Below are 110,470 nucleotides of genomic sequence, written 5' to 3' on the forward strand. Positions count from 1 at the left end.
CAGCCAACTCGTCATACGACGGACGCTCACCCCCGGACACCCAGTGATCATCGCAGAACGACGATCACCACATGACCCGGGACCTGACTAGTTACCACGAATCGCCACTCACGACCATCCCGGCCCGACGCACTCCGGCAGGACCCAACGTCGCGAAAGCCACTTTCAGGACGTCAGGTGTCGCGAAAGTGGCTTTCGCGACACCCGGAGCCGACAGACGCGCGAGCGGTCGAGTACGAAACCTTTGCCTTACCTCTCAATAGAACCCGTACCTGCGGCCGGGCGGTTTCGCGTGATCGGACGGACGACACGCGGTGGACTCGGCGTCGTCGAGTGTCGTCCGTCTGATCACACGTGCCGTCCCACCGGTTACGCGAACGCGGCGACGGGGCACGGTGGTCGTGGGTGGCAAGGACGGTTCTTGAGAAGCAGGTCAAAGGTGTCGTGTGCGGGCGAGATGGGCGACCACTCGTGATCAGGCGGCGATCTCGCGTGATTGAAGGCGGAACTCACGTGATTGAAGGCGGAACTCGCGTGATCGGTCAGGGGAGCGGGCGGGCCTCGGCCAGCCGGAGGAGCGGGATGGCCGCGGCGGCGTCGGTGATCAGCGTCGAGACCATGCCCGAGCGCAGGACGGCGTCTATCGCTTCGGCCTTCGGTTCCGTGTAGCCCAGCGCGATCACTTCAGGGACCGCCAGCAGTTCTTCGGCGCTGATGGCCAGCACGTGATGGGCCAGACCGGTGGACATCGGCGTCCCGTCGGCGTCGAACAGGCGCGCGGACACCTCCGCTTTGGCCCCGCGTTTCGCTATCGCGCTCCGCTCCGTCTCGTCGAGCGCGTCGTAGACCGTCGATTCCTCGGGTTTCCACGCGCCGATGCTGACGACGGCCTTGGTCAGGTTCTTGAACTGCCCGAAGGTTTCCGCGATCCCCGGCTGCCTGCGCAGCGTCTCCGTGGTGCGGCGGTCGGGGAGGACGAGCGGCCCGAAGATCGGGTACGCCTCGCCGCCGGACACCGACGCGACCCGGCTGACCGTTTCCACCGACCGGTCCCGCATGTCCATCCCCGCCTGCACCCCGCATAGTTGCACGACCGGGCATTTCGGCAGCGACTCGATCGCGTCGGTCATCGCGTTCACGGAACGTGCCCACGACAGCCCGAGAACGTCGCCGGGAGTGATGATTTCGGTCAGGAGCCGGGCGGCGAGCGCGCCGATCTTCCGTCGGGCCACTTCGCGGGTCTCGGGCTCCGGCGCTCGTTCGAGCACGAGGACGCGATCCAGCCGGTACGCGGAGCGGATCTCCTCGGACAGCACGAGATCGACCGGGGCGGGCAATCGGAATTCGACCGTGACGATTCCGCTTTCCCTGGCCGTGTCCAGCATCCGGGCGACCTTGAACCGGCTGATCCCGAACTCGTCGGCGATTTCCAGTTTCGAGGCGCCCTGCTCGTAGAAACGCCGGGCCACGGCGGCCAGGCGCAGCGACTCCACCAGGCCGGGACCCACCTTCTTCCCGCTCATCTGAGCACTATACCGCGAAATCAATCGGAAAGGTTGACGTAACACCAGGGAAAAGTTCACCATGCCTGAACATGCAGTCCGAAGCATAGGCCCGTCCCGCTCATTTGAGCGGAGAGAAGAGGAGCTGGCATGCGTGCCGCGATCGTGGACAAGCCCGGGGAGATCAGGGTCGGCGAAGTACCCGATCCCAAAACGGGGGATCGCCAGGTCGTCGTCAAGGTGGGTGCCTGCGGGATCTGCGGGACCGACCTCCACATCGCCGACGGGCATTTCCCGCCGACGCCCTACCCGATCGTCCCCGGCCACGAATTCGCCGGCGAGATCGTCGAACTCGGCGCCGACGTGCCGGGCGGCTGGAAGGTCGGCGACCGGGTGGCCGTCGACCCGTCGCTGTTCTGCGGCTACTGCAAGCCTTGCCGGTCCGGCCGTGGCAACCTCTGCGAGAACTGGAACGCGACCGGCGACACCGTCAACGGCGCTTTCGCCGAGTACGTCGCCGTTCCTTCCGCGAACTGCTACCGCATGCCGGACACGATGACCTGGGAGCAGGGCGCGCTCGTCGAGCCGGTCTCCTGCGCGGTCCACGGCGTGCGCCGGATCGGCGTCGAGGCGGGGGAGCGGTTCCTCGTCGTCGGCGCGGGCACGATGGGACTGATCATGCAGCAGTTGCTGCAGCGTGCGGGCGCCCAGGTCACGGTGGTCGACCGCAACACCGCCCGCCTCGGTCGTGCCATGGACCTCGGCGCTGTCGCGGTCGCGGGTGACGTGAAGGACTTGGACGACGAGAAGTTCGACGCTGCCGCGGACTGCACCGGCGCCGCTCCGGCCATCGAAGCCGCTTTCGACTCGCTCCAGCGCGGAGGCCGCCTGCTGGTCTTCGGAGTCGCGCCCGCCGAAGCACGCGTCGCGCTTTCGCCGTTCCGGATCTACAACGACGAGATCACCGTCGTCGGCTCGATGGCCGTCATGAACAGCTTCGGTGCCGCGCTCGACCTGGTGGCCAGCGGCGCCGTCGACACCGGCGCACTGCTCACCGACACCCTGCCGCTGGAGCAGTACCCCGACGCGCTCGCCCTCATGCGCAGCGGCGCCGGCCTGAAGGTGCAGGTAATACCGGGAGGCGAAAGTGCGTAAAGCAGCCGCCCTGCTCGCGGTCCTCCTGCTGAGCCTCACCGGATGCGCCGGTGCGGGCGCGCTCGGGACCGGCGACCGGACACTCGTCGTCGGGATCGTCGCGAACCCGCAGATGAAGGACGCCATCGAGCTTTCCGGCGAGTTCGAGAAGGCGAACCCCGGCGTCACCCTCAAGTTCGTCTCACTGCCGGAAAACCAGGCCCGCGCGAAGATCACCGCGTCGACGGCCACCGAAGGCGGCGAATTCGACGTCGTCATGATCAGCAACTACGAGGCGCCGCAGTGGGCCGCGAACGGCTGGCTCGAAAACCTCGAGCCGCATATCGCGGCGAATCCCTCCTACGACGCGGGCGACTTCATCCCGAGCATCAAGGAATCCCTGTCGCACAACGGATCGCTCTACGCGGTGCCGTTCTACGGCGAGTCTTCGTTCCTGGCCTACCGCAAGGATCTGTTCGAGCAGGCCGGGCTCACGATGCCCGCCAAGCCGACGTGGTCGCAGATCGCCGAGTTCGCCGCGAAACTCGACGACAAGGCGAAGGGCGTCGCCGGGATCTGCCTGCGCGGCAAGCCCGGCTGGGGCGAGAGCCTCGCGCCGTTCACCACGGTCGCCAACACCTTCGGCGCGCAGTGGTTCGACAAGGACTGGAACGCCAAGCTGACCAGCCCCGAATTCAAGGCGGCCGCCGAGTTCTACGTGAATCTCGTGCGGAACCACGGCGAGGTCGGCGCGTCGAGCGCGGGCTTCTCCGAATGCGGCACGCGGTACACCCAAGGCCAGGCCGCGATGTGGTACGACGCCACGGTCATGGCGGGCACGAACGAGGACCCGTCGGCCAGCAAGGTCGTCGGGAAGTCCGGCTACGCCCCGGCTCCGGTGGAGAAGACGCAGGCGAGCGGCTGGCTCTACACCTGGGCGCTGGCGATCCCGAAGGTCGCCAAGGGCGCCAAAGACACGGCCGCTGCCTGGAAGTTCATGTCCTGGATGACCGACAAGGCCTACGTGCAGCGGGTCGCCGGCGAGTTCAAGGACTGGAACCGGGTCCCGCCGGGCGTGCGGAAGTCGACCTACGACATCCCGCAGTACCGCGAGGCCGCCAAGGCCTACGCGCAGCCGACGCTGGACGGGATCGCTGACGCCGACCAGCGGAAGGCGATGGCGAATCCGGTGCCCTACCCCGGCATCCAGTTCGTCGGCATCCCCGAGTTCCAGGATCTCGGCACGCGGGTGAGCCAGCAGCTTTCGGCGGCGATCGCGGGCCAGATCACCGTGGACGAAGCGCTGAAGCAGTCACAGGAGTACGCGCAGACCGTCGGCAAGTCGTATCAGGAGGTGCAGTGATGGCCACGCTCTCCGCTCCTGCCCGCACCGAGCCCGCCGAAGCCAAGAAGGCGGCCCCGAAGCGCGGCACCGACACGCCGTTCAAACGACGGCTACCGCTGTTGCCCGCCCTGCTGTTCGTCGTCGCCGTGACACAGCTTCCGTTCGTGCTGACGGTGTTCTACTCGTTCCAGTCGTGGAACCTGGTGCGGCCGGGTTCACGGCATTTCGTCGGGCTGCAGAACTACATCGACGTCTTCGCCGATTCGACGTTCCTCGGCGCGTTGCTGAACACCGTCGTCCTCACGGTCGTCTGCGTGTTCTTCTCGCTGCTGCTCGGCCTGGGACTCGCGATCCTGCTGGACCGTAAGTTCCTCGGCCGCGGCGTGGTCCGGACCCTGCTGATCACGCCGTTCCTGATCCTGCCCGCGGCGGGCGCGCTGCTGTGGAAGACGACGATGTTCGACCCGACCTACGGGTTGCTGCACTTCGTCTTCGGCACCGACGTCGACTGGCTTTCGGAGTTCCCGCTCGCCGCGGTGATGGCCCAGGTCGTCTGGCAGTGGACGCCGTTCATGATGCTGCTGATCCTGGCCGGGCTGCAGAGCCAGCCGAAGGACGTCCTGGAGGCCGCGTCGGTCGACGGCGCCGGCCGCTGGCGGACGTTCACCGCGATCACGCTCCCGCATCTGAGCCGGTTCCTGCAGCTCGCGACGCTGCTGGGCGCGATCTACATCGTGAACAGCTTCGACGCGATCTTCCTGATGACCCAGGGCGGCCCGGGAACGGCCAGCACGAACCTGCCCTTCTACATCTACCAACGGGCGTTCCAAGGTTTCGACGTCGGGCAGTCGTCCGCGATGGGCGTGATCGTCGTGATCCTGACGATGATCGTCGCGACCTTCGCGCTGCGACTGATGTTCCGCTCGTTCTCGGTGCAGGGAGGCGTGAAATGAAGGCCCGGTTCGGCGCGGGCGCGCTGACTGTCGCGACCTGGGTGATCGCGATCCTGTTCGTGTTCCCGCTGCTGTGGATGATCCTCACGGCCTTCAAACAGGAGGCCGACGCCTACACCGATCCGCCGCGGCTGTTCTTCACCCCGACGCTCGACCAGTTCGCCGGGGTGCTCGAACGCGGTTTCCTGCCGTACCTGTCGAACTCCGCGTTCGTCACCGTCGTGTCGACGATTTTCGTGCTGCTGCTGGGAATCCCGGCGGCGTACGCGCTGTCGCTGGCGCCGGTGAAGGGGACGAGCAACGCGCTCGGCTTCTTCCTGTCGACGAAGATGCTGCCGATCGTGGCGGCGATCATCCCGCTCTACGTGATCTCGCAGAACGTCCAGCTGCTGGACAACGTGTGGGCGCTGATCATCCTGTACACGTCGATGAATCTGCCGCTGGCGATCTGGATGATGCGGTCGTTCTTCCTCGAAGTGCCGCACGAGATGATCGAAGCGGGCCGGATCGACGGCGCGACCCTGCCGGTGCTGCTGCGGAAGATCATCATGCCGGTCGTCGCGCCAGGGGTGGCCGCGACCGCGCTGATCTGCGTGATCTTCTCGTGGACCGAGTTCTTCTACTCGGTCAACCTCACCGCCGCGCGCGCCGGGACCGTGCCGGTGTTCCTGGTCGGGTTCATCACCAGCGAGGGCCTGTACTGGGCGCAGCTGTCCGCGGCCGCCCTGCTCGCGTCGCTGCCGGTGATGATCGTCGGCTGGATCGCGCAGAACCACCTGGTGCGCGGGCTGTCGATGGGCGCGGTCAAGTAAAGCCTCGTGAGTGGTGAGGACGGTTCGAACCGTCCTCACCACTCACGAGCCCCAAGACCTACGCGAGTGACAACGCCTGACCAGGGCAAATGTGCACGGCCGTGCGTGCGTTCTCCTCGGCCTCGTCGCCTTCGGGCTCGGCGTTCAGCACCAAGACCGTCCCGTCGTCCTCGCTCTGATCGAACAGATCGGGATCGGTGAGCACGCACTGGCCCGCGCCCACGCATTTCCCGGTGTCCGCGATGATCTTCATGGCTCCTCCTACCAGGTGACCGGGAGGGCGTGGAGGCCGTAGATCGTCGAGTCGTGCTTGAACTGCAGCTCGTCGACCGGAACGGCGATCCTGATCCCCGGTATACGCCGGAACAACGTATCGAACACGATCTGGAGTTCCATCCGCGCCAGATTCTGGCCGAGGCACTGGTGCACCCCGAACCCGAACGCGACATGGTGCCGCGCGCCGCGCTCGATGTCGAAGTCGTCGGGGTTCTCGAACCCGTCCGGGTCGTGGTTGCCGGCGTTGCTCAGCCCGACGACGCCTTCGCCCGCGCGGATGAGCGTGCCGCCGATCTCGACGTCCGCCGTCGCGACGCGTGAGGTCGCGGTCTCGGCGATGGTGAAGACCCGCAGGAGTTCTTCGATCGCGGCGAGGGTCTTGCCCGGATCCGCCTTGATCTTCGCCAGCTGGCCGGGATTCTCCAGCAAGGTCACCGTGCCGAGGGAAATCATGTTCGCCGTCGTCTCGTGACCGGCGATGAGCAGCAGGAACGCCAGGCCGACGAGTTCGTCGTGGTCGGCTTCGCCCGTTTCCCGTTGTTTGAGGATCTGGCGGCCGAGGAGGTCGTCCTCGGTGGCGTTCGCTTCTTTCTTGGTGACGAGCTCGACGAGATAGCCTTCGAGTTTCTCGAACGCCACCATCCGCTCTTCGGCGCTGACCTCCCGGCTGAGCAGCTGGGAACTGCAGCCCTGGAAGAACTCGTGATCCGAATAGGGGACACCGAGCAGTTCGCAGATCACCAGTGACGGAACAGGCAGTGAAAGCGCCTGGACGAGGTCGGCGGGCTTGGGCCCGGCGAGCAGCGCGTCGATGTGTTCGTCGACGATCTGCTGGATTCGCGGCTGCAGCGCTTTCATGCGCTTGACCGTGAATTCCCCGACGACGTCACGCCGGGCCTGGGTGTGCTCCGGTGGATCCATCGCGATGAGGGACGCGCGGAACGGCTTGTCCTCGCGCCGGATCTGCCGCTTCACCATCAACGGGAAATCCGGATTCTGGCGGTCGGAGCTGAAATGCGGGCTGCTCAGCATTTCGCGGATGTCTTCGAGCCGGGTGAGTGCCCACGCCGTTTGCCCGGACGGAAGACCGACCCGGGAAATCGGACTTTCCGCGCGAAGCTTCTCATATTCCGGAGGCGGGGAAAACGGGCACTTGCGCATGAGCGGCAAGGTCGCGGTGGTTTCCTCGACGTCGGTCATCGGGTTTGTCCTTCCCCAGATGTCGGGTGGGTTCGGGCGATATCGGACAGGAGGCCACGAAACGTATGCGGATGGTTTCATTCCGCTTATGTCACCAAGGTACTCAAGTGGAGGCAGGTCGTCCACTCGCGAAGGGGTGGTTTCCCGGGAAGCGTGAGGGGCACGCCCTTACGTGCGAGAATCACTGCGCCAAAGGACCCCTGAGAGGCGAGGACCATGACAGCCGACCCCGAGACCCGCTTGCGTGCCGACGCGCGCCGGAACCGGGATCAGATCCTGGCCGCCGCGAGATCCATCTTCGCCGCGCAAGGCGCCGAGATCCCGATGGAAGAGATCGCGCGCTCGGCGGGCGTCGGCGTCGGCACTCTTTACCGGCGTTTCCCGGATCGGGACGCGCTGATCCGGGCGGTCGCCGTCGACAACTTCGACAAGGTTCTCAAGGACGCGAAGGCCGCGAGGGACGAGGAGCCTTCGGACTGGGAGGCGCTGATCCGGCTGCTGCACCAGTCGATGGAACTGCAGCTGAGCATCCAGCTCGCGATGGTGTCACCGCGCGCGCTGGTGATCCTCAAGAGTGATCCCGCGATCAAGGCCCTGCGTGACGAGCTGCTGGTGGTGCTGGGCGGTTTCGTCCAGGGCGCGCAGGCGGAGGGCAAGCTCCGCAAGGACGTCGCCACCGGGGACGTCGCGATATTGTTCGCGACGCTGCTGCGGCAGATGCCGGGAAAGAACGAAGAGGTCGCGCGGATGGCGATCCGGAGGTGCATCGGCATCATGATCGACGGTCTGCGGGCCGGGGAGACCGAACCGCTCCCGGGCCGGGCGCTGACCGGCTCCGACCTCGACCCCTGACGCTCTCGCTGCTTCCGGATGTCATGAAAGGGTCGTTCAGGACGTTTTTCTTCCTGAACGACCCTTTCATGACATGTGGGGCCCGGTGATCCCTCCGCATTCAGAGGACTAAACGCGGAGGGCGCGGAGACGTCAGACGCCCAGCGGGTGCCAGACGGTCTTCGCCTCCAGGTACCGCCGCAGCCGCGCGATGTCGGCGTCGGCCGTCCAGTCCGGCTCAGCGTCCGGCACGGTCAGGACCCGCTTCACGGTGCCCGCGGCGTCACGCGCCAGGTCCGCCCGCGCGGAAGGCTCCGCGCCCGTCGGGTCGAGCGCGTTGACGTCACCGTGCGTGGCGAGCCACGAGCCCAGCTCCGACGCGCGTCCGGTCAGGATGTTCGCCACCCCGCCCGGCAGGTCGGACGTCGCCAGGACCTCCGAAAGCGTGATCGCGGGCAACGGCCGCTCCGCGCTGGAGACGACCACCGCGGTCGAACCCGTCGCCAGCACCGGGGCCAGCACGCTCACCAGGCCCAGCAGCGACGACTGCTGCGGCGCCAGCACGCCCACGACACCGGTCGGTTCGGGCACGGTGAAGGAGAAGTACGGGCCCGCGACGGGGTTGGCCGCGCCGAGCACGGTCGCGATCTTGTCCGTCCAGCCCGCGTACCAGACCCAGCGGTCGATCGAAGCGTCCACAAGAGACTGTGCCTTCTTCGCCGCGACGCCTTCGGAAGCGGCGACCTCCGCGACGAACTGCTCGCGGCGGCCTTCCATCATCTCCGCGACCCGGTACAGCACCTGGCCGCGGTTGTACGCCGTCGTCGCCGACCAGCCGCCGAAAGCCTTGCGGGCGGCGGAAACCGCGTCGCGGACGTCCTTGCGGGACGCGTGCGAGGCGTTCGCCAGGAACTTGCCCTTGCTGTCGGCGACGGGGTACACGCGGCCCGACTCGGAGCGCGGGAACTTGCCGCCGATGTAGAGCTTGTAGGTCTTGGCTACCGAAATACGGTCAGACATCGAGGTAGGCCTCCAGCCCGGTGCGTCCGCCTTCGCGGCCGAAACCCGACTCCTGGTAGCCGCCGAACGGCGCGGCGGGATCGAAGCGGTTGAACGTGTTGGCCCAGACGACACCGGCGCGGAGCTGGTTCGCCATCCACAGGATGCGCGAGCCCTTCTCGGTCCAGATACCGGCGGAGAGCCCGTACGGCGTGTTGTTCGCCTTGGTGACGGCCTCGTCCGGCGTGCGGAAGGTCAGCACCGAAAGCACCGGCCCGAAGATCTCCTCGCGGGCGATGCGCATCGACTGCTGGACGTCCGAGAACACCGTGGGGGCGAAGAAGAAACCGCGTTCCGGCACCGGGCACGGGCTGGTCCAGCGCCGCGCGCCCTCGGCGTCGCCGGACTCCACCAGTCCCTTGATCTTCGCGAGCTGCTCGGCGGAGTTGATCGCGCCGATGTCGGTGTTCTTGTCCAGCGGGTCGCCCAGCCGCAGCGTCGAGACGCGGTAGCGGAGCTTCTCGAGCAGCTCCTCGGCGATGGACTCCTGCACCAGCAGGCGCGAGCCCGCGCAGCAGACGTGGCCCTGGTTGAAGAAGATCCCGTTGACGATCCCCTCGACGGCCTGGTCCAGTGCGGCGTCGTCGAACACGATGTTCGCCGCCTTGCCGCCCAGTTCCAGGGTGAGCTTCTTCGAGGTGCCCGCCACCTGACGCTGGATGGCCTTGCCGACGTCGGTCGACCCGGTGAAGGCGACCTTGTTGACGTCGCCGTGGCCCACCAGCGCGGCGCCGATGTCCCCGGCGCCGGGCAGGATGTTGACCACGCCGGGCGGGAGTTCGGCCTGCTGGCAGATCTCCGCGAACACCAGCGCCGTCAGCGGTGTGGTCTCCGCGGGCTTGAGCACCACGGTGTTGCCGGTGGCCAGCGCGGGCGCGATCTTCCACGCCAGCATGAGCAGCGGGAAGTTCCAGGGGATGACCTGGCCCGCGACGCCCAGCGGCTTCGGGTTCGGGCCGTAGCCCGCGTAGTCGAGCTTGTCGGCCCAACCCGCGTGGTAGAAGAAGTGCGCGGCGGCCGTCGGCACGTCGGAATCGCGCGATTCCTTGATCGGCTTGCCGTTGTCGAGGCTCTCCAGGACGGCCAGCTCCCGCGACCGCTCCTGGATCAGGCGCGCGATGCGGAACAGGTACTTGGCACGTTCGGAGCCCGGCATCTTGGACCAGACATTGTTGTACGCCTTGCGTGCGGCCTTGACCGCGATGTCCACATCGGACACCGACGCGGTGCCGACCTCGGCGAGCACCTCTTCGGTGGCCGGGTTGATCGTCTTGAGCGGCTCACCCGAGCCGTCGACGAATTCGCCGTTCACGAACGGCCGGTAGTGCGGTTTGAGGTTCGCGAGGTCGCGCGATTCGGGCGCGGGCGCGTACTCGAAGATGCCCATGGATCAGTCCACCGTCACGTAGTCGGGGCCGCTGTAGTGGCCGTCGGCCTGGGTGCGGCGCTGCAGCAGGAGGTCGTTGAGCAGGCTGGACGCCCCGAAGCGGAACAGATCCGGGTTCAGCCACTGCTCGCCGGCGACCTCGTGCACCGCGACCAGGTACTTGATCGCGTCCTTGGTCGTCCGGATGCCACCGGCGGGTTTGACGCCGCGCAGTTCCCCGGTCTGGACGAACCAGTCGCGGACGGCCTGCAGCATGACGTGGGTGACCGGCAGCGTCGCGGCGGGCGACACCTTGCCGGTGGAGGTCTTGATGAAGTCGCCTCCTGCCAGCAGCGCGAGCCAGGAGGCGCGGCGGACGTTGTCGTAGGTGACGAGTTCGCCGGTCTCCAGGATGACCTTGAGGTGAGCGCTGCCACAGGCGGCCTTGATCGCCTGGATCTCCTCGAAGACCTCCAGGTAGCGGCCTTCCAGGAACGCGCCGCGATCGATCACCATGTCGATCTCGGCGGCTCCGGCGTCGACGGCGATCTTGGTGTCGGCCAGCTTGATCTCACGGCTCGTGCGCCCGGCGGGGAAGCCGGTGGCGACACTCGCGACGTGGATGCCGGTGCCGCGAAGCGCCTCGACAGCCGTCTCGACCATGTCCGGGTACACGCACACGGCCGCCACCTGCGGGGTGTCCGGGCGTTCCGGGTCCGGCCGCTTGGCCTTCGCCGCGAGCGCGCGGACCTTGCCCTGGGTGTCGGCGCCTTCGAGGGTCGTCAGGTCGACCATCGAAATGGCGGTGTCGATCGCCCAGAGCTTGGCGGCCTTCTTGATGCTGCGCGTGCCGAGGCCCGCCGCCCGCTGCTCGACGCCGACCTGGTCGACACCAGGCAGCCCGTGCAGGAACCGGCGCAGGCTCGCCTCGTCGCGAGTCGCGTCCGTCAGCGGCGCCGGGGTGGCCGGCGCCGCTGACGAGCTGGTCGTAGCTGTCATACGGGTGAGTGTAGGCGGCCTACAAGCTGGGCACCGGGGCCTGGGCAGCGGCCCTGGCCGGGATCACCGGCGAGCAGAACTCGCTGATCATCGGCAGCTGGCGTTTGAGCGCGGCGTCCGGCGACGCGGTGAGGTCCACCGTGGCCATCGTGGAGATGTCCTTGCCGGACTCGTCGTGGAAGCTGAGCGTGTTGTACCCCGGCAGGTCGCCACCGTGGCCCCAGACGGTGATGTCTTCCGCGCAGGCGCCCGCGTCCTTGAGGTTCAGCTTCATCAGGCCGAGGCCGTACTCGAGGGCGCCACCGGTCGGGACCGTCTTCTTCATCTGGGTGAGGAGGTCGGCGGGCAGCAGCCGGCCGCCCAGCAGGGCCTCGAAGAACCGGTTGAGGTCCTTGCCCGAAGAGACGATGCCTCCCGCGCCGAAGTAGCGCGAGTAGTTGTAGGTGGTGACGTCGGTGAGGCCGTGCGGAGCGTCGTACAGCTGCTCGTAGCCGCGGGCGGCCGCGCCGATCAGGAACGGGAAGTCGCGCGGCAGCGAGGTGTCGCGCAGGTGCAGCGGCCCGGCGATGCGCTCGGCCAGCACGCGTTCCAACGGCTTCCTGGTGGTCTTCTCGACCAGCAGGCCGAGGACGTTGTAGCCGGTGTTGGAGTAGGCCCAGCTCGTCCCGGGCTTGAACTGAAGCGGCTGCTTCGTCACGCTCAGGCGGATTTCCTCGTCGCTGTCGAAGTGCTCGAAGCGTTCGGTGTCGATCTCCGGCCCGGACGCCCAGGAGTCCTCGGGGAGCAGGTCACGCGGCAGGCCGCTGGTGTGCTGCAGCAGCTGGCGGACGGTGATCGGCTCGGGATACGGCAGCAGGCCGGGCAGGTAGCGCTGCACGGCTTCGTCCAGCCCGACGCGCTTTTCGGCCACGAGCTGCAGGACGAGAGTCGCGACGAACACCTTGGAGACGCTCGCCACCCGCCAGCGTCCCGAGGCGTCGGGTTTGCCGGGCCGCTCGATGTTCGCGACGCCGCTGGCGCCACGGAAGTCGTCGGCGACGGCGACCATCCCGGGAATGCCCGCGGCGACAGCCGCGTCCATCGCGGTCTGGCGCGGATCGGTCTTCCCGGCGGCCGCCGCCGGGAACGCGGTGGCGGAAAGCAGTGCGGCACAAGCGATGGCGACGAAACTTCGGCGCATCAGACGGTCCCCCAGGTGGTGGTCAGCCTTCGATTTCAGGTACGTCTTTCCGGCGTGGCTTCCGCTTGACGAGCACGCCGCCCCAGAACGCCAGGCCGGTGATCTTCACCGTCGGCGCTGTCGGCGGCGCGGCAGGCGTCCCGGCGCGATCCTCCAGCTCGAAGGCGCCCATGAAGCCGATTCCGGTGACGTCGACGTTGATGTCGTCGGGCACGATGATGTCGATCCCGCCCATGATCGCGACCGCGGTGATCGTCGTGTGCTTCTCGGCGAATCGCGCGTTCCGCAGGTCGAGGTCGGCGCCGCCCCAGAACGCGAAACTGTTGTGCTGCGGCGGGACGACCCAGCTGCCCTTGCGCGACACGCCGGACATGACGGCGATCGAGGCGCCCGAGCCCGGGTGCCCGCCGATGCGGTCGTCGGGCAGGCCCAGCGCCCGCGAGGTCGCCGGTTCGATCGCCGACCGCGACTGCTGCGGCAGGTCCGCGGTGACCGGTTTCAGGTCGCCGACGGTCTTGGCCGCGTAAACGATGGTGAGCCGCTCTTCCAGCTCGTTGATGGTGATGCGCCCCTCGGACATCGCCGCGTGCAGCACCTGCGCGACCTGCTCGCGGTCGGCGTCGGAGATGCGCATCTGTTCGGGTCCTGGCAAGGCCGGCTCTTCGCTCACGCGCAGGAGCCTAGCGCCGGTGGGAGGGCCGGACGTCCATCTTATGGCCGACAGTGGCATTCTCGCGTGATGGGGAACTCACTACCCGGCGCCTTGGAGCTGCCGGACGGGGTGAAGGTACGGGGACGGGGCCTGGGTCGGCCCTGGCCAGACGGGCCTTCGCCGGATTTCGGACTGTATCTCGGCGGCGCGAAGCTGCGCCGGAAGCACGACCACAAAATGGACTGGGAGCGGGAGTGGATCCGCTGGCCCGACTTCCTGCTGCCGACGGACTGGGCGGACGCGCGGCGGCGGATCGTGGACCTGTACGAGCGCGCGGCGGCGGGCGAAGGCGTCGAGGTCGCCTGTTACGGCGGTGTCGGGCGGACCGGGACCGTGTTGTCCTGTCTGGCCACGCTCGGCGGCCTGACCGCCGACGAGGCCGTGGCGTGGGCGCGGGCGAACCACGACAAGCGTTCGGTGGAGACGCCGTGGCAGCGCCGCTGGGTCGGCTGGTTCGCGCGGCAGACCTGAGGAGATAAATTGACGGGCATGGACGTGCACGTCGTTGATCACCCGCTGGCCAAGGCCAGGCTCTCCACCATGCGCGACGCGCGCACCGACAGCGCCGCCTTCCGCGCGGCGCTGCACGAACTGACCGTCATGCTGGTCTACGAAGCCACCCGCGCCATGCCTGTGCGCATCGAGCGGATCCACACGCCCGTGGCGCGCACCGACGGCTACGCGCTGGCGAGCCCGCCGCTGCTGGTGCCGGTGCTGCGGGCCGGGCTGGGGATGGCGGACCAGGCGCACAAGCTGATCCCGGACGCCCAGATGGGCTTCGTCGGGCTCGCCCGCGACGAGGAGACGCTCAAGCCGACGCCGTACCTCGAATCGCTGCCCGAATCGCTCGCCGACCGGCCGGTGCTGGTGCTCGACCCGATGCTGGCGACCGGTGGGTCGATGGAGTACACGATCCGGTTGCTCATCGACCGGGGTGCCACCGACGTCACCGCGATCTGCGCGCTGGCGGCCCCCGAGGGCATCGAGCACCTGGAGAAGACCGGGCTGCCGCTGCGCGTGGTGACAGCGAGCATCGACGAGCGGCTGAACGACTCCGGCTTCATCGTGCCCGGCCTCGGGGACGCGGGAGACCGGCAATACGGCGCGGTCTGACCCCCTCCGGATCGCGTTTAGCCCGCTAAACGCGATCCGGTACCCGGGGGCGAGGCGGCGAAGTCCGTGAAGGCCTCCTTCGCAACCCTGAGGGTAGGGAAGGAGCCTTCGCGACCTGGCGCGTCGCGTTTAGCGGGCTAAACGCGAAGCGGGAGCGGGGCGTCAGCGGCGCAGCCAGCCGGAGGCGTTCGCCCGCAGCGCGGTCTCGTAAGCCGCGCTCACGGTGAACTCCTCCGGCAGGTTCCCGTTCAGCTCCAGTGACACGAGCCCGTGCACGAACCCCCAGCAGGCCACCGTCACGATCTCGGGTGGCACGTCGAGGAAGACGCCGTCGGCGACGGCCGTGCGGATCGTCTCCTCCAGCGGCGCCATCGTCGCGCGGGCCTGGCCGGAGGTCTCCTCCGCCGGTTCGAAACCCGGCACCGACTTCGTGAACATGATCGCGTAGAGGTGCGGGTCGGCCAGCGCGCTCTCGCGGTAGGCGACGCCGAGCCGCACGAGGTCCTCGACCGGGTCGCCGCTCAGCGAGACCCCGGACATCCGCAGGCCGAAGCGGCGGAAGCCCTCGGCGAACAGCGCGCTGACGAGGTCCGTCTTCCCGCCGAAGAGTGAATAGACCGCGGTGGTGGACGTACCGACGGCGGCGGCCAGTTTGCGGAGGCTGAGGGCCTTGGGGCCGTCGGCCGAGATGAGCTCACCGGCGCGGTCCAGCAGTTTCAGCCGGAGGTTCTCGTCGTGCGTCCTGGGGCGGGGCATGATCACAGGGTATCGCAACGCTGTTATCAATCGCTCGGATTCGGAGTTGACCTGGAGCGCACTCCAGGTCGTACTGTCGTTGACATGAGCTACTCGATAGCGGAAGCCGCGCGACGTAGCGGACTGTCCATCGACACTCTCCGGTACTACGAGCGCATCAAACTCGTCGAGCCACCGGCACGGGACGCCGCGGGGCGCCGCGCCTACACCGACGACGACCTCGGTTGGCTGGGGTTCCTGACCAAGCTGCGCCTGACCGGCATGCCCATCAAGCGCATGCGGGAGTACGCGTCGCTGCGCCACCACGGGGCGGCGAGCGCGGGACGGCGCAAGTCGATCCTCGTCGACCAGCGCACCTCGGTCGCCGACCGGATCGCCGAGCTGCAGGCCTGCCTCGACATCCTCGACTACAAGATCGACCACTACGACCAGGTGGAGCGCGCGGTGCTCGGCACCGGAGCCACCGTGGAGGGAATTTCAGCGTGATCAGCACCAGGAGGCTCGGCGGTCTGGAAGTCGGGGCGCAGGGACTCGGCTGCATGGGGATGAGCCAGGCCTACGGCGTCCGCGACGACGACACGGAGTCGATCGCCACCGTCCACCGCGCCCTCGAACTGGGCGTGACCCTGCTCGACACCGCGAACGTCTACGGCGCCGGCGCGAACGAAGAGCTGGTCGGCCGCGCGATCGCGGGCAAGCGTGACCAGGTCGTCCTCGCGACCAAGTTCGGCATCGTCTGGGACAAGGACGGCGGGATGTCCGCTCGCGGCGACGCGGCGTACGTCAAGCAGAGCTGCGAAGAGTCGCTTCGTCGGCTGAACGTCGATCACATCGACCTCTACTACCAGCACCGGGTCGACCCGAACACTCCTGTCGAGGAGACGTGGGGCGCGCTCGCGGAGCTGGTCGAGGAGGGCAAGATCCGGTTCGCCGGGATCTCCGAGGCCAGTGCCGAGACGATCCGTCGCGCGCACGCCGTCCACCCGGTGACGGCTCTGCAGAGCGAGTGGTCTCTGTGGACGCGCGGAATCGAAGGCGAGATCCGTTCGGCCACCCGCGAGCTGGGGATCGGCGTCGTGCCGTTCTCGCCGCTCGGCCGCGGCTTCCTCACCGGCAGCGTGACGTCGGTGAAGGACCTGCCGGAAGACGACATGCGCCGCGGGCTGCCCCGGTTCGCCGAGGGTAACTTCGAGCGCAACATGGCGATCGTCGATGCGCTGCGTGCGCTGGCCGAGCAGAAGGGCGTCACCGCCGGGCAGCTCGCGCTGGCCTGGGTGCAGTCGCGGGGCGACGACGTCGTGCCGATCCCCGGCACCAAGCGGCGCAAGTACCTCGAAGAGAACGCCGCCGCCGCAGAGCTGGAACTGTCCGAAGTGGACATCGAGGCCATCGAAAAGGCAGCGCCCGTCGAGGCGATCGCCGGTGAGCGCTACCCGGAGCGGCTCGCCCGCGCGGCCGGTAAGTAAGAAACCAGAGAATTGCGAGAGAAATCATGACGGGTTCCACCCTGCCCGCACGCAGGCTCGGCACGCTGGAAGTCGGCGCGCAAGGGCTCGGCTGCATGGGCATGAGCGAGTTCTACGGCCAAGGTGACGACACCGAATCGATCGCGACGATCCACCGCGCGCTCGACCTCGGCGTGACCCTGATCGACACCGCCGACATGTACGGCTTCGGCCGCAACGAGGAACTTCTCGGCCGCGCCCTGTCCGGCAAGCGCGACAAGGTCGTGCTGGCGACCAAGTTCGGCATCGTGCGCGACGAGGCCGACCCTTCGAAGCGCGGGATCCGCGGCGACGAATTCTATGTGCGGCAACAGGTCGAGGCATCCCTGCGTCGGCTGAACGTCGATCACATCGACCTCTACTACCAGCACCGGGTCGACCCGAACGTGCCGATCGAGGAGACCGTGAGCGCGCTGTCCTCGCTGGTCGAGCAGGGCAAGATCCGGCACATCGGGTTGTCCGAGGCCGGTCCGGAGACGATCCGGCGGGCGCACGCCGTGCATCCGGTGACGGCGGTGCAGACCGAATGGTCGCTGTGGTCGCGCGACATCGAGAACGAGGTCGTCCCGGCCTGCCGTGAGCTCGGCATCGGGCTGGTGCCGTATTCCCCGCTGGGCCGCGGTTTCCTCACCGGCCGCTTCAAGTCCAAAGAGGACTTCGCGGACGGCGACTTCCGGCAGACGCTCCAGCCGAGGTTCGCCGACGGCAACCTGGAGCGGAACCTGAAGATCGTCGAGGCGCTGCGTGCGCTGGCCGAGCAGAAGGGTGTCACGGCGGGGCAGCTCGCGCTGGCCTGGGTGCAGGCGCAGGGTGACGACGTCGTGCCGATCCCGGGGACGAAGCGGCGCAAGTACCTCGAAGAGAACGTCGCGTCCGTCGGCCTGAAGCTGACAGCCGAGGACGTGGCCGCGATCGAGGCGGCGGTCCCGGCCGACGCGGTCGCGGGGGAGCGGTACCCCGAAGCGTCCATGAAGACGCTGTCGCGCTGAGAGACAAGGAAAAACCGGCGCCAAGACTTGGCGCCGGTTTTTCGTTGTCAGAGAAGAGAATTGACCGCCGGGACGACACCGTCGACGGCGACGGTCTGCTGCTCACGCGTCGCGAGCCCGCGGACCGTCACGTTCCCGGCGTCCCAGTCCTCCTGGCCGACGATCACCACGGCCCGCGCCCCGGCCTTGTCGGCCCGGGTGAGTTCCTTGCCCAGCTTGCGGAGCTCGACGGGCGTGGACGTGCGCAGACCGGCCTTGCGGAGCCGTCCCGCGACCTCGCGCGCGGCGTCGGTGAGCTCCTCGACCACCGGGATCACCACGACGTCGGTCTCACTGCGCGGCTTCGGTGTCAGGCCGTGAGTGTCGAGGAAGTCGATCAGCGTGACGTCGCCCATGCCGAAGCCGATCCCGGGGATCTGCTGCGACGTGAACAACGACGCCAGGTCGCTGTACCGGCCGCCGCCGAACAGCGCCCGCCGGTTCTCCGGAGAGGTGTCGAAGACCTCGAACACGGTCGACGTGTAGTACGCGAGTCCGCGCACGATCATCGGGTCGAACGTGATCAGGTTCGCGGCGCCGCTGTTCAGCACCTTGACCAGATTCGAGTTCTCCTTGACCTGCTCGGGCAGCTCGTCGAGCAGCGCGGTGCCGGACGACAGGATCTCGGCCAGCTTTTCGAACTGCTTCTCGGTCAGGCCGATCTCGGTCGCGGTGTCGCTCAGCTTCGTGCGGTCCGACTTCTCCCAGCGGTCCACCAGGGTGAACACCTGCGGCAACTGCTCCGCCGTCACGCCGACGATGTCGGTGAGCGCCGACGAGAGCAGGTTCCGGTCGTTGGCCCGCACCTGGAACATGTCCGGGGTCGCGCCGAGCGCGCTCATCATGTCGTGGACGAGCTCGAAGATCTCGATCTCGCAGTTCGCGCTGTCCGAACCGAAGATGTCCGCGTTGATCTGCCAGTGCTCGCGGACCCGGCCACGCTGCGGCCGCTCGTAGCGGTGGCAGTTCGGGTGGCTGTACCAGCGCACCGGGAACTGCAGCGACTTCGCGTTGCCCGCGATCATCCGCGCGACCGACGGCGTCATCTCCGGGCGCAGCGCCAGCCGCTCGCCGCCCTTGGTGGTCAGCGTGTACAGCTGCTGGTCCGCGATCTCCTGTCCGGACTTCCGCTCGTAGATCTCGGCGGGTTCGAGGATCGGCCCGTCGTAGCGGAGGAAACCCCGCAGTTCGAGCACGTCGTAGAGATGGCCGAACACCTGCGTCCGGACGGACATCTCGGCGGGCAGGAAGTCGCGGGTCCCCTTCGCGGGGGCTGTCGGCAGGTATTCAGGCACGTCAGCAAGCTTAACGAGCGGTCGCCAGTGCTTTTGTCAGGGGAAGGCCACGCCGTACGCGGTGGTCAGGATCGCCGCCCCGAGCAGGACGGCGCCGGCGCTGGTGACGCGACCGCCGAGCTTGCCCTTGCCGGGGAGCAGGTGCAGGAAGAAGCCGCCGGACTGGGCGAGCACGCCGAACAGCAGCAGGAAGCAGACGATCCACAAAGCGGTGTCCGGGAGCCCGGTCTGCCCGAGGATCTGCAGTGCGACCAGCGCCAGGACCAGCAGGACACCGGCGTGGGCGTGACCGGCGCGGAACATCCCGCGCTGGTGTTCGGTCAGCTTCTTCTCGCGCAGGACACCCATCAGCGCGTAGCCGCCGTACATCACCGTCGGCAGCGAAACGAGCGCGATGACGGTGAAGAGCCTGATCGGGCCTTCCATGGTGTTTCCCTTCGGTGGTGGGGGCGAAGGCAACGATAACACTGTTTTAAAACAGTGTCACCAAAGTTGGCGTCCCACTTCCGGGACCGATGCGTCACCGCCGCTTCGGTCGCTTGAGGTACGTGAAGGGGGCCTTCACGTACCTCAAGCACAGCCAGAACCCAGCAGGTACCTAAGGCACTCTTGGCCTAACCCGAATCGCCACTCACGACCGAGCCGCGGGCCAGCACCAGGCGCGGGTTCCGGAGGGCGGAAAGGTCGGCGAGCGGATCGCCGTCGACCACCAGGACGTCGGCGCTCAAGCCGGGGGCGAGTCGCCCGGTGACGTCGCCGAGGCCGAGTCCGGTGGCGCTGTCCTCGGTCGCGATCTCGAGGATCCGGCGCCTGCCGAAGCCGAGCCATTCGTAGAGTTCGAGGGCGCCGACGGGATCGTCGAAGACCGAACCGGGCAGCCCGGCGTCGGTTCCGGCCAGGAGCGGGACGCCCAGTTCCTCCAGCCAGGAAAGCCTGCCGTAGACGGTTTTCGCGAGTTCCTCGCCCATGCGTTCGGCCAGCGTCCGCCAGTTGCGGCTGCTCGTCGAGCACGCCGCGATGCCCTCGGCCGCCATCCGTTTGGCGACGCCTTCGCGCCTGTCCTGCCGCTGCGGGCCGGTCATCCAGGTGCAGTGCTCGATGGTGGCCACGCCCGCCTCGACCGACGCCTCGATCGCGTCGGCGCCGTGGGCGTGCGCCGCGACCGGAAGCCCGTGGGCCGCCGCGTGCTCGACGATCAGGCGCAGGGTCCGGACGTCGAACTGGGACTCCCACATGTCCGCGCCGCCCTCGGTGATCTGGCCGCCGCCGGCCATCACCTTGATCACGTCCGCGCCGGAAGCCGCGTTGGCGTCGATCAGGGCCCGGACGGCGTCGTCACCGGCGACCTCGCCGCCGAAGAAATGACAGTGTCCATTGAGGACTGTCAGTGGCGATCCCGCGGTCAGCAGGCGCGGAGCGGCGACCCCGTCGGCTTCGAGCTCCGTCCGGACCCGCGCGCCCAAGGCGTCGCGATCGCCGAGGTCCCGCACCGTCGTGACGCCGCTGCGCAACAGCTGTCCCAAGCGGTCTTTGGCACCGGCGCGGAGAACGTCGTCCTGGCTCGCCAGGAAGTTCGGCAGCATCTCGCGGGTGGCGTCGAAAGCCAGGTGCACGTGGGCGTTGAACAGGCCGGGCAGCACCGTCGCGCCGGGGAAATCAAGCCTTTCGGCGTCCGGTGACGCCTGCGCCACGACGTCGGCGCGCCGACCGACCGCGAGGATCCTGTCGCCCTCGACGAGGACGGCGCCGTCCTGGACGGGCGTGCCAGGACGGGGCAGGATCCGGTCCGCCGTCAGCAGCAGCTGCAAGGTCAAGCCTCATTCCGGGATACGGCGGCCGACAGCGCGAGCAGCGGCCGCACGTCGGATTCGATGTCGGAAGCGCCGCCGGGGAGCACGAGTTTCGCCCGCCCGTCTGTCTCCTCGCCCGCGGTCTGCCGGGCGATCGCCGTCTTCAGCGCCTCCGCCGCCGCTCGCGGATCGTCGGTGGCGAGCGCGGCGAGATCCGTTTCCAGATAGGGGCTCAGCTGTACGAGCCCGTCCCGGATCTCGATCACGCGGCGGTAGTACCGGCGGTGGACCGTGCGCGGGCGCCATCGCTCCCACGGTCCCTGCGGCGTGGTCCGCAGCACGATGTTCGGGTAGATCTCGGCCAGCGCGGTCCAGAGAGGGGTGAGCCGTTCGTGGTGCAGCCGGTGCTGGCGGCGGCGGCGCAATGCGGCGAACCGGGCGCGTGCGCCGGGATAGGTGATCCCGGCGAGGAAGAGCACGATCCCGAGGAGTACCAACGGAACGGCGACGGTGAGCAGTAGCGGGATCGACGGCCCGAACGCCCAGGCGATCACGATGTAGAGCGCGCGGAAGACGCTGCCCACCGAAAGGCAGAGCAGTCCGGCCGCGCCGAGTTTCAGCCCGGTCCGCAGATGGCGGTCCGCGGTCCGGATGTACCGGAAGATCCACCAGGCGCAGGCGGACAGGCCGTAGATCAGGTACAGCCCGGCGCCCAGGTAGAACAGCGCCACACCGGGCTCGTGCACGAGCTTCGGGCTCAGCGCGAGCCCGCGTGCCTCCGGTGGGGTGAGGGCCATCGCGACCAGCATCAGCGCGATCGCGCCGGACAGTGGGATCAGCTCGAAGAGGACCCGCCCCGGCCGGCGCGGGCCCAGCGCGGAGCCGAGGAAGACGATCAGCAGCGCGCAGACCCCGATGGCGAGCAGGACGTTGTTGACCAGGCGCCCGGTGCCTCTGCCCGTCAGTCCGTCGAGCCAGCCGGAGATGACTTTCTGCTGGGCGAGGAAGGAGCCCGCGACGCAGACGATCGTGATGGTGATCGCCCAGTTCGGCAGGACTCGCGGCGCCCGGTAGGTCTGGTAGATCCGCCAGGCGAGCGCGGTCGCGAACAGCACCATCGCGACGACGTTGAGAGGGGAGAACAGCGAGTTCACAGCCACCCTTGATGGTCGCCCAGCGCGCCTTGGACACGGCGGACGTCATCGTCGTCGGCGCGACGGGGAATCGTGTAGTTCAAGACCGACGCCCATTCGAGGATGATGGTCGCCACGGTCTCGGCTTCCCATTCGTGCGCCTCATCGTAGGAGGTGCGGCGTAAAGCGCGGTGTACGGCGTCGCCGTCGAGCCCGGGGGCGGGGCCGCGCAGGAAATCGGCGGGCTGGGCGTCGCCGCCGGGATGGTGATCGGCGAGCATATGCCCGAGTTCGTGCAGGATTATGTGGTCCTGATGGGACTTCGTGGTCTCCTGCTGGAAGAAGATGTAGTCCGCCGAACCGGTGGCGATCCAGCAGCCGAACGGGCCGGGGACCTCCAGCGGATACGGCATCAGCCGGATCGGCCTGCCGCGCTGCTCGCCGAGCCGTTCGCAGAGCACGCCGACGTCGAGCGGCGGTTCGATGTCGAGCTTGTTCAGCATCTTGCGGCAGCGTTTGCGGAGTTCCCGTTCCTTCATCGGCTTTCGCCCGGCTGGTCGCGCTCCGCGCGTTCGTAGCGCTCGACGAGTTCCAGCAGGTCCATGACCTGGCGCCGGCCTTGCGGGGAGAGTTCCTGCGCGCGCATGGCCATGAGCGTCGCCTCTCCGGCGGGTTGCGGTTCCTGGTCTTCGAAGAAGTAGGTGATCGAGACGCCGAACAGCCTCGCCAGCGCCTCGACGTAGTGGATCTTCGGGTTGATCCGCTTGCCCGTGGCGAGCTGCTGGAGGTACGCGGGTGACATCGCGGGCCCGCCGGCGCGATCGATCGCCGCGGACAACTCGCGATAACTGTGCGGGGCGCCTTCGTCCGCGCGCGCCGAGTCGATCAGCGCGGTCAGTTTCTGGGCGAAGGTCTGGTACGGCGTCATGACCCCCCATCCGTTCCATAGTTCCGTTCTGTAGTGGGAGTGTAACGCGATTCAGCCTGTCCGCAGCTGTTGACAGCCTACGTATGCAGTGGTTTACAGTTGTCAAGCGGTTTCGGACCGTGTTCCGGCCTCTCGCTCCGGAATCCGTGCCCTGGGGGTGTACGGACAACGGAGTGAGAGGCGTTTTGCCAGGTGGGTGCACAAGATCGTGCCGGATGTAGTACGCTTGGGCAGCCAAGGTTGATCGCCATCACGGCGAACCCTTGGCCTAGGCCTGTTGCCGGAGGTCGACCCCCAGGGCTTCCGGTGACAGGCCCCTTTACTTTCATCCCGCGTTTCGTCCTCTGAATGCGCGATCACGCATCCAGAGGACGAAACGCGGCAGGGTGTCAGGGCATGAGGGTCGCGGCCAAAGTGCCGCCCAGTTCGAAACAGGCTTCCAAATCCGCTTTGCCCGGTTCTCCGGTGACGAGCACCGGGGAAGCCACGCTTTCCCAGCCGAGGCCGGTGGTGATGCTCTCGATCCCGCGCACGGTGCCGGAAATGTCGTTGTTGCCGTGTACGAAGAACCCGAACGGCCGTCCCCGCGTGGAATCCAGGCACGGGTAATAGACGGTGTCGAAGAAATGCTTCAGCGCGCCGGACATGTAGCCGAGGTTGGCCGGGGTGCCGAGCAGGTAGCCGTCCGCGTCGAGGACGTCGGGCACTGTCGCGCCCAGCGCCGGACGCCGCACGACGTCGACGCCCTCGATGTCCGGATGGTTCGCGCCGGAGAGCACGGCTTCGAACATCGCCTGCGTCGAGGGCGACGGCGTGTGGTGGACGATCAGCAGCTTGGGCACGTCAGGCCAGACGGGACTCGATGTCGGCCCGGAGCGCGGCCAGCCGGGCGTCCGCAGCGGTGCGTGCCTCGGCGAGATCGCCGGAAACCGGCTCCTTCACCTGCAGGTACGCCTTCAGCTTCGGCTCGGTCCCGGAAGGCCTGATGACGACGCGCAACCCTTCGCCGGTCAGGCGCAGGACGTCGGCGTCGGGCAGGAGGTCCTCCATCGTGACGTCGGTGCCGCCCAGCGACACCGGGGGAGCGGCGCGCAGGCCGGCCATCAGTTTCTCCCGCACCGACAGGTCGGTGACCCGCAGCGAAACCTGATCCGTCACGTGCACACCGTGTTTCACGGCCAGTTCGTCCAGGACGTCCAGCGGGCCGCGGCCCGCCGCGCGCAGGGAAGCGGTCAGCCCCGCGGCGAGCACGGCGGCGGAGATGCCGTCCTTGTCACGCACGAAGCCGGGGTTCACGCAGAGGCCGAGCGCCTCTTCGTAGGCGAACACGAGCCCGTCGCCCGCGCGGACCAGCCATTTGAACCCGGTCAACGTCTCCGCGTAGCGCGCGCCGAACTCCTTCGCGACTTCGCCGAGCATCGACGACGACACGATCGTCGTGGCCACCAGCGGATCCGCCGAGTCCGTCCTGTCTACAGTGGACAAAACGTGCCAGCCGAGCAGGACACCGGTCTCGTCGCCCCGCAGCATCCGCCACGAACCGTCCCGTTCGCGCACGCCCAGCGCGCACCGGTCGGCGTCGGGATCGAGCGCGATCGCCAGATCGGCGTCCACTTCGGATGCCAGTGCCAGCAAGAGATCCGTCGCGCCCGGCTCTTCCGGGTTCGGGAAGGCGACCGTCGGGAAGTCGGGATCCGGCGTGGACTGCTCGGCGACCAGGCTCAGCCCGGTGAAACCGGCCCGTTCGAACGCGGCCCGCAGGGTCTCCGCGCCGACGCCGTGCAACGCCGTCGCGGCCACCTTGATCCCGCGTTCCGGGCCGCGCGGGAGAAGCGCGACCTTGGCGAGGTAAGCGTCCCGGAGTTCGTCGCCCAGGACCTCGGCGCCCGGCGCGCGGGGCACGCTGATCGCCGGGGGAGCGGCCTCGATGGCGGCCTCGATCAGGCCGTCCGACGGAGGGACGATCTGACCGCCCGTCGCGTCGTAAAGCTTGTAGCCGTTGTCGGCGGGGGGATTGTGCGACGCGGTGATCTGGATACCCGCGACCGCGCCGAGGTCCAGCACGGCGAACGCGAGCACCGGCGTGGGCAGCGGGCCCGGCAGCACCTTCACCGCGAAACCGGCGGCCGTCATCACCTCCGCGGCGGCCTTGGCGAAGGCTTCCGAACCGTGCCGCGCGTCGCGGCCGACCACCACGACCCCGCCCGAATGTCCTTGTGCGGCCAGCCAGTCCGCGACACCGGCCGTGGTGCGGGTCACGACCGCGACGTTCATCCCGTTGGGGCCCGCGCGCACCGGGCCGCGCAGTCCGGCGGTGCCGAATTCGAGCGGGCCGGACATCCGGTCCGCGAGTTCGCCCGCCGCGCCCTCTTCCCCGCCCATCGCGCGGGCGAGGATGTTCTGCAGCTCGACACGGGAATCGTCGTCCGGGTCGTCGGCGATCCAGCGGAACGCCCGATCCCGGAGTCCCGGGGTCAAGGAAGTCGTCACCGAGTCAGCCTACGGGTACGTTGGAGAGGGTGCGATTGATCTTCACTTCTCTGGTGAGTCATGGTCATCTCTATCCCCTACTACCGCTCGCCGTCGCCGCTCGCGACGCCGGGCACGATGTACTGTTCGCCACCGGTGACGACATGCGGCCGGTCGTCGAAAAGGCCGGTCTGGCCACGGAAAGCGCCGGCATCGGGATGCACGAGGCGTTCGCTTCGTTCTTCGGTCCCGATGCTGCCCCGCCCCGGGCCTCGAACGGCCCGCCCGACGAGTTATATCCCGTTATCGGGCAGGTATTCGGAAATGTGCTGCCGCGGCGGTTCTTGGCCGACCTCACGCCGTTGTTCGAGCGGCACCGGCCGGATCTCGTCGTCTACGAAAGCGGCAACGCCGGTGGCGCCATCGCCGCCCGGCTCGCCGGCATCCCCGCGATCGGACACGGTTTCGGCCGGTTCTCGCCGGGCGAGGTCGTCGACGTCATCAACGGCCGTCTCGCGGAATTCGCCGCGGAGGTCGGTTTCGAAGGCGCGGACCTGCATTCCCACGGTGACCCGGTCGTCGACATCTGTCCGGAATCGGTGCAATCACCGGATTTCCTGGCCGGTGCGAACAGGATTCCGCTGCGTCCCGTCGGCTGGGCCGAGCCCGGGGACCTCCCGGCCGGTGTGGTGGGGCGGGACAAGGGCCGTCCGCTGATCTACCTCACCCTCGGCACCGCGTTCGGGGACGAGGACGTGCTCAAGCGGGCCATCAGCGGTCTGGCGCGGATCGACGCGGACGTCATCGTCGCGGCGGGCCCGACGGTGGATCCCGCGCAACTGGGCGACGTCCCGGGCAATGTCCGGGTCGAGGCGTGGGTGCCGCAGGCCGAACTCCTGCCCCACGTCGACCTCGTGGTCCACCACGGTGGCAGCGGGACGACGCTGGGTGCGTTCGGCGCCGGGCTGCCGCAGCTGGTGCTTCCGCAGGGGGCGGACCAGTTCACGAACGCCGAGGCCGTCACCGCGGCCGGGGTGGGCGCGCAGCTGATCGGGGGCGCCATCGTCGAGGACGCCATTCACGAGCAGGCGCGCAAGCTGCTCACCGACGAGACTGTCCTTGGCGCGGCACGGAAACTCGCCGACGAGGTCGCCGCGATGCCGTCACCGGCGGAGGTCGCCCAGCGGCTTCCCGAGTTCGCGGGCTGAGTCTCCCTCAGATGTCATGAAAGGGTCGTTCAAGACGTTTTTCGTCCTGAACGACCCTTTCATGACACTTCTCAGGCGCGGGTGACGAGTTCCTTCAGCAGGGTGCCCATGCGGGTGGCCGACTGGCGGCCCGCTTCGAGGACCTCTTCGTGGTTCAGCGGTTCCCCGGTCATCCCGGCCGCCAGGTTGGTCACCAGCGAAAGCCCGAACACCTCGACCCCGGCGGCGCGGGCGGCGATGGCCTCCAGCACCGTCGACATGCCGACGAGGTCGGCGCCGAGCGTCCGCAGCATGTGGATCTCCGCCGGGGTCTCGAAATGCGGCCCGGTCAGTCCCGCGTAGACGCCCTCTTCCAGCGAAGGGTCGATTTCGCGCGCGATGTCGCGCAGCCGCTTCGAGTAGAGATCCGTCAGGTCGACGAAGTTCGCGCCGACGATCGGCGAGCGCGCGGTCAGGTTCAGGTGGTCGGAGATCAGCACGGGCTGTCCGACGTGGAAGCCCTCGCGCAGGCCACCGGCCGCGTTGGTCAGCAGCACCGTCTTGGCGCCCGCCGCCGCGGCGGTGCGCACGTTGTGCACGACCGGGTCGATGCCCTTGCCCTCGTAGAAATGCGTACGGCCCAGCATGATCAGCGCGCGCTTCTCGCCGACGCGGACCGACCGGGCGGTTCCCCCGTGCCCGACCGCGCCCGGGGCGACGAATCCGGGCAGTTCGCCCAGCGGGATCTCCGCCTCGGGCTCCCCGATGACGTCCGCCGCCGGGCGCCAGCCCGAACCGAGCACGACGGCGATGTCGTGCTTCTCGACGCCGGTGCGTTCGGCGATGGCGGCGGCCGCCGCGACCTCGTTCTCACTCATGCGACGAGCGTATCCGGACAGTTCGCACGAGCAGGAACGCCACCAGTCCGAACGGCGACAGGAAGATCGTGAGCGCCAGGATCGGGCCCGTCACCAGCGGGTGGATCCGGTGCTCGCGGGATTCGAGGTACATCCACCGCGCGATGAACAGGTCGAAGGCGATCAGGTGCGCCCAGATCGTGGCCGCCCCGTACGGCGTGCCGGTGAACGCGCCGAGCACGTCCAGGTCCGGGCGGCTGACCACGGCCCACAGCTCGCCGAGGTGCGCGATCGCGAGCACGAAGTACGGGATCAGCGGCAGCAGCGGCGTCCACGGCGAGGACATGATCCGGCGCGTCCACGACCAGCCCGGCAGGAAGATCATCAGCAGCCAGAACGGCGTCGCCAGTGGGAAGGTCCAGGTGAACAGGGTCCCGACGTTCATCGGATGGATGCCTCCCACTCTCGGTCCTTCGCGGGCCGCCCGATCGCGATCAGCCCGCTGACCGCGACGCCGGCGACGAGCAGGGCGAAGGCGGTCAGCGTCTGGCCGTCGGGGGCGACGATCGACTGGCCGCGAAGAGCCTGCCAGGTGAGCAGCGCGAGAAGGCCCGCGTAGCCGACACCGGCGATCAGCACCAGGCGCACCCGGACGACGTCGTCGCGCAGCCGCGGGTAGCGGGTGGCCAGGACGCCGAGGGCGAGCGCGAGCAGCGGAAGCGCCTGGAGTCCGTGCAGGCCGAGGAAATGCGGGATCCGCAGGTCGCCGCCGACCGTGCTCCAGCCGAGGATCGGCAGGCCGGGGCCGCCGTCGGGGAGGCCGACGGTATGCGCGCCGATCATCGCGGACTGGCCGGTCGCATCGAGTACGGCCTGCTGGTCCGCGGTGGGGCTGCTCATCAGGGTCGCCAGCGAGATCCCGATCATGCCGAGGAGGGCGCCGATCCGCGCCGCCCAGCTCGTCGCGCGGTCGGGGAGCTTGGTGAACAGGACGACGATCGTCAAGACGAGGTTGATCATCCACAGCGCCGCGATCATCCCGCCCATGGTCTGGAAGATCGTGTTGTCCAGTGGGGTCGCGTTGTTGAAGTGGCTCGCGCGGACGCGGGCGGCCTGGAACACCACCAGCGCGTACTCGGCCGAGAAGATCACGACGAGCACGTTCGTCAGCACGTTCGCCGTCCGCCGGAACTTCGGCAGCAGCGAGACGAGCCAGCTCCAGCTGAAGAAGTACAGCGAGCCGGAGACGGCGAATTTGAACGGTTTCGCCCAGAGCGGCGCGCCGCTCAGCGTCCGCTGGTCGATCAGCATGGCGAGGACGCACAGCACGGTGATCACGGCGAAGACCTGGGCGCAGAGGTACGCGCCGCGGTGCCAGGTGCGGGCTCTCTCACGGAGATCGGTCAAGATGGTCATGGGTCCCTCCCGGAATGGATAGTCAAGCTCTCCGTTATGGAAAGTTAGACTATCCATCCTGAGAAGTCTTCAGGGAAGACCCTGGAACCGTCCCCGAGATCGGAGTCACCACGCGTGCGGATGGCGGAGCTGAGCGAAAAAGCCGGGATCCCGGTCGCCACGATCAAGTACTACCTGCGGGAAGGGCTGCTCCCGCCGGGCGAGCGGACCAGCCCCAACCAGGCGAAATACGGTGACGGGCACGTCCAGCGGATCAAGCTGATCAGGGCGCTGATGGACGTCGGCGGCCTCTCGCTCGCCACCGTCGGCGAGGTGCTCGCCGCGGTCGACGAGGGGAAGGCCAGTCCCCACCGCATCCTCGGCATCGCCCAGGAGGGCATCACGAGCTCTCGTCAGGTCGTCGACGAAGAAAGCCGGGAATGGGCCCTCGACACGGTCCGCGACCTGGCCGAGCGCCGCGACTGGCCCTGCAAGGATCCCGAAGACCCGATCATCCAGGCCCTGGTCGGGGTCCTGTGCTCGATCCGGGACGTCGGGCACGGCTGGTACCTCGACAAACTCGACGCCTACGCCGAGATCGCCGACCGGACCGCCGACCTGGACCTCGAAGGCATCGCCGGGGTCGAATCGCTGGAGCGGATCATCGAGATCGCCGTCGTCGAGACCGTTCTCGGCGACAGGCTGCTTTCGGTGCTGCGCAGGCTGGCGCAGCAGCGTGCCTCGAAGGCGTACTTCGCGCGGCTAGCCGTCGACGATGAGTGACAGGGCGACGGGCTCGAAGACCGCGGTCTTCGTGGACGTCTCCTGCTCGATCGGCGAGGTCACCGAGAAGATCCACAGATCCGTGCCGCCGCTGAACAGGTCCATGAACGTCGTGCGCGTGACGCTCTGGTTCGTGGTGTCCTTCGTCGCGGCGGAGCGCTCGGCCATCCGGTAGGTGTAGCGCAGGCTGTTGTCGCCCCGGCCGGGCACGGTGTCCGGCTCCTGGACGGGGGCGATCTCCGGATGCTGGGACTTCAGCCAGCTGAAGTAGGCGGGCGGCGGGCTGTCGGCCAGGAAACCGCTCAGCCGCTCGATCCGGATGACCTGGCGGCCGTCGGGCGAGACGTACTGGACCACGGTGCTCGGCACGCCCCTGGTGACGTGCGGCGCGACGAACTTCTGCCAGCCTTCCGGGACGCCGATGGTGAACCGGCCGCCCTTGATGCCGTTCACCGTGCTGGCGTCACCCTGCTGCGTGATCAGCTTCGGCGGCGGCTGCGTGACGATCGTGTCGCCCTGCTGCTGCTCCTCCGGCGGCCGCAGATCCTGTCCGGCGACGGTCCTGGCCAGCACGAACCCGCCCCCGGCGGCCAGCAGGAAGACGACGACCGACGCGAGCGCCAGCAGGACGTTGGCCGCCGTGGACCGGCCCGGCGGACGGGGCGGCAGCGGGAGGACGGTCGGCATCGGCGGGAGTTCGGCCGGCGGTGCGGGCGCCGCGGCGGGCTGGTTCAGGAACGGCAGCGGGCCGGGATCCGCGGCGAGTTCGGAGCTCGTGCCCTCACTCGGCTTCACCGGGGCGACCGGCTTGATCACCTGGGTGTCGGTCGCGTCCAGATGCGCGGTGGTCTTCTTGCCGTCGGGCGTGTGGAACAGCTCGGCGGGGAACAGGTCGATCAGCGTCTTGGCCTGCAACGGATACAGGCGGCGCCGCACCTCGCGCAGCGTGATCCGCTTCGACGGCTCCTTCTTCATGAGCGCGCCGATGACGTCGGACAGCGGACCGGGACCGGGTTTCGGCACCTTCCCGTTGACGACCTTGCCGACCGTTTCGAGCGGGTCGCCGTCGGCGTCGTAGGGCGGAGAGCCCTCGATGGCGGCGAACAGCGTCGCGCCGAGCCCCCACAGGTCGGCGGCGGGGACGACCGCGCCGCCCGAGGCGACCTCGGGCGCGATGTAGGCGGGGGAGCCCAGCATCATCCCGGTGCGGGTCATGGTGGCTTCGGAGACGTTGCGCGCGATGCCGAAGTCGGTGAGCTTGATCCGGCCGTCGCCCGCGACCAGGACGTTCCCCGGTTTGACGTCACGGTGGGTGATCCCGGCGGCGTGCGCGGCTTCGAGCGCGGACGCCACCGCGATGCCGACCGCCGCCGCCTGCTCGACCGTCAGCGGCCCGTGGTCGCGCAGGATGTGCGCGAGACTGCGCGACGGCAGCAGCTCCATCACCACGAACGGTTCGTCGTTCTCGCGCGCGACGTCGTGCAGGATGATCACGTTCGGGTGACTCAGAACGGCGATCGCGCGAGCTTCGCGCAGGGTCCGTTCGCGCAGTTCGTCGGCCTGCGAGGTCGGGACGCCCGGCGGGAGGCGGACCTCTTTGACCGCGACAGGGCGGTGCAGGAACTCGTCGTAGGCCGACCAGACCGTGCCCATCGATCCGGAGCCGATCACCGAGCGCAACCGATATCGCCCGGCGACGACACGCTTCTCTTCGCCTGGGCTCTCGGGGGACTCGGTGGTGTCGGACGGCACGACCCAATTGTGGCGTATGCCCCCGTGGCAGGCCTATTCGCCGTGCCCTGGCCGACCGAATGGACCTGAGAGGACACGTCTTGTGAGGCGCCGGGTGCGGGTCCGTGAAGGCCTCCTTCACTACCCCGAAGCCGGGCCCGCCCGATCTCAAGACCACCCTTCGGGCGCGACTAGCGTCACAGGTAGGGGCTGTTAGGGGCCGTTAGCATCGTGAGCTATGACGGAAGTGGCCGAGACGGAGTCAGTGCCGACCCCCGACGAGCCGGACGCGCTGGAGCTCGCGGCGGAGTTCCCGGAAGCGAGCCGGGAACAGTGGCGGGAGCTCGTCGCCGGAGTGCTGCGCAAGAGCGGCGCGATCGACGAGACCTTCGAAGGCCTGCCCGAAAGCAAGCTGGTCACCCGCACGTACGACGGCCTGGAGATCCAGCCGCTCTACACCGCCGATGACGTGGCCGACGGAGCCGGTTTCCCCGGGCTTCCGCCGTTCGTGCGAAACGCCCGGCCCGAGGGTTCGGTGACGACGGGCTGGGACATCCGCGCCCGGTACGCGCGCCGCGACGCCAAGGTCACCAACACCGCGATCCTCGCCGACCTCGAAGGCGGCGTCAGCTCGATCTGGCTGCGCGCCGGCGCGACAGGGGTTCCCGTCGCGGAGCTGGGCGACGCGCTGAACGAGGTCTATGTCGACCTAGCGCCTGTCACCCTCGACGCGGGTGAAGAGTACGAAGCGGCCGCGAACGAGTTGTTCGCGCTCTTCGCCGAACGCGAGATCCCGGCGAGCGCGGTCACCGCGACCCTCGGCGCCGACCCGATCGGGCTGACCGCGCGCACCGGCACGGCGCATCCCCTCGCGCCCGCCGCGCGGCTCGCGGCCCGGGTCGCCGACAGTCACCCGAAGGTGCGGACGCTCGTCGCCGACGGCCTGCCGTTCCACGAGGCGGGCGGCTCGGACGCGCAGGAGCTCGGCGCGACCATCGCCGCGGGCGTCGCGTATCTGCGGGCGCTCACCGAGGCGGGGCTGGACGTCGACACCGCGGCCGGGCAGCTCGAGTTCCGGCTCGCCGCCACGGCCGACCAGTTCCTCACGATCGCCAAGTTCCGCGCCGCGCGGCGCCTGTGGGCCCGCGTCACCGAGGTTTCCGGCGGCAAGGGCTCCGGTATGCGGCAGCACGCGGTCACCTCGCCCGCGATGCTGACCCAGCGCGACCCGTGGGTGAACATGCTCCGCACGACGCTGGCCTGTTTCGGCGCCGGGGTCGGCGGCGCGGACGCGATCACCGTGCTCCCGTTCGACGCCGCGATCGGCCAGCCGGACGCGTTCTCCGCGCGGGTCGCGCGCAACACGCACGCCGTCCTGCTGGAGGAGTCCAAACTGGCCGGTGTCATCGATCCGGCGGGCGGCTCCTGGTACGTCGAGAACCTCACCGACGAACTGGCCAAGGCCGCCTGGCGTGAGTTCACCGCGATCGAGGCGGCGGGCGGGATCGAGGCCGAACTGGCCTCCGGCGCGCTCGCCGGACGCCTCGCCGAAACCTGGGAGAAGCGGTCGAAGCGGATCGGGACCCGGCGCGATCCGATCACCGGCGTCAGCGAATTCCCCAATCTGACCGAGAAAACGGTCGTCCGCGATCCCGTCGAAGACCTGCCGGACGGCGGCTTGCCCCGGTACCGATACGCCGGGGCCTTCGAGGCCCTGCGGGACAGGGCGGACGCGCATCCCAGCCGTCCTCGCGTCTTCCTCGCCACCCTCGGCCCGGTCGCGGCGCACACCGGACGGGCGAGTTTCGCGGCGAACCTGTTCCAGGCGGGCGGGATCGAGGCCGTGAACCCCGGCGCCCCCGAGGACGTCATCGCGGAATTCCGGGCCAGCGGAACGAAGGTCGCCTGTCTCTGCGGAAGCAACACCTCCTACGCGGAGGAAGCCGACAGCGTCGCGAAGGCCCTGAAGGAAGCCGGCGCCACGTCGGTGCTTCTCGCCGGAAAACCCGGCGACCACCCGGACGTCACGGGCTATCTCTTCACGGGCTGTGACGCCCTCGGAGTCCTGACCGGTACGTTGACCGAGCTCGGAGTGCAGTGATGACCATCCCGAACTTCGCCGGCGTCGAGCTGGGCACCCCCGAACCGGCCGGCCGTCCTCAGTGGACCGAAGCCCTGCACGCCACCACCGGCAAAGGCCCCGACGCGCTCGCCTGGGAGACGCCGGAGGGTATCGGCGTCAAGCCGGTCTACACCGCCGACGATCTGTCCGGAGTGGACTTCCTCGGGACCTATCCCGGTGTCGCGCCCTATCTGCGCGGCCCGTATCCGACGATGTACGTCAACCAGCCGTGGACCATCCGCCAGTACGCGGGGTTCTCCACCGCCGAGGAATCGAACGCCTTCTACCGCCGCAACCTCGCGGCCGGGCAGAAAGGCCTCTCGGTCGCCTTCGACCTCGCGACGCACCGCGGCTACGACTCCGACCACCCGCGCGTCGCCGGTGACGTCGGCATGGCGGGCGTCGCGATCGACTCCATCTACGACATGCGCCAGCTCTTCGACGGCATCCCGCTCGACAAGATGAGCGTTTCGATGACCATGAACGGCGCCGTCCTGCCGGTGCTCGCGCTGTACGTCGTCGCGGCCGAGGAACAGGGTGTCTCGCCGGACAAGCTCGCCGGGACCATCCAGAACGACATCCTCAAGGAGTTCATGGTCCGCAACACCTACATCTACCCGCCGCAGCCGTCGATGCGGATCATTTCGGACATCTTCTCGTTCACCTCGCGGAACATGCCGAAGTACAACTCGATCTCCATCTCCGGCTACCACATGCAGGAAGCCGGGGCGACAGCCGATCTGGAGCTGGCGTACACGCTCGCCGACGGGGTCGAATACATCCGCTCCGGTGTCGACGCGGGGCTGGACGTCGACAAGTTCGCGCCGCGCCTGTCCTTCTTCTGGGCGATCGGGATGAACTTCTTCATGGAGGTCGCGAAGCTCCGCGCCGCGCGGCTTTTGTGGGCGAAGCTGGTGAAGGGCTTCGAGCCCAAGAGCGCCAAGTCGCTTTCGCTGCGAACCCACTCGCAGACGTCGGGCTGGTCGCTGACCGCGCAGGACGTCTACAACAACGTCGTCCGCACCTGTGTCGAGGCGATGGCCGCGACCCAGGGCCACACGCAGTCGCTGCACACCAACGCCCTCGACGAGGCGCTCGCGCTGCCGACCGACTTCTCCGCCCGCATCGCGCGGAACACGCAGCTGCTGCTGCAGCAGGAATCCGGCACCACGCGCGTCATCGACCCGTGGGGCGGCAGCGCGTTCGTCGAGAAGCTGACCTACGACCTCGCGCGCAAGGCGTGGGGCCACATCAGCGAGGTCGAGCAGGCGGGCGGGATGGCGAAGGCGATCGACGCCGGTATCCCGAAGCTGCGCATCGAGGAGGCCGCGGCGCGGACGCAGGCGCGGATCGACTCCGGCCGTCAGCCGGTGATCGGCGTCAACAAGTACCAGGTCACCGACGACGAGCAGATCGACGTGCTCAAGGTCGACAACGCGGGCGTGCGCGCGCAGCAGCTGGAGAAACTGCGCCGGCTGCGCGAAGAACGCGACGAGGACGCGACGCAGGACGCGCTGCGGCGGCTCACCGCGGGCGCCCAGTCGGACGGGAACCTGCTCGCGCTCGCCATCGACGCCGCGAGGGCGAAGGCCACGGTCGGCGAGATCTCCGACTCGCTGGAGAAGATCTGGGGGCGGCACTCCGGTCAGATTCGTACCATCTCCGGTGTGTACCGCGAGGAGGTCGGCAAGGCCGAGAACGTCGAGCAGGCGCGCGAACTGGTCGAGAAGTTCGCCGAGGAGGAAGGCCGCCGTCCCCGGATCCTGGTCGCGAAGATGGGCCAGGACGGTCACGACCGCGGCCAGAAGGTGATCGCGACGGGCTTCGCCGACATCGGTTTCGACGTCGACGTCGGCCCGCTGTTCTCCACGCCGGGCGAGGTCGCGCGGCAGGCGATCGAGGCGGACGTGCACGTCATCGGCGTTTCGTCGCTGGCCGCCGGGCACCTTTCGCTGGTCCCCGCGCTGCGTTCGGAACTCGCCGAGCAGGGCCGCGAGGACATCATCGTGGTGGTCGGCGGCGTCATCCCGCCGCAGGACTACGAGGAACTGCGCGCGGCGGGCGCGGCGGCGATCTTCGGCCCCGGCACGGTCATCGCCGACGCGGCGATCGACCTGATCGGGCAGCTGACCGCACAGGAGTCCTGAGCTTTGCCGCGCAAGATCGACGTCGGAGCGCTGGCCAAGGGCGTCCTCGCGGGCGACCGCGGCCTGCTGTCGCGGGCGATCACGCTCGTCGAGTCCAACCGTGAGGACCACCGGGCGCAGGCACAGGAGCTGCTGGTCGAGCTGCTCCCGCACGCGGGCGGCGCGCGGCGGGTCGGCATCACCGGCGTCCCCGGTGTCGGCAAATCGACCTTCATCGACCAGCTCGGCACGGATCTGACCGAAGCCGGGCACAAGGTCGCCGTGCTGGCCGTCGACCCGTCGTCGACGAAGACCGGCGGCTCGATCCTGGGCGACAAGACCCGGATGGCGCGGCTCGCGGTGGACCCGAAGGCGTTCATCCGTCCTTCGCCGACTTCGGGCACTCTCGGCGGTGTCGCGCGTGCGACGCGCGAAACGATCGTGCTGATGGAAGCCGCCGGATACGACATCGTGCTGGTCGAGACCGTCGGGGTCGGGCAGTCCGAGGTGACCGTGGCGAACATGGTCGACTGCTTCCTGTTCCTGACCCTGGCCCGCACCGGTGACCAGCTGCAGGGCATCAAGAAGGGTGTCCTCGAACTCGCCGACGTCATCGCGGTCAACAAGGCCGACGGAGACCACGAGCGCGACGCGAAGCGCGCCGCCCGCGAGCTGGCAGGCGCATTGCGGATGATCTACGGGCGCGACGCCGAATGGACCCCGCCGGTGCTGACCTGCAGCGCGCTCACCGACGTCGGCCTCGACGAGGTGTGGGCCGAAATCGGGCGGCACCGCGACGTTTTGACCGCGTCCGGGGAACTCGACGGACGGCGACGGCGGCAGCAGGTCGAGTGGACCTGGGCGATGGTCCGCGAACAGCTGCTCGGGCGGCTCGCCGCGCATCCGGACGTGCGAGCGGTCGTTCCGGACGTCGAACGGGCGGTCCGGGACGGTGAACTGACCCCGACGCTGGCCGCGCAACGGATTCTGGAGGCGTTCTCCGGTCCTCCGCGTGGCGGCTGACGCGGTAACCCGGCAGAGTGCAGAATCGATGGCGCGCTCTGTGGACGAACCGCGTTCTGTCGATGAACGGAGTGCCGACGAAAGGGAGTCATGCCTACAAGGTCTCGTCTCGGGCGGCTGGCCGGACTGGTCGCCGCCGGGCTGATCGTCTGCGCGCCCGCCGCGCAGGCCGGTGAGATCCAGGCGCCCGCGCCGGCGATCGCGCAGGCAGCGGCGGTGCACGAGGTACTCGAGCAGGCGCCTCCGGGACCGGTGCTCGACCCCGCCGAGACCGACAAGGCCAACAGCCAGGAGACCAAGAACAAGGTCATCGCGGGCATCGTCGCGGCCATCCTGCTGGGCTTGGTGATCCTGGGCCGTCGCTCCCGCTCCAAGAAGAAGAAGTCCTGAACCGCTACCGGTAAGTAGAAGGACTCTCCGCTTAGCCCGGGCTGAACTCCTCGTAGCCGTTCAACGCAGATCCACTACCGGCCGTCTAGGGCTCGATCACTCGACGAGCGGCTTGTCATCTGCATGGTGCACGATCTATCGCAAATGCGTATCACAGATCGAACGGCACCCAGCGTGCCTTCAGTGACCACTCGTACGGTGGTAGACGAAGGTGACTGCGTTGCGGGAGGAGGTGCGGCGTGACTGTGCTCGATTCGCGGCCGGACATTCCAGGCGACCCCGAGGGTCGCGTCATTGCCCCTATGGAGGCGTCCACCGCGCTGATTTCCGAAGCCGGCGTCAGCATGGCACCTGTGCATGATCTGGGCGCCGGGCGCGGCCCTTTCTGGCTTGACGACTGGCTCCGCGCGAACGCCACCGACGTCCTCGCGTGGCGCCGGCACATCCACGCGCACCCGGAGCTCTCCCGCCACGAGTTCGCCACGACCGAAATGGTCATGACCCTGCTCCGCTCGGTCGGCCTCAAGCCATGGGTGCTCCCGACGGGCACCGGTGTCGTCTGCGACATCGGCAGCGGTGAACGCTGTGTCGCGCTGCGCGCCGACATGGACGCCCTGCCGCTGACCGAGGCCACCGGGCTCCCGTACGCCTCCAAGAACGACGGCGCCGCGCATATGTGCGGGCACGACGCGCACACCGCGATCCTGCTGGGTGCGGCGCGGGCGCTGGCCGGCGCTCCGGAGCTGCCGGGGCGGGTGCGGCTGATCTTCCAGGCCGCCGAGGAGGTCATGCCCGGCGGCGCGCTGGACATGATCGCCGCCGGTGCGATGGAAGGCGTCGAGCGGATCTACGGGCTGCACTGCGACCCGCGGCTCGAGGTCGGCAAGGTCGGCCTGCGCGAAGGCCCGCTGACGTCCGCCGCCGACCTCATCGAGCTGCGGCTCACCTCGCCGGGCGGGCACACCTCGCGGCCACACCTGACCGCGGACCTGGTGCACGCGCTCGGCACGGTGATCACGTCGCTGCCCGCGGTCCTTTCGCGGCGCGTCGACCCGCGATCCGGGACCGTGCTGGTCTGGGGCGCGGTGCACGCCGGGCAGGCCGCGAACGCCGTCCCGCAGGACGGGGTGCTGCGCGGCACGCTCCGGACCGCGGACCACGAGGTGTGGACGATGCTGGAGCCGCTCGTCGCGTCTTCGGTGGAGTCGCTGCTCGCGCCGACCGGCGTCGGGTTCTCGCTCGACTACCGCCGCGGGGTGCCGCCGGTCGTCTCCGACCCGGAGTCGCACGCGTTGATGCGGGCCGGTGTCGAAGCCGCGCTGGGGGAGTCCGCGGTGGCCGGGACAGAGCAGTCGTCCGGCGGCGAGGACTTCGGGTGGTACCTGGAGCACGTCCAGGGCGCCTTCGCGCGCCTCGGCGTGTGGCCCGGTGAAGGCCCGATGGCCGACATCCACCGCCCGACCTTCACGCTCGACGAGCGTTCGCTCCTGTGCGGTGTCCGCACGCTGGTCCACACCGCCCTGGCCACCCTGGCCTGAGTCCCGCCCCCAATCACGCGTGTTCCGTCTCCAATCACGCAAGTTCCGTCTCTGTGCACGGGTGTTCGCCCTATCGGGTCCGAACACCCGTGCACAGAGTTATCCACAGCCTGGGCGAGTTATCCACAGCTCGGAAAACTGACCCTTCCCAAGTCTGATCACATCTCCGATTCTCGAAGATGTGATCAACTGGGGAGGACGTCATGGGGCGGTCTTGCGTTGTGAGGCCGACAAGATTTTGGGGCGACGAGCCGTCATCGAAGGGCTGGCGCGTGGTGTGCTGGCTCAGCCTTGGCGAGGCGTCGTCGTTCATGCGGCAGATCTGCTCAAGCTGCCGAGCCTGGCGCAGGCGGCACTGCTCGCGGTCGGCGAGCCTGCCGTACTCTCCGGCGCCACATCCCTTTCCCTGCATGGGATTTCGGCTGCCGACAGCACGACGGTCCACCTGACTGTGCCCTACTCGAGACGGGTCGAATCGAGGCCCGGGCTACAGGTGCACAGGGCGGAATTTCACCCGTCCGATATCGTCGAACTGGACGAACTCCCGGTGTTCTCGTTGGATCGAGCGCTGGCCGACGACCTCTGCGACGGTGACAAGCGAACAGCGTTCGCCGCACTCGAAGAGGCGCTGCACAACCTCACGCCGGACCACCGGGGAACCCTTCACACCAACGTGCGCGATCGCCTCATCGACCGTCGTGACCGGCGAGGTATCCACAGGGCACAGATGCTGCTCGCACTCGCCACGGGCGAGGCCGAATCGCCGTCGGAGAGTGTGCTCCGCTTGATCGTCGTGGAGGCCGGGCTGCCGGTACCGGACGCCCAGTACGAGATCAACACCATCGACGGGCGGAAGTTGTACGTGCTCGACCTCGCGTGGCCGGAGTTGCGCATCGCCCTGGAGTACGACGGCTACGCCGCTCATGAGGGCAGGCAGGACCACGACGCGGAGCGTGATGCCCGGATGGCGGCGCGCGGGTGGATCACGATCCGCGCGACGGCGGCCGACTTACGGGATCCTCGGCGGCTGCTGGCGGAGTTGCGCGGAGCGTTCGAGCGTCGCGCAGCGTGACTCGCGTGATTGGCGCCGGGACTCGCGTGTCTGGAGGCGGGACTCGTGTGATTGGCGCCGGGACTCGCGTGATTGAAGGCGTGACTCGCGTGATCAGCCGCTGATGCCCTGGCAGGGGCGGGTGCGGAGCGCGTCGACGTAGTCCGCGGGGGCGCCCGCGGCTTCGGCGGCGTCGGCGAGAACGCCGAGGTAACGCGCCGAAGGGAGCCCGCCTTCGTAGGCGTCCACGACGTACAGCCAGGGCAGGACGGAACCTTCCATGGTCTGCACGCGCAACTTGAGCTTGGTGTGCATCCCGAGCTCGCCGCCTTCCCAGCGGTCGAGGCCGTCCTCGTCCAGCGGCGTGACGTCGTACAGCACCACGAAGACCCGGGAGCCCGGGTCTTCGACGATGGTCGCCAGCGCGCCTTCCCAGCCGAGGTCTTCGCCGCCGAAGGTCAGCCTCCAGCCCTCTAACCAGCCGGTGCCGGCCATGGGTGAGTGAGGAGCGCGCTCCAACATCTGGGCGGGCTCCATATTGGATCCATACGCGGCATACAACGGCACGGTGACAGCCTAGCGACCTGTCGGTCACCCGGCTGGACGCACATGCCGTGTCCGGCCACTCAATCCGCCCAGCGGTCGCCCGCGTACGGTAAACGCAGTCACAGACACCGCTGCGAGGAGGAGACCAGTGACCAAGATCGTGATCATGGGCGGAGGCCCCGCCGGTTACGAAGCGGCACTGGTCGCGGCCCAGCACGGGGCCGACGTCACCATCGTCGAACGCGACGGTCTGGGTGGCGCCTGCGTGCTCTACGACTGCGTTCCGTCCAAGACGTTCATCGCCTCCTCCGGCGCGCTCGCGAACATGCACGACCTCCGCGAACTCGGCATCAACACCGACATGGCCGACACCAGTGTCGACCTGCCGACCGTCCACGGCCGCGTGAAGGGCCTCGCGCTCGCGCAGTCCGCCGACATCCGCGCCCGCGTCCAGCGCGAGGGTGTCCGCGTCGTCATCGGCCAGGCCCGGTTCGACGACGACGAAGCCGGACTCGCCGCGCACAAGGTCGCCGTCACCGCCCACGACGGCTCGACCGAGGTGCTCGACGCCGACGTCGTCCTCATCTCGACCGGCGCCACCCCGCGGGTGCTGCCCGGCGCGGTGCCGGACGGCGAGCGCATCCTCGACTGGCGTCAGCTCTACGACCTGCGCGAGCTGCCCGAGCACCTGGCCGTCATCGGTTCGGGTGTCACCGGCGCCGAATTCGCCTCGGCCTACACCGAGATGGGCGTCAAGGTCACCGTCGTGTCCAGCCGCGACCGCGTACTCCCGCACGAAGACGCCGACGCCGCCGCCGTGCTCGAAGAGGTCTTCTCCCAGCGCGGCACCACGGTCGCCAAGCAGGCCCGCGCCGACAAGGTCGTGCGCACCGACAAGGGCGTCGAGATCTACCTCGCCGACGGCCGCGTGATCGAAGCCAGCCACGCGCTGATGACCGTCGGCTCGGTGCCCAACACCACCGACATCGGCCTGGAGAAGGTCGGCATCGAGCCCGGCCCCGGCGGCTTCATCGGTGTCGACCGCGTTTCCCGCACCAGCGCGCCCGGCATCTACGCCGCCGGCGACTGCACCGGCGTGCTCATGCTCGCCTCGGTGGCCAGCATGCAGGGCCGCATCGCGATGTGGCACGCGCTCGGTGAGGGTGTCGCGCCGATCAAGCTCAAGACCGTCGCCGCCAACGTGTTCACCCACCCCGAGATCGCGACCGTCGGCATCAGCCAGCAGGCGATCGACTCGGGTGAGGTGCCCGCCCGCACCATCATGCTCCCGCTCGCGACGAACGCCCGCGCGAAGATGGAAGGCCTGCGACGCGGTTTCGTGAAGCTGTTCTGCCGCCCCGCCACCGGCGTGGTCGTCGGCGGGGTGGTCGTGGCGCCGAACGCGAGCGAACTCATCCTTCCCATCGCACTCGCCGTCCAGAACCAGCTCACAGTGGAACACCTGGCACTGACATTTTCGGTGTACCCGTCGCTGTCGGGGTCGATCACCGAGGCCGGTCGCCAGCTGATGCGCCACGACGACTTGGACTGATCTCCTGCCGGGAAGCAACCCTCGCGGGGGTGCCTGCGTCTAGCGCGTGTCGGTGTTTCGGTGACAGCTAGGGGTTTTTCGTGGTTCGCAGGGTTCGCAGGGGTGTCGTCGGAGTGCTGGCGATCGGTGCGGCGTTGCTGGCGGGGCCGGCGACCGGTTTCGCCCAGCAACCCCAGCCCGATCCCGGCGGTGTCACGGTGCAGCTCAACGACGACACGGCCTACGAACTCGGGCTCGTCAACAAGTACGTCCGCGGCGATTCGAACGTGGCGCTGGCGCAGTGCCCCGGCGACGGAATGAAGGCGCCGGCGTCGACGACGTTCTCCTCGCCGGTGCTGAGCGTCGGGAAGTACGACTACGGCCCGCTCATCGGTGTCCCGGCGAACGTCAGCGCCGAGGTCGAACTCAAGGAGGGGACGGCGCCGGGCAGCTACCCGCTGACCGTCAACTGCAACGGGAAGTCTTATACGGCAACGTTTTCCGTGCCCGCCCGGCAGGTGGGCGCGGTGCCGTCCGGATCCGCGCACGCGGGTGACGGCAGTATGGCTTCCTGATTTCGCGTTTCGGAACCGCCCTCGGACTTCGGTCCGAGGGCGGTTTTTTGTCGGGCGGGCCCATTTTTCCCCACCGCTCGATTTCGCGACCTTTTCGTGATGAATCCAGGCAACCCGACCCCGGGCAGGGACGTCATGAGGGTGTCGGAAAAACAGAGAACCGCCACTGGGGGAACAGGGGCGCGGAATTCTTCTTTTCCGATTTCCATCCACATCCATCTTTCAGGGGTATTCCAATGAAGCGCACCATCATGCTCTCCGCCGGTACCGTCGCCGGATTCCTTCTTCTCGCGCCGGGCGCGGCTTTCGCGACTTCTCCGACGCCGACTGTTCCGGCTCCCTCTTCTTCGTCGGCTTCGCCCTCTCCGTCGGCTTCCCCGACCGAAGACCCCGACGGCCCCGGCCCGCACGCGTCACCGGTCGGGATCCTCAAGGCCCTGACCCTTTCGCCCGCCAAGGGCAAGCCGGGGGACAAGGTGAAGCTGGACTTCCAGTGCGCCACCCGCAACAACGAGTCCGGCCCGAAGGTCACTTCGGCCGCTCTCACCGTCAACTCCGCGAACTCCGTCGACTCCGCGAAGTGGTCGGCGACGGTCAAGGACATCAAGCCGGGCAAGTACCCGGTGACGCTGACCTGCTGGGGCCAGAAGTCGACGGTCACCTTCGAGGTGCTCGGCAAGAAGAACCAGGTCGCGAAGGTGCCGGCCGGTGCTCCGCAGACCGGTGGCGCCGAGGGGCCCGCCGACTACACCGGCGTCCTCGCCGCCGTCGGGGGCGGGCTCGCGCTGGCCGCGGGCGGTGTCGGGTTCGCGGCGTACCGTCGGCGTGCGGTGCGGGCATAGGGATCGCGATCATTTCGTGACCTGGACGGGCAACCGTCCGGTCTCGTCCGACGTTTGGCAGGCGTGGGGGTGAACGACGAGCCGGTCCCGGTCTGGGGGCCGGGACCGGCCTCGTCCCGCTTCCTTGAGGGGTGGACATGAAATCGACATGGATACGAGGGCGATCGGCGCTGCTGGCGCTCGCCCTCGTCCTGCTGGCCGTTTTGGCGACGCTGGCGTTCGTCCTCTCCCGCCCGGGGGAGACCGGCCAGGCGGCGCCGCAGGGGAGCGTGAGCCAGGCGGAGACGCCGTCGGCCGAGCCGAGTGAGCCGGGGGCGCCTGTCGACGGAGGGGCCGCCGTCGAGGGGATGCCGAAGGCCGAACCGGTCTCGATCGACGTACCGAAGATCGAGGCGAAGTCCAGCCTGGTCCCGCTCGGGCTCAACGCGGACAACACCGTCGAGGTCCCGCCGGTGACCCAGCCGCTGCAGGCGGGCTGGTACGAGAACGGGCCGACCCCGGGGGAGGTCGGGCCTTCGGTGATCCTCGGGCACGTGGACGGCAACAAGCAGAAGGGCATCTTCTTCCGGCTGAAGGAACTGGCGCCCGGCGACAAGGTCTCGATCGCCCGCAAGGACGGCACGACGGCCGAGTTCGCGGTCACGAAGGTCGAGCGGGTGGCGAAGGACAAGTTCCCCACCGACGCCGTCTACGGCGACACCACCGCGCCGGAACTGCGGCTCATCACCTGCGGCGGGGTCTTCGACAAGACGTCGCGCAACTATCTCGACAACATCATCGTTTTCGCTCGGCTGATCGCAAGGTGAGGTCCATGCTCGGATACCGGTCCGTCCTGGCGGTGACAGGGGTGCTGGCGTGCGGTGCGGCTCTGGCCGTGCCCGCCGCCGCGCAAGAGGTCTCGACCACGCCCACCACGACGTTCACCCCGCCGCCGATGCAGTACCCGTTCATCGCGGTTTCGCCGTCGAAGTCGAAGGCGGGTGAGGACGTCCTGGTCTCCGTCGGCTGCCCGGTCGCCGAACTCGGCGAGGTGAAGTCGATGGTGCTGGACCGCGTCGGGAAGTTCGAGATCACCTCGGAGAATCCGGTGATCCTCGGCGCCGTCGCGCATATCGACGACAAGGCGCGCCCCGGTTTCTACGCGGTCACGGCGATCTGCAAGACGAAGACGGTGACGATCAACCTCGAAGTGGCGACGGTGCCGACTTCGTCGAACAAACCGCCGAAACCGACTACTTCCACAGGGAAACCGGTGCCGCCGGGATCTTCGGCGGCACCGGTCAGGCCGGGGTCGGGTCGTCAGGTTTCGAAGATTCCGGTGGGGGCGCCGCAGACCGGTGGGGGCCCTTTCTCGTGAGTGGTAAAGACGGTTAGAACCGTCCTTACCACTCACGAGTTTTTGCTTTCGAAGGCAACCGATTCCCTTTCCCGAGGGTGTTCTTGATGCGAGGGCTCGCACTGAGGGAGAAAGATCATGGGAATCAAGGGAATCGTCGCGGGAGCCGGTTTGCTCGCGATGACGGCGGGGGTGCTCCTCGCCCCGCAGGCGTCGGCGACAGCGCCGCCGCCGAAGCTCTGGGTCAGCCCGGCGAAGGTCGCGCCCGGCCAAGAGCTGGACTTCACCGCCAGTTGTCACGGCACACGCACCGCGGTGACGTCGGCGGGACTGACCGGGCCGGTCACGCTCGAAGTCCAGCCCGGCTCGGGTAATCAGGCGCCCTACAGCGGGCACGGGAAGGCCGCCGGGAAGACCGGCAAGTTCAAGGCGAGTTTCCACTGCGACGGCGGACCGAACCTGCCGGCCGCCAGCGGGACGGCGACAGTCGAGTTCGAGATCGTCTGCCTGCCGCCGACGACACCGCCTTCGAGCAAGCCGCCGTCGAGCAGCAAACCCCCGTCCAGCAGCAAGCCGCCTTCGAGCAGCCAGTCGCCGTCCAGCGGCCGGCCGTCCAGTAGCGGCGCGCCGTCGTCGAGCGCGGGTGACGTCGTCCCGGCGGCGCTGACCAAGCCGTGCGGCACGCCGCCGTCGCCGGGCAAGACGGCGCCGCAGGTGAAGGTCACGCCGAAGGGCGCTCCGCAGACCGGTGGCGGCGCTTTCGGCTAACCGCCCTTACACATTTGGTCCTCTGAATGCGTAAGTCCGTGAAGGCCTCCTTCCCTGCTCTCAAGGTAGGGAAGGAGGCCTTCACGGACTTGGGGTCAGCGGGTGAGGGTCAGTCTTCGCTCTCGACCCAGTCGAAGGTCTTCGTGACGGCCTTCTTCCAGTTGCGGTACTCGGACTCGCGGCGGGCCTCGTCCATCGACGGGTCCCACTGCTTGTCCTGCGCCCAGTTGTTGCGGATGTCGTCTTCGCTCTTCCAGAAGCCCACCGCGAGACCGGCCGCGTAGGCCGCGCCGAGCGCCGTGGTCTCGTTGACCACCGGGCGGATCACCGGGACGCCGAGGATGTCGGCCTGGAACTGCATGAGCAACTCGTTGACGACCATGCCGCCGTCGACCTTCAGCGACTTCAGCGGGACACCGGAGTCGGCGTTCATCGCGTCGATCACCTCGCGCGACTGGAACGCCGTCGCCTCCAGGACCGCCCGCGAGATGTGTCCCTTGTTGACGAACCGGGTGAGGCCGACGATCGCGCCGCGGGCGTCGGACCGCCAGTACGGCGCGAAGAGGCCCGAGAACGCCGGCACGAAGTACGCGCCACCGTTGTCCTCGACGCTGCGGGCGTGCTGCTCGACCTCGGCCGCGGAGCCGATCAGGCCGAGGTTGTCCCGCAGCCACTGCACGAGCGAACCGGTGACCGCGATCGAGCCTTCGAGCGCGTACACCGTGTCGTTCGAGCCGATCTTGTAGCAGACCGTGGTGAGCAGCCCGTTGTCCGACATGACCTTCTCGGTGCCCGTGTTGAGCAGCATGAAGTTGCCGGTGCCGTAGGTGTTCTTCGCTTCACCCGGCGAGAGACAGGCCTGCCCGAAGGTCGCCGCCTGCTGGTCGCCCAGGATGCCCGAGATCGGGACCCCGGCCAGCGCGCCCTTCTCGCGGACCTTGCCGTAGGTCTCCGAGGACGACCGGATCTCCGGGAGCATCCCCAGCGGGATCGTCATCTCTTCGGCGATCTCGGCGTCCCAGGCCAGCGTGTCGAGGTCCATCAGCATGGTCCGCGACGCGTTGGTCGGGTCGGTGACGTGCACGCCGCCGTCGACCCCGCCGGTCATGTTCCACAGCACCCAGGTGTCCATGTTGCCGAAGAGCAGATCGCCGGCTTCGGCCCGCGCGCGGGCGCCGTCAACGTTGTCGAGGATCCACTTGATCTTCGGTCCGGAGAAGTAGGTCGCCAGCGGCAGGCCCACCTTCGCGCGGTAGCGCTCCTGCCCGCCGCCGAGCGCGCCGAGGTCGCTGACGATCTTGTCGGTGCGGGTGTCCTGCCAGACGATCGCGTTGTACACCGGCTTGCCGGTGGTGCGGTCCCAGACCAGCGTGGTCTCGCGCTGGTTGGTGATGCCGACCGCGATGATGTCGCCGGCGACCAGGTCGCCCTTGGCGAGCGCGCCCGCCGCGACGGCCCGCGTGTTCTCCCAGATCTCTTCGGCGTTGTGCTCGACCCAGCCCGCCTTCGGGAAGATCTGCTCGTGTTCCCGCTGGTCGACGGCGACAACCCGGCCGGAGTGGTCGAAGATCATGCAGCGGGTCGACGTGGTGCCCTGGTCGATCGCGGCTACGTACGAAGTCATCGAAGCTCCAGTCTCAGGTCAGGTTGTGGACGGCGAGGAACAGCAGGGCGGCCAGGGCGCCGCCGATCAGCGGGCCGGCGACCGGGACCCAGGAGTAGCCCCAGTTCGGGTTGGCCTTGTTCTTGATGGGCAGCAGGAACGCGTACGCGATGCGGGGGCCGAGGTCTCGGGCCGGGTTGATGGCGTAGCCGGTCGGGCCACCGAGGGACTGGCCGATGACCAGCACGACGAACGCTACACCCGCGTAACCGAGCGCGGAGTTGCCGAAGTTCGGCGTGCCGCTCTCGCCCGTGGCGTTGGCGTAGACCGGGCTGAGCAGGATCCACGCGACCAGCACGAAGGTGCCGATGATCTCGGTGACCAGGTTCCACGCCTTGTTCGGGATCTGCGGCGCGGTCGAGAAGACGCCGAGCGTCTCGTCCCGCTGCGGGTGGTCGTCGAACTGCAGTTTGTAGGCGGCCCAGCAGAGCACGGCGCCCAGGATCGCGCCGACCATCTGCCCGGCGAAGTAGATCGGGACGTCCGCCCACTTCGTCTTGTCGGCGATGGCGAGGCCCAGTGTGACCGCCGGGTTGAGGTGCGCGCCGCTCGGCGCGGCGATGCTGGCACCGGCGAAGACCGCGAACGCCCACCCGAAGGTGATCATCACGACGCCACCGTTGTGGCCGTTGTTCTTCCGCAACACGTGGTTGGCGACCACGCCGTTACCCAACAGGATCAGGACCGCTGTTCCCAGCAACTCCCAGACGAATATGGCTCCCACACTCACCGCTGACCTCCACTTTGGACTTTCCGCGCAGGGTCGAACACGGTGTGCTACGGCGCCCTTGCCGACCCACGTTCGTGGCACGTTACCGTCGCGTATTTGTTCCTTCCAGGCGTCGCGCGCACCAATCTTTTCAAGATCGACGAGGGTTACGCCACACGTGTCACCCGCATAACGGACCCGTCGTGGCCGATCGTGCGATGCTGGAGTCACAGCGGCACCAAGGAGGAATGTCACGTGGCAAGCTCTCAGCGCGAAGCCGAAAACAGCCCGGCCAGGCTGGGACCGCTCAAGCGGGAAGAGTCTTGGCAGCGGCTGGGTGAGGACAAGTTCGACCTCGTCGTCATCGGCGGCGGAGTGGTCGGGGCGGGCACCGCGCTCGACGCCGCCACGCGCGGACTGCGGGTCGCCCTCGTCGAAGCGCGCGACCTCGCCTCGGGGACGTCGAGCCGGTCCAGCAAGCTCTTCCACGGCGGGCTCCGTTACCTCGAACAGCTGGAATTCGGTCTGGTGCGGGAAGCTCTGCGTGAACGCGAGCTGATGCTGACGACGATCGCACCGCATCTGGTGAAGCCGGTCAGCTTCCTGTACCCGCTGACCCACCGGATCTGGGAGCGGCCGTACACCGCGGCCGGCCTGCTGATGTACGACACGATGGGCGGCGCGCGGTCGGTCCCCGGGCAGAAACACCTGAGCCGCGCGGGCGCGCTGCGGATGGTCCCGGCGCTGAAGCGGTCCGCGTTGATCGGCGGGATCCGTTACTACGACGCGCAATCCGACGACGCGCGGCATACGATGACCGTCGCCCGCACCGCCGCGCACTACGGCGCCGTGGTGCGCACCTCCACCCAGGTGGTCGGTTTCCTCCGCGAGGCGGACCGCATTTCCGGCGTCAAGGTGCGCGACGTCGAGGACGGCCGCGAGACCGAGATCCACGCTTCCGCGGTGGTCAACTGCACCGGCGTCTGGACCGACGAGCTGCAGCGGCTTTCCGGTGGCCGCGGCCGGTTCCGCGTCCGCGCGAGCAAGGGCGTGCACATCGTCGTCCCGCGCGATCGGATCGTCTCGGAGGCGGGCATGATCCTGCGCACCGAGAAGTCCGTGCTGTTCGTCATCCCGTGGCGCAACCACTGGATCGTCGGGACCACCGACACCGACTGGAACCTCGACCTCGCGCATCCCGCCGCGACGAAGCACGACATCGACTACCTCCTCGAACACGTCAACACCGTGCTCGCGACACCGCTGACGCACGACGACATCGAAGGCGTCTACGCGGGACTCCGGCCTTTGCTCGCCGGGGAAAGCGAAGAGACGTCGAAGCTTTCGCGTGAGCACGCTGTCGCCCGGGTCGCACCGGGACTGGTCGCGATCGCGGGCGGCAAGTACACGACCTACCGGGTGATGGCGGCCGACGCCGTCGACGCCGCCGCCGTCGACCTGCCCGGCAGGCCGCAGTCGTCCATCACGGACAAGGTGCCGCTGCTGGGCGCGGACGGCTATCACGCGCTGGTGAACCAGGCCGACCACCTGGCTTCCGAGCACGGGCTGCACCCGTACCGCGTCCGTCACCTGCTCGACCGGTACGGCTCGATGGTGCACGAAGTCCTCGCGCTCGGCGAAGGACGGCCGGAACTGCTGAAGCCGCTGGAGCACGCTCCGGACTACCTCGGCGTCGAGGTCGTCTACGCGGCCAGCCACGAGGGCGCGCTTCACCTGGAAGACGTCTTGGCGCGCCGGACGCGGATCTCGATCGAGTACGCGCACCGCGGCGTCGACTGCGCAGCCCAGGTCGCCACGCTGGTGGGCGAGGTGCTCGGCTGGTCGAAGGAGCAGGAGAAACGCGAGGTCGAGGTGTACACGGCGCGGGTCGACGCGGAACGGGAGTCCCAGTCGCAGCCGAGCGACGAGGCCGCCGACGCGTTGCGTTCGGCCGCGCCGGAAGCCCGCACGGGGATCATCGAACCGGTGAGTTGATCATTCCTGCCGCGTGGTGTGCCACGAGCGCAGGGATCATTGCCTGATCGAGTGAATCTGGCATAGCGTCGGCCGTCCCAGAGACGGAAGGTGGGCCTGTGGTTTTTCTCGACTCGTCGACGTGGGCGGACCGGATCTTCGCCGGAGGCTCGTGGGTCCCCGGTACCGGCGGCACCCGGAAGGTCACGGAGCCCGCGACGGGCGACGTCTTGGGAAGCATCGGGATCGCCTCGGCCGAAGACGCCGCGAAAGCGGCGGAGACAGCGGCCGAGGCGCAGCGGGCTTGGGCGGCGACACCGCACGTCCAGCGGGCCGCTGTACTGCGCAAAGCCGCTCAGTTGTGGTCGGAGTACGCCGACGAGATCAGTTGGTGGAACGTCCGCGAGGTCGGCGCCGTGCCGGGCGTCGCGGGCTTTTCGCTGCACGTCGCGGAGCAGGAGTGCTACGAGGCGGCGGCGCTGCCCGGCCGCCCGTACGGCGAACTCCTGCCGAGTGAAGAACCGCGCCTTTCGATGGTCCGCCGTGTCCCGGCCGGTGTCGTGGCGGTGATCTCGCCGTTCAACATGCCGATCATCCTGGGCATCCGTTCGGTCGCCCCGGCACTCGCGCTGGGCAACGCGGTCATCCTGAAGCCGGACCCGCGCACCGCCGTCACCGGTGGCGTGGTGCTCGCGCGGATCTTCGAGGAAGCGGGCCTGCCGCCGGGAGTGCTGCAGATGCTGCCGGGCGGCGCGGACGTCGGCGAGACGCTGGTGACGCATCCAGCGGTCCGGGTCATCTCGTTCACCGGTTCGACCGGCGCCGGGCGCAAGGTCGGCGAACTCGCCGGAAAGCATCTGAAGCGGGCGCATCTGGAGCTGGGCGGGAACTCCGCGCTCATCGTGCTCGACGACGCGGATGTCGACGAAGCCGCCGGGGTCGCGGCGTTCGGCTCCTTCTTCCACCAGGGTCAGATCTGCATGACCACCGGGCGGCACCTGGTGCACGAGCGGCTCTACGACGACTTCGTCGAGCGGCTGGCGGCGAAGGCGGCCGCTCTGCGGGTGGGTGACCCGGCGAGAGACGAGGTCGCGCTCGGCCCGATCATCGACGCCGGGCAGCGGGACAAGATCCACGAGCTGGTCACCGCCAGCGTCGCGGCGGGGGCTCGGGTCGCCGCCGGCGGCGAGTACGACCGGCTGTTCTACTCCGCGACGGTGCTCGCCGACGTGCCTCCGGACGCGCCCGCCGTCGCCGAGGAGATCTTCGGCCCTGTCGCGCCTGTCGTGCGGTTCTCCGACGCCGAGGAGGCCGTCCGCCTCGCCACGGCGAGCGAATACGGGCTCTCGCTGGGGATCGTCACCCGCGATGTCCTCAAAGGACTGGAGCTGGCCGACCGCGTCCCGACCGGGATCGTGCACATCAACGACCAGACCGTCAGCGACGAGGCGAACAGCCCCTTCGGCGGCGTCGCCGCTTCGGGCACCGGAAGCCGCTTCGGCGGTGCGGCGGCGAACATCGAGGCCTTCACCGAGACGCGCTGGGTCACCGTCCGGAACCCCCCGCCCACCTACCCCTTCTGACCGGCAGATCGCGTTTAGCCCGCTAAACGCAGGTCAGGCGGTGCGGCGCCAGCGGATGAGGCGTTCCCCGGTCGGGGCCGGGTCCAGCTCGGGCCCGACCAGGGTGAACCCGCATTTGCGGGCGACCGAGGCCGAGACCTCGTTCGTCTCCTCGTAGCGGTAGCTGACCTCGCGCAGGCCCAGTCCGCCGAAACCGAAGCGCAGGGCCGCGTTGAGCCCGGTGCTCGCGACGCCCTTCCCCCGGGACGCCGCGCGCACCCAGACCGACGCCTCCGCGTACCCGGTGTCGAGGTCGAGGTCCCGCAGGCCGACCTCGCCCAGCAGATCCCCGGTCGTCGGCTCGGCCACCGCCCAGGAGCAGCGTTCGTCACCGGCCCACTGCGCCGCGCGCAACGCGACGTACTCGGTCGCCTCGGCGAGGTCCCGCAAGCGATAGTTCAGGACGTACTTGCGGTGCGTCGGGTCGGCGAAGGCCGCGACCAGCGCCGGGCGGTCGTCGAGAGCCTTGTCCGCCCGCAGCTGCCGCAGGTAGTACTCGCCCGCGTTGATCTCCACCGGTTCCACCCTTCGAGGGTAACCGGATCGATCAGCGACGGCGGCTCATGATCAGCGCGACGGCCAGCGGGAGCAGGAAGACCAGGAACGTCCCGCGGGTGAAGAAGAACAGCGCGATCGCGACCACCGCGGCGATCGGCACGGCGCTGGCCGTCAGCCACTTCGGCGGCGGCTGGACCTCGTTCTTCGCGGATGCCTGCGCGACGCCGGGCATCGGCGGCAGGGGGAGCAGGGCGCTGGGGCGAGGTGAGGGCAGGTCCGTGAACAGCGGTTCGAGGTCGCTCGCCAGCCTCGCGGCGCTGACCCTCGCGGACCGCGAGCCGAACTCGTCGAGGTCGAGTCTGCCGGTGCGGACGTGCTCTTCCAGCGCTTCGAGCGCGTCTTGGCGTTCGGCGTCGCTCAGCCGCATGTCCGGTCTCTCGGCACTCACGTCCCGAGTCTACGGGCGGATCAGCCGTCCAGTTCGCGTCGACGCCGCTTCCCGAGCTTCTTGTGGGAGTTCTCCCAGCCCTTGCCCCAGATGCCTTCGCCGACGGCGCTGATCCCGATCGGGACCAGGAGAAACCACCAGGTGGCGCTGGTGGTGACGATGAGCGCGATGGTGGCGATGAAGAGGATCGGCAGGAGCGCGCCCATGACGCGTTGCGCCGGGGAGATGCCCGCCCACGTCGACGCCGGCTTCTCCGGTTCGCTCACGACCGTCTTGGGCGCGTCGAAGCCGGGATGCGGTTCGGGCAGGTCGAGGAAGAGCTCGGACAGCTCACCGCGCGTCTTGGCCGCGGTGATCCGGGCCGACCGCTCACCGAATTCGTCGATGTCGATCCGGCCCACGCTCATGTGCTCGCCCAGCGCTGTCAGCGCGGACTCGCGATCCTGATCACTGATCCGCAGCTGCGGAGACGGAACCTCGCTCACCCTTTCGAGGATAAGCCGAGCGAGGGTCCGTCAACCACGACATTCGTCAGTCTTTCAGCTCGAACAGCTGGGTTCCCTGCGTCACAGCGGCGCCGACCTCGACCGAAAGACCGGTCACGGTGCCCGCCTTGTGCGCGGTGACCGGGTTCTCCATCTTCATCGCCTCGAGCACGACGACGAGCTCGCCCGCTTCGACCTGCTGGCCTTCCTCGACGGCGACCTTGACGATGGTGCCCTGCATCGGCGCGGTGACCGCGTCGCCGCTCACGGCCGCCTTGGTGCCGCCCGCGCGCTTGCGAGGCTTGGCCTTGACGGCCGTCCCGCCGCCACCGCCGTCGAGGGAGAACCCGCCGGGAAGCGACACTTCGAGACGCCGTCCGCCGACCTCGACGACGACGTTCTGGCGGGGCTGCTCGTCTTCGGCCTCGGCGGCTTCCGGCGCGACGAACGGCTCGATCTTGTTGTCGAACTCGGTCTCGATCCAGCGGGTGTGCACGCTGAAACCGTTCTCGTCGCCGATGAATGCCGGGTCGTCCACGATCGCGCGGTGGAACGGCAGGACCGTCGCCATCCCGTCGGCGACCATCTCGGCCAGCGCCCGGCGGCTACGCTCGAGCGCGTTCTGCCGGTCCGAACCGGTGACGATCAGCTTCGCGAGCATCGAGTCGAACTGGCCGCCGATGACGCTGCCGGACTCGACACCCGAATCGACCCGGACCCCCGGGCCGCTGGGCGCGACGAACTTCGTCACGGTGCCGGGCGCGGGCAGGAAGCCTCGCCCGGCGTCTTCACCGTTGATGCGGAATTCGATCGAGTGGCCGCGCGGCTCCGGGTCCTCGGTGATGCGCAGCTTCTCGCCGCGCGCGATGCGGAACATCTCGCGCACGAGGTCGAGGCCCGTGGTCTCCTCGGACACCGGGTGCTCGACCTGCAGCCGCGTGTTGACCTCGAGGAACGAGATCGTGCCGTCGACGGCGACGAGGTACTCGACGGTGCCGGCGCCGTAGTAGCCGGCTTCCTTGCAGATCGCCTTCGCGGACTCGTGGATGCGCTTGCGCTGCTCGTCGGTCAGGTACGGCGCGGGCGCCTCCTCGACCAGCTTCTGGTGGCGGCGCTGCAACGAGCAGTCGCGGGTGCCGACGACGATGGCGTTGCCGTGCTGGTCGGCGAGGATCTGGGCCTCGACGTGGCGCGGCTTGTCCAGGTAGCGCTCGACGAAGCATTCGCCGCGGCCGAAGGCGGAGATCGCCTCACGCGTCGCGGATTCGAAGAGCTCCGGGATCTCCTCGCGGGTGCGGGCGACCTTGAGGCCGCGGCCGCCACCGCCGAACGCCGCCTTGATCGCGACCGGGAGGCCGTGCTCGTCGGCGAAGGCGACGATCTCGTCGGCGTTCTTGGCGGGATCCTTCGTACCGGGCACCAGCGGGGCTCCGGCGCGCAGCGCGATGTGGCGCGCGGTGACCTTGTCGCCGAGGTCGCGAATGGCCTGCGGGCTCGGCCCGATCCAGGTCAGCCCGGCGTCGATCACCGCCTGCGCGAAGTCCGCGTTCTCGGAGAGGAACCCGTAGCCGGGGTGGACCGAGTCCGCGCCCGACCGTTTGGCGGCGTCGAGCAGCTTGTCGAAGACGAGGTAGCTCTCGGCCGCGGTGGTGCCGCCGAGCGCGAAGGCCTCGTCGGCGAGACGGACATGGGGTGCGTCACGATCCGGATCGGCGTAGACGGCGACGCTGGTCAGCCCGGCATCCTTCGCCGCCCTGATCACCCGGACCGCGATTTCCCCGCGGTTCGCGATCAGGATCTTGGTCACCGGACCACCTGTGCCGGCCTGCTCGGTCACGCCGTACCTCCTGCGTTCGCACGTCGGGCCGCCCCGATGCGGCTCCGCAGCAGTTTACGGAAGTTCCCGCCCCGATTAGTGAGAGCAAGGCCACCCGGTGACCTTCTGTTTATACCAGCGCTTCATGGTGCCGCAGTTCTTCTATCAGGCGTTACACCAGCGCTTCGTGGTGCCGCAGTTCTTCTATCAGGCGTTACACCAGCGCCTCTCGGTGCCGCAGCTCCTCCGGAAGGTCGGAATCCAGCACGATCAGGTCATACGGCTGGGTCTGGTAGATCCGGCCCAGGTGCTCGGCCTTGACCAGCGCCCACGGCTGGTGCGGGCCGCAGCACTCGACCAGGCGCTGCACCGTGCTGAAGGCGACCAGCGCCATCCGGCCGTCCTTGGTCGCGCGCAGTTCGACCTCCGCGCGGGTGAAGTCCTTCGGCTTTTTCGCCGTGGGGAGGAACAGGGCGTTGGGCAGTCCGGGATTCGTCACAGGAACAACATAGACGTGCACTCTGCGCTAGATCACTTACGCTCTCGGATATGCGGACTCAGGAAGCGCGGGCGCCGCGATCGGTGCTGTTCACCGCGCTGCTGGCGGTGGTGGTGACGGCGGGCGTGATCGTGGCCGTGATCCTGCTCCGCCCGAAGGCTCCGGTGCCCAGCGGAACGCCTGGTGGATACGCGGTGTCCGAAACCGTGCCCGCCACGCCCGGAGTCAACTGCGGTCACTCGGCCTGCCGGGAGATCGGCGCGATGACCGTCGGCGGGTTACCCGTCGTGCTGCTCGCCGACGAAGCGGGGAAGCAAGGCGTGGTCAAGATCGGGGCGGACACGGTGATCCCGCTGATCATCAATGACATGGGGGTCACCCTCAAGGGCGATTCTTTGCGCTGTGTCGACGGTGCGACGCCGGTCTGCCTGGTCCGCGGCGAAGCGGGCGGCGGTTCGGCGGGCGAACTGTTCGTCGCGCGCGGCGGGATCTGGCGGGACACCGGGAAGCCGTACTTCTCCGACGCCGGCACGGTCGCGCTGAGCGACGTGACCGCCGACGGGGTCGCGGACGTCATCGTCGTGCGGCACGAATGCCCCGGCGCGCAGTCCGGATCGGCCCGGTGTCAGGCGGCGCCGGTGCTCGCGGAGGTCTACGACGTCGGCCGCGGCTCGGTGGGCTGCACACGGCGGTACACCGCGCCTTCGGAGCTGAAGGGGTGGCCGGACGTGAGGCTCACGAAGGCGGACCTGCGCCCCTGCCCGTGAGGCGGGCCCGGTGGGCCCGGTGGGAGCAAGGGACCCTTTGCACGGGGGTGTCGGTCGGAGGGTCGTGAAGGCCTCCTTGCCTACCCTGAAGGTGGCGAAGGGGCCCTTCACGCGGCTCAGCCGAGAAAACTCGCCCTCTTCGTGACGGGTCCAAGTACATGAAGGCCCCCTTCCTTGCGATAGGCGCAAGGAAGGGGGCCTTCATGTACTTAAAGGGAGCGTCAGGCGCCAGCCGTAGCCGGTTCCTTCTCGGAGGTAGTGGCCGCTTCGCCGTTGTCGGTAGGCGAAGGGTCCGTAGCCGCGTTGAGCACGTCGTCGTCCAGAAGGCCTTCGCTACGAGCGACGATGACCGGCACGACGATCTGGCCGGCGACGTTGGTCGCGGTCCGGATCATGTCCATGATCGGGTTCACCGAGTAGATCAGCGCGATCCCGAGCGCGACCTGCGCCGGGTCGAGCCCGATGACCGACGCGGTCAGGGTCAGCGCGGCCAGCCAGCCGGTGACGCCCGCGGTCGCCAGCGCACCGAACACGGCAGCCGCGACGATCCCGACGTACTGCCAGAAGTTCAGTGAGACACCGGAAAGGTTCGCGATGAAGATCGCGCCGATCGCCGGGAACACCGCCGCGCAGCCGTCCATCTTCGTGGCGCTCGCCAGCGGAGTCGCGAAGCCCGCGTAGCCGGGCTGGACGCCGAGGTTCACCGCGGCCTGGCGGGTCAGCGGCAGGGTCGCGCCCGAGGACGACGACGCGAAAGCGAACTGGATCGCCGTGCCCGCCTTGGAGAAGAACTTCAGGGGGCTGACCTTCGCCACGAACTGCAGCAGGATCGGGTACACCACCAGAAGCACCAGGAAGCAGCCCACGTACACCGCGAGAGTGGCGGTGAACAGCGGCTTGAACAGCGAGTCGCCGTAGGTCGACACGGCCTTGCCGATCAGGCCGATGATGCCGATCGGGGCCAGGCGCACGATCCAGCCGAGGTAGCGCTGGATGATCTCGAAGACGCTGCTCGTGAAGTCGACGAAGGGCTTCGCCTTGTCGCCGAGGCTGTAGGCGGCCGCGCCGATCAGGACGGCCAGGAACAGCACCTGAAGCGTCTCGCCCTCGGTGAAGGCGGTGAGGAAGTTCTTCGGCAGCAACCCGTTGATGAAGTCGCTCCACGATCCCCAGGTCGCCTTGGCGGCCTTGTCCGTGTTCTTCGCGGTCGCGGCGATGCCTTCGCCGAGGCCGCCGCTGCCCGGATTGAACAGCTTCGCGACGGCGATGCCGATCAGCGACGCGATGAACGAGGTGATCGCGAACCACAGCACGGTCTTGCCGCCCAGCCGGGCGGCTTTCTTGCCGCCGCCGAGGTTGCGCAGGCTGCTGATGCCGACCACGATCGCCGTGAAGACCAGCGGGATCACCGCGATCTGCAGCAGCGTCGTGAAGATCGAGCCGATCTGGGCGAGCAGTTCGGTCAGCCAGCTCGCTTCGGTGCTCCTGGCGAGGACGCCGAGAAGGGCACCCACGACGAGCGAGCCGAGGACTGCCACCGCGAATACTTTTGGCCTGGTGTAGGTCCGAATGAAAGACACGGGGCGACTCCGGTGCGTGAAAGTTTCCTGATTGGCCGAACGTGAAGAACGTTCGGCGAAGCAGGACTCTTCCGGATCACCCGATCGTGTGGGAGCTGTCTCAGGATGCGGGACGGGTCCAGAGATCGATGACACTCACGCCGACCTCGGTCAGCAAACGCCGAGTCAGCGGCAGGCTGATCCCGATGACACTCGAGAAGTCGCCGTCGATGCCCTCGATGAACCAGCCGCCACGGCCGTCCAGCGTGAAGCCGCCGGCCACCTGGAGCGGTTCGCCGGACGCGATGTAGGCCTCGATCTCTTCTTGTGACGGTGTGCCGAAGCGAACAGTGGTGCCTTCGGTCCCGGAGGCTTCCTTCGTCCTCTCGCCGTTCTCGACGCGGATGATCGAGTGACCGGTGAGAAGTTCACCGGTTTTGCCCGCCATCGACGCCCAGCGCTCGCGCGCGGCCTCCGGCGTGAGCGGCTTCCCGACCATTTCGCCGTTGATCGACAGCATCGAATCGCAGCCCACGATGACCATGTCGGCGTGCGTTCCGGCGAGCGTCTCGTAGACGGCTTCGGCCTTCGCGACGGCGAGCGCGCGGACCAGCTCGACCGGGGCCGGATCGGTCAGGGACGTGGCGACCGCGTCCTCGTCGACGCCGGAGACGACGACGCTCGGATCGAAGCCGGCGGAACGCAGGACACCGAGGCGGGCGGGGGACTGGGACGCGAGGACGAAACGCACCATCGGAAGGTACTCGACGACCCTCCGTTGCCTGATTGTGACCTGGAACACCCGACCGTGGAGCTAGTTTGTTGTGGCGCGCAACATATGGATTGTTCGAGCTACGGAGGAACCAATGTCGTCCCGCCTCCGCGTCAGAAGATCACTTCGCACGACGCAAACCACAGTGCTCGCAGGCCTGCTCGTGGCCGGTACGGCCTTCGCGCCGATGGCGTCGGCCAGCCCCGGGCCGCTGTACAAGAACCCTCACGCTTCGACGTCCGCGCGGGTGAACGACCTGCTCAAGCGGATGAGCCTCGACGACAAGATCGGCCAGATGACGCAGGCCGAACGCGGCGCCGTCACCCCCGACCAGGCCGCCGCGCTCAAACTGGGGTCCCTGTTGTCCGGTGGCGGTTCGGTGCCCGCCAGCAACACGCCGACCGGCTGGGCCGACATGGTCGACTCGTACCAGAAGGCGGCGGTTTCGACGCCGCTCGGCATCCCCACGCTGTACGGCGTCGACGCCGTGCACGGCCACAACAACGTGTACGGCGCCACGATTTTCCCGCACAACATCGGTCTCGGCGCTGCCAACAATCCGCGCCTGGTCGAGAAGATCGGCCGGGCGACGGCGCTGGAAGTCGCCGGAACCGGTCCACAGTGGGACTTTTCGCCGTGCCTGTGCGTCGCCCGTGACGATCGCTGGGGCCGCACTTACGAATCCTTCGGCGAATCCCCGCGCGACGCCATCGCCAACGCGTCGGCCATCACCGGCCTCCAAGGGCGCAAGCTGGGGGAGAAGCCGGGCTCGGTGCTCGCGACGGCGAAGCACTACGTCGGCGACGGCGGTACGACGAACGGCGTCGACCAGGGCAACACCGAGATCAGCGAACGCGAACTGCGCCAGATCCACCTGCCGCCGTTCCGCGAGGCGATCGACCGCGGTGTCGGCTCGGTGATGATCTCGTTCTCCAGCTTCCAAGGGGTGCGCATGCACGCCCAGAAGTACCTGATCACCGACGTCCTCAAGAAGGAACTGCGGTTCTCCGGCCTGGTGATCTCGGATTACAACGCGATCAACCAGATCGACGGCAAGGACGGCTTCACCCTTGAAGAGGTGCGGCTTTCGGTCAACGCGGGCATCGACATGTTCATGGTCCCGTGGGACGCGCCGCAGTTCCTCTCCTACCTCAAGGCCGAGGTCGAAGCGGGCCGCGTCTCGCGCGACCGGATCGACGACGCGAACCGCCGCATCCTCGCGGAGAAGTTCAAGCTCGGCCTGTTCGAGCATCCTTACACCGACCGCTCGCTCCAGAAGACGTTCGGCAGCAAGGAACATCGCGAACTGGCGCGGCAGGCCGTCCGTGAATCCCAGGTGCTGCTGAAGAACGACGGTGTGCTGCCCTTGGCGAAGAAGAACAACAAGATCTTCGTCGCGGGCAAGAACGCGAACGACATCGGCAACCAGGCGGGCGGCTGGACGCTCACCTGGCAGGGCCAGAGCGGCCCGGTCATCCCGGGCACGACCATCCTCGACGGCCTGAAATCGGGCGCCGGGAAGGGAACCACGGTGACCTATGACCGTGCGGGTGACGGAATCGACAAGAGCTACCGGGTCGCGGTCGCCGTGGTGGGCGAAACGCCGTACGCCGAAGGGCAGGGAGACCGTCCGAACGGCTTCGGGCTCGACGCGGAGGATCTCGCCACGATCGCCAAGTTGAAGAGCTCCGGGGTCCCGGTCGTCGTGGTGACCGTGTCCGGCCGCCCGCTCGACATCGCACCGCAACTGCCGCAGTTCGACGGACTCGTCGCCGCCTGGCTCCCGGGTAGCGAAGGCGCCGGTGTCGCCGATGTCCTTTACGGCGACTACAACCCGACGGGGAAGCTGACGTTCAGCTGGCCGGCCAGTGCGGCGCAGGAGCCGGTGAACGTCGGTGACGGCAAGAAGGCGCTGTACCCGTACGGCTACGGCCTGCGGTACCGCAGGTAAGTCTTCCGCCCTCCCGCGGATGAGATGAAAGGCCCGTTCCTTGCAAATTTTGCAAGGAACGGGCCTTTCATTGCGCCGGTGGTGGTGGGGGAGGAGGGTCAGGCGGCGCTGGGGGCGGGTTCGGGCGCGGGGGTGTGGTGAGCGCGCGGAGCCGGGCGGCGCATGGTGAGCGCGGCGAGCACCCCCAGCAGCAGCACCGCCGCCGGAAGCAGCAACGTCACCCGAGCCGCATCGGTCAGTCCATTGTGGACGGCTTCGAGCGCGAGCCGCTGGGCCTGCTCGGCGACACCGGACGGCAGGCCGGGGAACGCCGCGGGGCCGGACGAACTGAACTCCCCGGCCGATTCCGCGGCCTTCGCGATACCTTCCGCGAACGGCGCCCGGTACTGCTCCGGCAAAGCGCTCGCGGCGGACGCCGCCTCGTCGGCGATCGAAGTGCTGATCCGCGCCTGCAGCAGCACGCCGACGGCGGCACTGCCGAGCACGCCGCCGACCTGGCGGGCGGTGTTGAAGATGCCCGACGCGGTCCCGATGAACCGCGGTTCGACCGAACTCATCGCCAGGTTGCCCATCGGCGCGAAGATGAACCCGATACCGGCGCCCGCCACCAGCAGTGCCGGGGTGAGCGTCCACGCGTTCGCGCCGGCCCGCGCGATCAGCGCCACCAATGCCATTCCCACCGCCAGTGCGGTCAGCCCGATGACCAGCAGGATCTTGCCGTTGACCTTGTCCGAAGCGCGGCCGACGAACGGGCCGATCATGCCTGCCAGCAACGACATCGGCGCGAACAGCAGGCCGGACATCGTGGGGGTCTCGCCGAGCACGGCCTGGATGTAGATCACCAGCGGCAGGAACATGCCTGTCATCGCGAAGCCGACGGTGACCGAGGTCAGTGTCCCGGCCGAGAAGTTGCGGTTCGCGAAAACGCCCAGCGGCAGCAGGGGTTCCTTGCGGTTGAACCGTTGCCACGCCACGAAGGCGATCAGCAGGGCGACGCCGAAACCGATGATCTCGAACACGGTGATCGGCCCGAACACCCGGCCCCAGTCGTAGTGCTGTCCATTTTGGACACCGTAGACGATGCAGAACAGTCCGGCGCCGGACAGCAGGATTCCCGGGACGTCGAAGGAATGCGAGTGTTTCGGCTGCCAGTCCGGCACCTTGAGCAGCGCCAGCGCGATCGCGACCACGCCGACGGGCAGGTTGACGAAGAAGATCCATTCCCAGCCGAGGTGGTCGACGAGCACGCCGCCGAGCAGCGGTCCGACGATGGCCGCGATCCCGGCGACACCGCTCCAGAGTCCCATCGCGGGGCCGCGCTTCGACGGCGGGAACAGATGGCTGATGAACGCCAGGGTCTGCGGCGTCATCAGAGCGGCGCCGAGGCCCTGCACCGCGCGGGCCGCGATGAGCATCTCGACCGAGCCGGACAGGCCGCACCACAGCGAGGCCAGCGTGAACACCACGAGCCCGGCCAGATAGACCCGCTTCGGGCCGAAGCGGTCGCCGAGGCGGCTGGCGAACAGCATCGGCACCGCGTAGGTGAGCAGGTAGACGCTGATCACCCAGACGATGGCGTTCAACCCGGCGCCGAGTTCGCGCAGCATCGCGGGAATCGCGGTCGAAACGATCGTGGTGTCCAGCAGGATCATGAAGAAGCCCAGGCACAGCGCGGAAAGCGCGGCCCAGGGGTTAGCTTGTCTTGCGTTCATCGGTTTCGTCCTCGGTGACCAGGTTCAGATGTGGCGTGCAGTGCTCCTGGAACCGGATACGGCCGGATTCCAGGTCTTCGATCAGTTTTCGGGTCCACTCCAGCTCGAAGGCGCGCCGAGCGGAGGCGTAGGACCAGTCGAGCCAGTAGATCTCGGGAAGTTTGTGCTCGTTGACCATGCTTTCGAGCACGACCTTGTCGGCGGCGGCGGAGGCCTGGAGCCCCAGCACCCGGTGCTTGAGCTGAGTGATCGACATCTCCGGGCCCAGTTCGTCGATGACGGCGAGCGCGCTGAGGAATTCGGGATACTCCTCGGCGGGAGTGCTCAGCATGTTCTGTGCGCGCACGACGAACTCGTCGCGACCGGCGTCCGTCATCGCGTACACGGTGCGTTCGGGGCGCTTCCCGTCTCGCTGCGTTTCGACGATCTCGACGAAACCGTTCTGCTGCAGGCGATCCACCGCGTGGTAGAGCGATCCGGCCTTCACTTTGACGCGGGTGCTGACATAGCGCTCCTTCATCAGCTGCGCCATCTCGTAGGGATGCATGGGCCGCTCGTGGAGGAGCTCCAGCACCGCCATGGCGAGCGGAGTGAGTTTCGCGGCCATGCTTGATCCTCCCGGAGGATTCCGTATCGATTATTCCGCGTGGACTATATGGCACGACCTCGGCTCGCTTCAAGGGGATCCGCTTCTTGCGCACGCTGATCGCCTATGCGTACAGTGTGCGCAAGACGAGAACGATGTACTCGCGAAACGAAGGGCAAAGATCATGACGAACACCGTGAACTGGGACGCCGGCCGCTGGCAGGCCAGGCTGGACGAGCTCCGCGCCGCCCATCACGTCCCGGGCGCCGCGCTCGCCGTGCTGACCGGCGGCGAGATCCACGAGCTCGCGAGCGGTGTCCTGCACCGCGGCACCGGCGTCGAGACGACCACCGATTCGGTGTTCCAGCTCGGGTCGATCGCCAAGATCTACACCGCCACCCTCATCATGCGGCTGGCCGAAACGGGCGAACTGGACCTCGACGCGCCGGTCGTCGAGGTGCTGCCGGACTTCGAAACGATCGATCCCGAGGCGACCGCGGCGATCACCGTCCGGCAGCTGCTGAGCCACACCAGCGGCCTCACCTGCGACTTCACCCTCGACACCGGCCGGGGTGACGACTGCATCGCCCGCTTCGTCGAGGCGAGCAAGGGGGTCGCGATGGACTGCCCGCCGGGAACCACGGTCTCCTACAGCAGCGTCGGCTACCAGGTGCTCGGCCGGATCGCCGAGGTGCTGACCGGGCTGACCTGGGATCAGGCGCTGAAGGACCTGGTCTTCGCGCCGCTCGGGCTGAAGCAGTCGATGACCCTGCCCGAAGAGGTGCTGAGTTTTCGCGCGGCGATGAGTCACCTCGGCGACCCGGGACAGGATCCGGAGCCCGCGCCCGCCTGGGACCTGATGCCGCGGTCGGCGGGGCCGGGCGCGCGGGTCATCGCCTCCGCCGGTGACGTCGTCCGGCTCGCCCGGATGCATCTCGACGGCGGGCTGGCGCCGGACGGAACCCGTGTCCTGGCGCCGGAAACGGTCGAGGCGATGCAACGCCGGGAAACCGACGTCCCCGACAAGTGGACGGTCAGCGCGGACGGCTGGGGGCTCGGCTGGACGCTCTACGACTGGGACGGCACGCCCGGATTCGGCCACGACGGCGCGGCCATCGGGCAGTACGCCTACTTGCGGGTGATCCCGTCGGCGGGCGTCGCCGTCGCACTGGTGACCAACGGCGGCGGCGCCCGGCAGCTTTACGCGGCCTTGTTCCGGGAACTGCTCGGCGAGCTCGCCGATGTCCGGATTCCCGGGGCCTTCGCGCCGCCCGCCGAACCGCCGGTCGTGGACCTGGCCCGGTTCGCGGGCGTCTACCGGCGTGAAGGCGTGGTCATCACGGTGACCGAAGACCGGAAGCTGACTTACGAATTCGTCGACGGCATGAAGGACTTTTCGCCGCCGCTGGAAATGGACCTGCGGCCCGTCACGGACACGGTTTTCGCCGCGTCAGGGGCCGGCCCGTCGTTCAGCGAGGACTGGATGCCCGTGGTGTTCTCGACGCTTTCGACCGGGACGGACTGCGTCTACATCGGGATGCGCGCCGCTCCCAAAATCGCCTAATTCAGTCGCCTCGGCCCGATTTCGCGGTCGAGGAAGCGGTGGTACTCGATGGCCGCTATCGAATTCTCCAGCTGTTCGAACGTCGGCGCGGGGAGCGCGCCGTTGAAGACGATCGTCAGGCTCTTCCGCGGGATGTTGATGACGTAGGGATCGACGTCGAACTCTTCGCAGTGCTCGCGCAGGACGGCGGTCCAGTGGTCCAGGTCCTCGTCCTCGCCGAGGTGCTCCCACCGCGCGACGATCCAGTTGCCGTTGATCAGCTGGCCCGCCATCTCCCGTGGATGGTGGACCATGTACGGCTCGGCGACGTCGTTCATCGGCCGAGGTGATCGAGGAGCGCGGCGAAGGACGCGGCCGGGAGCACCAGGATGGGGCGGGTCTCGTCCGGCAGCGCCCACTGCTTGGTGTCCCGGATGCCGACCACGCCGGGTGCGCCGCCGATCTCGACGCAGGCGTTCTCTTCCCAGTGCGTGTAGGTGGACTTGTGCCAGTCGGTCAGGCGTTCGTGCCAGGTGGTCATAGGAGGGCCTTTCCCCAGTGACTGTTTCGGCAAGTAGACGGGTTGCGCCGCAGCAAGGTTGGCGAGATCGGGTGATCTGTCCCCGCTGGTCGGTGAGCGGCTCTGGCGATCGCGTTCGGCGCACGAAAAGGGACCTTCACCGACAGCCGCTTTACTCACGATGCACCCTCAGGGTGCATAGCAAAAAGGGTCTTTGGTCACTGAAGTGGTTCGACCGCGAGCTGTCGGTAGTCGGCCGCGATCCGCGTCAGATGTGAGCAGGCGATGTCGTCGTAAGTGGCGTAGCGCTCGACTTCGGCGAAGTTCTTTTCGTAGTCGGCGACTTCCCGCTCGTCCGTGACGAGCGCCGTGGCCGTCTGCGTCCCGAGAAGCACGGCGCGTGAGTCGTAGATGTCGAAACCGTGGAGAACGGGGACCGAAACCGCTGTGGTCCACGGGATCACGCCCAGCCGCACCCGGCCGCGGCACGACAGCTCGATGAGATGCCCGAGCTGGGCCTGCATGGTCGCCGCCCCGCCCATGTTCCAGCGCAGGGCGCCTTCGGTCAGCACGAAGTGGAACTCGCGGTCCGAATCGAGGATCCGCTGGCGCTCCAGCCGGGCGTCGACGGTCTGGTCGCGTTCGCCGCCCGGCAGGGAATCGCCGAACAGCGCGGTGACATACGCGCGGGTCTGGAGCAGGCCGAGCACGATGGTCGGCTGAAAGCTCCGGATGCGGGCGGACGCCGTCTCGATCTTGCCGATGCGCTGCTGCATCCGCCAGGCACCGCGCTGGAAGACGACACGGGCGGACGACGCCTCTTCGCGGAGGTCTCGCGTGATCGAGACCAGCTCGCGCCGGATCTTCGCGGGCGCGCCGTAGGCACGGCACAGGGCGACGACCTGGTCCTCGGTCGGCATGAACGCGCCGGTCTCGACCCGCGAGACCTTCGATTGGCTGAGGCTCGTGAGACTCGCCGCCTCGGTTCCGGACAACCCGGCGGCCTTGCGCAGACGGCGCAGTTCGGCAGAAAGATGGTCTTGGTTCGTCACGCACGGCTTTCTGGGGCGATCGCGGATACCGAAGACCTGGCAAACCGGGCGAGCCGGACTGCCAGATCTGTCACGATAGCCCGCGGAAGCCCGATCCGCGCTGTTCGCCGGGAGCCGCTTCAGCGAGGAAGCGCCGAAGCCCGCCAGGCGCCTTCGCCGGGGGCGAGCGGGGCCCGCACGAGCGAGGCCTTGTCCGCCCACCACGAATCCCGTTTCGGCGCCGGTTCCGGTGCCTTGGCGCTCGCCGCCGCCGCGACGACGGCTGTCAGCGCGGCGAGTTCGACGTCGCTCGGATCGCCCTTGAGGACCCGCAGCAGCGGGGTTTCGGGCGCGCTCACAGCGGGATGTTCCCGTGCTTCTTGGGCGGAAGCGTCTCTCGTTTGCCCTGAAGCAGCGAGAGCGCCTTCGCGATGTGGCCGCGGGTGTGCGCGGGCACGATCACCGAATCGACGTAACCACGCTCGGCCGCCGCGTACGGGTTCAGGAGCGTGTCCTCGTACTCCTGGATCAGCTCGGCCCGCAACGCGTCGACGTCCTTGCCGTCGGCGGCGGCCGCGGCGAGCGTCTTGCGGTGCACGATGTTCGCCGCGCCCTGCGCGCCCATGACCGCGACCTGCGCTGTCGGCCACGCCAGGTTGACGTCCGCGCCGAGATGCTTCGACCCCATGACGTCGTACGCGCCGCCGTACGCCTTGCGGGTGATGACCGTGACGAGCGGGACGGTCGCTTCGGCGTAGGCGTAGATCAGCTTCGCGCCGCGCCGGATGATGCCGTTCCACTCCTGGTCGGTGCCGGGCAGGAAGCCCGGGACGTCGACGAAGGTCAGCACCGGGATGTTGAACGCGTCGCAGGTGCGCACGAACCGCGCGGCCTTCTCGGACGCGTCGATGTCGAGGCAGCCGGCGAACTGCGTCGGCTGGTTCGCCACGATGCCGACGCTGCGCCCGTCCACCCGGCCGAAACCGACCAGGATGTTGGGCGCGAACAGTTCGTGCACCTCGAGGAAGTCGCCGTCGTCGACAATGCGGTTGATGACCTCGTGCATGTCGTACGGCTGGTTCGGCGAGTCCGGGATCAGCGTGTCGAGCTCGCGATCGGTCTCGGTCACATCGTCGAAGAACCCGCCCGGCGCCGCGTCGGTCTCGAACAGCGGAGCCTCGGACAGGTTGTTCGCCGGGAGGAACGCGAGCAGTTCCTTGACGTAGGCGATGGCGTCCTCGTCGTCGGACCCGAGGTAGTGCGCGACACCCGAACGGGTGTTGTGCGTGCGCCCGCCGCCGAGTTCCTCGAAGGAGACCTCTTCGCCGGTCACGGTCTTCACGACGTCGGGGCCGGTGATGAACATGTGCGAGGTCTTGTCGACCATCACCACGAAGTCGGTCAGCGCGGGGGAGTAGACGTGCCCGCCCGCGTTGGCGCCCATGATCAGCGAGATCTGTGGGATGACGCCGGACGCCTTGACATTGCGGTTGAAGATCTCGCCGTACAGGCCGAGCGAGACGACGCCTTCCTGGATCCGCGCGCCGCCGCCCTCGTTGATGCCGATGATCGGGCGGCCGGTCTTGATCGCCAGGTCCATCACCTTGACGATCTTTTCGCCGTACACCTCGCCGAGCGAGCCGCCGAAGACGGTGACGTCCTGGCTGAACACGCACACCGGGCGGCCGTCGACGGTGCCGTAGCCGGTGACGACGCCGTCGCCGTAAGGCCGGTTCTTCTCCTGGCCGAAGTTGACCGAGCGGTGCTTCGCCAACTCGTCGAGTTCGACGAACGAGCCTTCGTCCAGGAGCAGGTCGATCCGCTCGCGAGCGGTCTTCTTGCCCTTGGCGTGCTGTTTCTCCACCGCCCTCGCGGAACCCGCGTGCACCGCCTCGTCGTACCGGCGGTACAGGTCGGCCAGCTTGCCGGCCGTGGTGTGGATGTCCGGTTCGTTCTCGGGCGGCGTCCCGAGCGGCTCCGTCGCACTGCTCATGAATCCGCAGCCTAGCTACTCGACGGTCACTTCGCGTGTGGCGTAGGCAACGTCCTCGGCCGGGCGGATGCGTGTACCAGCCCGGATGGCGGGGTGCGGTGGGGCGTCGGTCCAGGTGGTCGTGAGTGGCGTTTCGGGAAGCTCGACCTCAAGTACGTGAAGGCCCCCTTCATTGCGCTAGGCGCAATGAAGGGGGCCTTCACGTACTTCAAGCGGGGCAAGGCCCGGAACCCCGCCCACCGGTCGGACATAGGGCTAGACGGACGCGCGGACCAGACCGGATTCGTAGGCCGCGATCACGAGCTGCGCCCGGTCCCGTGCCGCGAGTTTGTGCAGGAGATGGCCGATATGCGTCTTCACCGTCGCCAGCCCGAGGTGCAGCGTCCCGGCGATCTCGTCGTTCGACAGGCCACGCGCGATCAGGCCCAGGACCTCCCGCTCGCGCGTGGTGATGTTGTCGAGCGAAGCCGCGACGCGCTGGCCCGGTTCGGGCAGGCGGGCGAACTCGGCGATGAGCCTTCGTGTGATCGAAGGGGCGAGTAGTCCTTCGCCCCCCGCGACGACCCGGATCGCGGTCAGCAGTTCGGCGGGCGGGGTGTCTTTCAGCAGGAATCCGCTCGCCCCCGCGCGCAGCGCCGAATAGACGTAGGCGTCGAGGTCGAAAGTCGTCAGCATCAGCACGTGGACGCCTTCGGTGGCGGCCGACGAGCAGATCCGCCGGGTCGCCTCGATCCCGTCCAGTTCCGGCATGCGGACGTCCATCAGCACGACGTCGGGGCGTTCCTTCTCGGCCAGTTCCGCCGCTTCCGCGCCGTCGCCCGCTTCCCCGACGACCTCGAGGTCCGGCGCGCTGTCGACGAGCACGCGGAAGCTGCCGCGCAGCAACGCCTGGTCGTCGGCGATCAGTACGCGGATCATCGTGTCCCCATTTCCTTGGCGGCGTACGGCAACCGCGCGTACACCCGGAATCCCCCGGCGGGCAGCGGGCCCGCTTCGAAGTCACCACCGTAGACCGCGACGCGTTCGCGCATGCCGATCAAACCGTGGCCGCCGACGGTCGCGGGTGAGCCTTCGCCACGGCCGTCGTCGACGATTTCGACACTGACTTCGCCTGGGTCTTCGGTGATCGTGATCCGGCAGGCCGACGGCCCCGCGTGCTTCACGACGTTGGTCACCGCCTCCTGAGTGATGCGGTAGACCGAAAGCGCGACACCTTCGGGGAGGTCGTCCACCAGTTCCCCGGTCAGCTCGACACGCACCCCGGCCTGTCCGGCGCGTTCGGCCAGGGTCCGCAGGTCGGCGAGTTTCGGCGCGGGGCCGAGCGCGGCCTCGGGCGTGCCGTCGCCGGAGCGCAGGACGCCGAGCATCCGCCGGAGTTCGACGAGGGTTTCGCGGCTGGTGAGTTCGATGACCCGCAGCGCTTCGCGCGCTTCTTCGGGTTGCTCCCGCGCGACGTGGTTGCCGACGGCCGCCTTGACCGCGATCAGGCTCATGCTGTGCGCGACGACGTCGTGCATTTCGCGGGCGATGCGCAGCCGTTCGTCGGAAACGGCCTGGTCGGCCTGGGTTTCGGCGAGTTGGGCGAGGTTCGCGCGCCGCTGCCGCGTCATCCAGCCCAGCGCCCACGAGCCCACCACCCCGCCGCCGGCGAAGGCGGTCGACGCGATCGTGTTCGGCCCGAGCCGCAGGAGTTCGAAGATCATGACGACGACCAGGCCGAGGCCCATCGCGATCAGCGAACGGGTCCGGGGGTGTTCCAGCGCCACGGTGTACAGGGCGCATCCGGTGGCCAGGAGCGCGGCCGGGCCCAGCCCGTTGCCGGCGATCAGGGCCGGGACCAGGCTGCCGAGGCCGAGGCCGTAGGAGATCAGGGGCCGGTGACGGCGCAGCGCGATCGCGATACCGCTGGCGGCGACCGTCGCCCAGGCGAGCCACATCGGGATGGCGACGAGGAACGTCCAGGTCCCCGCGCCGAGGTTCCCGCCGACGGCCACGACGAGCACCAGCGCGAGCAGCGCGTCGATCGTGTTCGCGACGCGGCGGGAGAGCCCCGACGGTTGTTTCATACGCGAAAACCTAGCCGGATGGACGCGGTCTCCGCGTCCATCCGGTGGAGGTCATCCCCTGGGTGGAGATCAGCGTCCGTGAGCCGCCGCGAAGAACTCCTGCAGCTTCTCACGCCAGCTTCGCAGCGCCTCGGGTACGACGTCGTCCTGTCCGGCAGGGACGGTTTGGGTCAGCTCGACCATGGTGCCGTCGAGTTCGGAGTGGGTGAACTCCCAGCGGACGATCCCGCCGCGTGGCAGCGAGAACTCCAGCAGGCGCGGTGGTTCTTCGCGGATGATCGTGCCCGCGGGCTTTCCAGCGGCGAGCAGGGCCCAGAGCTCATCGAGGGGTTTCCAGATCAGGTCGCGGCGGAAGCGGATCACCTTGCCCTCGCCGGTTTCCAGGACTTCGCCGTCCGCGAGCCCGAACTCCTCGACGTAGGCCTCGATGGGGCCGACCCAGTCCTTCGGCGGCTCGTGTTCTTCGCCGTCGAGCAAGGCGATGAGCGCGACGAGGCAACTGTCCCAGCCGGCGGCCGTGCGGCCCGCCGCGATCCTGGCGATGGCGGGTTCGCCGCGGCCGAACGTATGCGTGAACAGCAGACGGCTGCCGTCGCCGTCCGGGGTGATCTCCCAGCGCAGCACGTCGTCGTTCCAGCTGAAGGCGAACACGCGCGGTTCGTCGGCTTCGAGGACCTTGCCCGCTGTCGGGGCCTCTTCGCCTTCGAAGGTGAACTCGATGACCCCGCCCGGCCGCAGGTCGACGGTGACCGCCGCGGGGAACCATTTCGCGAGCTCCGAGGGCTCGGTGACAGCCCGCCAGACACGCTCCGGGCGGTGCGCGAGACGACGTTCGATCCGCAGCGCGGGGCGTTCTCCGACGGTTTCCAACCGGGTGCGAGCGGTCACGGTTACCTCCTAATGTGCCGTCAGGGGAATATAACCGTGTAGGAATACTTGGTCAAACGTCGAGGTGGACGCCGTTCCCGCGCCGGCCGGGCGCGAACGCGTCGCGCAGGACCAGCGCGTCGTCGTAGTCGCCGCCGTTCTGGCTGCGGAACGGGATCGGGTCGCGCGTGGACAGCGTCCGCAGGCGTTCTCGCAGTGCTTCGGCTGCGGCGTCGTACTGCTCAGGGGAAACGCGGTCGGCGCCGCAGACCGTCAGCGGGGGTAGGACGGACATTCCCGCGTACCACAGGGTTCCGTGCTGTAGCGGGAACAGCAGGTCGTCGATCTCGCCGTTGACGCCGCGCGGTCCGATCGTGGCCTCCGGCGCGCCCGCGGTCAGCACGACCATGGCGCGTTTCCCGGCAAGCGCCCCTTCGCCGTAGCGCGCCGTCCGGCCGTCGGGACGCTGGACACCGTAGGCGAAACCCTTGACGAAGACGCGGTCGAACCAGCCCTTGAGGATGGCGGGCATTCCGTACCACCACAGGGGGAACTGGAAGATCACGGTGTCCGCCCAGGCCAGTTTTTCGTGCTCGGCGCGGATGTCGGCGCTGAGTTCGCCGGACTTGAAGGCGTTCTTCGACGTCGAACCGACGATCAGCCGGTCGCTTTCGGCGGCCGAGCCGAAGTCGTCGGCGTCGACGACGGGGTTCCACTTCATCGCGTACAGGTCGGATTCCCGGACTTCGGCGCCCTGCGCGCGAAGGGTGCGCACCCCCTCGTCGCGCAGCGAGCCGCCGAGGGAACGGGGTTCCGGATGGGCGAAGATCCACAGCACGTTCATGTCCCCACCGTCGCTTGGTCTGGCGGTCGACACGAGTGGCCCGATGGCCAACATGTGCAAGAATCAAGCCATGGGCTCTTTCGTGCATCCCGGCCGCCATCGGGTCGCCGTGCTGGTCCGCCACGGAATGCTGGTGATGGAGCTGGGCATCGTCACCCGGCTGTTCGGCACGGCCAAGTCGGCCGGCGGCGAGCCGCTCTACGAGGTCGTCACCTGCACGCCGGAGCCAGGGCAGATCCGGACCGACGCCGACGTCGTCATCTCGGTCGCGCGCGGGCCGGAAGTGCTGGCCGAGGCCGACACCGTCGTCATCCCGGCGTCGTCCACCGAATACGAGCCGACGGGGCAGGACCTCACCGAACCGCTCGCCAGGGCGCTGGAGCTGATCCGGCCGGACGCCCGGATCGCGTCGATCTGCACGGGCGCCTTCGTGCTCGCCGCCGCCGGCCTGCTCGACGGCCGGAAGGCGACCACGCACTGGCGCTCGGCGCTCGACTTCCAGGCGAAGTTCCCGAAGGTCGCCCTCGATCCCAACGTGCTCTACACCGACGACGGGAATGTCCTGACCGCGGCGGGCGTCGCGTCCGGGATCGACCTCTGCCTGCACATGATCCGCTGCGATCACGGTGCCGCCGTCGCGAACGAGGTCGCGCGCGGAACGGTCGTCTCGCCGCATCGCGAGGGCGGGCAGGCGCAGTTCATCCGGCGTCCGGTGCCGGAACCGCAGTCCTCGTCGACGGCGGCCGCGCGGACCTGGGCGCTGGAGAACCTCGACAGGCCGCTGACCTTGCGTGAACTCGCCGCGAAAGAGGCGATGAGCACGAGGACGTTCACCCGGCGGTTCCGCGACGAAGTCGGCATCTCGGCACTGCAGTGGCTGACCCAGCAGCGGATCGAACGGGCCCGCCAGCTGCTCGAAGAGACCGACCTGCCGGTGGACAGGGTCGCCGCCGACGCGGGTTTCGGGACCGCCGCGTCGCTGCGCCAGCACCTGCAGGCGGCGCTGGGGGTCTCGCCGAGCGCGTACCGGAACACCTTCCGTGAGGCCGTTTAGAGGACGCCGAGAGCGCTGACCGCCTGGTAACTTACCCAGAAATAAGTTCCGGAGGTGGGTTAGTGAAGGCCCTTAAAATCGCCGAGCGCGTGCTGTTCGGCGCAGCCGCGATCGGCACGGTGTATGCCGCCAGGACGGGCAACCGGAAGGTGCAGCTGGTGGCCAAACCGGCCGCGGTCCCGGTGCTCGCCGCCCGGGTCGCGCGAGCGCGAGGGCTCGCGCCGGGGGAGAAGGGCCTGCTCGTCGCCGCCTTGGTCGCGGCGGGGGCGGGCGACCACTTCATGGGCAGGTCCGACGAGGACGGCGAGCTGATCAAGGGTGCGACGTCGTTCGGCGTGATGCAGGTGCTGTACTCCGCGCTGCTGTGGCGCCGCGGTGCTCGACCGCGCGCCGCGACAGCGCCGCCCCGGCTCGGGGCGTGGGCGGCGGCCGCCGTCGCGATGGCGCTGCCGAAGCCGTCTCCGGTGTCCTCGGTGCTTTCGGCCTATGGAGGTCTGCTGAGCACGACGTCGACCCTCGCGGCCGACCCGGTCTTGGCGCCGAAGGCCAAGGTCTCGGGCGGCATGGTGGTCCCGTCGGGTGACCGCCGGACCTGGATCGCCGCCGGCGCGCTGCTGTTCTCCGCGTCGGATCTGGCGATCCTGATCCGCCGTAACTTCGTCACCAGCGAGCGGGTGCGGGCGAATCTCGAGACCTTCGTGCTGACCTCATACCTCGCTTCGCAGTGGCTGCTCGTCGAAGGCATGACCGCGGAAGACTAGAAAGTTAAGCATCTACTTGACTATCGCTCGGCGTGGGCGGATAGTTAAGCATGTGCCTAACCAACGGATGGACCAGGTGTTCAAGGCGCTTTCCGACGGGACGCGCCGCGAAATGATCGAGCGCCTCACCCGGGGACCCGCCTCGGTGGGGGAGCTCGCGCAGCCGTTGTCGATGTCGCTGCCCGCCGTGATGCAGCACCTCCAGATGCTGGAGGCCAGCGGGCTCGTCCGGTCGGAGAAGGCGGGGCGTGTCCGCACCTGCCACCTCGAACCGGACGGCCTGCGGATGGCCGAGGACTGGCTCGGCGGGCAGCGCACCGGCTGGGAACACCGGCTCGACCGACTTGGTGGCTTTCTGGATTCCGACGAAGGGAAACGGTCATGACCGTCAAGCACGCCACTTTCACCCTCGAACGCGTCTACCCCGTGTCGCCGGAGCGCGTCTTCGCGGCTTGGTCCGACCCCGCCGCGAAAGCCGGTTGGTTCACCGTGCCCGGCGGCGGGCACTCCCTGGACTTCCGTGTCGGCGGCCGCGAGGTCACCACCGGTCCTCCCGACGACGGGAAGGGAATGGTCTTCGACGCGCGCTACGAGGACATCGCCGAAAACGAGCGGATCGTCTACTCGGGGACCCTTTCCGCGAACGAGGTCCTCGCGACCGTGTCGGTCACGACGGTGCTGCTCGAAGCCGAAGGCGACGGAACCCGGCTGACGCTGATCGAACAGGGGACTTTCCTCGACGGACACGAAGAACCGAACTGGCGGGAGCAGGGCACCGGAACCTGGCTCGACAACCTGGGGAAGGTTTTTTCGGCAGTATGAAGGCATGCTGACCGCCGAGCTGATCGTCGACCACCATGTCCCGTCGGAACCCGCGCTGTCCCCGGATGGACTCCGGATCGCTTACCAGGTCGAGACCGTCACCAAAGGTGTCCCCGAGATCTGGCTCGCGGACAGCGGCGGACAGCCCCGGAAGCTGGCCGAGGGCACTTCGCCGAAATGGTCGTCAGAATCCCTCTACTTCCTGCGGGACGGCCAGGTTCATACGGTGGACGGGCCGCTGTTCGCCTGGGGGAGCGAGATCACCGGGTTCGTCCCGATGCGCGACAGGGTCGTGTTCATCGCCGAGGACGAGACGCCGGTCGCGGACATCCGGGTCTGGAGCGAAAGCCTCCGCCCGGCGCGCCTGCGGAGCTTCGACCCGAAGACCGGCGAGATCACCACCCTGATCGAAGACCACGTGGTCGACGTCGCCGGTCGTCAGGACGACAAGGCGCTCGCCGTCCTCACCTGGCCGACGCCCGAACTCGATCCCGGCGGGCTCGAACCCCGGCTTTCCATGCTGGACCTGGAAACCGGAGAATGGCGAGATCTCGGGAAGACTTCGTTCGAGTCCACGAGCCCGGTCTGGTGGCGGGATGGCGACAGCTGGCACGTCGCGTATCTCGCGACACAGGCGATGGTGGGTGGCAAGGGGGTCTTCGACGTTCCCGTGGAAACGGGGGAGCATCGGAACCTGACACCGGAATCGGCCTGTCCGATCAGGCTCGCGCAGGTCGAGTCCGGCGCTCCGTTGATGCTCGTCGCCGACGGGCTCGACACGGCGCTTCACCGGCTCGGGTCCGGTGAAGTGTCGTTCTGGCGCGGTCAAGCGGACGCGATCGCTTCGAACGGCGAGATCGTGGCCACCGTGCTGAGCACCGCCCATCATCCGAAAAATGTCCACAGTGGACCTTTGGGTGGAGCTTTGACGCGCGTCGGTGACATGGCGCCGGAGTTCTCCGGTATCACGTGGGGATCGCAGGAACGCTTGTCCTACAAGTCTTTCGACGGTCTCGCCCTGGACGGGATCCTCGTCCTGCCGCCGGGAAAGACCCGGGAGGACGGACCTTTCTCCCTGATCACGATTCCGCACGGAGGACCGTACGACCGGTACGCGGACGGCCTCAGGCTCGGCTGGTACCCATCCGCGCAGTGGCTGGCGCCGGCGGGGCACGCCGTCTTCCTGCCGAATCCCCGTGGGGGACAAGGCCATGGGCACGAATTCGCCACCGCGGTCGCGGGCCGGGTCGGACTGGAGGAATGGAGTGATCTCCAGACCGGGATCGACCTCCTCGTCGCCGAAGGGGTCGCCGACCCGGACCGGCTGGGGATCGCGGGCTGGAGTCACGGCGGGTTCATGACAGCCTGGGCGGTCGGGCAGACAGGCCGCTTCAAGGCGGCCCTGATGGGCGCCGGGATCTGCGACTGGGGGATGCTCGCCGCGACCGGCGAATTCGGCACGTTCGAAGCGGCGTACGGCGGAAGCACCGGCTGGGAAGGGACAGGTCCGCACCGGCACGATCAGCTGAGCCCGATCTCCTACGCGTCGAAGATCGAGACCCCCGTGCTGATCGTGCACGGTGCGGAAGACACGAACGTCCCGTTGTCCCAGGCGGAATTCTTCCATCGCGCGCTACGCCACTTCGGTGCCGAACACGACCTCGTCGTCTACCCCGGCGAAGGGCATCGGATTCACGGGCGGGAGCACCAGCTGGATCTGCTCCGTCGCACCCGAGAGTGGTTCGCGCGGTTGCTCTAGCTCCAGTCGGTCTGCGGCACTCCGGGGATGTGCGTGCCAAAGGTCCATTCGTAGCCTTCGAGATCGTCGACGCGGCAACGGTAGTTGCCCCATTCGGTGTTCTCGGGCTTCCAGACCGTCGTCGCGCCGGCTTCGATGGCGGAGGCGAAAACGGCGTCCACGGCCTCTTGCGTCGGAAGACTGACGTAGAGGCCGTGGCCGACCGTTTCCCCCTTGCGGGTCGCGCGGTCGTAGTCGTCCTCCGCGCTGAACACGATGATGGAGGCCCCGCCGAGCCGCAGTTCCGAATGCAGGATCAGGCCCTTGTCGTCAGGGAATTCCGTGACGGTCTCGAAACCGAAGGCGCGTTCGAGCCAGCGGAGCGCCTTCGCGGCGTCGTGGTAGGCGAGGTAGGAATGGAGGGAGGCGAGGCGTTCCTGGGTTTCGGTCATGGACACAGCCTGACAAGGGATGCGGACAACTACGGTCCTCGATGCTCGGCATCACCAGACGAGTTTGATGCCGAGCACGGCGATGAGCACGCTGGACGCCAGCGCTGTCGCCAGCCGCCCGCGACGTCCGGTCAACGCCTTGCCCAGCACGGCCCCGCCGCCCGCGAGGAACAGTTGCCAGCTGGCCGAGGCCGCGAACGCCGCGAGCACGAAGACCACGTGTTCCGCCGAGGTCGCGGCGGCCATGTCCTTGCTGCCGAGCACGAGGGCCGCGAAGTAGACCACCGTCATCGGGTTCAGCAGCGTGATCCCGAGCAAGCTCACGTAGGCCTTCACCGGTCCGATCGCGGCGGGCTCGCTCACCTCGGCTTTCGCGGAGTCACGGTAGGTCCGGACCCCGGTGATTCCGATGTGGACGGCCATCCCGAGCAGCACCGCGACCGAAATCCAGCGCAGCGGCCCGGCGATCGGCTGGATGACCGAGACGAGTTTGCTGCCGCCGAGGACCGCGATCAGGGCGTAGAGCCCGTCGGCCGTGGCGATGCCCAGCGCGGCGTACGCGCCGATCTTGAGCCCTGACCGTGCCGTCAGCACCACGAGATAGGTCCCGACCGCGCCCACCGGGATGGCGATGCCATAGCCGGCGAGCAGGCCCGCGACGAGCGCGGCGCTCACGGTCGGACTGGAGTCGGCCTCCGCCAGGACCCGGTCTGCTGCTGCGTCCGCACCCGTCGGACGACGGAGGGCGAGGGCAGGAAGGTTCGGGTCGAAGTCATGTGCAGAAGGATGCGAACGAACGGCCTCGCGCGCAACACAATTAACCTCGTGAGTGGCAGGGACGGTTAGAACCGTCCGTGCCACTCACGAGGCGTCAGACGCGGGCCGTCTCCAGAACGGCGTCCAGATCGGCCAGCAGCCGTGCCTTCGGCCGGGCCCCGACGGTCGTCCAAACAGGACTGCCGCCCCGGAAGAGGATCAGCGTCGGCAGGGACATCACCTGGTAGTTCCTTGCGGTGAGCGGGTTCTCGTCGGAGTTGAGCTTGCGGATGATCAACGCGTCGGCGCGTTCTTCGGCGATCTCGGCCAGCACCGGCGTGATCATGTGGCAAGGCGGGCACCATTGCGCCCAGAAGTCCACCAGGACGGGCTTATCCTGGTCGAGGACGAGTTCTTGGAAGGTTTCGTCGGTGACGACGGAAAGGGACATTCAGGCCTCCTCGGTTCGCGGCACGACGACGCACGGCCCCGGCGGCGTTTTCAACGCGCCCGCCAACTTGGCCAGCAGGCTGTCCCGGGCGTCGTTGAGCCTGGCCAGACAGGCGTCCACCTCGGCGAGTTTGCGTTGGTAGACCTCGATCGAATCGGCGCACGAGTCGCCGGTCTCGTGACCGGCGCGCAGGCATTCGACGAACGGCCTGGTGTCTTCGAGGCTGAGCCCGACCGCTTGCAGGGTCAGGATCTCGTTCACCAGGCGGTAGTCGTCCTCGTCGTACTCGCGGTACCCGTTCGACGCGCGCCGTGCGTCGAGAAGCCCTTGTGACTCATAGAAACGCAGCGCGCGCGTAGTGGTCCCGGTTCGCGCGGCGAGTTCGCCGATCCGCATGGTCCCGAGCGTAAACCTTGACCTTGGCGTCAAGGCAAAACTCACTCGTCGAGATCGACCCGGATGGTCAGGAGGTCCGTGCCGATCGCCTGCACGGCGGCGCTGTTGAACCGGGGCAGGGCCCTCAGCCGGGCGCGGGGGTCGTCGTCCGGGAGCAGATGCGCCGTGCCCGTGTGCCACTGGCCCTTGAGCCGGACCCGGACGTGCGGATCGGCCTGGATGTTGCGGACGTACTGCGACTTCTCGCCGAACTCCGAGACGATCCAGAACTGGCGGCCCACCTTGCGGCCGCCGATCGGTGTCAGCCGGGGCTCCCCGGACTTGCGGCCGGTGGTTTCGAGGAGCGGCTGGTTCGGAACCCGGGCGAGGACCGGGTTGCCGACGTGCCGCTGGAAGGTCGTGGCCACCCGGTGCTTGATCTCGTGATAGCGCGACATGGATACAGGGTGCCTGATGCCGCCTGTTTTCGTCGGTCGGTCTCAGTACGCTCGTTCCATGGTGAACGAGTCCGAAGTGGGCCTGGGCGACGGGACCACGCTGCACACGTACGACACGGGCGGGCCCGGTCCGGTGGTCTTCTGGCACCACGGGACCCCGAACATCGGCGCCCCGCCGGCGCCGCTGTTCCCGGCCGCCGAACGGCTCGGGCTGAGGTGGGTCTCCTACGACAGGCCTGGTTACGGCGGCTCCACGCCACGTCCTGGCCGAGATGTCGCGTCGGTGGCATCGGACGTCGAGAAGGTCGCCGACGCCTTGGAAATCGAGCATTTCGCGGTCTTCGGGCACTCCGGCGGCGGACCACACGCGTTCGCTTGCGCGGCCTTGCTGCCGGAACGGGTGTCGGCGCTGGTCGGCGTCGCGTGTTTGGCTCCGTACGGCGTCGACGGGCTGGACTGGTTCGCGGGAATGAGCGCGGCGGGAGTTGGCTCGCTGACGGCCGCACTGGCGGGACGGGAAGCGAAGGAGAACTACGAGGCGACGGCCGAGTTCGACGAGCAGACGTTCACCCCGTCGGATCACGCGGCCCTGGCGGGTGACTGGAAGTGGTTCCTCGACGTCGTCGGCCCCGCGATCGAGGGCGGGCCCGGCGCGCTGATCGACGACGATCTCGCGTACGTCGCGCCTTGGGGATTCCAGCCGTCCGACGTCAAGGCCCCGGTCCTGCTCCTGCACGGTGGCGCGGACCGGATCGCGCCCGTCGGGCACGGGGAGTGGCTCGCCCGGCAGTGCGCCACGGCCGAGGCGCGCGTGTTCCCCGAGGACGGGCACATCTCGGTTCTCCGCCATGGGGAAGCCGCACTCGAATGGCTGGCCGAGCGCCTTTGACCTGCGAGATCGTCCTCATCCGGCACGCGGAGTCCGCCGCGACCGCTTCAGGCCTCGTGAGTGGCTAGGACGGTTCTAACCGTCCTAGCCACTCACGAGGTACCCACCACGGCGCAGCACCCTGGTCGCCTGCAGTCCGTGAAGGACTCCTTCATTGCGTCTAGCGCAGTGAAGGGGTCCTTCACGGACTTGGGAAGGTGTGAAGGTCGAGTTTCTTCGGCTGAGCCGAGGGAAGGAGGCCTTCACGGACCGGGCCAGCGCTCGACCGCAGTCAGAATCCAGTAGGTACCAAAGACACCCTTGGCCCTGACCGTCCTCACCACTCACGAGTACCCGGCCGACGCACGTTCCGGCGGGTGTCGCGAAAGCCACTTTCGGGACATCGGACGTCCCCAATGTGGCGTTGGGGACACCCAGCGTCCCCAACGCCACTTTCGGGACATGCCCGTGACTAGGCCGCGGGCCGTCCGGCGCCGGTGTAGTCGTCGCCCTTCGAGTGGTACGTGTGGATCTGGATCGCCTGGCCCTGGGTGGGCGCGTTGATCATCAGGCCGTTCCCGAGGTAGAGCCCGACGTGATGGATCCGCGTCCCCGGGTTCCCGTAGAACACGAGGTCGCCGAGCTTCGGCTCGCCGGGCACCTGCGGCAGCGCCCGGAACTGGCTGTCCGCGGTCCGCGGGAGCGCGACTCCGGCCTCGTCGTAGGACGCCTTCGTCAGCCCGGAGCAGTCGAAGCCCGCCGCGCCCGCTTCCGGCCCGTTGCCGCCCCACACGTACGGGAGTCCCAGCTGGCCGAGGGCGAACCGGGCCGCCTTCACCGCGGGGCTGGAGGAGCGCGCCGGGTCGAGGGACAGCGTCGCGTACAGCTGGGAGTTGCCCAGGACGCGCTGCCGGAACAGTTCGGCCTCGTTGCCCTTGCCGCCCTGGTAGCCGGCGATCGCCTTCCACCAGCCGTTGCCGCCGCCGAGGTCGGCTCCGGAAGCGCACAGGGCGCGTCCAGCGGCGACCGAGGCGGAGTCGGGGTCGGCGAGCGCGGGCTTCGCGATCCCGGGGATCGCCGCGCCGTGCTTCTTCCACTGCTGCGCGGACAGGCCGAGGGGATTGTCTCCGCCGCGTCCGTGGTTCGAGCTCGCCGCGCCGACGCCGGCCAGGGTGACCCAGGAAAGGTGGCAGTTCGGCTGCTCGCCGCGCAGCGCCAGTTCGCCGTTCGCGTAGCCGATGAGCGACTTCGCCGGGATGTCGAGCGGTCCGGCGAGTTTCTGGGCCCACTCTTCGAGCGGCCGGACGCCCTTCGGTGTCTCCTGCGCCTTGACCGGGGCGCTGACTTCGAGGACCGACGGACCCGCGCCGCCGCCGACGGTGGCCGGGTCCTGCTTCGCGGCGGGGACCGGGACAGGCTGGTTCCCGTCGGCGGGCGCCGGATCGTTGCCGCCCGCGAGCAGCCAGCCCGCCGTCGCGAGCCCCGCGACCAGCGGGAGGGCGACCAGACCGCGCATCGCCACGCCGTGCGCCCACGACTTCTTCGGGCTGGTTTCGGGCGCGCTCAAGGCGGAGTCGGGCTCGGTCACGCCGTCCAGGTTATTGGAGACCACCTCTGCGTAACGAGCGAACGCCTTGCACGTTAGGGGGACTCTCATATTCTGGGCAGATGAGTGAGACGGGAGCGCTCGACGCCGAGCGTCTGAGTGCCGCGCTGTCCGGCCGGTACGCCGCGATCCAGGTCGTGGCGAGCACCGGGTCCACCAACGCCGACCTGCGGGAATCCGCCGCGAAGGGGGCCGAGGACCGCACAGTGCTGATCGCCGAAGAGCAGACGGCCGGTGTCGGCCGTCGCGCGCGGCAGTGGTCCTCGCCGAAGGGATCGGGCCTCTACGTCAGTGTCCTGCTGCGTCCGGGCGGGGTCCCGTTCGCCAATTTGGGTTCACTTTCCGTGGTCGCGGGCCTCGCGGTCCGGGAGGTCGCCGCGGAGCTGGGTGTCGACGCCGTCCTCAAGTGGCCGAACGACGTCCTGGCTGGTCCGGAGCGCGCCAAATGCGCGGGCATCCTGGCGGAGGCCGTCGCCGGGGACGAGACCACGGTGATCCTCGGCATCGGCCTGAACGTGCTGCCGCTCGGCGAGAACGTCCCGGCCGGGCCCGGTGGCCTGCCCGCGACCTCGCTGGCCGAGCAGGGGGCGACGGTGACCGATCGCGCCGAGATCGCCGCGCGGCTGCTCACCGGTTTCGACGAACTCGAACGCCGCTGGCGGCTCGCCGGCGGGTCGCTGGCGGAGGCAGGCCTGCTCGGGGACTACCGGCGGCATTGCGCCACGCTGGGCGTGGATGTCGAGGTCCAGCTGCCCGACGGCTCGGCGCTGACCGGCCGCGCCGCCGACATCGATCCCGCCGGCCAGCTCCAGGTCGACGTTCCCGGTGGTGAGCGGTACACGGTGTTCGCCGGAGACGTCGTCCACGTACGGCCCGCCGGGTCCTGATCCGTGCGGTGCGATTTACGACGTCCGGTCTTCCGCCGGGACCGTTCGCCGGTACGGTGAGCTCACCAGCGCCGAACACACTTTGGGAGCGTCCGTCGTGGCCTATCCGGACGATTTGCTCAGCGAAAACGAGCACGTCGTGGTGCACAGTCACCCGCATTTCAAGATGCTGATCTTCCCCTTCCTCGCGTTGATCGTCACGCTCGGCGGGGCCATCGCGCTCGGCGTTTTCGCGAAGGACGCGACGGCCCCGTGGGACCTGATCTGGCTGATCGCGATCGCCGTGGTCGGGCTCGGTCTCGTCGTGTGGCTCTTCCTGGCACCGTTCGTCCGCTGGCGCACGACGCACTTCATCGTGACCACGGACAGGCTGATCGCCCGTGAAGGTGTCCTGAAGCGGACCGGGATCGACATCCCGATGTCGCGGATCAACAGCGTCCAGTTCGAGCACGGGCTGCTGGACCGCGTCTTCGGCTGCGGCACGCTGGTGATCGAGTCCGCTTCGGACGAACCGCTGAAGTTCGACGACATCCCCAAGGTCGAGCGCGTGCACACGGTCATCTACCGGGAAGTCAACGACAACCCGTACGACGACTACGCACCGCCCGCGGGAGCGCAGCCGCAGCAGACCGAACCGCTTCCCCCGCAGGGCCACCAGCCCCGCGGAAACCGGCGTCGTTGATGGGCACGCGAGAGCTGGGCCTGCCCGATCGCGTCCCGTCCGCCGCGGCCCTGCCGGAACGCGTGACGATCTGGGAGGTCGGCCCCCGGGACGGCCTTCAGAACGAGAAAACGATCGTCCCGGTCGAGGTCAAACTCGAATTCCTGGACAAACTCGCCGATTCGGGCCTGACCACGCTCGAAGCGACCAGTTTCGTGAGCCCGAAATGGGTGCCGCAGTTGGCCGACGCCGAGCAGCTCCTGGCCGGGCTCGACAAGCGCGAAGGCGTCCGATACCCGGTGCTCGTCCCGAACGAGCGCGGGCTGGACAGGGCGCTGGAGGCCGGGGTCTCGCATATCGCGATCTTCGCCAGCGCCACCGAGACCTTCGCCAAGAAGAACCTCAACTCGACGGTGGACGACCAGTTCGCGATGTTCGAGCCGGTCGTCACCCGGGCGCGGAACGAAGGTCTCGACGTCCGCGGGTACGTGTCGATGTGCTTCGGCGACCCGTGGGAGGGCGCCGTCCCGGCCACGCAGGTCGCCGGGGTGGGCAAGCGGCTCCTGGACCTCGGCTGCTCGCAGCTCTCGCTCGGGGACACCATCGGCGTCGCCACCGCGGGCCAGGTCGAGGCGCTGATCGGGCAGTTCCCCGACGTCGGCACACTGGCCGTCCATTTCCACGACACCTACGGCCAGGCTCTCGCGAACACGCTGGCAGCCCTTCGCTGCGGAGTGTCCACTGTGGACTCCTCGGCCGGTGGGCTGGGTGGCTGCCCGTACGCCGAATCGGCCACCGGCAACCTCGCGACCGAGGATCTGGTGTGGATGCTCGACGGTCTCGGCGTCGAAACCGGGGTCGACCTCGACGCGCTGGTGGCGACGAGCAAGTGGATGGCAGGGAAGCTTGGCAGGCCCAGCCCGTCCCGGGTGGTCAACGCGCTCGCCGGCTGAGGTTCGCGCGCTTGCGGGTATCCGCCGACGAGAACGCCGGTCGGCGCTAAGGTTCAAGCGCGTCCTGTCCGCTGCCTCCCCCTTTCACCGGTGGGGACCGATTCCTTGGGGGAGGTGCGGTGACCGATCCGAGCGAGGCCGGAACGGGCCCGATCCGGCTGCCCGCCGAGTACGACGCCCCGACACCACCGCACGGGTTGCGCGCTCCGTACGCGCCTTCGCCGTGGCCGCCCGCGGTCGCACCGTTGCGAGTGCCTTTCCCCCAGCCGCCTCCCGTCCCGCAGCCGCCCGCTCCGCCACCCATGGGGGCCTTGCGGACCGAGCGGGAGAGCGTGATCGCGCTGTTCCTCGTGCACATGTTCCCCATCGGGCATCTCCCGGTCGCGATGGGGAAACCCGCGCGCCAGTTGGCGCTGCCCGAGGGCGGTTCCGGCCCGCAGGATCACCCCGAGGCGGGCGTGCTGGACGATCTGGACGCGTTGTCGCACGTCAGCAGCGGTTTCCGCCGGTCGCCGACGACTCCGGCCGTCGCTGCCCCGGCGGAGCTGACCAGGGGACACGACCCGTGGGGCGGAGAGTCCCCAGAGGACTGGCGAGAGCGCTTCGTGGGCATAACGAGCTATCTCTGGCCTCCCGGTGAGGGCGGTATCGACCCGGCGACGCCGATGATGCTCGACATCGGCACCCATCTCGACCGCTTCGGGGACCAGCACGGCCGGGTGTTCGCCGAGGACGCGACCTTGTTTTCGATGCGCTCGCTGCCGCCGGATCAGGCCGCCGGATACCGGCGCTACCGCGTCGTCCGGCCGCTGCCGGTCTGGCGTTCGGTGACCGCCGAATGGTTCGGCCAGCCGGGCGGCGGGGTGCGCTTCCGCACGGTGCTGGGCGCGGATGAACTTGTCACGCTGGGCTTCCTGGCGGACGTCACGGGGGAGGTTCGGTGAACACGGGGACGATCCTGCGCTGGCTGGCCGCGCTGGGAGTGCCTGCCGAGGTGGTCTCGGTCGGCACGGAGACGGACAACGCCTGGTGCCTCATGCGCACTGAGGAAGAAGGGGCCGAGCCCGCCTGGGAGGTCTTCTGGCGTGAGCAGGGCAACCGGTACGACTGGGCACGGTTCACCAGCGAACAGGTCGCCTGCCACTACCTCTTCGGACGTCTCGCCTGGTCGCAGGTCGCGCGCGGCGCCGTCGGCCTGCTTCCCGGACACTGACTGCGTTCAGCGTTTCAGGATCGCCAGGACCTCGTCGTGGAGCAGCCCGTTCGTCGACAGCGCTGAGCCGTTGTCATAGCGCGCTTCGCCGTCGAGGTCGCTGAACCGGCCACCGGCTTCGGTGATCAGCACCTGGGCCGCGGCGACGTCCCACGGGTTCACGATGCATTCCGCGGTGACGTCGAGCGCGCCCTCGGCGACCAGGCAGTGGTGCCAGAAGTCGCCGAAAGCGCGGCTTTCCCAGCACGCGTTGACGAGGTCGAGGTACTTCTCCCGTGAGTGGTACTCCACCCACGAGTTCAGATCCGTTGTGGACAGGTACGCGTCTTCGAGCGACGCGACCTTGGACACCGAAATGCGGCGTTCCCCGGTTGAGTCGCTCATCCAGGCGCCGTCCCCGGTCGCGGCCCACCAGCGGCGGCCGAGCAGCGGCGCGCTGATCATGCCCACCACGGGCGTGCCGTCTTCGACGAGCGCGATCAGCGTCGCCCAGACCGGGACACCGCGCAGGAAGTTCTTGGTCCCGTCGATCGGGTCGAGGACCCAGGCGCGGCCTGTCGCGGCCGAACCGCCGCGTTCCTCGCCGAGCACAGCGTCGTCCGGACGGTCTGTGGCGAGGATCGCACGGATGGCGTCTTCGACGGCTGTGTCCGCGTCGGTGACCGGGGTCCGGTCGGGTTTGCGTTCCACAGCCAGGTCGAGCGCGCGGAACCGGGCGGTGGTGATGGCGTCGGCGGCATCGGCCAGCCGGGTGGCGAGTTCCAGATCATTCTCGTAGCCAGGCACGGTCACGATGGTTTCACGCCCGGCAGTCGTAGAGTTGGCCAGGTGAGCATGGTGCTACTCGCCGAGGACGACCCGGCCATCGCCGATCCGCTTTCCCGCGCACTCCAGCGGGAGGGGTACGACGTGCGTGTCGTCGGCGACGGGCCCGCCGCCCTCGACGCGACCGAGAGCGATCGGGTGGACCTGCTGGTCCTCGATCTCGGCCTGCCCGGGATGGACGGCCTCGAGGTGTGCCGCCGCCTGCGAGCCAGTGGCACCGAGGTGCCGGTGCTGATGCTGACCGCGCGCACGGACGAGGTCGATTTCGTGGTCGGGCTCGACGCCGGCGCCGACGACTACGTCGCCAAGCCGTTCCGGCTCGCCGAACTGCTGGCCCGGATCCGGGCGCTGCTCCGCCGCCGGGCGCCCGAAGTGCTCGAAGCCGGGGGAGTGCGGATGGACCTCGGCGCCCGGATGGTCACCGTCGACCTGCACGAGGTGCAGCTGGCGAACAAGGAGTTCGAGCTGCTGCGGGTGCTGATGAGCCGCGCGGGCCAGGTCGTCAGCCGCGACGAGATCCTCGCCGAGGTGTGGAACGACCTCGAATCGAAGACCTCGAAGACCCTCGACATGCACATGTCCTGGCTTCGCCGGAAGCTCAGCATCGCGGCCGACGAAGCGGCTGGACGGGCGGGCAAACCCGGCGGGAACGGCGACGGCGAACGGCGGATCGCCACGGTCCGCGGCGTCGGCTTCCGCTTCAACGCGGAATAGCATGCGCCGCCGCATCCTCCTGGCGATCCTGCTCGCCGTCGCGGTCACCGCCGCGGTGCTGGGCATCCCGCTGGGCATCACCGCCTGGCAGCTGGTCGAGAACCTCAACCGCGAGAACCTGGCGTCCTCGGCCCGAGGGATCGCGGCGACGCTGGACAACGAGATCGCCGTCGGCCAGCCGATCAACCTCGACCTGGTCCGGGTGGCCGTCCCGCAGGGCGGGTTGCTGACCGTCCGCGCGCAGGGGCAGATCGAGAAACGGTACGGCTCCGACCCGGGTTCCGACGTCGTGTCCGAGCGGGCGCCGATCGCGTTGCACGGCGAGGTCGAGCTGGCCATGCCCGCCGGGCCGATGCGCACCCGCCAGACCCAGGTGACGCTGCTCGTGGTGCTGCTGGTCGTGCTGTCGGTGGGCACCGGCACGGTGGTCGCGACAGTGACCGCGCGGCGGCTCGCGAAACCGCTGAGACACGTCGCCGACCGGGCGGTCAAACTCGGCGGCGGTGATTTCCGGCCGGATCCGAAGCGCTACGGCGTCGGAGAACTCGACATGGTCGCCGAAGCGCTCGACGCGTCCGGTACGGCGCTCGCGCAGCTCGTCCAGCGAGAACGCCAGCTCGTCGGCGATGTCTCCCACCAGCTGCGGAGCAGGCTGACAGCGTTGCAGCTGCGGCTCGAACCGCTCACCGTCCACCCCGACCAGGAAGTCGTCGACGAGGCGAAGGCCGCGCAGGAACAGGCGGACCGGCTGGCCGAGGCACTCGACGAGCTGCTGGCCGCCGCGCGGGCGGCGCGCGAGGTCGGCGCGGAGCCGGTGAATCTGCCGGAAATGCTTCCCGAGATCTCTGAGGAATGGCGACAGCTGCTTCGCGCCGAAGGCAGGCATCTGCGGATCCGCGTCACCGACGGACTGAGGGCGAGGGCGACGCCGGGCCGTCTGCGCGAGGTCGTGGGTGTCCTGCTCGACAACGCGCTGCGCCACGGCGCGGGCACGGTCACGCTCGCCGCCCGGCGCGGTGACACGGAGGGCACCGTCGTCATCGAGGTCGCCGACACCGGATCGGGGGTTCCCGACGAGCTGGCGCCGCATATCTTCGAACGCGGATTCTCGGGTGGCGGATCGACCGGCGTCGGGCTCGCCCTCGCCCGCGCGCTCACCGAGGCGGACGGCGGACGGCTGGAGTTGTCCAGCAAGCAGCCCGTGGTGTTCAGTCTCTTTCTGAAGGTTCCCCGGCCGGGCGATGTGGCCGAGGTGCGGTGGCCCGCCGAGCGGGTCCCTCGCTAAGACCTCCCGAAGGACCTCCCCATCGGGCAATGCCGCGGAAGCGCGCCGACCTAACGTCGGGGAGTGCGTGCGACGGCGTTCCGGTACCGCCCACCGGTGAGTCCGGTGGCCGCGGCGACCGTGGAGATCGGCAAGGTGGCGATTTCCGTGCGGTTGTCCTTCGACGGCGACCTCTACGCGTGCCGTCGTCCGCCCGGTGTGGTGGAGCGGATGGAGGCCGAAGCACTGGACCTGCTCTCGAAGGGCCTGTTCGTCAGCGGGATCGACACCCCGGTCGCGACCGTCACCGCGGCGGCGGGACACCGGTTCGCCCAGGAGAGCGCCGTGTTCCAGCCTCCGGGTAGCTGGGTCTACCGGGGCACCTGCTGGGTCGGCGCCGGCCGCGACGGGCTGACGTTGACCGGAATGCTCGGCTACCGCCTCGAAGTGCGCGCGGGCTGGGCCCGGCGGGCAGGCGACTGCGGCCCGCCCGAAACCGCGGCCGAATGGTGCGAGCTCTTCGGCGCGCAGCTGGCGTCCATCGGCGGCGTGGTCCTGCGGCGGGCCTCGGTGCTCAGTCTCGGAACTCCGCCGTGACCGTGACGACGAACGCCGCGCGGGCGGGCAGGCCGAGGCCGACCCACAGCCCGGTCGGATCGGTCTTCCCGATGGCCAGCCGGAGCGGTTGCTCGTCGACCAGGAGGAACTCGGTCCCGAGCAGCACCCGCAACGATCGGTCGAGCAGGGTGTGCTCGTCCCGGACCTTGTCCGCCCGCGCGGTGATCAAATAGGACAGTTCGCAGCGCTTCGCCCGCACGGCGCCGGTTCCCGGACCGGCGCCGTGCAGGGCGAAGAGGAACAGATCGACGGTCGACACCGGCGTCTCGGTCTGCCAGGTGGGTTTCGGCGGGTCCAGCCGGACCACCGTCCCCTCCGGCAGATGAGGCGCGATGAGCCGGCACAGCGCCTCGTCGACCTGGGTGATCACGGCGTCAGATCAATCCCTCACGCAGTGCGTAGGCCACCGCGTGCGACCGGTTCCGGAGCTGGAACCGGTTGGTCACGTCGTGCAGGATGCTCTTCACCGTGCGCTGCGAATAGCAGAGCTGGTCGGCGATCTCCTGCGTCGAGAACCCCGACGCGACCAGCTTGAGTACCTCGGTTTCCCGGCTGCTCATGCCACCCAGATGCAGGCCGCGCGGCTGCAGGACCTGACGTTGCAGCCGCGAGACCCGGTGCAGGAGCCTGCCGAGCAGATCGGGCGGGAGCGCGCCTTCCCCGGCGGCGGCGGCCTTGATCAGCCGGACCAGGACGTCGGCACCCGCCTCCGAACGGCGGGCGACCGCGCAGACGCCGTGCTCGATGGCGCCGAGGATCTCGTTGTCGTCGACTTCACCCGCGACGAGCACGATGCGGGTGAACCCCTGGTGGTGCAGTGCCGACAGCAGCTGCGTCATGGCTTCGTCGAGACGGTCGGTGACCAGGAGGGCCACCATGGACGGGTCGGCGGTCTCCCCGTCCACCAGCCAGACGTCGTCACGGGAGCGCAGCGTCACGCAGACGCCGTTGTGCAGTATCGGATCGGTGGCGCGAACGACCACAGGTGTCCTGTTCGGTTCGAACATGTGATTCCCATTCCCCTCGAACGGTGCGAGGGTCCCACCCCTCGCACCCCTCACCCTGCCGGGTGAGGTGTCCCGGGCGCATGGGACTCCGGTCCCGAAATTGCCCGAAAAGCCGCCCTTATCGGGGTCGCTTTTTCAACGCGGCGTTTTCAACGACCAAGCCCGGCTTCGCGGGCGCGCACGATCGCTTCGGCGCGGTCCGTGACGTGGAGTTTGCTGAACACGTTGGAAATGTGGTTCCGGACGGTCTTCGGGCTGAGGCACAGGGTGCTGGCGATGACGGTGTTGCTGTGCCCGCCTGCGATGAGCGACAGGACCTCTCGCTCGCGGACGGTCAGTTCCGGGAACACCGTGTCCGTGTTCGGCTGACTGTGGTTGAAGAAGCCGAGAACCCGCGTCGCGATGTCCGGTCCGAAGATCGCTTCGCGCCTCGCGACGGCGTGAACCGCGCGGATGATTTCGTCGGGCTCGGCGTCCTTCAGCAGATATCCGCGTGCCCCGGCACGCATCGCGGAGAAAACGGATTCGCTTTCGTCCGCCATCGTCAGCATCAGTACGCCCACGTCGGGCCGTTCGGCGACGATGTGCCGGGTCGCTTCGGCGCCGCTGATATCGGGCAAATGCAGGTCCATGACCACGACGTCGGGCCCGAGAGCGCTCGCCGCGCTGATCGCGTGCGCCCCGCTCGCCGCCTCGCCGACCACGTCGACTTGAGGTTCGTTGGCCAGCAGGGTGCAGACCCCGAACCGGAACAGCGGATGGTCGTCGACCACGAGCACGCGAAGGCGTTCGTTCATACGGGCTCCCCCTGTCTCCCCGACGCGGCACGTTAGCGAGAGGGCCGGTCGCGGACAACGCGTGGTCCGGACAGCGGACCGGCGAGAATTAAACGCCTGATGAGTGTCGCGTATCGCGGGGATCCGCCCAAGTCATTAACCCTTTCGGCGCAGGCGGGGGAGCGGGGGACCTTTGCTCTCGTTGCTTAGCACGCTAACTAACGAGAGCAAAGGTCCCCCGCTCTCTTTCCACCACCGGGCGAAGTGACGGCCTCAGTCCTGGGGGGTGCTCTGCTGCGACCTGAGCGCTGCTCGCGACCGGGTACCCAGGTCGCTCATGTCCCTCGTCGCCTTGTAGACGGTTGGCCTATTTCTATGACACCGAGTAACAGTCACGCTACTTGATGAGTACAGGAGAATTATCGAAAGGGATATCGCATGGGCATCGCAGTCGAGGAAAAGACTGGACAGGCTCTTGTCTCGGAAGAGCTGTTCGACCGGCTCGCACACCGGATCTCCAGAGAGCGAGGCGTGTCTCGCGAGTTCGCCGCGCGGATCATGGATCAGGCTCTCGCGTTCCTGGCGACCTGTGCCAGAGCGCCGGAACCGTTGTCTCCAAGTGAAACCGTCGACATCGGCTGGCACACGCTCATCCTCTATACGCGCGAGTACGCCGCATTCTGCGATCGCGTCGGGGGCCGCTTCATCCACCACGAGCCGACAGACACCGGTTTGGTTCAGGTCTCACGGATCCCGGCAGAGTCGATGCGCGTCACCACGTGGGCCATGCGGGAAGCCGGATACGCGGTCGATCTTCCGCTGTGGACCGCGTCGGCGGACTGCAACCAGTGCACGGAGGGGTGCACCCACTCCGGCGGTAACACGGGATGCCATCACCACCCCGTTTCGCACTGATACGGTCCCGGCGTGATGGAGCGATTCCGCTGGGACGGCCTGCCGGACACCGTGCGGAACGCGGTCCTGACACACCTCGGTCCGGTCACCGTCGTGCGGGACATAGCGCAAGGGCAGAACTGCAACACCGCGCTCGTCCTTCGGGGTGAGTCTGGCGATGTCTTCCTCAAGGGCGTCCGAGGAATCAGCCCGCAGATGCGCTGGCTTCGCAACGAGGCCGCGGCCGGAGATCTCGCTCCCGGCCTCGCGCCGGCAACCCGATTCAGTGAAAACATCGACGCGGACGAACTCTGGTTCGTCGTCGGTTTCGAATACGTCAACGGTCGTCCGGCCGATCTGTCTCCGGATTCCGGCGATCTGGCGACCGTCGCGGAGACGGTCGCCAGGATCGGAGCGTGCCCCGGCGGCTCGGCACAGCCACTGAGCAAGCGGTGGGCGTCGGCGGACTGGTGGACCAAGCTCGCGGCCGAGGCTCCGGAGACCGTGGCGGGCCTGGACATCGGCGAGCTGACCGAGTGGTGTCGCGCGACCCCGGAACTGGTTGCCGGGAGTGCCCTGATCCACACCGATCTCCACGAGCACCAGTTCATGATCGATGACGAGTCGGTGCGCGTGATCGATTGGGGACGGCCCGCTTCGGGCGCGGCGTGGGTCGACACGGCGTTCCTGGTCGTGCGGCTCATCGCGGCGGGCCACGAACCACATGAAGCGCAGGAGTGGGCGGCGACGGTGCCGTCGTGGGCCACACGCACGGACAAGGCTGTCACCGCGTTCGCTTGCTACGTGGCCGGGCTGTGGGGTTACCGAGCCGCCACGACCCCGTTCCCCGGAGCCGACAGGCTCAGCGCCGCCGCCAGGCAATACGCCCGTTACCGGCTGTCGGTCTAGCGTGCCCACAAGAAGGCCCCCACCTGCGAAGGTGGGGGCCATTCAAGTGACCAGGCCTATCTCCGAAGGTCAGGCGAAGGCGCCGGCGTGCTCCCGGGCCCAGGCCGCGAACGTCAGCGGCGCCCGGCCGAGAAGTTCGCGGACGGTGCCGAACACGATCTCCTCGTTCCCGGCGGACTGCCGTTTGAGCTCGAAGATCCCGTCGATCGCCGAAGCGGGCCAGCCGAAGCCGAGCATCCGCGCACGCGCGTCGGCTTCGGGCTCTTCGACGTAGGTGAGCGGCCGGTCGAGGGCGTCGCCGAGGATTTCGACCTGCCGCCGCGTCGCGAGGGCTTCGCCGCCGGTGATCGGGTACGTCCTGCCCGCGTGCCCGTCGGTGGTCAGCACGGTCGCGGCGACTTCGGCGATGTCGCGGACGTGCACCAGCGCGGAGGCCGGATCGCCTTCGGGGACGCGGATGATCCCGTCGCCGCGCACGGCGGTCAGCCAGGCGAACCGGTTGTCCATGAACGTGCCGGGACGCAGGATCGTCCACTCCGGCCCGGCCTCGCGCACGGCCCGTTCGGCCGCGGTGTGCACCAGGGAGATCGGGTCTGTCTGTCCGAAGTGGACGCCGGTGGTGGAGAGTTTGACGACGTGCGCGACACCGGAAGCGGCCTTGAGCACGGCTTGCTCCTGGGTGAGCGGATCCGAACCATGCCCGGAGGTCAGGATGAAGACGCGTTCGACGCCGTCGAGTAGTGCGGGGTCGAACGCGTCGAGATCGCAGGCGGCGACTTCGGCGCGCGGATCGATCCGGGCGCGAGCGGGGTCGCGCGTCAGTGCGCGAACGTGAGCGCCCTTGTCCAGCAGCGCGGGAACGAGTTCGCGGCCGATCTTGCCGGTGGAACCGAGAACGAGAATCATCGAAGAACTCCTTTAGTGGTTGCGCCGCAACGAAACGCGCGGCAGGAGGAGGGAAGCGACGAGGCCGATCGCCAGGGCCGGGATCATCACCCAGAACACGCCGTTGAGCGCGGAGGCGTACCCGGCGGGGCTGTCGGCGGCGAAGGCGTTCGTGAACACCGCGCCGAAAACGGTGAGCCCGGCGGTGGTGCCGAGGGACCGAAGGAAGCCGACGGTCGCGGAAACAGCGCCGAGATCGGTCCGGGCGACGTTCTGTTGGGCCGCCATGGAAAGCACCTGCATGTTGAGCCCGGCCGCCGCGCCGAACACGACGAGATAGCCGACGACGAGCAGCAGCGGTGTCGTTTCGTCCATTGTGGACATCGCGAGGGCGGCGGCGAGGCCGAGGGTCATGCTGAGGATCGGTGCCCAGCGGTAGGCGCCGGTCTTGGCGATGATCCGGCCCGCGACCATCGACGACGCGGCGACCGCGAGCGTCATGGGCAGCAGGAGGAGCCCTGCTTCCGAAGGCTCGGCACCACCCGCGGTCTGCAGGAAGAGCGCCAGATAGTTGACCGAACCGAGGAAGACGAACCCGGCCGCGGCACTGGCCAGCACGCTCAGGCTGAACATCCTGGCGCGGAACAACCGAAGCGGGATGACCGGTTCCGCCGCCCGGCGTTCGATGACCAGGAAGGCGACGAGCAGCACGGCGCCGATCGAGGCCGACAAAGGTGTCGCCAGGGTCAGGCCGACGATCGCGCCGGACAGGACGACGATGCCCGCGAAGTCGAACGGCGCGGTCGTCCGGCGTCGTTCGAGCCGCAGGAAGCGCGCGACGACGATAAGCGCGACCAGTCCGATCGGCACGTTGAGTCCGAAGATCGACCGCCAGCCCGCGAAATCGGTCAGCAAGCCGCCGACGACAGGGCCCGCCAGTGAGGATCCGGCGAAACAGAGCGAGAACCAGGCGAAATACCGGGCGCCTTCGCGACCGGGGAACAGTTCGCCGATGATCGCGGCGACCGCGACGAACAGACCGCCGGAGCCGATGCCCTGCAGGACACGGGCGGCGATCAGCAGCGGCATCGTCGGCGCGAGCGCGCAGGCGAGGGAGCCGAGGACGAACAGCGTGATCGCGACGAGAACGACATGTTTGCGGCCGAAGAGGTCGCCGAGTTTTCCGTAGACGGGCGCGCTGACACTGCCCGCCAGCAGATAGGCGGTGGTGACCCAGGCGAACGACGTGGCGCCGCCGAGTTCGCCGACCATCCGCGGCAGGGCGGTCGCGACGACCTGGGCGTCGAGCATCGCCAGGAAAACGGCGGCGAAGAGCCCGACGAGGGCAAGGGTGTTTCGGGCGCGCGGAGGCGCGCCGAGAGCGGTGCTCAAGAAAGGGGTCCATTCACTGGAAGAAACGAGGGAACGCGAAGGACGCAGGGCAGTGCTCGAAAGCAGCCCCGGTCCCCGCCAAGACGGGAAAAGGCTCAACCGTCATCCGAACCGGATGCGGTCCTCTTCGCGCTTGGCGATCACCTCGAATTCGTCCCGCTCGACCGTACGAACCCGGTCGGCGTCATCAGTGAAGGAACGTTGACATGGATGACCCTAGACAATCACATGTCTTTTGACAAGTACTAGTTCGAGAAGTCAGCCGATCCGCCGGTCAAGCGTCTCGGTGGACAGCTGCGGCCATGACTCCGCCCATTGCATCAGCGTGCTTGCCGACGGCTGAGCGGTCGAGCGCAGGTCCTCCTGCGGGTGGAAGAGGACGGTCGTGCCGTCCTCGGCGATCGGGATCAGGCCGGTGGCCGTCGGGAAGCAGCTGGGCGTCCGGGAAGTCGAAGATCCTTTGTCGCCATGATCGGCTTCTTCACGGTCTGTCCCCGGTCATCTACGCGGGTGGCGGTGCCTCGCCCGTTGTCCGCCACGGACACCGAACCGTCGGGATGCGGGGTGAGGCCGGATCGTCCGCCGCCGGGCGCGTATTCCGCTGGGCTTTGCCGAATACGTGCCAGATGCCCGGCATCCACCGTGCTCGCCCAATCGTGCGTGGTGTTCCGCCCCGGAACCAAGGACGTCCTCAGCGAAGGGGGACGACGTCGTCGTCCGGCTCGTCGCTGTCCCGGCGCCGCTCGCCCAGCTCGTCCGGGAAGACCCACTTCTTGAAACCCCAGAAGCGGAAGAACATCGCCAGGAACATGCCGATGATCGACCCGCTCGTGAAGTCCGCGAACTCCTGGACGAACCGGGTCACGTGTGGCACTTCGAGATCGAAGACGTAGCGCGACGTGTAGAGCGGGATCAGGTTGACCACCACGGCGATCCCGCTGATCACGAAGAAGAGCGCGGCCTCGTGATGCCGCTCGCGGCCGCCGCGGGTCCGGAAGGACCATTCGCGGTTGAGGATGTAGGACACGATCGTGGCGACGATGATCGCGATCGCCTTCGCCGTGGTCGGCTTCGACTCCAGCACGCTGAGTTTCAGCAGGTACCAGACGCCGTTGTCGACCAGGAACGTCGTACCGCCCACGATCGCGAACTTCAACAGCTCGCGGTGCTTGATCAGCACGGATCGGAGCGGCTCGGGCGTCCGGGAAAGGACGGATTCGACCACGGTCACTCGGTCAGTCTAATTCGCACAGGCCGCCGAATGGGTCAGGAGGGGGACAGGCGGCACGTTATATGACGCTTTGGGCGTTTCGGCGAGACGAAAGTCCAGGGCCGCCACTTTCGTCTCAGTCGTACTGAGCAAGCCCGCGAAAGCAGGCACCGATCGCGCCGGGGGAGCAAGGGACCTTTGCTATCGCCGGGCCCGCTGACCTGCGAAAAGAGAGCGGTATCTCAGGCGGCCGGGTCCTCGGGGATATCGGCGGTGTCGCCGGCGTCGGCAGTGGGTGGCCCGTCGCCCCGCACCAGCCGCGGCCGCGCGCCGGGCTCCGGGAAGACCCACTTCTTGAACGACCACCAGCGGAACACCGTGCCGAGCAGGGTCCCGATGACCATCCCACTGACGAAGTCCGCGATCTCCTGCGTCAGCAGCCCGACATGCGGCTGTTCCAGATCGAGCACGTGCCGCGAGATCAGCTGCGGAAGCGCGTTGAGGCCGAGCGCGATCGCGCTGAGCAGGAAGAAGAGCGTCGCCTCGTGGGCCCGCTCACGGCCGCCGCGGAAACGAAAGGACCATTCGCGGTTCGCGACGTACGAGAAAACGGTCGCCACCAGCACGCCGATCATCAGCGCGGTCACCGGTTTGTCGGTCAGCACGGTGAACTTCAGCCCGTAGGTGATCGTCATCGTGATGACGAAACTCGCGCCGCCGACCACGGCGAAACGCAGCAGCTCCCGGTGCCTCCCCAGCATGCGGGCACGCTACTCGAAGACGCGATCCACCACTCCGTCGGGCGACGTGGTCGGCTTCGACTTGCCCGGTCGCGGCGGCGCGCTCGTGGTCGCGGCCGGCGGGGTGGGCTCTTGCTTCGCCGGCTCCGAAGGCGTCGCGGACGGCGAAGGCTTCTTCGACGGCGAAGGCCACCCAGGTCGTCCCGGCTTCGGAGTCTGCGAAGTGATTGGAGGCTTCGAAGTGACCGAAGGCAGCGAAGGCACAGTGGTCGGCGGAAGCAGCCCGTTGTCGTCACACCAATGGCGCCAGCAGTCGAAGTAGATCCGCTCAGGCCCTGCCTTCGCACTGCCGAGGGTGGCGTTCACCGTCAACGGGACGTTTTCCGCCGGGCGGTTCTTCAACACGGCGTACACGCTCGCTTGGCGTCCCGGAGTCAGCGAGCCGCGCGAAGTGCATGACGCGCCCCCGCCGGTCGGAGTGCACCGGATACCGGACACGCTCCAGGAGAAGAGCAAGCGTTGGTCGAGGGTGACCGTCACCGGTTTCGTCGACTCGCCCGTGTTCGTCACAGTGATCCGCACCCGCGGATGGTGGTTCCAGGGGTACGCCGACAGCGCATCGGTCTTGAGCGTGAGCGTGAGAGCGTCCTGCGGCGGTGCCGGCACCTTGACCTTCACCGCGACCGACACCTTGATCCGCGCGCCCGCCGTCACCGAACCGGTCACCATGCTGCCGTTCACGGCCGTGTCATCGGCGACCAGGCGGAACGTCAGAACAGCGGACTGTCCCGGTTCGAGGCCGGTTCCGGTCTTGCAGGTCACCGTGCCGGTGCCGCCGGGGCAGCTCACCGCGATCGGAGCGGGTGCCTGCTGCCGGAAACCGTTGACGCCCATCGCGCCACCGCCGCCGGCGGCGGGAACGGCACTCACGCCCTCCGGCAGGTTCAGGGAAACCGCCACGGGCTCGGACTTCGATCCGCCGTCGTTGCGCACGGTGATCGGGAGGTCGGCTGCTTCACCGGGCTTGAGCTGGACACCGCCGGGCGGGGTCGACGCGGTCATCGCCGGAGGTGCCGGGATCACCGGCGAAGACGCGGGCGGCTCGGCGGGCGGAGGCGGCTGAGCCGGAGGAGGCTGCTCCGCCGGCGGAGCAGGAGGCGCGGGGGGTGCGGGAGGCGCAGGCGGGGCAGGAGGCGCGGGCGGAGCAGGAGGGGGCACGGGCTTCGCGGGCGGCACGACCGGAGGAATCACCGGCGCGGGTGCGGGCGCCACAGCGGGCGGCGGGACGGCCGCGGCCGCCGGGATCTCCTGGGTGCCGCCACCGGCGGCGAGCGCCACCGCGACGGCGGCGACGATGGCCGCACCCGATCCGGCCACTCCGGCGAACTGGCGCGGTCCGGCCGCGGCGGCGCCGGCCGCCCCGCCCGAACTCGAACCCGCGGCGGCGGCCGTCGCGGCCGCGGTGACCGCGCCCGCCTTGCCCGCCCCGGTCGTCGCGAGGTAGCCGAGAGCCGCGCCACCGAGCACGATCGGCGCGATGATCCCGCGCAGACCGGTGTTGACGTCGGCCAGTTCCGCGGCCAGCGCGCGGCATTTCTCGCATTCGTCCAGGTGGATCTCCACCTGGGCACGTTCACGTTTGGACAACCCGTCGCGAGTCCACGCGCCGAGCTTGTCCGCGCTCGCGCGGCAGCGTTCGCCGGAGTTCTCGGCCAGGTGGACCTGCAGATAGGCCTGCCGCAGGCCTTCACGGGCGCGGTAGGCGAGCGCGGAGACACCGTTCGCGGTCAGCCCCAGCAGCGGCGCGACCTCGGCGGGGCTCTGCCCCTCGATCTCGGTGTGCCACAGCACCGCCTGCCACCGTTCGGGCAGCCGGGCGAACGCCTTCGCGGCGAGCGTGCGCTCGAGCCCGGCGACGGCTGTGTCGGAGAAGGGGACTGTCAGCGCTTCGCCGACGGCACCGCCGACGTCGGACATGTCCTCGTTCAGGTCGAGGCGCTTGTCCTTGCGCGTCTTGTCGTAGGCGGTGTGCCGGAGCGCTGTCAGCAGGTACGCGCGGAAAGCGGCATCGGGGCCTTTACCGCCGCGCAGCGTGTCCAGCACCTTCGCGAAGGCTTCGGAAACGAGGTCGTCGGCTTCGGAACTCGATCGGGCGAGTTGACGGGCGAGATTGTGCGCCGCGCCGGAGTGACGTTCGTAAAGCGTTCCGTAAGACGCGATCTTCCCGTCACGCACCTCGGCGATCAGCTCGGCGTCACTCTTACCGGAGAGATCGGCGGGAACGGTGGACACGGGACTCCTTCATCTGCGGGTTAGGCGGGTCTACTCTTCCTAACGCCCGAACACGCTCAGTGTGACGGAACGGGCGACGCACGTCACCTCGCGGCCCCGCCGATGACCCGGAGGGCCCAACGCCTTCACCCGGGACGGGTTACCGAAGAGTTCGGAAAGATCCTTGGAAAACGCCGTCACGCACGACGTGGACAGGCGTCCCCACCGTGAAGCGATCGCAAGATCGAAAAGATCCGGAACGGAAGGGGCGGTGGGTAGTGGACGTACCGGCGACTGGTGCGCCCGACGGGCAAGCCGCCTGGAACCGGTTCGAACGAGATCGCTCTCTTCGCGCCCTGCGGGCCCGCTGGCGGACAGCCAGTTTGGCCGCGGGCTGGCGTTTCCCCAGTGACTGGGGCCTCCCCGAGGTCGACGCCGTCTGCGCGGCGGTGATCAAGAACGGCCGGGTCGCTTCCGCCGACGTGGCGGAAACCGCGCTCGCGGGGCTGGGCCGGGCACGCGCCGCGGCGGGTGCCGGGCTGGCGGAGACGCTCGCGGATCTCGCGGCGTTGCACGCTGTGCTCGCCGACCCGGACGCGGTGGACGGCTTCATCGCACCCGATGTCGACACGACACCTTCCCGGTTACTCCGGGTGACGGCGCTGGCGTGGGCGGACGTCGCGACCGATCAGCTCGTGAACACCGAAGTCACCGAACCGCTCACCGGGCTGCCCACCGCCGCCTACCTGAGGACCCGGTTGAGTGAGCTGTACCGCCAGGCCCGCCGTGAGGAGCGGCCGGTGTCGGAGGTGCACACCCTGCTCGTGGTCTCGATGGACTTCAGCGCTGTCGCGGGCTGGCCCCGGCTGACCGGGATGATCCTGGTCGCGGACGCGCTGAAGCAGGTGTTCGACGGCGGGGAGAGCGTCGCGTCGCTCGGGCCTTCCGTCGCGGGCGTGCTGGTGCCGAAGGACGTGAGGCTCGCTTCGTCCGGCGTCGCGCTGCGAAGGGCGCTCAACGAGCGGCTTTCGGTGGACGCCCAACTGTGTGACACCGGCCGTCCGCAGATTTCGGCCGTCCGGCTCCCGGCGACCTACGACCAGGCGTGTGATCTCCTCAGCGGGCTCGCGCGGTCCTGACGGGGGTAGCGCAGGACGTTCTCCTGGTCACGGGCGACCCTGTCGAGGTGCGAAGAGCCGGTTCATGATTTCCTGTTTGTGTGACCCGGACTGTTCCCGCCGACACCAACGGCGACGTTTCGGCGAGCCGCCCGCAGCATCGTCTGTCGCTGCGGAGGTCGCTCGCCCGCTTGTCCGTCCGGCCGAGATCGATCCTGATCCTGTCGGTGATCCCGCTGGTCGCGATCGGTTTCGGTATCTGGGGATGGCAGCACGAATGGGTGCTGGGCGTGGACAGCGCGGTGTACCGCGCCGGCGCCGAGACACTGCTCAACGGCGATCCGCTGTACGACGCGAACACGCTTCCGGTGGAGCCGTGGTGGGCGCTGTTGCCGTTCACCTATCCGCCGACGGCGGCGCTGTTCTTCATCCCGCTCGCGCTGGTCCCGACGCAGGTCGCCTGGGGGCTCCTGACCGCGGTCTCGCTGCTCGCGCTGGCGCTGTGCGTCCGGATCGCCATCGGTGCGCTGCCGAAGCCCTCGACCGACGGCCCCCGCTGGTGGGCCTCGCCCGCCCGGTCCACGATCGCGTTCTTCCTGGTCTTCCTCGGTCTTGAGCCGGTGTGGCGCACGACCTTCCTCGGCCAGATCAACATCATCCTGATGGCGCTGGTGATGCTCGACATCCTGGTGATCGGGGCCAGGGGCAGCCGCTGGGGCGGGGTGCTCGTCGGAGTCGCGGCCGCGATCAAGCTCACCCCGATCGTCTTCCTGGGACATCTGTTCATCACCGGCCGCCGGATGGACGCCATCCGCGGGCTCATCACGTTCATCGTGCTGCAGGGCCTGATGTTCCTGATCATCCCGCACGACGCGTTCCGGTACTGGACCTACACGCTGCCCGACACCGGCCGTATCGGACCGGTGCACTGGGCGGGCAACCAGTCGTTGAACGCGTTGATGAACCGCTTCACCGAACTCGCGCCTTGGGCGTCGAAGGCGGCGATGGGGATCGGCGCGCTGCTCGCGATCCCGGCCATCTGGCTGGTGCTGCGTTTCCACCGCAAGGGCCAGGCGCTCGCGGCGATGCTGGTGACGGCGTTCTGGATCCTGCTGATCTCGCCGATCTCGTGGACCCACCACTGGGTCTGGGTGGCGCCGCTGGTCGTCCTGCTGGTCTCGCGCCTGCCGAAGACCACGCCAGCCACCGCGTGGAAACGCTGGCTCGGCACCTTCGCGGTGTTCTTCGTCTTCATCAGTTGTGTACTGCTGATCTTGCCGAACGGCCGCAATGTCGAGCTGCACTGGAAGGTGTGGCAGAACATCCTCGGCAGCGCGTACATCTTCATGCCGCTGGTGCTGGCCGTCGCGCTGGCCGGGCGCTGGTGGTACCTGCGCCGGAAGCGGGGCACGGGGGACGACGCTGCGGGGGACGGCGAAAAACATGCTGAAGTCGCGTCCGGCGGCTGAGCCCCGGATCGTCGGGGCCACGCTGGCGGGCGCGCTCGCGCTGGCGATGCTCGCGCTGGGCGTCGTCGCCTGGCTCGGCGAATGGCACCTCGGTGCGGACAGCGCCGTCTATCGCGCCGGTGCCCTCACCCTGCTGAAAGGTGAGCCGCTCTACACCCGCGAGGCGCTCACGACGTTGCCTCCGTGGGTGTTGCTGCCGTTCACCTACACCCCGGCCGCGGCGCCGCTGTTCCTGCCACTCGCGATCGTCCCCGCCGGGCTGACCTGGGGCGTCGCAGGCGCGCTCTCGCTGGTCTGCCTGAGCGTCGTGATCTCCGTCGTCGCCCGCGCCTGCGGCGCCCCCATCACCCGATGGTGGGTGCTGCCGCTGGCCACGGCGGGCGCGGTTGCGCTGGAGCCGGTCTGGAAGACGATCTTCCTCGGCCAGATCAACCTCATCCTGATGGCGTTGATCGTCCTCGACGTCCTGGTGCTTTCGGCCCGAGGTTCGCGCTGGGCCGGGGTACTGATCGGGATCTCGGCCGCGATCAAGCTGACGCCGCTGATCTTCGTACCGCACCTGCTGTTCACCGGTCGCTGGAAGGACGCGCTGCGGGCACTCGGCACGTTCGTCGTGCTCGAAGCCGTGATGTTCGCGGTGATCCCCGGTGACGCCGTCCGGTTCTGGACCGAATCGGCGACCGACCCCAGCCGGGTCGGCTCCGTGCACTGGATCTTCAACCAATCGCTGAACGGTCTGGTGAACCGCGCTTCGGAACTCGCGCCGTGGTCGCTGACGGTGGCCATCGCGATCGGCGCAGTCTTGGCCGTCCCCGCCGTCTGGCTGGTCGTGCGCCTGCACCGTCGTGGCGACCAGGTCGGCGCGCTGCTGGTGACCGCGTTCTACGGGCTGTTGCTCTCGCCGGTGTCCTGGTCACACCACTGGGTGTGGACGGTGCCGCTGCTCGTCCTGCTCGTCGTCCGCCGATCGTGGATTCCGGCCGCCGGTGTCGCGGTGCTGTTCGCGAGCGGGGTGATCATGTTCGTGCCCAACGGCGGGAAGACCGAGTTCGGCTGGGGGCTGGGCTGGTCGCTGCTCGGCAACGTCTACGTCCTCACCGCTGCGATCGCCATCACAGGCCTGGCCGTGCGGGAGCTGCGACGCGGGTCCGCCCAGGTCGCGGCGGTGGCGGCCAAGTAATCTCTCCCCCGTTATGGACAAACGAACCGGTCTTCCGATCGTGGGCATGGTGGGCGGCGGACAGCTGGCCAGGATGACCCACCAGGCGGCGATCTCCCTCGGCCAGTCCCTGCGCGTGCTGGCCGCCGGGGAGAACGAATCCGCCGGCCTCGTCGCGGGCGAGGTCGTGCACGGGCACCACACCGACCTCGAAGCGCTGCGCTCGTTCGCCGCCGGGGTCGACGTGCTGACCTTCGACCACGAGCACGTCCCCGGCGAGCACCTGCTGACGCTCGCGATGGAAGGCGTCACCATCCGGCCCGACCCGGCCGCGCTGTCGATGGCGCAGAACAAGCTCATCATGCGCGAGATGATGGCCGGGCTGGAGATCCCCGGCCCCGACTTCGCCGAAGTGTCCTCTGTGGACGATGTGGTCTCCTTCGGCGACAAGCACTCCTGGCCGGTGGTGCTCAAGGCAGCGCAGGGCGGCTACGACGGCCGCGGTGTCTGGATGCTCGACACCGCGCAGCAGGCCCGCGAGACCGTCCCCGAACTGCTCGAAGCCGGGACCCCCCTGCTGGTCGAGGAAAAGGTCGTCATGCGGCGCGAACTGTCCGCGCTGGTGGCCCGGTCCCCGTTCGGGCAGGGCGCGGCGTGGCCGGTGGTGGAGACCGTGCAGTCCGGCGGGATCAACACCGAGGTGCTCGCTCCGGCGCCGGGGCTGAGCTTCGCGCGCACGCAGGAGGCGCAGGACCTCGCGCTGCGGATCGCGGCCACCCTGAACGTGACCGGGCTGCTCGCCGTCGAGCTGTTCGAGACCGACGAAGGCCTGCTGGTCAACGAGCTCGCCATGCGCCCGCACAACTCGGGACACTGGACGCAGGACGGCTCGCGGACGTCGCAGTTCGAACAGCACCTGCGCGCCGTACTCGACTACCCGCTCGGGCTGACCGACCTGATCGCCCCCGCCTGTGTGATGGCGAACGTCCTCGGTGCTCCCGAGGCGCCGGAGATGGGGCCGGACGAGCGGCTGCACCACCTGTTCGCGCGGTACCCGGACATCCGCGTCCACCTGTACGGCAAGGGAGAGCGTCCCGGCCGCAAACTCGGCCACGTCAACCTCGTGGGCGAACGCATGGAGGAGCTACGCGACCGCGCGCTGCTCGCCGCGCACTGGCTTTCCCACGCCGTCTGGCTCGACGGCTACGAGATCCACTAGGCGCCTGTCGGCGGAGCCGAGTTTTACCAGGAGAAGTGACCACAAGCGTGAACCCGCCCGGCCGAAGGCCCCGCTATCGCGGGTTCACCGGCAAATAATAGGAGTATGAAGATGTCGCCGCAGGTTGGCCTGATCATGGGCAGCGATTCGGACTGGCCGACGATGGAAGCGGCCGGGCAGGCGCTGGGCGAGTTCGGCGTCGAGTACGAGGTCGGCGTCTATTCGGCGCACCGCACTCCGCAGCGGATGCTCGACTACGCGACTTCGGCCGCTTCGCGCGGCGTGCGCGTGATCATCGCGGGCGCCGGCGGTGCCGCGCACCTGCCGGGCATGGTCGCGTCGGCGACGGTGCTGCCGGTGATCGGCGTGCCGGTGCCGCTGAAGTACCTCGACGGCATGGACTCGCTGCTCTCGATCGTGCAGATGCCGGCCGGTGTCCCGGTCGCGACGGTTTCCGTTGGCGGGGCACGGAACGCCGGTCTGCTCGCGGTGCGCATCCTCGCCGCTTCCGACGAGGGGCTGCAGGCGAAGATGGCGCGGTTCCAGGCGGATCTGGAGCAGCTGGTGCTCGACAAGGACGCCGCGCTGCGCAAACGCGTCGAAGGCTGACGAAAAGCGGGGAATCACTCGGCCCCTCTGCCGATAACTGTAAGGTTTCGGCCGGGCACCATCGGTCAGTTCGATCGATGGTGGAGGAGGGGTTATGACGCGCACGCCGAAAATGTTCGTGGTGGTACTGGCAGCACTGATGTTCGCCGGTTGTGGCAGCGGGAGAATTCTCGAGAACAGGCCCTCGCCTGCCTTGACGGGGCCTGCGATTCCGGCTGTGCCGGTACAAAATCCGTTGCCTCTGGATTCTTTCAAGGCGGATCCTTGCGGCGTTCTCGAGCGTGCGGAAGTCGCCGCGCTGATCGCTGATCCGCCGGACAAGGTGACAGTGGACCGGTATTCCACCGGGTACAACACTTCCTGCAAGTGGGATCGGCCCAAGGCGGGCTCGCTTGAAGTCCGGAATCCGACGGCCGACTTGGGCAGCCTTGACGATCGGATGACTCGGCGGAGAGAAGGCAAAGTGACGTTCTCCCACTGGCGAGAGCTGTCGATCGGTGGCCTTCCCGCTGTCGAGCAGGTCGGGAATCCTCCGGTCTTCGAATACAACGGTTACACCCTCAAGGCCTGCACTGTCGAGGTCGGAGCCACGGAAACCGGAGTGCTGGAATTCAAATACTCCCAGTTCGACGACGAGAAGTCGCAGTACTGGGGGGACGACCGGTGCGCGGCCGCGCTCAAAGCCGCGGAGTTCGTGATCGGAAACCTCCGCGGCCGCTGAGGTTCAGTCGGCGAGTTGCTTCCGCAGCTCCCGTTTCAGCACCTTCCCGGCGGCCGACACCGGGATCTGGTCGACGAAGTGGATCGCCCGCAGCCGTTTGTACGGCAGGACGCGAGCACCGACGGCCTCCAGGAGCTGTTCGGCGGTGACGTTCTCGTCGCTGCGGACCACGAACGCGACAGGCAGTTCACCGACCTCGGTGTCCGGTTTGCCGACGACGGCCGCCGCGGTGACGCCGGGCAGGGTGATCAGCAGCTCTTCGAGTTCGCGCGGGAAGACGTTGTATCCCTTGTACAGCAGCATGTCCTTCTTGCGATCCACAATGGACAGGTAGCCGTCCTCGTCGAGGATGCCGATGTCGCCGGTGTGCAGCCAGCCGTCGACGAGCGCGGACGCGGTCTCCTCGGGCCGGTGGCGATAGCCGGTCATCACCTGCGGGCCACGCAGGCACACCTCACCGCTTTCCCCGGCGGGCAACGGATCCTCGCCGCCTTCGGCCGAGACGATCTTGATCTCGGTGTCGGGGAGCGGCAGGCCGACCGAGCCGACCTTCCGGACGGCGGAGCGATAGGCCGGCGCGATGACGGCGCCCATGGTGACCTCGGTGAGCCCGTAGCCCTCGATGACCAGCACGCCGGGGAAGCGGTTCTGCAGGGCGCGGATCATCTCGTGGTTCATCGGCGCCGCGCCGGAGCCGATGGTCAACACCGAGGACAGGTCGGCCGTGTGAAACTCGGGGCAGGCGAGCAGCGCGGCGAACAGCGCGGGCGCCCCGCCGATGGTGGTGACCCGCAGCAGCTCGGCGTCGGCCACGTACGCGGCGGGGTCGAAGCGGTCGTGCAGGACGATGGTGGCGCCGTCGAGCAGCGGGACGTTGAGCGCGGCGATGGTCCCCATCGCGTGGAACCACGGCGTGAGGTTGAGGGCGATGCCGGTGCCGATCCTGGACGGCCATTCGTCCGGGCTTCCGTGCTGCTCGACGATCACTTCGCCCGACGCGTCGAGGGCGGGGAGCGCGCCCAGCCGCCAGCAGGAACTCTGCAGGCTGTTGACCACGACGTTCCGGTGTGGCAGGCAGACACCCTTCGAGCGGCCGGTGGTGCCGCCGGTGTACGCCAGGTGGGCGAGATCGCGGTAGATGTCGATCTCCACGTCCGGCCGCTCGTCGGAGTGACCGGAGTAGAACTCCGTGAACTCGACTTCGCCCTCGCTCACTGCCTCGGGCGGGTGAACGACGATGCTCAGCCGGACCGAGGTCCGATCACGGACCGAAGCGAGCACTCGGGCGACAGGGCCGACGGTGACGGCGGCGACCGCCCCGGCGTCGGCCAGCTGGAAGGCGAGGTCGTCCGGCGGGAGCAGGGGGTTCGCCGGGCTGAAGGTGGCCCCGGCGAGCAGCGTCCCGTAGTACGCGATCGGGTAGGCCAGGCAGTTCGGCAGGTGGAGGGCCACGACGTCGCCCCGGCCGATGCCCTCGGCACGCAGGGCGTTCGCGAACCGGCAGGCCGCGCTGTACGTCTCGGAGAAGGTGAGGCTCCGGTCTCCGTGGGCGAAGGCCGTGCGGGAGCCCCAGCGAGCAGCGGCTCCGGCCAGCACCGAACCGACGGGAACCTCGGGATAATCGAGCGACCGGGGGAGCGGAGTGAGCTGCATCACCCGAACGTACGGACTTTGCGGTCAAAGACACAAGCGCTCGCGATGTCGCGGAATGTGAACGAGCGCTAACATCGGTCAAACTCCCAAACGCGGTTAGAAGAGGTGACGAAGGTGTCTGACGGCCCGGGTCTGTACCAGCTTGCCGAGGAGCACGAGGAGCTGCGGGCCGCGGTGCGTGCCCTCGCGGAGAAGGAGATCGAGCCCTACGCGGCCGAGGTCGACGAGGACGAGCGCTACCCGATCGAGGCGTACAACGCGCTGGTCAAGTCGGGTTTCAACGCCGTGCACATCGAAGAGGCCTACGACGGCCAGGGCGCGGACGCCATCGCCGCCTGCATCGTGATCGAAGAGGTCGCGCGTGTCGACGCGTCGGCGTCGCTGATCCCGGCGGTGAACAAGCTGGGCACGGTACCGATCATCCTTTCGGCGTCGGAAGACCTCAAGAAGCTCGTACTGCCGTCGATCGCCTCGGGCGAGACCTCGGCGTCGTACGCGCTTTCGGAGCGCGAAGCCGGCTCGGACACCGCCTCGATGCGCACCCGCGCGAAGCTCGACGGCGACCACTGGGTGCTGAACGGCACCAAGTGCTGGATCACCAACGCGGGTGAATCGTCCTGGTACACCGTGATGGCGGTGACCGACCCCGAAGCCGAGAAGAAGGCCAACGGCATCTCCGCGTTCGTCGTGCACAAGGACGACCCCGGCTTCACCGTCGGCTCGAAGGAGCGGAAGCTCGGCATCAAGGGCTCGCCGACCCGCGAGATCCACTTCGAGAACTGCACCATCCCGGCCGACCGCATCATCGGCGAGCCCGGCACCGGCCTGAAGACCGCGCTGCGCACTCTCGACCACACCCGCCCGACCATCGGCGCGCAGGCGCTGGGCATCGCGCAGGGCGCGCTCGACGCGTCCATCGCGTACGTCAAGGAGCGCAAGCAGTTCGGCAAGTCGATCTCGGAGTTCCAGGGCGTCCAGTTCATGCTGGCCGACATGGGCATCAAGATCGAGGCCGCCCGGAACCTCGTCTACGCCTCCGCCGCGGCGACCGAGCGTGGCGACAAGCGCGGCGGCTACATGGCCGCGGCCGCGAAGGCGTACGCGTCGGACATCGCGATGTCGGTGACGACGGACGCGGTGCAGCTCTTCGGCGGCGCGGGCTACACGCGCGACTTCCCGGTGGAGCGCATGATGCGCGACGCGAAGATCACGCAGATCTACGAAGGCACCAACCAGATCCAGCGCATGGTCATGGCCCGCGCCCTGCTCAAGGGCTGATTTGATCTTGATCCGGTAGTTCGGGCGGCTCTGGCTGCTCATGATCAGGCCGCCTCCAGGCCGTCATGGGCACCAGGCCGCCCGAACACTGCGTCGATGGCCTGTCGAGCCCGCTCGTGGCTCGACGGGACGAGGTGCGTGTACGTCCGCAGGGTGAATCCGGCATCGGAGTGGCCGAGGTACTCGGCGAGTTCCTTGATCGACACGGCGCGAGACAGCAGCGTCGAGGCGAAGAAGTGCCGCAGTGCGTGCATGCCGTCCGCCCGGCCACGGTAGGTGATCTCAGCCGCCCTGAACGCGCCCTGCCAGACGACCTTGGTGAACAGATCTCCGGTGTAGAGCCGCCCCTCTTCCCCTGTCATCAAGAGCCGGACCGTCACAGGTTCGCCGTCTGACTTCCGCCACGGAAGCGTGACCGCGACGGACGGGAACCGGTCCTCATGGTCGTCGATCTCGGCCAGCATGGCGGGGGAGAGCGGCACAGTTCGCGTCTTCCCACCCTTCGGCGGGGCGAACATCATCACGCCCTTGACGGTCTTGATCTGCCGTTGAACGTGGACAGTCATCGCGTCCCGGTCGATGTCATCCGGGGAGTACCCGAGGATTTCCCCTTGCCGCAGGCCCAGCCCGGAGCCCAGCGGAACGGCGATTCGGAACCGCTCGGCGAGCCCTTTCCGCACCTTGTGCACTCGCTCTTCCGGCCACACGACGACCTGCGGGCTTTCACCGACCGGCCGTCGAACCGTCTTGGCATGACAGGGGTTCTCTCGAATCAGCCTGTCGTCCACCGCTGAGTCCAACACGCCAGCCACGACGGTGAACAGGACGACCTGATAGTTCGTGGACAGCCCCCGTTCGTCCATGTCGCCCACCCAATCACGGATGGTGGACGGCTTGATTTGGCTGAACTTCAGGTGTCCGAAGGTCGGGTAGATCTGACTTTCCAGACGGCTACGCAGAATCTCGCGGGTGGCCGGATCGGGTGAGGTGGCCTTGAGCCAGCTCTCACCCTGCTTCCGGAAGACCTTCGACGACGCCCGCGGATCGATGTACTTGTCTTCGCGCTTGTCCGACTCCACGCCGATGAGGAAGTTTTCAGCGCGCTTCTTTTGCTTGTCCGGGAACGACTTCGAGCGCTCTTCGTTGTCGGGGTCGAGATAGCGGACCTTGTACCGCATGCCGATGCCGTACAGCTCGGTCTTTTCGAGCACGGGCTTGCCCCGCCCGTTGAGGATGACCTTTCCGGTCTCCTCGTCACGGGCGGGGCGATACCAGCGATCTTGAATGTGTCCCATCAGGCCGCCGCCTCGTCTGTGCTCCAGGCACGGACCTTGGTCGGGTCATACCGGAGGTGACGGCCGATCTTCCGTACCGGCGGCCCCTCACCGAGCCACTTCCACTGGTAGAGCGTCTTGACCGGTACGCCGAGGTAGGCCGAGACGTCTTCGACCGACCAGAGCCGGTCCACATTGCTCACGTTGTCCATGTCGTCCCCCTCAGGCCGCTAGCGGAGTTGCCGAAAGATTTGGTGGCCCCTGTGCGGCGAGTAGCGCCCTGTCGTACTCGGCCTTCCACGTGATGCGTTCGGAGATCGCGTGCATCACCAGGTGGTCCCGAGGTGGCACGGAAGGGTCGCCAGAGTCGACCTTGCGCCAGACCAGCCGTGCCGGATCGGGTGTGGGTTTCTCGATCCCGACCGCCGCCAGCGCTTCGATCACGAACGCTTTGCGGTCGGCCTTGTGGTCGACGAGGGTCTTCCCGGACCACTTGCGCGACACCAACACCCGCCGCCCCGGCAAACCGAGCGTGGTTCGACGATGAGCCCGCCCCTTGCAGTGCCCTGGTGTGGTCTTTCCGTTGGCGCCCTTGGGGTTGATGCCGTAGAGCAGCCACACCGCGCAGCGAGGCGAGCAGGGTGTCACTGACAGTTCCGCGTGCAGCCGGTCGTGGTGATCGCGTTGCCGCACGGTGTCTGCCTCGACCACCTCACCGGTGGATTTGGTGAGGTACTTGGTCAGGTAGCCGATGTGTCGTCCGGCTTCTTCGGAGCCGCCGAGGATGCCCTTGGAGTGCACCTGACGGCCGAAGGTGACCACGTGTGCCGGGTCTTCCACGGCTTCAACAGCGTCGTCCCAGTCGGTCAGTGGTTCGCGGGTGTCGGGGTCGACGAACACCCTGCGGTCGCCGTCCCACAGCGGCATCCGATCGACGTAGACGACCTGGTCATGTTCTGGCCACCAGACCTGGTGATAGGTCGCTTCGGTGACTTGGCGGATCACGTCATGCGGGACCGATCCCCGAACAGCCGCGTGTAGATGAGGCGCTGCCCGCCGTTGGGGTTCGACGGTGGCGAAGTACTGCGCGTCCCAGCCGACGACCCGCCGGAGGTTCTGCCACCACCGGTCCACCAGCGCGGAGAAGTGCACCGCGTCCCGAGCCGCCCGCCGGTAGTCATAGGTCGACGGATCGACGGGAGCACCGTCCGAGCGGACCGGGCCGTAGGTGTCGCAGGTGAGCGTGATGAACATCGACGGCCGGAACCGCCCCGCGTACTCGCGGCCCACGGTGGTCTTGGCGACCTTGCGTCGAGGTAGGTTCGGCGCGTCCTGACGCCGCTTGGTCGAGCGCTTCACCGCCTTCTTCGTGGGCAGGTCGATCGAGGGGAGGCGGCCCCGCATCCCGAGTTGCCGAAGTTCGTCGTCGACGCTCTGGATCTCCTCCCGCAGCTCCTCCGCCTCGGCCTGGTTCATCTCTTGCCGGTAGGCGGCGACGAGGTCAGCCCGGAACTCCAGAAGCTCCGTCTGAATCTCGGACGGTGGCGCCGGGGTGAAGTCCGGTTCGGTGTCGATGTGCCAGCCCTCGCGGCACTGAACCTGCCGCAGCGCCTTCGCCTTCCGAGCACACGGCAGGCACACCGATTCGACGGTCGAGCCACACGGGACGGGGACGTAGCGAAGCTCTCCGGTGTCGGTGTCGCCGACCTCCATCGTGAACGGCCGAACACAAACCCCGTGCTTCTCAGCGGTCGCCTTCACCACGTCCGACGCCAAGGGCTCACGCATCCGAGCGGCCCGAGTTTTGGCCGGCATGGTCACCGCGGATTCCTCGGTGCTCATCAGGCGGCCACCTCCCCAGGCGTGTTCCACTGCCGCAGCACGAACACCGGCATGTTCTGCCGCATCCCCGCAGGCAAGTCCGGGAACGTCGCTTCGTCGAACCAGACACCGCCGTAGACCACCACCGGGATGCCGCACGGAGTCCGGCCGCTCAGTTCCAGGTGCACCGACCCGCCGCCCGCAGGACGCCACAGCGAAGCCGTCACGTCGTCGAGCGAGGCAGCCCAGGTGAGCAGCCCACGGGCAACGTCCTCCAGGCGGTCGGAGTCGAGTTGCACCGTGATCGGATCAGGACCCACCCCAACCCGGACCGAGGCGGACGGAGGTAGGGCGAACGAGTCCAGGTGATCGCGGATCGCGTCGAGGAAGACCATCAGCCGGTTCATGCCGCCCTCCCCTCGGAGAGTCCAACCACGTGAGCGCCACAGTTGGTCACGTAGTTCTCCAGGGCCTTGA

115 protein-coding genes (1 of these 115 cut by a window edge) are annotated in these 110,470 nt (G+C 68.4%); 52 read left to right on the forward strand and 63 right to left on the reverse strand.

Translation table 11 applies throughout. The annotated features are described in order from the left end of the window. Positions 1-542: 542 nt before the first annotated feature. On the reverse strand, positions 543-1,523 hold the full coding sequence (locus ACZ6YV_RS32465) for a sugar-binding transcriptional regulator (RefSeq protein WP_465513247.1): 981 nt from the start codon (positions 1,521-1,523) through the stop codon (positions 543-545). Positions 1,524-1,652: 129 nt separating this feature from the next. Here ACZ6YV_RS32465 and ACZ6YV_RS32470 point away from each other — a divergent pair, with 129 nt between their 5' ends. The 4 genes from ACZ6YV_RS32470 to ACZ6YV_RS32485 are packed head-to-tail and all read left to right on the forward strand — an operon-like array spanning position 1,653 to position 5,746. Next, complete coding sequence (locus ACZ6YV_RS32470; protein WP_465513248.1) at positions 1,653-2,657, forward strand: zinc-dependent alcohol dehydrogenase family protein; 1,005 nt, start codon at positions 1,653-1,655, stop codon at positions 2,655-2,657. Next, positions 2,650-3,999: an ABC transporter substrate-binding protein gene (locus ACZ6YV_RS32475; RefSeq protein WP_465513249.1), complete on the forward strand. Its 1,350-nt coding sequence runs from the start codon at positions 2,650-2,652 to the stop codon at positions 3,997-3,999. The genes ACZ6YV_RS32470 and ACZ6YV_RS32475 overlap by 8 nt, the downstream gene beginning before the upstream one ends. After that, on the forward strand, positions 3,999-4,934 hold the full coding sequence (locus ACZ6YV_RS32480; protein ID WP_465513250.1) for a carbohydrate ABC transporter permease: 936 nt from the start codon (positions 3,999-4,001) through the stop codon (positions 4,932-4,934). The genes ACZ6YV_RS32475 and ACZ6YV_RS32480 overlap by 1 nt, the downstream gene beginning before the upstream one ends. Beyond that, positions 4,931-5,746 carry a carbohydrate ABC transporter permease gene (locus tag ACZ6YV_RS32485; RefSeq protein WP_378238789.1) on the forward strand — a complete coding sequence of 272 codons (816 nt, stop codon included), beginning with the start codon at positions 4,931-4,933 and terminating at the stop codon, positions 5,744-5,746. The genes ACZ6YV_RS32480 and ACZ6YV_RS32485 overlap by 4 nt, the downstream gene beginning before the upstream one ends. 58 nt (positions 5,747-5,804) lie before the next feature. Here the strand turns inward: ACZ6YV_RS32485 and ACZ6YV_RS32490 are convergent, their stop codons facing one another. Together ACZ6YV_RS32490 and ACZ6YV_RS32495 are read right to left on the reverse strand one after the other, a co-directional pair. Continuing rightward, a complete protein-coding gene (locus ACZ6YV_RS32490; RefSeq protein ID WP_465513251.1) occupies positions 5,805-5,999 on the reverse strand; it encodes a ferredoxin in 195 nt (64 codons plus the stop codon). A gap of 8 nt (positions 6,000-6,007) precedes the next feature. Continuing rightward, on the reverse strand, positions 6,008-7,222 hold the full coding sequence (locus tag ACZ6YV_RS32495) for a cytochrome P450 (RefSeq protein WP_465513252.1): 1,215 nt from the start codon (positions 7,220-7,222) through the stop codon (positions 6,008-6,010). Positions 7,223-7,438: 216 nt separating this feature from the next. Here ACZ6YV_RS32495 and ACZ6YV_RS32500 point away from each other — a divergent pair, with 216 nt between their 5' ends. Then, positions 7,439-8,074, forward strand: coding sequence for a TetR/AcrR family transcriptional regulator (locus tag ACZ6YV_RS32500; protein WP_465513253.1), 636 nt, complete (start codon positions 7,439-7,441; stop codon positions 8,072-8,074). 132 nt (positions 8,075-8,206) lie between these two features. Here the strand turns inward: ACZ6YV_RS32500 and ACZ6YV_RS32505 are convergent, their stop codons facing one another. Genes ACZ6YV_RS32505 through ACZ6YV_RS32525 form a run of 5 tightly spaced genes read right to left on the reverse strand, consistent with a single transcriptional unit; the run spans position 8,207 to position 13,291 of the window. Beyond that, positions 8,207-9,073, reverse strand: a complete 867-nt coding sequence (locus ACZ6YV_RS32505; protein WP_465513254.1) for an aldehyde dehydrogenase family protein — start codon at positions 9,071-9,073, stop codon at positions 8,207-8,209. Continuing rightward, complete coding sequence (locus tag ACZ6YV_RS32510) at positions 9,066-10,499, reverse strand: aldehyde dehydrogenase family protein (protein ID WP_465513255.1); 1,434 nt, start codon at positions 10,497-10,499, stop codon at positions 9,066-9,068. The genes ACZ6YV_RS32505 and ACZ6YV_RS32510 overlap by 8 nt, the downstream gene beginning before the upstream one ends. A 3-nt stretch (positions 10,500-10,502) precedes the next feature. Further along, positions 10,503-11,477: a deoxyribose-phosphate aldolase gene (gene deoC / locus ACZ6YV_RS32515; protein WP_465513256.1), complete on the reverse strand. Its 975-nt coding sequence runs from the start codon at positions 11,475-11,477 to the stop codon at positions 10,503-10,505. Positions 11,478-11,496: 19 nt separating this feature from the next. Further along, positions 11,497-12,657 (reverse strand): serine hydrolase domain-containing protein, encoded by a 1,161-nt coding sequence (locus tag ACZ6YV_RS32520; RefSeq protein WP_465513257.1) that lies wholly within the window; start codon positions 12,655-12,657, stop codon positions 11,497-11,499. 22 nt (positions 12,658-12,679) lie between these two features. Then, a complete protein-coding gene (locus ACZ6YV_RS32525) occupies positions 12,680-13,291 on the reverse strand; it encodes a DUF1707 SHOCT-like domain-containing protein (RefSeq protein ID WP_465513384.1) in 612 nt (203 codons plus the stop codon). 105 nt (positions 13,292-13,396) lie between these two features. Between ACZ6YV_RS32525 and ACZ6YV_RS32530 the strand changes: the two genes are divergently transcribed. Both ACZ6YV_RS32530 and upp read left to right on the forward strand, forming a co-directional pair. Continuing rightward, positions 13,397-13,840 carry a protein-tyrosine phosphatase family protein gene (locus tag ACZ6YV_RS32530; protein WP_465513258.1) on the forward strand — a complete coding sequence of 148 codons (444 nt, stop codon included), beginning with the start codon at positions 13,397-13,399 and terminating at the stop codon, positions 13,838-13,840. A gap of 18 nt (positions 13,841-13,858) precedes the next feature. Then, positions 13,859-14,482 (forward strand): uracil phosphoribosyltransferase, encoded by a 624-nt coding sequence (upp, locus tag ACZ6YV_RS32535; protein ID WP_465513259.1) that lies wholly within the window; start codon positions 13,859-13,861, stop codon positions 14,480-14,482. Positions 14,483-14,644: 162 nt separating this feature from the next. Here upp and ACZ6YV_RS32540 read toward each other — a convergent pair whose 3' ends face one another. Continuing rightward, positions 14,645-15,238 (reverse strand): TetR/AcrR family transcriptional regulator, encoded by a 594-nt coding sequence (locus ACZ6YV_RS32540; protein ID WP_465513260.1) that lies wholly within the window; start codon positions 15,236-15,238, stop codon positions 14,645-14,647. A gap of 84 nt (positions 15,239-15,322) precedes the next feature. Here ACZ6YV_RS32540 and ACZ6YV_RS32545 point away from each other — a divergent pair, with 84 nt between their 5' ends. Genes ACZ6YV_RS32545 through ACZ6YV_RS32555 form a run of 3 tightly spaced genes read left to right on the forward strand, consistent with a single transcriptional unit; the run spans position 15,323 to position 17,732 of the window. Further along, positions 15,323-15,724: a MerR family transcriptional regulator gene (locus tag ACZ6YV_RS32545; protein ID WP_465513261.1), complete on the forward strand. Its 402-nt coding sequence runs from the start codon at positions 15,323-15,325 to the stop codon at positions 15,722-15,724. Next, a complete protein-coding gene (locus ACZ6YV_RS32550) occupies positions 15,721-16,704 on the forward strand; it encodes an aldo/keto reductase (protein ID WP_465513262.1) in 984 nt (327 codons plus the stop codon). Before ACZ6YV_RS32545 ends, ACZ6YV_RS32550 begins: the two co-directional genes overlap by 4 nt. A gap of 26 nt (positions 16,705-16,730) precedes the next feature. Further along, entirely contained in the window at positions 16,731-17,732 is a 1,002-nt protein-coding gene (locus ACZ6YV_RS32555) for an aldo/keto reductase (RefSeq protein WP_465513263.1), read from the forward strand. Between the two features lie 47 nt (positions 17,733-17,779). Here the strand turns inward: ACZ6YV_RS32555 and hisS are convergent, their stop codons facing one another. From hisS to ACZ6YV_RS32595, 8 genes are all read right to left on the reverse strand, one after another. Next, entirely contained in the window at positions 17,780-19,066 is a 1,287-nt protein-coding gene (gene hisS / locus ACZ6YV_RS32560; RefSeq protein WP_465513264.1) for a histidine--tRNA ligase, read from the reverse strand. A gap of 36 nt (positions 19,067-19,102) precedes the next feature. Next, entirely contained in the window at positions 19,103-19,492 is a 390-nt protein-coding gene (locus ACZ6YV_RS32565) for a hypothetical protein (protein ID WP_465513265.1), read from the reverse strand. Positions 19,493-19,680: 188 nt separating this feature from the next. Further along, positions 19,681-20,880, reverse strand: coding sequence for an amidohydrolase family protein (locus ACZ6YV_RS32570; protein ID WP_465513266.1), 1,200 nt, complete (start codon positions 20,878-20,880; stop codon positions 19,681-19,683). Continuing rightward, positions 20,877-22,010, reverse strand: coding sequence for an MAB_1171c family putative transporter (locus tag ACZ6YV_RS32575; protein WP_465513267.1), 1,134 nt, complete (start codon positions 22,008-22,010; stop codon positions 20,877-20,879). Before ACZ6YV_RS32575 ends, ACZ6YV_RS32570 begins: the two co-directional genes overlap by 4 nt. After that, the gene (locus tag ACZ6YV_RS32580; RefSeq protein WP_378240725.1) at positions 22,007-22,528 is read right to left on the reverse strand and encodes a hypothetical protein; all 522 of its coding nucleotides are present in this window, start codon (positions 22,526-22,528) and stop codon (positions 22,007-22,009) included. The genes ACZ6YV_RS32575 and ACZ6YV_RS32580 overlap by 4 nt, the downstream gene beginning before the upstream one ends. Next, a complete protein-coding gene (locus ACZ6YV_RS32585; protein WP_465513268.1) occupies positions 22,525-22,917 on the reverse strand; it encodes a helix-turn-helix domain-containing protein in 393 nt (130 codons plus the stop codon). Before ACZ6YV_RS32585 ends, ACZ6YV_RS32580 begins: the two co-directional genes overlap by 4 nt. A 389-nt stretch (positions 22,918-23,306) precedes the next feature. Next, positions 23,307-23,759 (reverse strand): flavodoxin family protein, encoded by a 453-nt coding sequence (locus ACZ6YV_RS32590; protein WP_465513269.1) that lies wholly within the window; start codon positions 23,757-23,759, stop codon positions 23,307-23,309. A gap of 1 nt (position 23,760) precedes the next feature. Next, the gene (locus tag ACZ6YV_RS32595) at positions 23,761-25,407 is read right to left on the reverse strand and encodes a phospho-sugar mutase (RefSeq protein WP_465513270.1); all 1,647 of its coding nucleotides are present in this window, start codon (positions 25,405-25,407) and stop codon (positions 23,761-23,763) included. Between the two features lie 29 nt (positions 25,408-25,436). Between ACZ6YV_RS32595 and ACZ6YV_RS32600 the strand changes: the two genes are divergently transcribed. Then, entirely contained in the window at positions 25,437-26,594 is a 1,158-nt protein-coding gene (locus ACZ6YV_RS32600; protein WP_465513271.1) for a glycosyltransferase, read from the forward strand. A gap of 71 nt (positions 26,595-26,665) precedes the next feature. Here ACZ6YV_RS32600 and ACZ6YV_RS32605 read toward each other — a convergent pair whose 3' ends face one another. Genes ACZ6YV_RS32605 through ACZ6YV_RS32615 form a run of 3 tightly spaced genes read right to left on the reverse strand, consistent with a single transcriptional unit; the run spans position 26,666 to position 28,846 of the window. Further along, positions 26,666-27,451 carry a purine-nucleoside phosphorylase gene (locus ACZ6YV_RS32605; RefSeq protein ID WP_465513272.1) on the reverse strand — a complete coding sequence of 262 codons (786 nt, stop codon included), beginning with the start codon at positions 27,449-27,451 and terminating at the stop codon, positions 26,666-26,668. Further along, positions 27,444-27,875, reverse strand: coding sequence for an ABA4-like family protein (locus tag ACZ6YV_RS32610; RefSeq protein WP_465513273.1), 432 nt, complete (start codon positions 27,873-27,875; stop codon positions 27,444-27,446). The genes ACZ6YV_RS32605 and ACZ6YV_RS32610 overlap by 8 nt, the downstream gene beginning before the upstream one ends. Beyond that, positions 27,872-28,846 (reverse strand): hypothetical protein, encoded by a 975-nt coding sequence (locus ACZ6YV_RS32615; protein WP_465513274.1) that lies wholly within the window; start codon positions 28,844-28,846, stop codon positions 27,872-27,874. Before ACZ6YV_RS32615 ends, ACZ6YV_RS32610 begins: the two co-directional genes overlap by 4 nt. A 120-nt stretch (positions 28,847-28,966) precedes the next feature. Here ACZ6YV_RS32615 and ACZ6YV_RS32620 point away from each other — a divergent pair, with 120 nt between their 5' ends. Further along, positions 28,967-29,608: a MerR family transcriptional regulator gene (locus ACZ6YV_RS32620; RefSeq protein ID WP_465513275.1), complete on the forward strand. Its 642-nt coding sequence runs from the start codon at positions 28,967-28,969 to the stop codon at positions 29,606-29,608. On the opposite strand, the gene ACZ6YV_RS32625 is transcribed toward ACZ6YV_RS32620, so the two are convergent. Further along, the gene (locus ACZ6YV_RS32625) at positions 29,588-31,360 is read right to left on the reverse strand and encodes a serine/threonine-protein kinase (protein WP_465513276.1); all 1,773 of its coding nucleotides are present in this window, start codon (positions 31,358-31,360) and stop codon (positions 29,588-29,590) included. The two genes, ACZ6YV_RS32620 and ACZ6YV_RS32625, sit on opposite strands and share 21 nt — an antisense overlap. A 217-nt stretch (positions 31,361-31,577) precedes the next feature. On the opposite strand from ACZ6YV_RS32625, the gene ACZ6YV_RS32630 reads away from it, so the two are divergent. The 6 genes from ACZ6YV_RS32630 to ACZ6YV_RS32655 all read left to right on the forward strand — a co-directional run bounded on the left by ACZ6YV_RS32630 (position 31,578) and on the right by ACZ6YV_RS32655 (position 39,610). Next, the gene (locus ACZ6YV_RS32630; RefSeq protein ID WP_465513277.1) at positions 31,578-33,440 is read left to right on the forward strand and encodes a methylmalonyl-CoA mutase family protein; all 1,863 of its coding nucleotides are present in this window, start codon (positions 31,578-31,580) and stop codon (positions 33,438-33,440) included. After that, positions 33,440-35,608, forward strand: coding sequence for a methylmalonyl-CoA mutase (gene scpA / locus ACZ6YV_RS32635; protein ID WP_465513278.1), 2,169 nt, complete (start codon positions 33,440-33,442; stop codon positions 35,606-35,608). The genes ACZ6YV_RS32630 and scpA overlap by 1 nt, the downstream gene beginning before the upstream one ends. A 3-nt stretch (positions 35,609-35,611) precedes the next feature. Next, a complete protein-coding gene (gene meaB / locus ACZ6YV_RS32640; protein WP_465513279.1) occupies positions 35,612-36,610 on the forward strand; it encodes a methylmalonyl Co-A mutase-associated GTPase MeaB in 999 nt (332 codons plus the stop codon). A gap of 90 nt (positions 36,611-36,700) precedes the next feature. Further along, on the forward strand, positions 36,701-37,000 hold the full coding sequence (locus ACZ6YV_RS32645; RefSeq protein WP_465513280.1) for a hypothetical protein: 300 nt from the start codon (positions 36,701-36,703) through the stop codon (positions 36,998-37,000). Between the two features lie 239 nt (positions 37,001-37,239). Further along, positions 37,240-38,538: an amidohydrolase gene (locus ACZ6YV_RS32650; RefSeq protein ID WP_465513281.1), complete on the forward strand. Its 1,299-nt coding sequence runs from the start codon at positions 37,240-37,242 to the stop codon at positions 38,536-38,538. Between the two features lie 238 nt (positions 38,539-38,776). Next, positions 38,777-39,610, forward strand: a complete 834-nt coding sequence (locus ACZ6YV_RS32655; RefSeq protein ID WP_465513385.1) for a DUF559 domain-containing protein — start codon at positions 38,777-38,779, stop codon at positions 39,608-39,610. Positions 39,611-39,703: 93 nt separating this feature from the next. Here ACZ6YV_RS32655 and ACZ6YV_RS32660 read toward each other — a convergent pair whose 3' ends face one another. Then, positions 39,704-40,156: a gamma-glutamylcyclotransferase gene (locus ACZ6YV_RS32660; RefSeq protein ID WP_378240741.1), complete on the reverse strand. Its 453-nt coding sequence runs from the start codon at positions 40,154-40,156 to the stop codon at positions 39,704-39,706. 127 nt (positions 40,157-40,283) lie between these two features. On the opposite strand from ACZ6YV_RS32660, the gene ACZ6YV_RS32665 reads away from it, so the two are divergent. From ACZ6YV_RS32665 to ACZ6YV_RS32690, 6 genes are all read left to right on the forward strand, one after another. Then, complete coding sequence (locus ACZ6YV_RS32665; RefSeq protein WP_378240742.1) at positions 40,284-41,687, forward strand: NAD(P)H-quinone dehydrogenase; 1,404 nt, start codon at positions 40,284-40,286, stop codon at positions 41,685-41,687. A gap of 113 nt (positions 41,688-41,800) precedes the next feature. After that, the gene (locus ACZ6YV_RS32670; protein ID WP_465513386.1) at positions 41,801-42,241 is read left to right on the forward strand and encodes a hypothetical protein; all 441 of its coding nucleotides are present in this window, start codon (positions 41,801-41,803) and stop codon (positions 42,239-42,241) included. A 236-nt stretch (positions 42,242-42,477) separates the two neighbouring features. Further along, positions 42,478-43,083: a hypothetical protein gene (locus tag ACZ6YV_RS32675; RefSeq protein ID WP_465513282.1), complete on the forward strand. Its 606-nt coding sequence runs from the start codon at positions 42,478-42,480 to the stop codon at positions 43,081-43,083. A gap of 137 nt (positions 43,084-43,220) precedes the next feature. Beyond that, positions 43,221-43,889, forward strand: a complete 669-nt coding sequence (locus ACZ6YV_RS32680; protein ID WP_465513283.1) for a class F sortase — start codon at positions 43,221-43,223, stop codon at positions 43,887-43,889. Between the two features lie 5 nt (positions 43,890-43,894). After that, positions 43,895-44,440, forward strand: coding sequence for a hypothetical protein (locus ACZ6YV_RS32685; protein ID WP_465513284.1), 546 nt, complete (start codon positions 43,895-43,897; stop codon positions 44,438-44,440). A gap of 117 nt (positions 44,441-44,557) precedes the next feature. Beyond that, a complete protein-coding gene (locus ACZ6YV_RS32690) occupies positions 44,558-45,187 on the forward strand; it encodes a hypothetical protein (protein WP_465513285.1) in 630 nt (209 codons plus the stop codon). A 109-nt stretch (positions 45,188-45,296) separates the two neighbouring features. On the opposite strand, the gene glpK is transcribed toward ACZ6YV_RS32690, so the two are convergent. Both glpK and ACZ6YV_RS32700 read right to left on the reverse strand, forming a co-directional pair. Continuing rightward, on the reverse strand, positions 45,297-46,811 hold the full coding sequence (gene glpK / locus ACZ6YV_RS32695) for a glycerol kinase GlpK (protein WP_465513286.1): 1,515 nt from the start codon (positions 46,809-46,811) through the stop codon (positions 45,297-45,299). A 13-nt stretch (positions 46,812-46,824) separates the two neighbouring features. Then, positions 46,825-47,580: an MIP/aquaporin family protein gene (locus tag ACZ6YV_RS32700; RefSeq protein ID WP_465513287.1), complete on the reverse strand. Its 756-nt coding sequence runs from the start codon at positions 47,578-47,580 to the stop codon at positions 46,825-46,827. Between the two features lie 234 nt (positions 47,581-47,814). Here ACZ6YV_RS32700 and ACZ6YV_RS32705 point away from each other — a divergent pair, with 234 nt between their 5' ends. Both ACZ6YV_RS32705 and ACZ6YV_RS32710 read left to right on the forward strand, forming a co-directional pair. Further along, on the forward strand, positions 47,815-49,554 hold the full coding sequence (locus ACZ6YV_RS32705; protein WP_378240749.1) for a glycerol-3-phosphate dehydrogenase/oxidase: 1,740 nt from the start codon (positions 47,815-47,817) through the stop codon (positions 49,552-49,554). A gap of 98 nt (positions 49,555-49,652) precedes the next feature. Continuing rightward, the gene (locus ACZ6YV_RS32710; RefSeq protein ID WP_465513288.1) at positions 49,653-51,116 is read left to right on the forward strand and encodes an aldehyde dehydrogenase family protein; all 1,464 of its coding nucleotides are present in this window, start codon (positions 49,653-49,655) and stop codon (positions 51,114-51,116) included. Positions 51,117-51,149: 33 nt separating this feature from the next. Here ACZ6YV_RS32710 and ACZ6YV_RS32715 read toward each other — a convergent pair whose 3' ends face one another. The 5 genes from ACZ6YV_RS32715 to ACZ6YV_RS32735 all read right to left on the reverse strand — a co-directional run bounded on the left by ACZ6YV_RS32715 (position 51,150) and on the right by ACZ6YV_RS32735 (position 54,901). Next, positions 51,150-51,680 carry a GNAT family N-acetyltransferase gene (locus ACZ6YV_RS32715; protein ID WP_465513289.1) on the reverse strand — a complete coding sequence of 177 codons (531 nt, stop codon included), beginning with the start codon at positions 51,678-51,680 and terminating at the stop codon, positions 51,150-51,152. A gap of 22 nt (positions 51,681-51,702) precedes the next feature. Further along, positions 51,703-52,080: a DUF1707 SHOCT-like domain-containing protein gene (locus tag ACZ6YV_RS32720; protein ID WP_465513387.1), complete on the reverse strand. Its 378-nt coding sequence runs from the start codon at positions 52,078-52,080 to the stop codon at positions 51,703-51,705. Positions 52,081-52,121: 41 nt separating this feature from the next. Next, positions 52,122-52,586, reverse strand: coding sequence for a DUF1707 SHOCT-like domain-containing protein (locus tag ACZ6YV_RS32725; RefSeq protein ID WP_465513290.1), 465 nt, complete (start codon positions 52,584-52,586; stop codon positions 52,122-52,124). A 46-nt stretch (positions 52,587-52,632) separates the two neighbouring features. Beyond that, positions 52,633-54,423: an acetyl/propionyl/methylcrotonyl-CoA carboxylase subunit alpha gene (locus ACZ6YV_RS32730; RefSeq protein ID WP_465513291.1), complete on the reverse strand. Its 1,791-nt coding sequence runs from the start codon at positions 54,421-54,423 to the stop codon at positions 52,633-52,635. A 193-nt stretch (positions 54,424-54,616) separates the two neighbouring features. After that, positions 54,617-54,901, reverse strand: coding sequence for an SAV_915 family protein (locus tag ACZ6YV_RS32735; protein ID WP_378240754.1), 285 nt, complete (start codon positions 54,899-54,901; stop codon positions 54,617-54,619). An 83-nt stretch (positions 54,902-54,984) separates the two neighbouring features. Here ACZ6YV_RS32735 and ACZ6YV_RS32740 point away from each other — a divergent pair, with 83 nt between their 5' ends. Further along, entirely contained in the window at positions 54,985-55,668 is a 684-nt protein-coding gene (locus tag ACZ6YV_RS32740; RefSeq protein WP_465513388.1) for a hypothetical protein, read from the forward strand. Positions 55,669-55,889: 221 nt separating this feature from the next. On the opposite strand, the gene ACZ6YV_RS32745 is transcribed toward ACZ6YV_RS32740, so the two are convergent. Together ACZ6YV_RS32745 and ACZ6YV_RS32750 are read right to left on the reverse strand one after the other, a co-directional pair. Then, the gene (locus ACZ6YV_RS32745; protein ID WP_465513292.1) at positions 55,890-57,248 is read right to left on the reverse strand and encodes a dicarboxylate/amino acid:cation symporter; all 1,359 of its coding nucleotides are present in this window, start codon (positions 57,246-57,248) and stop codon (positions 55,890-55,892) included. A gap of 100 nt (positions 57,249-57,348) precedes the next feature. Then, positions 57,349-57,978, reverse strand: coding sequence for a Maf family protein (locus ACZ6YV_RS32750; protein WP_465513293.1), 630 nt, complete (start codon positions 57,976-57,978; stop codon positions 57,349-57,351). A 166-nt stretch (positions 57,979-58,144) separates the two neighbouring features. Between ACZ6YV_RS32750 and ACZ6YV_RS32755 the strand changes: the two genes are divergently transcribed. Next, entirely contained in the window at positions 58,145-59,950 is a 1,806-nt protein-coding gene (locus tag ACZ6YV_RS32755) for a glycoside hydrolase family 3 protein (RefSeq protein WP_465513294.1), read from the forward strand. A 98-nt stretch (positions 59,951-60,048) separates the two neighbouring features. Here the strand turns inward: ACZ6YV_RS32755 and ACZ6YV_RS32760 are convergent, their stop codons facing one another. Together ACZ6YV_RS32760 and ACZ6YV_RS32765 are read right to left on the reverse strand one after the other, a co-directional pair. Then, positions 60,049-61,662 (reverse strand): DHA2 family efflux MFS transporter permease subunit, encoded by a 1,614-nt coding sequence (locus ACZ6YV_RS32760; protein WP_465513295.1) that lies wholly within the window; start codon positions 61,660-61,662, stop codon positions 60,049-60,051. Next, entirely contained in the window at positions 61,643-62,269 is a 627-nt protein-coding gene (locus tag ACZ6YV_RS32765; protein ID WP_465513296.1) for a PadR family transcriptional regulator, read from the reverse strand. The genes ACZ6YV_RS32760 and ACZ6YV_RS32765 overlap by 20 nt, the downstream gene beginning before the upstream one ends. Before the next feature lie 163 nt (positions 62,270-62,432). Here ACZ6YV_RS32765 and ACZ6YV_RS32770 point away from each other — a divergent pair, with 163 nt between their 5' ends. Then, positions 62,433-63,812, forward strand: coding sequence for a serine hydrolase domain-containing protein (locus tag ACZ6YV_RS32770; RefSeq protein WP_465513297.1), 1,380 nt, complete (start codon positions 62,433-62,435; stop codon positions 63,810-63,812). On the opposite strand, the gene ACZ6YV_RS32775 is transcribed toward ACZ6YV_RS32770, so the two are convergent. The 9 genes from ACZ6YV_RS32775 to ACZ6YV_RS32815 form a co-directional block, all read right to left on the reverse strand. Next, positions 63,809-64,129 (reverse strand): hypothetical protein, encoded by a 321-nt coding sequence (locus tag ACZ6YV_RS32775; RefSeq protein WP_465513298.1) that lies wholly within the window; start codon positions 64,127-64,129, stop codon positions 63,809-63,811. The two genes, ACZ6YV_RS32770 and ACZ6YV_RS32775, sit on opposite strands and share 4 nt — an antisense overlap. After that, positions 64,126-64,332 carry a DUF397 domain-containing protein gene (locus ACZ6YV_RS32780; protein ID WP_465513299.1) on the reverse strand — a complete coding sequence of 69 codons (207 nt, stop codon included), beginning with the start codon at positions 64,330-64,332 and terminating at the stop codon, positions 64,126-64,128. Before ACZ6YV_RS32780 ends, ACZ6YV_RS32775 begins: the two co-directional genes overlap by 4 nt. 197 nt (positions 64,333-64,529) lie before the next feature. Beyond that, positions 64,530-65,363 carry a helix-turn-helix domain-containing protein gene (locus tag ACZ6YV_RS32785; RefSeq protein ID WP_465513300.1) on the reverse strand — a complete coding sequence of 278 codons (834 nt, stop codon included), beginning with the start codon at positions 65,361-65,363 and terminating at the stop codon, positions 64,530-64,532. Between the two features lie 119 nt (positions 65,364-65,482). Continuing rightward, a complete protein-coding gene (locus ACZ6YV_RS32790; protein ID WP_465513301.1) occupies positions 65,483-65,701 on the reverse strand; it encodes an acyl-CoA carboxylase subunit epsilon in 219 nt (72 codons plus the stop codon). Then, complete coding sequence (locus tag ACZ6YV_RS32795; RefSeq protein WP_465513302.1) at positions 65,698-67,335, reverse strand: acyl-CoA carboxylase subunit beta; 1,638 nt, start codon at positions 67,333-67,335, stop codon at positions 65,698-65,700. The genes ACZ6YV_RS32790 and ACZ6YV_RS32795 overlap by 4 nt, the downstream gene beginning before the upstream one ends. A gap of 255 nt (positions 67,336-67,590) precedes the next feature. Continuing rightward, positions 67,591-68,253: a response regulator gene (locus tag ACZ6YV_RS32800; protein ID WP_378240765.1), complete on the reverse strand. Its 663-nt coding sequence runs from the start codon at positions 68,251-68,253 to the stop codon at positions 67,591-67,593. Then, positions 68,250-69,401, reverse strand: a complete 1,152-nt coding sequence (locus ACZ6YV_RS32805; RefSeq protein WP_465513303.1) for a sensor histidine kinase — start codon at positions 69,399-69,401, stop codon at positions 68,250-68,252. The genes ACZ6YV_RS32800 and ACZ6YV_RS32805 overlap by 4 nt, the downstream gene beginning before the upstream one ends. Before the next feature lie 69 nt (positions 69,402-69,470). Then, positions 69,471-70,289, reverse strand: coding sequence for an SRPBCC family protein (locus ACZ6YV_RS32810; RefSeq protein WP_465513304.1), 819 nt, complete (start codon positions 70,287-70,289; stop codon positions 69,471-69,473). Positions 70,290-70,341: 52 nt separating this feature from the next. Further along, complete coding sequence (locus tag ACZ6YV_RS32815) at positions 70,342-71,112, reverse strand: NAD(P)H-dependent oxidoreductase (protein ID WP_465513305.1); 771 nt, start codon at positions 71,110-71,112, stop codon at positions 70,342-70,344. A gap of 43 nt (positions 71,113-71,155) precedes the next feature. Between ACZ6YV_RS32815 and ACZ6YV_RS32820 the strand changes: the two genes are divergently transcribed. From ACZ6YV_RS32820 to ACZ6YV_RS32840, 5 genes are all read left to right on the forward strand, one after another. Next, positions 71,156-72,166, forward strand: coding sequence for a GlxA family transcriptional regulator (locus ACZ6YV_RS32820; protein ID WP_378240863.1), 1,011 nt, complete (start codon positions 71,156-71,158; stop codon positions 72,164-72,166). A 62-nt stretch (positions 72,167-72,228) separates the two neighbouring features. Next, positions 72,229-72,927, forward strand: coding sequence for a lysoplasmalogenase family protein (locus tag ACZ6YV_RS32825; protein WP_465513306.1), 699 nt, complete (start codon positions 72,229-72,231; stop codon positions 72,925-72,927). Positions 72,928-72,994: 67 nt separating this feature from the next. Continuing rightward, entirely contained in the window at positions 72,995-73,312 is a 318-nt protein-coding gene (locus tag ACZ6YV_RS32830; RefSeq protein ID WP_465513389.1) for an ArsR/SmtB family transcription factor, read from the forward strand. After that, positions 73,309-73,749 (forward strand): SRPBCC family protein, encoded by a 441-nt coding sequence (locus tag ACZ6YV_RS32835; protein WP_465513307.1) that lies wholly within the window; start codon positions 73,309-73,311, stop codon positions 73,747-73,749. The genes ACZ6YV_RS32830 and ACZ6YV_RS32835 overlap by 4 nt, the downstream gene beginning before the upstream one ends. A gap of 4 nt (positions 73,750-73,753) precedes the next feature. Continuing rightward, a complete protein-coding gene (locus ACZ6YV_RS32840; protein WP_465513308.1) occupies positions 73,754-75,508 on the forward strand; it encodes an alpha/beta hydrolase family protein in 1,755 nt (584 codons plus the stop codon). Here ACZ6YV_RS32840 and ACZ6YV_RS32845 read toward each other — a convergent pair. From ACZ6YV_RS32845 to ACZ6YV_RS32865, 5 genes are all read right to left on the reverse strand, one after another. After that, positions 75,505-75,939, reverse strand: coding sequence for a VOC family protein (locus tag ACZ6YV_RS32845; protein ID WP_465513309.1), 435 nt, complete (start codon positions 75,937-75,939; stop codon positions 75,505-75,507). The two genes, ACZ6YV_RS32840 and ACZ6YV_RS32845, sit on opposite strands and share 4 nt — an antisense overlap. A gap of 51 nt (positions 75,940-75,990) precedes the next feature. After that, on the reverse strand, positions 75,991-76,614 hold the full coding sequence (locus ACZ6YV_RS32850) for a LysE/ArgO family amino acid transporter (RefSeq protein WP_465513310.1): 624 nt from the start codon (positions 76,612-76,614) through the stop codon (positions 75,991-75,993). Between the two features lie 196 nt (positions 76,615-76,810). Then, on the reverse strand, positions 76,811-77,146 hold the full coding sequence (gene trxA, locus ACZ6YV_RS32855; RefSeq protein ID WP_378240774.1) for a thioredoxin: 336 nt from the start codon (positions 77,144-77,146) through the stop codon (positions 76,811-76,813). Further along, positions 77,147-77,542 (reverse strand): MerR family transcriptional regulator, encoded by a 396-nt coding sequence (locus tag ACZ6YV_RS32860; protein ID WP_465513311.1) that lies wholly within the window; start codon positions 77,540-77,542, stop codon positions 77,147-77,149. A 41-nt stretch (positions 77,543-77,583) separates the two neighbouring features. Beyond that, positions 77,584-77,979 carry a nitroreductase/quinone reductase family protein gene (locus tag ACZ6YV_RS32865; protein ID WP_465513312.1) on the reverse strand — a complete coding sequence of 132 codons (396 nt, stop codon included), beginning with the start codon at positions 77,977-77,979 and terminating at the stop codon, positions 77,584-77,586. A 58-nt stretch (positions 77,980-78,037) separates the two neighbouring features. Here ACZ6YV_RS32865 and ACZ6YV_RS32870 point away from each other — a divergent pair, with 58 nt between their 5' ends. After that, entirely contained in the window at positions 78,038-78,868 is an 831-nt protein-coding gene (locus tag ACZ6YV_RS32870) for an alpha/beta fold hydrolase (RefSeq protein WP_465513313.1), read from the forward strand. A 451-nt stretch (positions 78,869-79,319) separates the two neighbouring features. Here the strand turns inward: ACZ6YV_RS32870 and ACZ6YV_RS32875 are convergent, their stop codons facing one another. Then, complete coding sequence (locus ACZ6YV_RS32875) at positions 79,320-80,435, reverse strand: C40 family peptidase (RefSeq protein WP_465513314.1); 1,116 nt, start codon at positions 80,433-80,435, stop codon at positions 79,320-79,322. Positions 80,436-80,515: 80 nt separating this feature from the next. Here ACZ6YV_RS32875 and ACZ6YV_RS32880 point away from each other — a divergent pair, with 80 nt between their 5' ends. The 5 genes from ACZ6YV_RS32880 (at position 80,516) to ACZ6YV_RS32900 (ending at position 84,167) form a co-directional block, all read left to right on the forward strand. After that, a complete protein-coding gene (locus tag ACZ6YV_RS32880) occupies positions 80,516-81,340 on the forward strand; it encodes a biotin--[acetyl-CoA-carboxylase] ligase (RefSeq protein WP_465513315.1) in 825 nt (274 codons plus the stop codon). Between the two features lie 97 nt (positions 81,341-81,437). Beyond that, positions 81,438-82,022: a PH domain-containing protein gene (locus ACZ6YV_RS32885; RefSeq protein WP_465513316.1), complete on the forward strand. Its 585-nt coding sequence runs from the start codon at positions 81,438-81,440 to the stop codon at positions 82,020-82,022. After that, positions 82,022-82,954: a hydroxymethylglutaryl-CoA lyase gene (locus ACZ6YV_RS32890; protein ID WP_465513317.1), complete on the forward strand. Its 933-nt coding sequence runs from the start codon at positions 82,022-82,024 to the stop codon at positions 82,952-82,954. The genes ACZ6YV_RS32885 and ACZ6YV_RS32890 overlap by 1 nt, the downstream gene beginning before the upstream one ends. A gap of 119 nt (positions 82,955-83,073) precedes the next feature. After that, the gene (locus ACZ6YV_RS32895; protein ID WP_465513318.1) at positions 83,074-83,898 is read left to right on the forward strand and encodes a TNT domain-containing protein; all 825 of its coding nucleotides are present in this window, start codon (positions 83,074-83,076) and stop codon (positions 83,896-83,898) included. Beyond that, positions 83,895-84,167 (forward strand): hypothetical protein, encoded by a 273-nt coding sequence (locus ACZ6YV_RS32900; protein WP_378240783.1) that lies wholly within the window; start codon positions 83,895-83,897, stop codon positions 84,165-84,167. Before ACZ6YV_RS32895 ends, ACZ6YV_RS32900 begins: the two co-directional genes overlap by 4 nt. 6 nt (positions 84,168-84,173) lie before the next feature. Here ACZ6YV_RS32900 and hisN read toward each other — a convergent pair whose 3' ends face one another. Next, the gene (gene hisN / locus ACZ6YV_RS32905) at positions 84,174-84,959 is read right to left on the reverse strand and encodes a histidinol-phosphatase (RefSeq protein WP_465513319.1); all 786 of its coding nucleotides are present in this window, start codon (positions 84,957-84,959) and stop codon (positions 84,174-84,176) included. A gap of 42 nt (positions 84,960-85,001) precedes the next feature. Between hisN and ACZ6YV_RS32910 the strand changes: the two genes are divergently transcribed. The 3 genes from ACZ6YV_RS32910 to ACZ6YV_RS32920 all read left to right on the forward strand — a co-directional run bounded on the left by ACZ6YV_RS32910 (position 85,002) and on the right by ACZ6YV_RS32920 (position 87,567). Next, on the forward strand, positions 85,002-85,706 hold the full coding sequence (locus ACZ6YV_RS32910) for a response regulator transcription factor (protein WP_465513390.1): 705 nt from the start codon (positions 85,002-85,004) through the stop codon (positions 85,704-85,706). 1 nt (position 85,707) lies between these two features. Then, a complete protein-coding gene (locus ACZ6YV_RS32915; protein ID WP_465513320.1) occupies positions 85,708-86,991 on the forward strand; it encodes an ATP-binding protein in 1,284 nt (427 codons plus the stop codon). Positions 86,992-87,054: 63 nt separating this feature from the next. Then, positions 87,055-87,567, forward strand: coding sequence for a hypothetical protein (locus ACZ6YV_RS32920; RefSeq protein ID WP_465513321.1), 513 nt, complete (start codon positions 87,055-87,057; stop codon positions 87,565-87,567). Here ACZ6YV_RS32920 and ACZ6YV_RS32925 read toward each other — a convergent pair. The 3 genes from ACZ6YV_RS32925 to ACZ6YV_RS32935 form a co-directional block, all read right to left on the reverse strand. Continuing rightward, on the reverse strand, positions 87,545-87,958 hold the full coding sequence (locus ACZ6YV_RS32925) for a Pvc16 family protein (protein WP_465513322.1): 414 nt from the start codon (positions 87,956-87,958) through the stop codon (positions 87,545-87,547). The genes ACZ6YV_RS32920 and ACZ6YV_RS32925 overlap by 23 nt on opposite strands. 4 nt (positions 87,959-87,962) lie before the next feature. Then, positions 87,963-88,595 (reverse strand): helix-turn-helix transcriptional regulator, encoded by a 633-nt coding sequence (locus ACZ6YV_RS32930; RefSeq protein ID WP_465513323.1) that lies wholly within the window; start codon positions 88,593-88,595, stop codon positions 87,963-87,965. Between the two features lie 149 nt (positions 88,596-88,744). Next, entirely contained in the window at positions 88,745-89,392 is a 648-nt protein-coding gene (locus tag ACZ6YV_RS32935) for a response regulator (protein WP_465513324.1), read from the reverse strand. Between the two features lie 417 nt (positions 89,393-89,809). On the opposite strand from ACZ6YV_RS32935, the gene ACZ6YV_RS32940 reads away from it, so the two are divergent. Together ACZ6YV_RS32940 and ACZ6YV_RS32945 are read left to right on the forward strand one after the other, a co-directional pair. Then, entirely contained in the window at positions 89,810-90,286 is a 477-nt protein-coding gene (locus ACZ6YV_RS32940; protein ID WP_465513325.1) for a glycine-rich domain-containing protein, read from the forward strand. A 15-nt stretch (positions 90,287-90,301) separates the two neighbouring features. Next, positions 90,302-91,174 (forward strand): phosphotransferase, encoded by an 873-nt coding sequence (locus ACZ6YV_RS32945; protein ID WP_465513391.1) that lies wholly within the window; start codon positions 90,302-90,304, stop codon positions 91,172-91,174. 69 nt (positions 91,175-91,243) lie between these two features. On the opposite strand, the gene ACZ6YV_RS32950 is transcribed toward ACZ6YV_RS32945, so the two are convergent. From ACZ6YV_RS32950 to ACZ6YV_RS32970, 5 genes are all read right to left on the reverse strand, one after another. Continuing rightward, positions 91,244-92,080 carry an NAD(P)H-binding protein gene (locus ACZ6YV_RS32950; protein ID WP_465513326.1) on the reverse strand — a complete coding sequence of 279 codons (837 nt, stop codon included), beginning with the start codon at positions 92,078-92,080 and terminating at the stop codon, positions 91,244-91,246. Between the two features lie 12 nt (positions 92,081-92,092). Beyond that, on the reverse strand, positions 92,093-93,451 hold the full coding sequence (locus tag ACZ6YV_RS32955) for an MDR family MFS transporter (RefSeq protein WP_465513327.1): 1,359 nt from the start codon (positions 93,449-93,451) through the stop codon (positions 92,093-92,095). Positions 93,452-94,142: 691 nt separating this feature from the next. Then, positions 94,143-94,682 carry a GtrA family protein gene (locus tag ACZ6YV_RS32960; protein ID WP_005155476.1) on the reverse strand — a complete coding sequence of 180 codons (540 nt, stop codon included), beginning with the start codon at positions 94,680-94,682 and terminating at the stop codon, positions 94,143-94,145. A gap of 221 nt (positions 94,683-94,903) precedes the next feature. After that, complete coding sequence (locus ACZ6YV_RS32965) at positions 94,904-95,422, reverse strand: GtrA family protein (protein WP_465513328.1); 519 nt, start codon at positions 95,420-95,422, stop codon at positions 94,904-94,906. A 9-nt stretch (positions 95,423-95,431) separates the two neighbouring features. Then, positions 95,432-97,693: a sigma-70 family RNA polymerase sigma factor gene (locus ACZ6YV_RS32970; RefSeq protein WP_465513329.1), complete on the reverse strand. Its 2,262-nt coding sequence runs from the start codon at positions 97,691-97,693 to the stop codon at positions 95,432-95,434. 257 nt (positions 97,694-97,950) lie between these two features. On the opposite strand from ACZ6YV_RS32970, the gene ACZ6YV_RS32975 reads away from it, so the two are divergent. The 6 genes from ACZ6YV_RS32975 to ACZ6YV_RS33000 all read left to right on the forward strand — a co-directional run bounded on the left by ACZ6YV_RS32975 (position 97,951) and on the right by ACZ6YV_RS33000 (position 103,967). Next, on the forward strand, positions 97,951-98,811 hold the full coding sequence (locus tag ACZ6YV_RS32975) for a GGDEF domain-containing protein (protein WP_378240796.1): 861 nt from the start codon (positions 97,951-97,953) through the stop codon (positions 98,809-98,811). Positions 98,812-98,891: 80 nt separating this feature from the next. Then, positions 98,892-100,259: a glycosyltransferase 87 family protein gene (locus tag ACZ6YV_RS32980; protein ID WP_465513330.1), complete on the forward strand. Its 1,368-nt coding sequence runs from the start codon at positions 98,892-98,894 to the stop codon at positions 100,257-100,259. Continuing rightward, on the forward strand, positions 100,234-101,439 hold the full coding sequence (locus ACZ6YV_RS32985; RefSeq protein WP_465513331.1) for a glycosyltransferase 87 family protein: 1,206 nt from the start codon (positions 100,234-100,236) through the stop codon (positions 101,437-101,439). Before ACZ6YV_RS32980 ends, ACZ6YV_RS32985 begins: the two co-directional genes overlap by 26 nt. A 13-nt stretch (positions 101,440-101,452) precedes the next feature. After that, positions 101,453-102,637 carry a 5-(carboxyamino)imidazole ribonucleotide synthase gene (locus tag ACZ6YV_RS32990; RefSeq protein WP_465513332.1) on the forward strand — a complete coding sequence of 395 codons (1,185 nt, stop codon included), beginning with the start codon at positions 101,453-101,455 and terminating at the stop codon, positions 102,635-102,637. Between the two features lie 111 nt (positions 102,638-102,748). Next, complete coding sequence (gene purE / locus ACZ6YV_RS32995; protein WP_378240800.1) at positions 102,749-103,246, forward strand: 5-(carboxyamino)imidazole ribonucleotide mutase; 498 nt, start codon at positions 102,749-102,751, stop codon at positions 103,244-103,246. A gap of 94 nt (positions 103,247-103,340) precedes the next feature. Beyond that, the gene (locus ACZ6YV_RS33000) at positions 103,341-103,967 is read left to right on the forward strand and encodes a DUF3558 family protein (RefSeq protein ID WP_465513333.1); all 627 of its coding nucleotides are present in this window, start codon (positions 103,341-103,343) and stop codon (positions 103,965-103,967) included. Between the two features lie 3 nt (positions 103,968-103,970). Here the strand turns inward: ACZ6YV_RS33000 and ACZ6YV_RS33005 are convergent, their stop codons facing one another. Beyond that, positions 103,971-105,620 carry a class I adenylate-forming enzyme family protein gene (locus ACZ6YV_RS33005; RefSeq protein WP_465513334.1) on the reverse strand — a complete coding sequence of 550 codons (1,650 nt, stop codon included), beginning with the start codon at positions 105,618-105,620 and terminating at the stop codon, positions 103,971-103,973. A gap of 105 nt (positions 105,621-105,725) precedes the next feature. Between ACZ6YV_RS33005 and ACZ6YV_RS33010 the strand changes: the two genes are divergently transcribed. After that, entirely contained in the window at positions 105,726-106,898 is a 1,173-nt protein-coding gene (locus tag ACZ6YV_RS33010) for an acyl-CoA dehydrogenase family protein (RefSeq protein WP_465513335.1), read from the forward strand. Between the two features lie 44 nt (positions 106,899-106,942). Here the strand turns inward: ACZ6YV_RS33010 and ACZ6YV_RS33015 are convergent, their stop codons facing one another. The 5 genes in view from ACZ6YV_RS33015 to ACZ6YV_RS33035 are tightly spaced (at most 10 nt apart) and all read right to left on the reverse strand, a layout consistent with a single transcriptional unit that may run on beyond the window. Beyond that, complete coding sequence (locus ACZ6YV_RS33015) at positions 106,943-108,193, reverse strand: tyrosine-type recombinase/integrase (RefSeq protein WP_465513336.1); 1,251 nt, start codon at positions 108,191-108,193, stop codon at positions 106,943-106,945. Continuing rightward, a complete protein-coding gene (locus ACZ6YV_RS33020; RefSeq protein ID WP_125789909.1) occupies positions 108,193-108,384 on the reverse strand; it encodes a helix-turn-helix transcriptional regulator in 192 nt (63 codons plus the stop codon). Before ACZ6YV_RS33020 ends, ACZ6YV_RS33015 begins: the two co-directional genes overlap by 1 nt. A 10-nt stretch (positions 108,385-108,394) precedes the next feature. Further along, positions 108,395-110,014, reverse strand: a complete 1,620-nt coding sequence (locus ACZ6YV_RS33025; RefSeq protein WP_465513337.1) for a replication initiator — start codon at positions 110,012-110,014, stop codon at positions 108,395-108,397. Continuing rightward, complete coding sequence (locus ACZ6YV_RS33030) at positions 110,014-110,400, reverse strand: hypothetical protein (RefSeq protein WP_465513338.1); 387 nt, start codon at positions 110,398-110,400, stop codon at positions 110,014-110,016. The genes ACZ6YV_RS33025 and ACZ6YV_RS33030 overlap by 1 nt, the downstream gene beginning before the upstream one ends. After that, positions 110,397-110,470, reverse strand: the 3' portion of a protein-coding gene (locus tag ACZ6YV_RS33035) for an FtsK/SpoIIIE domain-containing protein (RefSeq protein WP_465513339.1). The gene runs 1,495 nt beyond the window's last position; 74 of the gene's 1,569 nt are visible here — the last part of the coding sequence; its start codon lies beyond the right edge, outside the window; its stop codon occupies positions 110,397-110,399. Before ACZ6YV_RS33035 ends, ACZ6YV_RS33030 begins: the two co-directional genes overlap by 4 nt.

This window comes from Amycolatopsis sp. NPDC102522 (assembly GCF_055584485.1).

What these genes read in the sequence shown, in the direction of transcription:
- ACZ6YV_RS32465 (WP_465513247.1), bottom strand. Translation starts at nt 1,523, where the DNA reads ATGAGCGGGAAGAAGGTGGGTCCCGGCCTGGTGGAGTCGCTGCGCCTG.
- ACZ6YV_RS32470 (WP_465513248.1), top strand. Translation starts at nt 1,653, where the DNA reads ATGCGTGCCGCGATCGTGGACAAGCCCGGGGAGATCAGGGTCGGCGAA.
- ACZ6YV_RS32480 (WP_465513250.1), top strand. Translation starts at nt 3,999, where the DNA reads ATGGCCACGCTCTCCGCTCCTGCCCGCACCGAGCCCGCCGAAGCCAAG.
- ACZ6YV_RS32485 (WP_378238789.1), top strand. Translation starts at nt 4,931, where the DNA reads ATGAAGGCCCGGTTCGGCGCGGGCGCGCTGACTGTCGCGACCTGGGTG.
- ACZ6YV_RS32490 (WP_465513251.1), bottom strand. Translation starts at nt 5,999, where the DNA reads ATGAAGATCATCGCGGACACCGGGAAATGCGTGGGCGCGGGCCAGTGC.
- ACZ6YV_RS32495 (WP_465513252.1), bottom strand. Translation starts at nt 7,222, where the DNA reads ATGACCGACGTCGAGGAAACCACCGCGACCTTGCCGCTCATGCGCAAG.
- ACZ6YV_RS32500 (WP_465513253.1), top strand. Translation starts at nt 7,439, where the DNA reads ATGACAGCCGACCCCGAGACCCGCTTGCGTGCCGACGCGCGCCGGAAC.
- ACZ6YV_RS32505 (WP_465513254.1), bottom strand. Translation starts at nt 9,073, where the DNA reads ATGTCTGACCGTATTTCGGTAGCCAAGACCTACAAGCTCTACATCGGC.
- ACZ6YV_RS32510 (WP_465513255.1), bottom strand. Translation starts at nt 10,499, where the DNA reads ATGGGCATCTTCGAGTACGCGCCCGCGCCCGAATCGCGCGACCTCGCG.
- deoC (WP_465513256.1), bottom strand. Translation starts at nt 11,477, where the DNA reads ATGACAGCTACGACCAGCTCGTCAGCGGCGCCGGCCACCCCGGCGCCG.
- ACZ6YV_RS32520 (WP_465513257.1), bottom strand. Translation starts at nt 12,657, where the DNA reads ATGCGCCGAAGTTTCGTCGCCATCGCTTGTGCCGCACTGCTTTCCGCC.
- ACZ6YV_RS32525 (WP_465513384.1), bottom strand. Translation starts at nt 13,291, where the DNA reads ATGCGCATCTCCGACGCCGACCGCGAGCAGGTCGCGCAGGTGCTGCAC.
- ACZ6YV_RS32530 (WP_465513258.1), top strand. Translation starts at nt 13,397, where the DNA reads ATGGGGAACTCACTACCCGGCGCCTTGGAGCTGCCGGACGGGGTGAAG.
- upp (WP_465513259.1), top strand. Translation starts at nt 13,859, where the DNA reads ATGGACGTGCACGTCGTTGATCACCCGCTGGCCAAGGCCAGGCTCTCC.
- ACZ6YV_RS32540 (WP_465513260.1), bottom strand. Translation starts at nt 15,238, where the DNA reads ATGCCCCGCCCCAGGACGCACGACGAGAACCTCCGGCTGAAACTGCTG.
- ACZ6YV_RS32545 (WP_465513261.1), top strand. Translation starts at nt 15,323, where the DNA reads ATGAGCTACTCGATAGCGGAAGCCGCGCGACGTAGCGGACTGTCCATC.
- ACZ6YV_RS32555 (WP_465513263.1), top strand. Translation starts at nt 16,731, where the DNA reads ATGACGGGTTCCACCCTGCCCGCACGCAGGCTCGGCACGCTGGAAGTC.
- ACZ6YV_RS32565 (WP_465513265.1), bottom strand. Translation starts at nt 19,492, where the DNA reads ATGGAAGGCCCGATCAGGCTCTTCACCGTCATCGCGCTCGTTTCGCTG.
- ACZ6YV_RS32580 (WP_378240725.1), bottom strand. Translation starts at nt 22,528, where the DNA reads ATGAAGGAACGGGAACTCCGCAAACGCTGCCGCAAGATGCTGAACAAG.
- ACZ6YV_RS32585 (WP_465513268.1), bottom strand. Translation starts at nt 22,917, where the DNA reads ATGACGCCGTACCAGACCTTCGCCCAGAAACTGACCGCGCTGATCGAC.
- ACZ6YV_RS32605 (WP_465513272.1), bottom strand. Translation starts at nt 27,451, where the DNA reads ATGAGTGAGAACGAGGTCGCGGCGGCCGCCGCCATCGCCGAACGCACC.
- ACZ6YV_RS32610 (WP_465513273.1), bottom strand. Translation starts at nt 27,875, where the DNA reads ATGAACGTCGGGACCCTGTTCACCTGGACCTTCCCACTGGCGACGCCG.
- ACZ6YV_RS32615 (WP_465513274.1), bottom strand. Translation starts at nt 28,846, where the DNA reads ATGACCATCTTGACCGATCTCCGTGAGAGAGCCCGCACCTGGCACCGC.
- ACZ6YV_RS32620 (WP_465513275.1), top strand. Translation starts at nt 28,967, where the DNA reads ATGGCGGAGCTGAGCGAAAAAGCCGGGATCCCGGTCGCCACGATCAAG.
- ACZ6YV_RS32630 (WP_465513277.1), top strand. Translation starts at nt 31,578, where the DNA reads ATGACGGAAGTGGCCGAGACGGAGTCAGTGCCGACCCCCGACGAGCCG.
- scpA (WP_465513278.1), top strand. Translation starts at nt 33,440, where the DNA reads ATGACCATCCCGAACTTCGCCGGCGTCGAGCTGGGCACCCCCGAACCG.
- ACZ6YV_RS32645 (WP_465513280.1), top strand. Translation starts at nt 36,701, where the DNA reads ATGCCTACAAGGTCTCGTCTCGGGCGGCTGGCCGGACTGGTCGCCGCC.
- ACZ6YV_RS32675 (WP_465513282.1), top strand. Translation starts at nt 42,478, where the DNA reads ATGAAGCGCACCATCATGCTCTCCGCCGGTACCGTCGCCGGATTCCTT.
- ACZ6YV_RS32680 (WP_465513283.1), top strand. Translation starts at nt 43,221, where the DNA reads ATGAAATCGACATGGATACGAGGGCGATCGGCGCTGCTGGCGCTCGCC.
- ACZ6YV_RS32685 (WP_465513284.1), top strand. Translation starts at nt 43,895, where the DNA reads ATGCTCGGATACCGGTCCGTCCTGGCGGTGACAGGGGTGCTGGCGTGC.
- ACZ6YV_RS32690 (WP_465513285.1), top strand. Translation starts at nt 44,558, where the DNA reads ATGGGAATCAAGGGAATCGTCGCGGGAGCCGGTTTGCTCGCGATGACG.
- glpK (WP_465513286.1), bottom strand. Translation starts at nt 46,811, where the DNA reads ATGACTTCGTACGTAGCCGCGATCGACCAGGGCACCACGTCGACCCGC.
- ACZ6YV_RS32720 (WP_465513387.1), bottom strand. Translation starts at nt 52,080, where the DNA reads ATGCGGCTGAGCGACGCCGAACGCCAAGACGCGCTCGAAGCGCTGGAA.
- ACZ6YV_RS32760 (WP_465513295.1), bottom strand. Translation starts at nt 61,662, where the DNA reads ATGAACGCAAGACAAGCTAACCCCTGGGCCGCGCTTTCCGCGCTGTGC.
- ACZ6YV_RS32765 (WP_465513296.1), bottom strand. Translation starts at nt 62,269, where the DNA reads ATGGCCGCGAAACTCACTCCGCTCGCCATGGCGGTGCTGGAGCTCCTC.
- ACZ6YV_RS32770 (WP_465513297.1), top strand. Translation starts at nt 62,433, where the DNA reads ATGACGAACACCGTGAACTGGGACGCCGGCCGCTGGCAGGCCAGGCTG.
- ACZ6YV_RS32775 (WP_465513298.1), bottom strand. Translation starts at nt 64,129, where the DNA reads ATGAACGACGTCGCCGAGCCGTACATGGTCCACCATCCACGGGAGATG.
- ACZ6YV_RS32780 (WP_465513299.1), bottom strand. Translation starts at nt 64,332, where the DNA reads ATGACCACCTGGCACGAACGCCTGACCGACTGGCACAAGTCCACCTAC.
- ACZ6YV_RS32795 (WP_465513302.1), bottom strand. Translation starts at nt 67,335, where the DNA reads ATGAGCAGTGCGACGGAGCCGCTCGGGACGCCGCCCGAGAACGAACCG.
- ACZ6YV_RS32800 (WP_378240765.1), bottom strand. Translation starts at nt 68,253, where the DNA reads ATGATCCGCGTACTGATCGCCGACGACCAGGCGTTGCTGCGCGGCAGC.
- ACZ6YV_RS32805 (WP_465513303.1), bottom strand. Translation starts at nt 69,401, where the DNA reads ATGAAACAACCGTCGGGGCTCTCCCGCCGCGTCGCGAACACGATCGAC.
- ACZ6YV_RS32815 (WP_465513305.1), bottom strand. Translation starts at nt 71,112, where the DNA reads ATGAACGTGCTGTGGATCTTCGCCCATCCGGAACCCCGTTCCCTCGGC.
- ACZ6YV_RS32820 (WP_378240863.1), top strand. Translation starts at nt 71,156, where the DNA reads ATGGCCAACATGTGCAAGAATCAAGCCATGGGCTCTTTCGTGCATCCC.
- ACZ6YV_RS32830 (WP_465513389.1), top strand. Translation starts at nt 72,995, where the DNA reads ATGGACCAGGTGTTCAAGGCGCTTTCCGACGGGACGCGCCGCGAAATG.
- ACZ6YV_RS32835 (WP_465513307.1), top strand. Translation starts at nt 73,309, where the DNA reads ATGACCGTCAAGCACGCCACTTTCACCCTCGAACGCGTCTACCCCGTG.
- ACZ6YV_RS32840 (WP_465513308.1), top strand. Translation starts at nt 73,754, where the DNA reads ATGCTGACCGCCGAGCTGATCGTCGACCACCATGTCCCGTCGGAACCC.
- ACZ6YV_RS32845 (WP_465513309.1), bottom strand. Translation starts at nt 75,939, where the DNA reads ATGACCGAAACCCAGGAACGCCTCGCCTCCCTCCATTCCTACCTCGCC.
- trxA (WP_378240774.1), bottom strand. Translation starts at nt 77,146, where the DNA reads ATGTCCCTTTCCGTCGTCACCGACGAAACCTTCCAAGAACTCGTCCTC.
- ACZ6YV_RS32860 (WP_465513311.1), bottom strand. Translation starts at nt 77,542, where the DNA reads ATGCGGATCGGCGAACTCGCCGCGCGAACCGGGACCACTACGCGCGCG.
- ACZ6YV_RS32865 (WP_465513312.1), bottom strand. Translation starts at nt 77,979, where the DNA reads ATGTCGCGCTATCACGAGATCAAGCACCGGGTGGCCACGACCTTCCAG.
- ACZ6YV_RS32870 (WP_465513313.1), top strand. Translation starts at nt 78,038, where the DNA reads ATGGTGAACGAGTCCGAAGTGGGCCTGGGCGACGGGACCACGCTGCAC.
- ACZ6YV_RS32880 (WP_465513315.1), top strand. Translation starts at nt 80,516, where the DNA reads ATGAGTGAGACGGGAGCGCTCGACGCCGAGCGTCTGAGTGCCGCGCTG.
- ACZ6YV_RS32890 (WP_465513317.1), top strand. Translation starts at nt 82,022, where the DNA reads ATGGGCACGCGAGAGCTGGGCCTGCCCGATCGCGTCCCGTCCGCCGCG.
- ACZ6YV_RS32910 (WP_465513390.1), top strand. Translation starts at nt 85,002, where the DNA reads ATGGTGCTACTCGCCGAGGACGACCCGGCCATCGCCGATCCGCTTTCC.
- ACZ6YV_RS32915 (WP_465513320.1), top strand. Translation starts at nt 85,708, where the DNA reads ATGCGCCGCCGCATCCTCCTGGCGATCCTGCTCGCCGTCGCGGTCACC.
- ACZ6YV_RS32930 (WP_465513323.1), bottom strand. Translation starts at nt 88,595, where the DNA reads ATGTTCGAACCGAACAGGACACCTGTGGTCGTTCGCGCCACCGATCCG.
- ACZ6YV_RS32935 (WP_465513324.1), bottom strand. Translation starts at nt 89,392, where the DNA reads ATGAACGAACGCCTTCGCGTGCTCGTGGTCGACGACCATCCGCTGTTC.
- ACZ6YV_RS32940 (WP_465513325.1), top strand. Translation starts at nt 89,810, where the DNA reads ATGGGCATCGCAGTCGAGGAAAAGACTGGACAGGCTCTTGTCTCGGAA.
- ACZ6YV_RS32945 (WP_465513391.1), top strand. Translation starts at nt 90,302, where the DNA reads ATGGAGCGATTCCGCTGGGACGGCCTGCCGGACACCGTGCGGAACGCG.
- ACZ6YV_RS32950 (WP_465513326.1), bottom strand. Translation starts at nt 92,080, where the DNA reads ATGATTCTCGTTCTCGGTTCCACCGGCAAGATCGGCCGCGAACTCGTT.
- ACZ6YV_RS32965 (WP_465513328.1), bottom strand. Translation starts at nt 95,422, where the DNA reads ATGCTGGGGAGGCACCGGGAGCTGCTGCGTTTCGCCGTGGTCGGCGGC.
- ACZ6YV_RS32985 (WP_465513331.1), top strand. Translation starts at nt 100,234, where the DNA reads ATGCTGAAGTCGCGTCCGGCGGCTGAGCCCCGGATCGTCGGGGCCACG.
- ACZ6YV_RS32990 (WP_465513332.1), top strand. Translation starts at nt 101,453, where the DNA reads ATGGACAAACGAACCGGTCTTCCGATCGTGGGCATGGTGGGCGGCGGA.
- purE (WP_378240800.1), top strand. Translation starts at nt 102,749, where the DNA reads ATGTCGCCGCAGGTTGGCCTGATCATGGGCAGCGATTCGGACTGGCCG.
- ACZ6YV_RS33000 (WP_465513333.1), top strand. Translation starts at nt 103,341, where the DNA reads ATGACGCGCACGCCGAAAATGTTCGTGGTGGTACTGGCAGCACTGATG.
- ACZ6YV_RS33005 (WP_465513334.1), bottom strand. Translation starts at nt 105,620, where the DNA reads ATGCAGCTCACTCCGCTCCCCCGGTCGCTCGATTATCCCGAGGTTCCC.
- ACZ6YV_RS33015 (WP_465513336.1), bottom strand. Translation starts at nt 108,193, where the DNA reads ATGGGACACATTCAAGATCGCTGGTATCGCCCCGCCCGTGACGAGGAG.
- ACZ6YV_RS33020 (WP_125789909.1), bottom strand. Translation starts at nt 108,384, where the DNA reads ATGGACAACGTGAGCAATGTGGACCGGCTCTGGTCGGTCGAAGACGTC.
- ACZ6YV_RS33025 (WP_465513337.1), bottom strand. Translation starts at nt 110,014, where the DNA reads ATGAGCACCGAGGAATCCGCGGTGACCATGCCGGCCAAAACTCGGGCC.
- ACZ6YV_RS33030 (WP_465513338.1), bottom strand. Translation starts at nt 110,400, where the DNA reads ATGAACCGGCTGATGGTCTTCCTCGACGCGATCCGCGATCACCTGGAC.